The following is a 115343-nucleotide window of genomic DNA, read 5'->3' on the forward strand; positions in this document are numbered from 1 at the left end:
ACTGGAGCTTGACTGTGTCACAATTATCAATTATTTTTGGTGAGCGGCTGAAATTACGATTGTAAATTAAATCTTGACACAGTTTATTTTACACTCCCGTTTTAGGGGAAGCTTACATAGCCTTTTTAGCTGCTTGCTTATTTATCTGAGCCTTTTTATGATTTGATTTCTTTCCTTTTTTAACCCCGGTATCCTTTTCAAATTTCTTTGCAGCCTTGGCTTTTGCTCTTGCGACTTTGGGCATATATCTCTTTAGCAAATCCATCTCCATGGCTTCCCTAAAATCAGTCCCTTTAGCGGCATTATCATCGCCTCCGGCAAGCTCATAGATAGGTTTAATACGTGACAAGGAAGCGGCAATATCGCTTTCTGTCAATTTATTAGCCGCTTTAAGTATAGCTTCATCATTCAGAATTGCTACTTCCTGTGAGAGGCATACAGAATATAGCGCGAGGTAGTAACGCAGGTTCGTCTTTTCATTCGCACTTAAAGTAGATGCCGCAAAGAATACTTCAATTTTTTCCATAATTTGAAGCACCGCATAATATAACGACAAAGGAATAGCTACTGAGAAAACGCGCTCATAGTCAGTTTGATCTGTCAGAATACTGGAGGGACGTGCTCTGGCGTCATCGGGACGAGCCAGTCTGATAGCCAGCATTGCCTGGGCCAGTTCCGTTATACTAACAATTTTTGATTGAGGCTTACCCTGGTTCTTATAAAAATTTTTCCTACGGTCGTAATATAGATCTCTTTCTTTGAGATAGGCTTCTATATTCCAATGTACTTGATCAGTAGCCTTCAACGTTAACGCTGGAATCTTCGTCTGACTGTTGGTCGCCTTAATTATCTTATCTCTCCTAGGATCATCTTCTGCGCAAACAATAATCCGAAGTAGTACAGATCGACTCTCACGGTTTAGCTCCTTTTCTGAAACTGAGGAATAATAATTATAAATTTCGTTGGAGGTTTGTAAACCGTTGACGATTTTAGGAGTATCCAAAATAAGCGCAATATTTCCTTTGGGCACCATGCTTGGGGTCAAAATGGTGATGCCATTGTTCAACCACCAAAAGTCTTCCTCACCCGGATTCTCCAAAGTATCTCGAATTTCTTTATTAACGCCAACATCGCCCTGATAATCCCTCACATTCGCCTCAAAAATATGTCTATTTATCTCATTGGTTGAATCATCCCTTAAAAAGCGATAGAAATTGGTGTTCTTAACCAGGCAGACACAACTGGAACCGGTTGAATATAAAACCTGACCTATGTACTCAATTTCCTTTTTATTATTTGGCGTCTTACTTGCAATATGAGCGAGTTCCTTTGCTCCTAAAAAAGTAAACTCGAACGCGGCATTTGAAAACAGTGCTTTCAACTTCTGCTCTACTTTGTGCGTAAGACCGAAAGTGTTATCTTCTACCCTATTTCCCTGAGAAGCATATACATAATGGAACTTTAGATTTACTTTTTTTGTCACCAAATGTTTATAGCCATCAATGATCCGCTTTGCAATTTCTAACAACTTTGGATGATATCTCCTTTTAAATTTTTTATCATCCAGATTATTAGATAAAGTAAACAGATCATCAGTCACGTTTATCAATTTATAGATAGCATCTTCCCCAAAACCAGATGAGGTCTTAGCTTGGATAATATATATTTCAAGACTAACATCCTTTACCCAACTATCATAACTTGCAATATCATCAAGTATAAGCTTTCCATTTATGAAGAAATACAAACCATCAACACCTCCATCATTTCCTTTTCCAATATTACCGGCCAATATTTCGCTATCGCTCAGATCTCTGTCTTTTAGAACTTGCTGCGCGGCAAATATTTCAAAGAATTCGCTGTCACTTAATAGGGAGGAGAAGCGCGCTTTTTCTTCCTTTATAAGTAGGGCTAAAATCTCCTCATCATTGGTTCTTTGTCTAGTCATAGCATTTGGAATTTTGTTATAATTATGGCCAAGAAAAATCCGTGGCGATCCAAATGGGACCACAGCTTCATATTTGTGACCACAAAGTTCATAACGTTTAAATCGTTTTTTAGTAATCCATTTTTTGGGTTTAACACCTTTTGCTTTTGCAATACTGACTCATGTAAAGAGTAAAAAAAGCCACTTAAATCCAATGATCTAAGTGGCTTCAGTATTCCATTAATTCATCCTGTGATCCCGCTGGGACTCGAACCCAGGGCCCATACATTAAAAGTGTATTGCTCTACCAACTGAGCTACGGAATCATCATTCCCATCAATGCGGGTCGCGAAGATATAAAATCCCGCACTAATTCCAAATATTTTTTTTCAAAAATCAGCCCGGAACTTCAGGCCCCGGGCCAATCTCTCCTATTACGTCTTCGCTTTTTCAAAGCCTCCCTGTCCTCTCTCCCGCTGCTCCAACTTCAAGCCAATCACCAACGGCGAGGTATAAACGCGTGAAGGCACGGGTATAAAATACTCATCTCTGCCTATCACTTCCGGCTGCACTGCCACACCCGGCTGCTCCATCATCCACGCCTTCCCAATCGACCTTCCCGCCGGCAGCTTCACCCGCAAATTCCCGTTCACCGGCACATTGCACACCACCATATACACCGTATCCGTCCCTGTTTTCCGGGTGTAGTACCCCCAGTCCTGTTTATCCAGGCCAGCGTATCCGGTACCATACACTGCTTCGCCATTTACTTTCATCCAGCGGCCGATGCCACGCATCAGCTCCTGCTCTTCCGTGCGGAACGTTCCATCCGGCTTAGGACCGAAGTTGAGGACGAAGTTACCATTGAGGGATGCGGACTTCACCAGCATCTCAATAATCTCATTAGCAGATTTCACGTGCCCGTTCCACTGTTGGTGGTAGCCCCATTGGTTCTCCGGCACTGTCATCACCCCTTCCCAGTCGTTGCCATGTACGTCGGCGATCGTATTGGGCAGCTTACGCTCCCAGCCTTGTTCATAGTCGCCCATGAGGCGGTTGTTGGAGTCAAAGTGGCGGGCGCCTTTTTCATCGGCGCGGAGCCGGCTTCCAATGATCAACCCTGGGTGTAGTTTTTGCAGGTACTGCTCCAATTCATCGGTGAACGCGCCGTCATTTTTCCAGGACTCGTCCCAGGTACCGTCAAACCAGAAGCCTTTCACCGTTGGGTAACGTTCCAACAGCTCTCTCAGCTGGTTTTTTACGAATATTTTGAAGCGCCCCATAGCGGCGGAATCAGCGGCGGTTTTCAGGCTCGTGCGCCAGTCCGGATGGTTCCAGTCGATGATGGAAAAATACAGGTAGGCATCAATACCGGCTTTGTTATAAGCCTCGACCATCGGACCAATTATATCCTTTTTGTAAGGCGTGCTGGCGATGGTATATTTGGAGTATTTACTAGGCCAGAGGCAGAAACCATCATGGTGCTTGGTAGTAATGATCATATACTTCGCGCCCATGTCCCTGGCTTGCTGCGCCCACTCCACCGGGTTGTATTTGGTAGGATTGAACTGCTTGTACAACTGGTCGTATGCTTCATGTGGCATTTCCTTCCAGCTGCGGATCCACTCCGCGGCGCCGTTGTACACTTTGCCATTCCACATGCCTCCCGGGATCGCATACACGCCCCAGTGGATAAACTGCCCGAAGCGCAGCGCGCGCCAGCGCTGCATATCAGCGTCCGTTCTGTTGCCGATGCGGTGCGCCCCGTGCTGCAACGGGATAGTGTCTTTTACCTGTGCGGCGGCCAGCTGCTGCATCAGCAGCAATACGCCTAATAATTTACAAATCTTCATTATTCACGTTTAAAGTTTATACACCCGGATAAATAGTATCACCAATCTTTCCCCCTCATATCACTCCCTACCTCCTACACTCCCAAACAACACTATCCCTTAAAACCTCTCCATCCCTCACCCCCGTCGCCGTTATCACATTCCTCCCCGGCTTCAACGCCACCTTATCAAACCGGAAATCCCGGCCGTTAACTCCTGCGCGCCCTTTCAACACCGCCCCCTTATTCACCCGCAGCGTCACCTCGCTCATGTTGCTAAACACCTCCACATTCACCACCCCGCTCCTGCGGATGTTATTCCTCCGTTCAGCAATATACACCATAGGCGCAGGATTCCAGTTGGCCTTGTACCAATACCACGCGTCCTTGCGCTGCGTACGGTCGTACGTTACCAGCCCTTTCAGGTTACGGGCATTCACGCCGCCGCGGTTCCACATCGGCACGGCAAATTCAAACATATTCCACAGGTAGGACGCCGCAATGTAAGGATGCTTTTCAATGATAGCCCACTGCTGTACATGCGTGGCCGTCTGGTAAGTTTCAGGGAAAAACTGCCCGTTCACCGGGTTGAATTTGGTGGACAAGGTATCCGTATGCTGGTTGATGTTCCCATCCGCCCCGTATTCCGTCAGCATCAATTTATAATCCGGGAAGTCCTTCTCCAACCCGCTCACCCATTTTTCCAGGTCCCCTATCCGGCCTTCATACCAGCCATAGTAGCGGTTCATACCCTGTATATCCGTAGCCAGGTTCGCCGGCCGCGTCATCTCCCCATAGCCGCTAACGGCAGTGGTTAAACGATCCGGATCTTCGGTTTTCGCCAGGTCGTTGAGCTGCCGGGTCAGTACCGCCACATGCTCATCCGGCGTTTTGCTGTACACTTCATTATGCATACCCCACACATAAATGGCCGGATGGTTAAAGTTTTGACGGATCAGCTCCGTCAGCTGCTGCTTCGCGTTATCGCCCTCCTTGCCGGAAGCCGCATTCACAAACGGGATCTCCGCCCAGATCACAAAGCCCATCGTATCGCACTGCGCATACAGGTACTCCGACTGCTGGTAATGAGCAAAGCGGATGGTCGTAGCGCCCACCTCGCGGATCACGTCCAGGTCCGCTTTGTGCTGCTCGTTGCTGAGCGCGTTGCCATAGTCCTGCCACTCCTGGTGCCGGGTAACCCCATGCATCGGGTACGCCTTCCCATTCAGGAAAAACCCTTTGCCTGGCGCCACTTCAAACGTTCGCACCCCCAGGGGCTGCGTCACCGCATCCATCACCTTCCCCTCTTTCAACACGGTAGTCGTAACGGCATACAGGTAAGGGTCCGCTAACCCGTTCCAGAGATGCGGCTGCGGTAGCTGTAATGTTTGCTCTACTATGTTTATCCCTTGCGGACTCGCCTGTAGCGGCTGCTCCTGGCTTGCCACCAGCTGCCGCTCGCGGTCGCGGATCTCCGTTCTTACCACCACCGGCACATGATGCAGCTGCTTGTTTTCTATCTTGGATTTCACCCGTATCAGCGCGTTACCGTTTTGCAGCGACTGCCGGATGTAGATCCCCGGGCTGGCATAGTCCGTCGTCGTTATATTAATATCATTCGTCACAATCAGGCTCACCGGGCGGTACATACCGCCAAATATCCCGAAGAGGAAATTGTTGATAGGCAACACATCTTCCCGCTGCTGGTTGTTCGCCTTCAGGAGGATAGTGTTGTCCTCGCCGGCCTTCAGCTCATGGGTAATCTCAAAGCAAAACGCGCTGTAGGATCCCCGGTGCTGGCCTATATAGCGGCCGTTCACATACAGGTCCGCCACGGAGCCCACCCCTTCAAAACGCAGGAAAACCCGTTTCCCCGCGAGGTTATCCATTGCCCTGAAAACTTTTTTATAACATCCGTCCCCTGCATAAAAATCTTTGCCTTCCTGCATATCCCTGTTGTTCCAGGTATGCGGAATGCGTACGGCGGCAAAACCGCTATCGCTGTTAGTAGTTGTATATCCCCCTTTCCGGAACTGCCACCCGTCGTTGAAAGGGCGGGTCAGCCTGCCTTCCTGGCCCTTTGCCATAGCGGCAACCAGGAGGCAGACTGCACTCGTCAATAATAATCGCTTCATTGTTATGTTCACTGGTTATTTCGTCGCGTACCCTTCGTTCTGCTTCAGCTCCGCGTCTTTGTTCACGTCAATTTCCGACTGCGGAATCGGCAGGTGGATGTTGTAATCGCTGATCGTAGGCCCTGCCTTTGGATTGTACTTCTTCGTACGCTCAATGAGTTTTTTAGTCCTGATAAGCGTAAGTCTTCTCAGCTCTTCCGCCGTCAGCTCCCTGGCCCGCTCGTCCAGGATGTAGTCCATGTTCACCGCGGCAGCGTCTACCGGCGTAGCGCCGGCCCTGTTGCGCACCACGTTGATGCTGGCAGCAGCCCCTGCGAGGTCGCCCTGCATAAACTGCGCTTCCGCCAGGAGCAGGTAAGTCTCTCCCAAACGCATCATTATTCTATCCTTAAAAGAGCTGGAACCTTGCGGATCATTCGGCTGAAACTCATACCACTTGGTAGTATGCGCGTAAATATTCTGAATGGTATCAAAGCCGGTAGCTACCACCAGCTGGCCATACTTCGGACTCGCCGGATCGTTGTACCAATAGTTCCTGCGGATGTTGTACTGGGAGTTACGCATGTCCTTCTTCTCATACAACTCATACGTCCACCAGTTGGTAGGGCGGATCCTGCCGATGCCGCGGCCTCCCAGCGAATCCGCCAGTTTCATCCCGGCCATGTTGATGTAGAACGGCCCCCACTCCCTGCGGCGCTGGTCAAACGATGCGCCGCCGCCAGTGATGTTGTACTGCTGCTCCACCACCCAGATGGCTTCCGTGTTACCCTGACTGCGGCGCATGCTGCCATAGGTAAACATATCCGCGAACGGATCGCCGGGCTGATTCACCTTCGCGCCATACCTGTTTTTCACCAGGGAAAAGAACTGGCTGTTGATAATGCTCTGCGCCGCCTGCTGCGCTTCCGCCGGCTTGTTGGCACGCAGATACGCTTCCGCCAGCAGTTGCGCCGCCGCGTATTTATTAATGCGGCCCTGCTTTTTCACACCGGCCGGATCAGGCAGATTCGCCACCGCGAAATTCAAATCGCTGATGATGAGGGCAATCACATCCGCTTCTGTAGCACGGGTGTAATCCGTGCGGGGCGTGGTTACCGGCTCTGTCAGCAGCGGCACGCCTCCGTACAAAATGGACAAGTGATTGTAGGCATACGCCCGGAAGAAACTCGCTTCCGCCTTATACAACAACCGCTGCGCATCCGTCAGCGTGGCGGCTTTATTATCCGCCGCTTTAATAATATTGTTCGCCGCGTTGATCACTTTATAACACCAGTTCCAGATGGAGCTGGCGGCCGTCACGGAGGAGTTCAGGTTGCGGTAATCGTCGAACGGCGCCTGGACGGCGTTGGGCTGGCCGGTGATGGCCATGTCCGTACCTACAAAATAAGTAGCCATCAGCCCCTGCGTGTTGCCGTAATCGTTACGGAAGATGCTCATTAAACCCGTGCTGGCGGCTTCAAAGCCCAGCTCGTCCACCAGCGTGTTATCCGGCGCATAGGAGGATTTCAGCTTTTCATCCAGGAAGGATTTGCTGCAGGAAGCAAACGAGGTAGTCATCACCCCTGCCAGCAATATGGAATATATTTTACGACTGTTCTTCATGTCTGAATCTTTTAAAATTTACAAACTGATATTTACGCCAAAAATCACCGTAGCCGTGTTCGGATAAAAGTCGGAACTCTGCTGCCCCGTTCCCTGGCCGTTGTTCAGGCGGGTGCTGGAGGAGGTGATGGACGACGGGGACGTTTCAGGGTCCCAGTTTTTCCATTTCGTAATGGTAGCCAGGTTGCGGCCACTCACGTACATCATCAGGTTGGAGATCTTGTAGCGGGACAGTAGATCCTTGTTAAACTGGTAGCTCAGCGTCACATCCTTCAAACGCAGGTAGGATGCGTCCTGCGCGTACTTATACCCCCTCGGGTTGTTGTAGAACAGGGACGGATTGGTATTGATCTTGTTCTCGGACGTCCAGTACGGGATATCTGCCGGCAGGTTCACAATACCGCCCTGGTCGCGGTTATCGAGGATATTGTTCGGGCGCAGGGAGCCATGCACATCCTGTATGAAAATATTCAAAGAAAAGTTTTTGTAGGCAAACGTATTCGTCAGACCCGCGATGTATTTCGGCAACTGCGTACCCAAATAAGAGCGGTCGTTGGCGTCAATCTTACCATCGTTGTTGATATCCGCAAACTTGATATAACCTGGCTTCGTGCCGGGGTCCACCTTATTATCCTCTCCTTCCTGCCAGATGCCCAGCATGGTATAATCGTATATCCCTAACAGTGGTCTGCCGATGAAGAGGTTATTCCCGATATCGTCCTTATTATCGCCATACAGCGCTACCACTTTATTCTTGTTGAAGGAAATATTAAAGGAAGTGGACCAGGTAAACCCATCGCCCACAATATTTTTGCTGTTCAGCAAAATTTCCAGCCCTTTGTTTGCCGTCTTGCCGATATTGTCAAATATGGTATTATAACCGGAGAGGGACGGGATTTTCCTGCTCAGCAAAAGGTCGTAGGTCTTGGTGCTATATCCTTCGATGCTGCCGCTCAAACGGTTGTTGAGGATGGCAAAATCGATCCCTACGTTCAGCCCCGTGGTGCTTTCCCATTTCAGGTTGGCATTGCCCAGCTTGTCCGGGATCAGGCCCATGCTCGTTACCCCGTCAAAGATGTAAGGCTCCGTCGTCAGGCGGGTGAGCGTCTGATACGCGCCTACGGCCTGGTTACCCGAACGGCCATACGAAGCGCGGAGCTTCAGCTGGTTGAATACCGGCAGGTCAGCCATGAAATGCTCGTTCTGGATATTCCAGCCTACCGCCACTGACGGAAACACGCCGTATTTATGGGATGCGCCGAAGCCGGAGAAGCCATCCCGGCGGACGGTGGCCGTGATCAGGTAGCGACTGTCATACACATAGTTCGCGCGGAACATCTGGGACACCAGGGTGCTGGTAGAATCGGCGCTATAGGTCTTCTGTACCTGCGCGGCGCCGAGGTTATTGTAGTCCAGGTTATCGTTCACGAAAGTATTCGCCGTTAAGGTAGTGGTAAACAGCAAATCCTGCTGGGCGCTGTACAACGCCGTGAAGTCCAGCGCATGCTTACCGAACGTTTTCGCATAGCTCAGCACATTCTCCACAATCCACTGCTTGCTCTCTTCGTTGTACACGTTGGCGGTACCGAGGTTGTCGCCCATCTTCCGGCCAATATAACTGCCCGTTCTCCGGGGCCTGTAGCCGTAGGAGGCATTCACGCGGTATTTCAGCCCTTTTACAAAATCAGGGGCCACTTCCGCGTAACCGCTGGCGTTGATATTTTTATTGCGGTTGATCGCCGGGTTGTAGAGTTCTATGAGCGGGCTTTGGTAGAGCGTTTGCGGCGCAATCGGGTAAATTTCATAATCCCCTTTTGCGTTGTAGAGCGTACCGTACGGACTCAAGGCATTCGCATTGAAGAGGGACACGCGGCCACCGTCTTCATTATTATTCACGAAAAACATGTTCACCCCTGTTTTCAGCCAGGAGGTTACGTTTGCGTCGATGTTGGCGCGGATGCTGGAGCGGTTGAACTGGTAGCCTTTCAATGTTCCCTCCTGTTTGAGGAAGGTACCGGACACGTAGTATTTCACGCTTTCCGTACCGCCGGAGATGCTCAGCTCATGGCTCTGGATGTAGCCCTGCTGGCTGATTTCCTTCTGCCAATCCACCGGCGCTACGCCGTTGGCGTAGTTTTGTTGCTCGGAGAGGTACGGCAGGTCCGGCGCTGTAGGGCGGCCCGCCTGGATATTGTACCAGTGGTTTTTTTCGCGGTATTGGTCCCCGTTCATATTTTTCACCACGTTCGTCTGGTATTCAGGGCCGCCATAGCCGTTGTAGGTGATCACCGGCTTGCCGGATTTCCCTCTTTTGGTGGTGATCATGATCACGCCGTTTGCGCCGCGGGCGCCGTAGATGGCGGAGGCGGACACGTCTTTGAGCATGTCAATGGACTCAATATCATTCGGGTTAATATCGTTGTAAGTGCCGCTGAACGGGATACCGTCCAGTACTATCAGCGGCGCGTTGCTCGCGGAAATGGATTTCAGCCCGCGGAGGTAAAAGGCGGGGCTGCTGCCCGGGCGGGTGGAGTTGTTGATGATGTTCACCCCGGCGGCCGCTCCCTGCACGGCTTGCAGCACGTTCGTCACCGGCAGGTTCTTCAGCCTGTCCTTCGGTACGGAGGAAATAGAGCCCGTCACATCGCTTCTCTTTTTGGTGCCGTAACCTACTACAACCACTTCCGTCTGCTGTTCTATGGCTGGTTTTAATATGATGTTGAGAGAAGATCTATTGCTGCTGTTAACGGTGACCTCCTCCGGGCGCATTCCCATGTAGGAGAATGCCAACACCACGGTGGCGCCTGAGGAAACGCGTATCGTGAACGTCCCGTCATTAGCAGTGGTCGCGCCCTGGGTCGTACCCTTTACGCGCACGGTTACTCCCGGCAACGGGTTCCCCGCTTCGTCCGTCACCTTACCTTTGAGATCGATGGCCTGCTGATCGGCGCTGGCAGCGGCTGGCAGCGCCACAGGCTTTGGGGAGATAAAAATGGACCGCTGCTCAATGGTGTATTTTAATGGTTGGTCTTTGATCACCATATCCAGGAAGTCCCTGATGTCTGCATTCTTTACGTTGAGCGTTACCGGATGCGCGTTCCGCAGCACGTCCCTGCTGGCTACAATGGTGTAGCCCGACTGCTGCCGGATAGCCGAAAACACCTTTTCCACCGGCACATTGTTGCCGGCCCAGGTGATGCGTTGTGCGTAGCCTTCCGCACTGGCATGGAGTATAGCGGCCGTGATTAAAAAGAAGGTCAGTTTCATAACTAACAACATTTTGGTTGGAAACAGACGGCCCGGCGCTCGCATAGGCGCATAGGGCTGCCGGTTACAAAGAGCATTTTTTTGCATAGCTTTGTACTGGTTTGGCTTGATGATAAATAAACAGTTGTTCTACATTCAATTGTACGTTTAGCCGTAACCGTTATAGAGGCGAAGGTGGTTCGAAGCGCCTTCGCTTTTTAATTACAGGTAAACTTATTTTCCCCGGGAATTTTTTTTCATGTTCCTGTTGGCTGACGCTTACTTCATTTCTTTTTTTGCTCCTACTATCAATTTATTGTTTTCCATACTGAAATATATTCCTGACTCCTGCAGGAAGTTCAACACGCTGGAGAGGTTTACATCGCAGCCGATTTCCCCATAAAAGGTAACATCGGGCGGCGTACCCTGGTACACGACTTCTATGTCATACCATCGTTCCAGCAATCGCATAACGGCCGTCAGTTTTTTGTCCTGGAAATTCAGGATGCCGTTTTTCCAGGCCATGACGGAAGCTGTATCTACATTGTTCACTATAGTAAAGTTGTTCCCCCTGGGGTCCAGCTGCATTTGCTGCCCCGGCTTCAACAACTGTCCGATATTATTCCGTTGTACCCTCACCGCGCCCTGGAGCAGTGTGGTGCTGATGTTGGCTTCATCCGCGTAGGCATTCACATTGAAGCTGGTGCCCAGTACAGCGATGTAAGTATCGTCCGCGAGCCGGATGCGGAAAGGCCGGTTGGGCTGCTGCGCCACTTCGAAGTAGGCTTCCCCGCTGAGTTCCACCGTCCGGTCCGTACCGGTGAAGGCGGTGGGGAAACGCAGCTTGCTGGCGGCATTCATCCAAACGAGCGTACCATCCGGCAGTTGCAGGCGGAACTTGCGGCCTTTGGGGGTGGCCATGGTATTGTAACTCACCCCGTTGCCCGTGCCCTGGTAGGCCAGCTGCCCGTTTTGCAGGATGACTGTGGCCCCCTGCTGGTTCGTTACCACGCCGTTTTGCAGGCTGTCCAGCACTACTTCCGTACCATCGTCCAGGGTGAGGATAGCGCCTTGCTTGCCCGGCTTCACATCGTAGTCCGCTTTGGCGATGGTTGCAACCCGCTTTTCCGCCGGCCGTTGCGCGAGGTACCAGGCGCCTGCGCCCAGCAACAGCAATACGGCGGCGGCAGCGGCAACCCGTGGCCAGATGGACCTTAGCCGGCTGCTCCCGGACGCCGGTGCATCGTGGCGCAACTCCCGGCCCGCGTCGAGGATGGATTGAATGGCAGGTTCGTACAGCGCCGGATCATAGGCCGGATCAGGAGCTTCCGCGGCAAACATCTCCCCGATCAGCGCTTGCCATTGCGCATCGTCGGCATTTTTACGCAGCTCCGCCATCAGCTCTTCGGTTTCCGCCGGGGTGGCGGTACCGTTGTAGTAGCGGTTAATTAAGTATTTGTAATAGGCGGTTGACTCCACTGCGTAATGCTTTTACCGGCTAGACGCAAAAACGGCTTTGCCGTACTATCCGTTTTGAAAAAATTTTTAAAAAACTTTCAGCAGTAGGGCTATAAGTAGTAACGGGAGCGGGTTTCCGGTCTTTTGTTCGAGGTATTCCCGGACGAAACGCCGGGCGGAGAGTAACTGGTTTTTGACGGTGTTCTCGGAAATTTCGAGGGCGTCGGCTATTTCGCGGCGCGATTTCCCCTCCTGCATGCTCATCATGAAGATCTGCCGCCTCGATACCGGCAACGCAGCGATGGCATCCCGCAGGATGGTTTGCAATTCTTTCGCGTAAAATTTTTCGGAGAGGTCCAGGTTGTCCTGGATATCATCGGCCGGGATGTCCTCCGTGCGGACTTTTTCCCGCGCCTGCAGCCGCAGCTGGCTTAAGGAGAGGTTGGAAGCGATGGTATAGAGCCATCCGCCGGGATTTTCAATGCCTGGCAGGGCATCCCGCTGCAGCCATACTTTCAGGAATACTTCCTGCAAGACTTCCGCGGCGGCAGCGTCGGAACGGAGCAATTTTTTCACGCCCTTTGCCAGCACTGCGTTGTAGCGGTGATACAGCAAACGGAAAGCATCCTCGTCCCCACTGGCAATCCGTGAAAAAAGTTCCCTATCCTCAGTTAAGTTCATTCAGTGACCCTTATAAAGTGTGACCCCGAGGTCTAAAAATAACAACTATTATCCGCATTTTACCGGGTGAGGATAATAAAGCATCAATTATTAAGAAAATGGTATAATGGGAGTAGGACGTGTAAAATATACGTTTGTAGCTGTATCCGGAGGGGTTACCGCTTACCTGTTTGCTATGGCCGTTACCGTTACCGGCGCCTTTTTACAGCTTGCTGGCCACCTGCGCTTTCCCCTGCACCGCCTGCACGAGCGCCTCGTGCATTTTCCCGACCTGGTCATTCGGCACTTCGTAGAATCGTTTGGTATCCGGCTCATACAGCATTTCCCCCTGTGTGCTGATCAGCAGCAGGCGCTGTTCCCCGGAGCGCAGCATCACCTTGCCCAGGTGGTACCCTTTCCAGAGGTAGCCGGTAGTCTTCTTCTCGCAGGAAGTGCCGGGCAATACTTCCTTGAGCATTTCCACCGGCAGCGGATAGCCGGTTAAGCTGTCGAGTTTCGTGCGCAGTAGGCTGAAGCTCCCCCCTGCCGGCCAGTTGTAAATAACGAAGGAGTCAACCTGGTCCCAGCGAATACAATCGCTTTTGGTTTGGGCGGAACCAGTGAGCATGTAAGCACATGCCAACAGCATTACAGCTAAGATCTTCATACTGGCTACTTTTGTGTATAAAAAACCATTATTACCGGGGGATTAACCGTGTGGGTCTATCTATACTAAATGTAACAAATACACGCCATTTTAACAAAACCATTTTCGACCCTACGCAAGGGCTGCATCGCAGGCGCAGCGCGGATATACGTGATTAAAAAGTATAATTTGAAAAGCGGTTTCCGGGAGGCATTCACCGCTCCATCCATCCATAAAACCTGGCGAAGCGTGCGCACATTCACCGCTTTCCCTTATTTTAGCGGTTTGGCGGTTGCGCCGCCATAGCATTACCTGTGGCCAAAACATCATTTAACCTGTATGAAAAAGTCTAGTAGTCATCCCGCGGCATTGCCGTTCCTCTTCCTTTCCGAAATGTGGGAGAGATTTGGTTTTTATCTGATCCTCGGTATTTTCCAGCTCTATCTGACCGATACCGCCAAAGGCGGCTGGGGAATGGACCGCGCCACCGCGGCGGATATCTTCGGGACGTTTATCGCTTTCGTGTATCTCACGCCTTTCCTGGGCGGCATCATTGCCGACCGTAAGCTCGGTTACAGCAAATCCATCATCATCGGCGGCATTCTCATGGGCATCGGTTACATCGGGTTATCGGTACATAACCTCACCGTGTTTTACCTTTCCCTCGGCCTGATCTGCATCGGGAACGGGTTCTTTAAACCCAACATCTCCACCCTGCTCGGCAATGTATATAACGACGATCAGTACCGCAGCCGCAAGGATACGGGCTACAACATCTTCTACATGGGCATCAACATCGGCGCCTTTATCTGTAACTTCTTCGCGGCATTCCTCCGCAATACCATCGGCTGGGGCGCGGCCTTCATCGCCGCGGGCATCGGCATGTTCCTCGGGGTCATCATTTTTGTGATAGGCATGAAGCACTACCGCCATGCGGATGTACGAAAACCCATGCAGGAAGGCGATATGCCGATGAGCCGGATTTTTTCCGTGGTGTTCCTCCCGGCTATCGTGGTGGGGCTTGGGGCCTGGTTCATCCCCGGTAACATCTTCGGTTCGGATTCTACGGATGCATTCATCTTTGCCTGCATACCGATCTTATTCTTCTTTGTATCCCTGTTGATGAAAGCGGATGCGAAGGATCGCAAACCCATTGCCGCGCTGCTTTCCATCTTTGCCGTCTCCATCGTCTTCTGGGCGGTATTCAAGCAAAACGGTACCGCGCTGACTACCTGGGCACAGTATTATACGGACCGTGAAATACCGGCCGCCATTGAAGCGCCGGCGCAGCGGCTCTTCCTCGTGGAAACCATTCAGAACAAGCCGGATTCCGTTACCGCGTACGACAAGGAGTTCCGCGTCATCCGGGACGAGGCGGGCAAGCCCCTGAAAGTTTGGGACAAGGTCCCTTACTTCAAAAACGTAGCTCCTGCGCAAATGCCGGCGGAAGGCAACTCCGTCAGCCTGTTCAACACAGAGCTGTTCCAGTCCATCAACCCGTTTTTCGTCATCACGCTGACGCCCCTGATCGTATGGTTCTTCGGCATGTTGCGCAAGCGCAAACGCGAGCCGAGTACGCCTTCCAAAATTGCCTGGGGGCTGCTGATCTCCGCGGCCTCCACCCTCATGATGGTGGGCGCGGTATATGCCTGCAGCAACGGGGAAATCAAAGCCTCGCCCTGGTGGCTGATCGGCTGCTACGGCGTCATCACCGTCGGGGAATTATTCCTGAGCCCGATGGGGCTCTCCCTGGTATCGAAGCTGAGCCCTGCCCGCATCACCTCCCTGATGATGGGCGGCTGGTTCCTCGCTACTTCCATTGGCAACAAGCTCTCCGGCATCCTTGCTACGCTGTGGGATAACTATGACAACAAAGCCAATTACTTCCTCGTGAACTGCTTGCTGCTGGGCGGCGCGGCCGCGGTCATCTTCCTGATGCTGCGCTGGCTGAACGGCATCTTCCGGGAATATGTGAAGTAAAAAAGTAAGTACAATAAGGATTAGCGGGAGATGCCAGGGCATCTCCCGCTGTATTTTTACCGGAATGCAACGAATATACATTGGATGCTGACGGATATAAACCCACGCGTTTTTCACCCCGCGTGCCTGACTAACTTAGGGAACGGTTTAACATCCTGAAATGAAACGAAAGCACTTACCCATATTGGCAGCACTGGTGGCGCTGGCATGCTGCAACCGCGGCATCCGCCCGCTGGACGCGGCGCCGCTGCAACTGGAAGCCATAGATCTTTCCACCAACATCCACTCCCTGCTGCCAACTGATGTGCAGGATAATCAACACCCGGAACTATACACCGTTAAATCCCTTTCCATCCAGGTGGATACTGCCTATACCGGCTACCCGGAGGAACGCCGCCCCAAATGGCTGGAATACCGCGCGGTGTCCTATACGCGCCGGGATACGATGTTGTATTTCGGCGACTTCGGCTTTAACGTACCGAATTTTGTGACTGCGCTGGACGGCCGGCTCATGGTGGTCAACGGTACGCTGATGCAGGTCAGCGATGCGCAGAGCGAGGCATTCGTCCGGTTTATGAATCAGAAATACGGGCAGGCCGTGAAGTCCACCGGGGAATTCCTCTCCTTCTTCGACGTACATACGTGGACGTTAGGCGACCGCCTCATCAAGTACTGCCAGATTTACGAGAACGATAACGGCGCCCTGCGCATCACGATAGACGCGGATAAAAAGCCGGTGGCCGGCGGGGAAAAGCAGCGCCCGCACTACAAGGGATTTCTGTTTGTGATCAGCCGGGCGTATGCGGACCAGGTAGTGGGTAAAATGAATACGGGCGATTTACTGTTCTGCCAGTAAGCGGGGAAAATTCCAGAATTTTACGACCGGCAACAGCCATTCCTTCGGCGGCCAATGCTACCTCGGCTGGCAGGAGTCCCTGGAGAAGTTGATTAAACTGGTTGAGCCCAATATTCCGGATGCATTATAATGCGCTTATCAACCGGCCAGCTCCGTTGGTGCGTGACCGTATTTTTTCTTAAATGAATGGGAAAAATGCGAAAGGCTTTCAAACCCGATGTCCAGGTAGAAGTCGCTGGGCCGTTTTCCCTTTTTTTCCATCAGGAACCTTGCTTCCGAGAGGCGTTTTTCCAATAGCCATTGCCGTGGTGCCATATCGAAGATCTTCTGGAAATCCCGCTTGAAGCCGGCGAGGCTTCTGCCGGTGAGCCGGGCGAACTTTTCAATCGGGATGTTGTAGTGGTAATTCGTTACCATGAATTTTTCCAGGTCGATCTTATGCGGGGCGGAGAAGTCGAACAACAGCTCCTTCAGGGCCGGCACGGCATCCAGCAGGAGGTACACCGCTTCCTTTATTTTCAGCAGGGTCACCGCCCCGGTGATCTTATGTTCCGGGGCCTGCGCATAAGGCAGCAGCGACTGGAAGAAGGAGGACAGGAATTTATTTTCCGGGATGAGCACGTTGGCGGGCCCTTTATATGGCTGCCTCACCTCGATTTTTTCTTCCAGCGCGATCCGCCGGAGCATTTCTTCCCGCAGGCTGACGATGATGGAGTGATACGCTCCTTCGTGGGGCATCTTTGTTAGTTCCGCCAGCTGGTTTTTGTGTACCAGCATCATTTGCCCTTGTTGTACGGTGAGCTGTTCGGTGGCGGTTTCAAATTTCAAGGCGCCTGACACGACTAACACCAGCAGGTAATCCTGCAGGAAGACGCACTTCTCCTTCAATGTGGCTGCATGGAAGGAAGAGAAGATTAGACCCGATGTGGCGGTGGGATGTAACATGCTATAAAGATACTACATACTACCGTTGCAGGTAGGTGCTGCCAAGGATAGCGCCGGGCGCAAAGGTGGTGTTGAGCGTTTGCATTTCTTCCGCGGTGAAGGTGATGTCCATAGCCGCCATGTTCTCCTGCAGGCGCTGGCGTTGGTTAATGCTTACCAGCGGCATGATATGATCGCCCTGGGCATTCACCCAGGCGATGGCCAGCTGGCTGGGCGTGTAACCTTTATCAGCCGCCATTTTTTTCAGGACTTCCACTTTCTCCAGGTTCTTTACCAGGTTCTCGCCCTGGAAGCGGGAGAAGTGATGCAGGTAGCTGTTGACGCCTGGCGGCAGTGGCGCCGTCAGGTTGCCGGTGAGCAGGCCTTCCGCTGTGTTGGCAAAAGCTACCACGCCGATGCCGAGTTCTTTGGCGGCGGGCAGCAGATCGCTTTCGATCTGGCGGTCCGCCAGGGAGTAGCCGATTTCCAGCGCGGTAACAGGATGTACGGCGTGGGCCTGGCGCAGTTGCTGCGCGGTGATTTCGGATACGCCGAGGTAGCGCACTTTTCCTTCCCGGATGAGGTCCGCCACGGTACCGATGATATCCTCCACTGGCACGCTGTTATCCATGCGGCAGGGTTGGTACAGGTCGATATAATCGACCCCGAGGCGCACCAGCGAGTAATTGATGAAATTCTTGATGGATAAGGGCCGCAGGTCCATCCCCAGCACCTGCCCGCCATGGATCACCGCGCCGAATTTAACACTGATAAAAGCGTCTTCCCTCCTGCCTTTGATGGCTTCGCGCACCAGCAGCTCATTGTGGCCGGCGCCATAGAAATCGCCCGTGTTGATGAAGTTGATACCATTGTCCAACGCCGCCTGTATAGTGGCGACGCTTTCCCGTTCATCCCTCACAGGGCCGCCCCATACGGACGACAGGCGCATAGCGCCGAATCCGAGTTTGGAAACCTCCGGGCCGTTGTGGCCCAGCGTCATTTTTTTGAAGATTTGCATAATCCCGTTGTTTTAAGTTATCCGGTACAAAGGTCAGGAGTTTGGCGGGGAGGGAATTTTCGTCCATAGCTCAAATTACTTGTCTGGATGGCTCATTGCATAAGGAAGGGAGGCAGGATAACGGCATGGCCCGCGGGCGGGTACTGCGCGGCCGTGGCGGGTACCGGGGCGGCAATATATCTCTCCCCTAAAAAAATAAAAAAAGGCTGACCCTGAAAGGGCCAGCCGTACAGTTGATTGTTAAAGGTTATTTCCCGGGTTCCGCGTGTGTGGTTGGTGTATGAATGATATCGAAGTAGATGGATTTATCGTTGGCATTCGGGTAGATGCGGTAGGTGAACTCCTGGCGGGTCAGCACGGTGATGTCGACCACGCGGGTGAAAAGGACCGCGCCGGCATCGTTTTTCGCAACGATGGTACGGGTCTTACCGTCCGCGGATACGGACCAGTCGCCATGCATTTTCGGAGAGTTGTCCAGGTTGTACATGGTAAAAGTGCCATCCGCTTTAAAGTACGCGAAGCCTACGAAGTTGGACACATTAGCGTCCGTCAGGGCTACATTTTCCCCCTTATTATTTTTAGCGTTGGTAGTTTCCCAGGACGTACTGGCCAGGGTTTGGGAAGGCGTGAGCGGCGCAGGCGCATCATCATCTTTGCTACAGCTGACAACAAAAAGGCTGCTTACCGCCAGCAGCAGGGCTGCGGTGAGTTTTTTCAGATTCTTCATGTAATGAAATTTTATGCCTCACAAAGGTAGCCGGCAGGCACTAGGAAACTTTGCGGATTTCATCCCAAAGCTTGTAAGATTTATAACTGGCGGATGTATATAAAAAAATCGTGCATGGTAAAAAAGGATGCTATATATTTGAAAAGCAATTTGTGAAGATTTTAGCCCTAACCTATTGAGAACCAGTTAACTGCAAGGAAACAAAATGCTAACTTTCCGCTATTCCGACCGCCCAATTTAATATATACTTATGAAGGAGATTTTTACCCGTTGTATCACCAGGATTTTATGGATGGTTGTTGTATTAGCCGCCGGCATGCTGCCTGCCCGGGCCGCTGCGCCATCGGTTGTGCTGTCTTTTGCCAATGGCGCGACCTCGCCGGTAAACCAGGCCTTTGCGGTCAACATCACATTCAGCGAAGCGGTGACCGGGCTGACGCTGAGCGATTTTAACGCGCCGAACAGCATTATCAGCAACCTTGCTACCCTCGACAATGTCGTCTATACGCTGCTGCTGACGCCGACTACCGAAGGTAACTTCAGCATCTCGCTGCCGGCAGGAGCGGTCATTAACATTGGCAGTACACCGAATACCGCATCTAACGTGCTCGCCTATACGTACGATATTACGCCGCCCCGGGTAACCAGGGTGGAGGCGCCATCGCCGGGGTATTACCGGGCAGGGGATGTCATGAAGTTTTCCGTCGTCTTCGGGGAGAATGTGGTAGTGAACACCGCCGCCGGCTCGCCGGCGCTGCAACTGGCGATAGGCACGAAGACCGTCAACGCAGCCTATGCCGGCCAGACGCCTAACGCGCTCAATTTTGAATACACCGTGGTAAAAGGAGATATGGACCAGGATGGGATTGCAGTAAACCCCATGCTGCTCAACGGCGCTATAATAAAAGACGCTGCCGGTAACAATGCCATGACTGCTTTAATGAATATTTCCCCGACGTCCAATGTGCTGGTCGATACCCGGAACCCCGCCACAGTGATTACCAGCACGGCGACGGCCGTGGTGAACGGGCCTTTCCTGGCTACGATCCAATTTGATGAACCGGTTAATAATTTCGATGCGGGGGATGTGACGGTGGTGAATGGAACGGTGAGCGACTTCAGGATGATCTATGGCGACGTGTACCAGGTACAGATTACGCCCACTGCGGACGGGATGGTGAGCGTCTCCGTCAGCGCGGATGTAGCCACAAATGCCATCGGCAATGGCAACGACGCCTCCAATACGCTCACCCGGTTATGCGACCAGACGGGCCCCATCGTTACAGGTGTGGATGCGCCGGTGAGCGGTATTTACAAAGCGGGAGAGGTGTTGTATTTCACCGTTCGCTTCGGGGAGGGCTTTATCCTCAATACCACCGGCGGCACGCCCTACCTGGCGCTCACGATAGGCAGCGCCAAAGTGAACGCCTATTACTACGGCGTGGCTACCAGTCAGCATATCAACTTCAGGTACACCGTGGCAGACGGGGACGAGGACATGGACGGTATTACAATTGATGCGCTGGTATTGAACGGCGCTACCCTTACAGACCAGGCTAACAATAACGCACAAACGACGCTGCATAACATCGCCGGCACGGCCGGCGTGAAAGTGAGTACCGCCCCTGCAACGGTGGTGTTGGCCACCACAGCGCCGGCGGTGGTGAATGCGCCGTTTACCGTAACCGCTACTTTCAATGAAGCCGTTACCGGGTTGACAATCAGCGACTTCAGCATCAGCAACGGCGCCCTCGCCAACCTGCAGACAGCCAATAATATCAGCTACCAGTTTACCGTAACGCCAACGGCTGATGGAACAGTGAGCCTGCAATTGCCTGCCGGCAGAGTGACGAACATCGCGGGTAATGCGAACGCAGCGTCCAACACGCTGCAGCTGACGTATGATGTAACGCCGCCGGTGATCAGCACGGTGGCCGTGCCTGCCAGCGGGTACTATAAAGCAGGCGATGTGCTGAGCTTTACCGTGAACTTCAGTGAAAATATTCACGTAGCGGCAACAGGCGGTACGCCCACCCTGGATGTGACCCTGAACAGTGGCGTGGTGAAAGCCGCGTACGCTTCCGCTACGGCCACCAGCCTGACCTTCCGCTATACCATACAGCCGAACGATATGGACCTGGATGGCATTGCGCTGGGGAGTGCGCTGAGCCTGAACGGCAGCACGATCCGCGACGATGCCGGCAACAATGCCAGCCTGACGCTGCAAAACGCGGGGAATACCTCGCAGGTATTTGTACATACGGGCTCGCCGACGGTATTGTTATCGACCAACGCGGCCAGCCGGGTGAATGGGCCGTTCAGCGTCAGCGCCGTTTTCAGCGAAGCGGTGACCGGGCTTACAGCGGCCGGCTTCACCGTGATCAACGGTACGGTGAGCAACCTGCAAACGACTAACAACATCGCCTATGTGTTTTCGGTAACGCCCGTGGCGGATGGCCCCGTGAGCGTGACCCTGCCCGCCGGCAGCGCTGAGAATATAGTGCATAACGGCAACAGCGCATCCAACACGATCACGATTAATTACGACGGCACCAGGCCGGTGATCACCGCTGGCCAGGCCTTTGACATACTGGAAAGAAGCGCGGCGGGTACGCTGGTAGGGAAAGTGACCGCGGTGGAAACCGCCGGGGTGTTACAAAACTGGACCATTGTTTCCGACGATTCCAACGGCGCTTTTGCGATAGATGCCGCGGGCAATATCAGCGTTGCCGACCAGGCGAAACTGAACAGCAGGGCCAATACCACGGTTACCCTGGGGGTGACCGTCAGCGACGGTCTCAATACCAGTATAGCCGTGCCCGTTATAGTGCGGGTGGCAGGCATCAACCAGGCGCCAACGCTGGATGTAATTAATAATGTAACCATTTGCCCGGACGGACGGGAACATACCCTGCAGCTGACAGGCGCCGGGGCCGTAGAGCCGGGGCAGACGTACAGCTTTACGCTCAGTACGGATAAACCTTCCAGCTTCGACAAGCTGACAGTAAACACAGCCGGCCTCCTGACCTACCAGCTGAAAACCAGCGCTGCCGGCACCCAAACGGTAACGGTGACGATTAAGGATAACGGCGGTACGGCGAATGGCGGGGTGGACTCCCTGCAACGGGCGTTTAGTATTGAAGTATCCGTACCCGTTAGCGCCGGCATTACGAGCGACAAAGGCAACCGTATTTCCCGCGGGGAGGTGGTACGCCTGACGGCCACCGGCGGCACGCAATACCAGTGGGATAATGCGGACGGCATTATCAGCGGCCGGCAGAGGGACGTGCTGGAAGTGCGGCCGATGCAAAACGCCAGCTACCAGGTAACGGTGAGTAACGGGCTCGGCTGTACGAATACCGCGCAGTTCAGCCTCGTGGTTGTGGCTGATTTCAAGGTAGACGCCAGCAACATTCTGACGCCGAACGGGGACGGCAGGAACGATAAATGGGTGGTGCGCAACCTGGACAGTTATCCCAATAATGAAGTGAAGATTTTTGACCGCGCGGGGCGCATGGTGTACAGCCGCAGGAACTATAGCAATGACTGGGATGGCAGTTTGAACGGCGCGCCGTTGGCGGAAGGCACCTATTATTATGTATTGACGATAGAAGGCGGCGCGAAGGTGGCCCAAGGATATATTACGGTTGTGCGGGAGCGGTAGCAGTATTTGTGCATGACTTTTGTAATAACGGGATGTCAGCAGCCGACGGGTTGCTGACATTTTTTTTAATCCAAAAACCCTACATCCATGCAAAAGCTGAAAAAAATCGACGCGCAGACGAACGTCATCACCTGGTTTGAAATCCCCGTAGCCGACCTGGACCGGGCGAAAAAATTCTATGAAACTATCCTGGATATTGAAATGGTTAAACGGAAGGACGGCGATCATGAGTCCGTATTCTTCCCGTATGATCCGAATGTGGTGCAGGCTACTTCCGGCCGCGTGACGGGCGTGCTGGCAAAATCTGAGCGGCATACGCCGTCCGCCAACGGAACGATTATTTATATAAACGCCACGCCCAGTATCCAGGCGGTGCTGGACCGCGTGGAGGCGGCAGGCGGCAAGGTATTGTCCCCGAAGATCCAGATCCCGCCGGGGTTTATTGCGTTGATAATGGATTCCGAAGGGAATAAGATTGGATTGCATGCGGAGCAGTAACGGGGAGGGATATACGAAGGCTGATAAGCCATCCAACATCGGAGCGGGAATGGCTGTACAAAGGCGAAGAAGCGCGCCATCCGCCAGGGGAGCAGTAACGGGGAGGGATATACGAAGACCAGGCCCCCCCATACAAAGGCCACCCCAAAGCCGCACCGGCCACCCGGGCGGCTTCTCTATCCCCCACCAGATAAATATAAATTAATCATTTGCTAATACTATTTTACCCTCCTTCAATTTTTGCCTCCGCCAATCTCAGGAATTCTATAACTTCCCGTTAAGACAGCGATACAGCACCACGCCGTATCCATCATCAACCACAACTGTACATAAACAACCAAAACGCCCGATGCTGAAGATCATGCAGTTAGCATCGCAGATTGAGAAGAGAACTTAATTAACGGAAGACAGGCGAATAAACCATCAAGAAAGAAAAAACCAGAGTGATTCATATTAACGAAAATGCAATCGTTTGCATGTCAGCTCGACCAGTATCAATTCACGTTTAAAAACCACATTATGAAAAGAACCACAGACCGCTATGGCGCGCCGGGAATAACCGCTGGCCGCCGCTGCCATCCAACTTTCTTTTATCCCCTCCACCTCACCCAAAAAACAGTTTTATGAGAATTACCATTGCGATCCTGCTGATCCTTTGTGCCTTGTCCAACCGCTCCTTTGCGCAAACAGGCACGGTAGTCGGCACCGTTACCGACCAGGGCGGCTCGCCGCTGCCAGGCGCCACCATCGAGGCCACCAGCGGCGACAAACGTGTGAATGTCGCCATTTCCGACAGCATCGGAAAATTCGTATTCAGAAACTTACCCGCAGCCAGCTATGCTTTTAACGTGAGTATGATTGGTTATGATACTAAATCTTTTACCGGCTTTAAAATCAGCGCCGGCAGCAACCCGCCGCTATCCTTCAGCATCACGTCCAGCGTGAGCGAACTCAATAGCGTAGTCGTAGTGGGTTACGGTACCCGCAGAAGGCAGGATGTGACCGGCGCGGTAGCCAAGGCCGACTTACAGGTGCAAAAGCAATCGCCCAACGCCAACGTGATGTCGTCCCTGAGAGGTACCGTGCCCGGGCTGACAGTAGGCCAGGTGAACAGGGCCGGTACGGACCCCACCCTGATGGTCCGCGGCCGTAACTCCATCTCCGGGACCACCTCTCCCCTCATCGTCGTGGACGGACTGATCTACCGCGGCTCGCTGACCTCCATCAACCCGTCGGACATCGCCAGCATCGACCTCCTCAAAGACGCCAGCGCCGCCGCCGTGTACGGCTCCCAGGCCTCCAACGGCGTAGTGCTGATCACAACCAAGAGCGGCGCCAATGCCATGGATAAACTCACGGTGGATTACAGCGGCTCCTACTCCATCCAGGATATGACCAAGAAGGATATGAAGCCCGCCACCGGCGCACAGTACGTCCAAAAACTCGGGGACTGGTACCTGTCCGAAAGCCGTGACCCGAACGACCCTACGAAACCTAATCCTAACTGGGACCCCACTACGAAAATGCCCGCCATCGAAGGCGATAACTATAAAAACGGCTACGAAGCCAACTGGTGGGACCTGATGACCAACAGCCGCCCGCGTATCCAAAACCATAACATCGGCCTGAGCGGGCGTTCCAAAAAACTCCGCTTCTACATGGGCTACGGCTACTTCGATCAGATCAACCTCATCAAAGGGGACAACTACCGCAGGAACAGCATCCGCATCAACGTGGAAGCCAAACCGGCCGACTGGCTGACCGTTGGCGCGCAAACCGGCTTGTCCATCAACGACTACAGCGGCGTGTCACCCACCTTCTCGGACATCATGTTCCTGAAGCCCTACAACCTCCCGTTTGATCCCAAAACCGGGCAAATGCTGGAGTTCTTCGCGCAAACCACCACGCCAACGCCGATTGAAATACTGAAGCGCTCCCGCGACCTGGACCGTAACCTGAACCTCACGGGCAACTTCTTCGTCAGTGTAGACATTCCGTATGTGAAAGGGCTGAACTACCGCGTGAACTTCGGGAACAACTACATCAGCACCAACCGCTTTAACTACAACGCGCCTTCCGTGGAAGCGACCGCGTATAAAACTTATATGACGGACTACTTCCTCACGCTGGATAACATCCTCACGTATAAAAGGGAATTCGGCAAACACGGGGTGGACCTGACTTTGCTCTATGGCGCGGAGGTGAACAACCATGACGGTACCAGCACCACCGCCGGCGGTATTACAAACGGCGCATTGTCCTACAACCGCCTGGATGTAGGCGATCCTGCGCGGCTCACCACCTCCAACGACCTCGCCATACTGCCCTGGAAGGAACAGGCGCTTTACCAGATGGCGCGCCTCTCCTACTCCTTCGATCAAAAATATATCCTCACCGGTACGGTCAGAAGGGATGGGTTTTCCGGCTTCTCCGCCACCAACAAATGGGCGACCTTCCCCTCCCTCGCGTTTGCATGGCGCATGAAGGAAGAAGCCTTCCTGAAATCCGTGAGCTTCCTGGACGACCTGAAGCTGCGGCTCTCCTACGGCTCCACCGGTAACAGAACGGTAGGCCGCTATCAAACGCTGGCACAAATGAGCGTGGGCCTGGCCAACGGCTACCTGTACGGCAGCTCCGGCGGCGCGCAACTGGGCACCTTCCTGAACCAGCTGCCCAACTCCGCGCTGCGCTGGGAAACCACCAATTCGTTTAACACCGGGGTCGACTTCTCCTTCTTCAACAATCGCCTCTTCGGTTCACTGGACCTCTATTTCTCCAATTCCAAAAACCTCCTGAACTCCCGCGCTACGCCTACCATCACCGGGTTCAACAGCTTCCTGATCAACATCGGGAAAATCCAGAACCGCGGCCAGGAGCTGAACATCACGGGCGTGCCGGTAACCAGTAAGGATTTCAAATGGGAAATAACGGCGAACTTCTTCCGCAACCGCAACAAAGTGCTGGATATTGACGGCACTAAAAAAGACCTGATCAATGGCGGCGATCCTATCCTCAGTTATTTCATCGGCCAGCCGTATGGCGTGGTGTACGATTATAAAATCACGGGCATGTACCAGCTGGGCGACAAAATCCCCGACGGCCTTGCGCAACAGGGCTTCAAAGCGGGGCAGTATATCATTGAGGACCGGAACGGCGATGGTAAGATTACGCCGGATGATAAACAGATCCTCGGCAAGCTGGACCCATCCTATAGCCTGGGCGTCAGCAACAGCTTCCAGTACAAAGCCTTCCAGCTGAAGTTCTTCATCAACACCATCCAGGGCGGTAAAAACGGCTACCTCGGCGCGCCGGGCATCATGCTGCAAAACCCGGATAACATCCGCAACAACAACGGCTTCGTGTACGATTACTGGACGCCTAATAACCCGAACGCCCGCTACCGCAGCATTGCGGCCTATGTGGCCACGCTGGGCGAAAACTTCGGCCCTTACCTGTCCAGGAGCTTCATTCGCCTGCAGGATGTAACGTTAACGTACACACTCCCGCAAGGAGTGCTGAGCAGGCTCAAAGTAGTGAAGTCCGCCAGCATATACCTGAATGCGCAAAACCTCCTCACCATCACCAAATGGGACGGCTGGGATCCGGAGTCCAATCCGCCCGCCAGCCAGCGCTCTTCCCTGGGCCTGCGCATCCCCGGTGGACTTGGCCTGGACCAGAACGGCTACCCGGTAATGAAAAACTATTCACTGGGCGTGAACGTGACATTTTAAGGCATTTACCCGTAAACTTTAAGACATGAAAAAGAACCTCTTTATATACCTGTTTGGCCTCAGCGCAGTCCTGGCTTCCTGCAGCAAAAGCTTCCTGGACGAGGAGCCGCTGTCCATCTACACGCCGGACAATTCCCTGCAAAACGCCACCCAGTACCAGCAGGCCACTAACAACCTGTACAACGGCGTGCGGAATATCTACATGGGCAACATCAACCTGGATACCTACTTCGGGCTGTATTACGCTACAGACTTCGCTTTCAACGGTACCGATTATGATCCCGCGGCCAAGCTGAACGCCTACAAGGCCACCATGGTGCCCAGCTACTTCATTCCGCAAGGCATCTGGACGGCGTATTACAAGATTATCACCAACGCGAACCTCATCATCAGTCAGCTCAACAAACCCAATCAGCTGAGCGATGCGGATAAGAACAACTTCCTGGGCCAGGCCTTGTTCTTCCGCGCTTACTCCTACAACATCCTCGCGAACCTCTTTGGGGGCGTGCCTTTGGAGCTGAACGAACTTGCCGCGCCCCGGTACGATTACGTGCGCGCCAGCAGGGAGGACGTGTACCGCCAATGCAAAAATGACCTGGAACAGGCGGCGGGATTATTGCAGGACATCAATAAAGTGCCCGATGGCACGGTGAATAAGCAGATCGCGCAACACGTACTCACGGAAGTGCTGATCTCCCTGAAGGACTACGATGGGGCCATTGCCAGCGCCTCTTCCGTGATCAATTTTTCCGGCGTATCGCTGATGACGGGCCGCTTTGGCAGAAGGGCCAATTTGCCCGGCGATGCCTACCGCGACCTGTTTGAATACAACAACCAGAACTACAGCACCGGCAACCACGAAGGGCTGCTGGTGATACAGACTACGCTGAACAACTCCGCGTCCGTCGGCGATCAGACGGCCTGGGCGGTGGTGCCGAGTTTGACGGGCGTGCGGATTGTGGAAGCTACCACCAAAACCAAGATGCCCATCCTCTTCAACGCCAAGTTTGTAGACAGCGTTTCTTCCAACGGCATTGGCTGGATCCGCCCTACTTCGCACTTCTTTTACGAAATCTGGACGCCGGGCGACATCCGCAATTCGCCCTACAATATCGTGCGGGATATCCGCATTTCCGGCGTGCCGGCGAACTCCCCGGATTACGGCAAGTGGTACGTGAAAGACGGCTACAAGGATAAGGTGCAGCCGGCGGACTACCGCGATACCATTCGCAACTTTTACCCTGTAATCCGCAAGGCGTCGCCTTCTGCCGGCGATTTTGTGGCGGTGGCGGGGCCTTCCATTCTCACCAATACCACGAATCCTTTTGGCGGACTGCTGTTAAACGGCGCTTCCCGCCTGTTCATGCAGAAGTACATGGCGCGCCTGGCGGAAACTTACCTGCTGCGCGCGGAAGCCTACCTGGGCAAGGGCGACCGGCAGAAGGCCGCCGATGATATCAACGTACTGCGCAACAGGGCCAAGGCTACCCCTGCCACCGCCGGCGATATCAATATCGATTACATCCTCGATGAGCGCCTGCGCGAGCTATACATGGAAGAGTTCCGCACGGTAACGCTTACACGCTTAGGGCTGTTGTACGACCGCGCGAAGCGGTACAATCCGAAGTCGGGCCTGACGATTGAGTCTTACCACAACCTCTGGCCCATTCCTACCACGGAGATCACGCAGAATACCGGTGCGGTATTGGAGCAGAACCCGGGATACGGCAATTAGGATATACGGAGTCCGGCTTAACAGCCGGACTTTTTTTATTTTTTGGGGGAAAGATTTAATGCCGCCTTTGCTACATCCGGTACGTGACTTGCGGGATATTTTCTGTTGCATTATGCCGAATCACTAAAACCCTACTTATATGCATGAACCCTACCAGATACGCATTGACAAAGAGATCCTTTCTGATCTCCGCCGGCGGCTGGCCGCCACCCGCTGGATTGATGAGGTGGATAACGGCAACTGGCAGGCAGGAACGAATAAGGCCTACCTGCAGGCGCTCTGTCATTATTGGGGCAACGGGTTCAACTGGGAGCAGCAGGAGGCATACCTGAATACGTTCCATCACTATACAACTGTAGTGCAGGGCCAGCGGTTACACTTTATTTATGAAAAAGGGGAAGGCCCGCATCGCATACCGTTATTACTCACCCATGGCTATCCGGACAGCTTTGTACGTTTCCTCAGACTGATTCCATTACTCACCAAAGCGGATATCGACGGGGTTTCGTTTGATGTGGTAGTACCTTCCATACCTGGATATGGCTTTTCGGACAAGCCGGTGGCGCCGGGCATGAATCCCGCGAAAATAGCCACGCTGTTTGCCGCGCTGATGAAGGAGGAACTGGGGTACGACACGTACGTGGCGCACGGGGGCGACTGGGGCAGCACCATCACGGAAATGCTCGCCAGGCAGCATCCGGAACAGGTGACGGCGATCCACCTCACGGATATTCCCTTCATTCACCTCTTTGAAATTCCGGAAGGCGAATTGTCCGCCGAAGAAAAGGACTACCTGGAACGTGGCCGGCGCTGGCAGCAGCAGGAAGGCGGATACGCCATGATCCAAAGCACCAAACCGCAAACGCTGGGCTATGGCCTCAACGACTCTCCCGCAGGGCTGGCCGCCTGGATCATGGAAAAGTTCCACGGGTGGAGCGATCACAACGGCAACCTGGAAAGTGTGTTCAGCAGGGACGAATTGCTGACCAATCTCACCATCTACTAGGCTACGGAAACCATTCACTCCGCCAACCGCCTCTATTATGAAACAGGCCGCGCGATGGCGGCCGGCGCGCATGCGAAAACGCCGCCGTTAGCCACGCCTACAGGCGTGGCCCTGTTCCCGAAGGACCTGGTGGCGCCGCCGCAGCAATACGGGCAGCGGGTGTTTAACATTCAGCGTTGGACGAAATTTGAACATGGCGGGCATTTCGGCGCGATGGAGCAGCCGGAGTGGCTGGCAGGTGAAATAAGGGCTTTCTTTTCTTCATTGCATAGGTTTAAAACACAATAGTCCACTCAGGAAATACCGAGGTGGTTCATGACGTAATTAACCACCCTGTCGCACCGGGACAAATGGAAACTGTAAACGGAATCTTTCATGTACCCCTGCAGGCTTTGGCGCAGCATGGCCTTGGCCCGGTTGAGCCGCACTTTCACATTCACCTCCTGGATGCTGAGCGTATCCGATGTTTCGCGGATGGTCATGGCTTCAATTTCGCGCAGTACAAACACCAGCCGGTATTTTTCCGGCAGCTGCGCGATGGCGTTTTCCAGTATCTGGCTCAGTTCCTTATTGATCAATTCGTTTGCAGGCGTTTTCATGTTGATATCGTTATGGGATATTTCGGTATTGGAATGATAGCTGGATTTTCTCTTTTGTTCGAGGCATTGATTGAGCATGATACGCGTCAGCCAGGTCCCGAAATAGGCGGGATGCTCCAGCTTGCCCAGGCGCTCGTAAGCGTGGATGTAGGCCGTCTGCATGGCATCCTGGGTTTCGTCCGGATCTGCCAGGATGGACATGCCTATCCTGTATAATCGCTGGTTGTACTTACGTATCAGCAGCTCAAAACGTTGCTTCTCCCCTGCCTGTATCTGTTCAATAACGGAGGCGTCGGCAATTACCGTAGGTTCTTTCATAGCGTTATAGTTCGAAAACTTTACCTATTAGATGACAAGCGCTGCAAAAGGTTACAAAATTTCTTCATTTAAATTTTTACGGGAAATCTTGTAACCTTTTGCTTCCCCATTGCTCTAATGAATAAAAACTATTACTATGGCCACCATCACAAAATTGCAGGAGACGCTCCGCTTCACGTACGGCATCGTACCAATCGTGGCGGGTCTTGACAAATTTACCAACCTGCTCACGCGCTGGTCCGACTACCTGGGCAACAATGCGCGGCTGATCCCTTTTGATCCCGAAGTTTTCATGAAGGCGGTGGGTATCATTGAGATCATTGCAGGCATCCTGGTACTGGTACGCCCCCGCATCGGCGCGTATATCGTAATGGCATGGCTGCTCTGCATTGCAGCCTCGCTGATTGTGGGCGGGCATTACTTCGACGTAGCCGTTCGTGATATTGTAATGGCGATCGGCGCGTACACACTCGCGCAGCTTACTCAACTGGTACCATCAAACAACAAATAAACATGCACACAGCACCGGCATTAGCGCATAGCAGGGAACTGACCAACGAGGAAAAAATCAAGGCAATACGCTATCACTTTCATGAGATCATGGTTACCCTGGGCCTGGACCTGACGGACGACAGCCTGAAAGACACCCCGGCCAGGGTAGCCAGCATGTTTGTAAATGAAGCATTTGCAGGCCTGGACCCGGCCAATGAGCCCGATATCACGCTTTTCGAGAACAAGTTTAAGTACAACGAAATTGTATTGGAGCGCGATATCCCGCTCTACTCCTATTGCGAACATCACTTTGTGCCAATCATCGGCAAGGCGCATATCGCCTATGTATCCAAGGGGCAGGTCATTGGCCTCTCCAAATTGAACCGTATTACGGAGTACTTCGCCAAAAGGCCGCAGGTACAGGAAAGGCTCACCATCCAGATTGCCGATTACCTGAAGCAGGTGATGGATATTGAGGATGTGGCGGTGATTGTGAAAGCGGAGCATTTATGCGTGGCGTCCAGGGGCGTACGGCATACGGGTTGCACCACGGTGACGAGCAGTATGCATGGCGCGTTCCTGGCAGAACGTGGGCAGGAGTTGGACAGGATGCTGGGAATCTAGTACACACCCGGCATTAGCGGCCTATGATCTTCCGGGTTACAAATTCATTGAAAAAGAAATCCCTGTAAATATTACCGATAGGGATTTCATTGGCGCCTATGTACACGGTATTATTATCTACTGCGTCCATGTGCTTTACATTGATGATATAGGATTTACTGACTCTCACAAACAGATCCTTAGGCAGGTGATCATGAATGGTTTTGATATTCATGGCCGTAATCACTTTCTGGTTTTCGGTATGCATCACCACATAATCTTTCAGGCCCTGGATGAAGAGGATGTTTTTGAAGTAGATTTTTAAGATCCGGCGATCCGCTTTCACGAAGAAAAAATCGTCCGCCACCTGTTCGATGTTATTGCCGGACCAGTCGGCCTTGAAGAGCCGGGAATAGGTCTGGGCTTTGTCCACCGCCTTTTGGAAACGCGCTGGCTTAACGGGTTTTATCAGGTAGTCGACAGCATCTACTTCGTAACTATCAGTAGCAAATTCCGCATAGGCGGTGGTAAAGATGACAAACGTTTCCCTGGGAATGGTACGGGCAAATTCAATCCCGTTGATGCCCGGCATCTGTATATCCAGGAAGATCAGCTCCACCGGATGGGTAGCGATAAAACTTTGGGCTGACTCAGGGCTGTTGAAAGAGCCGGTCAAATCCAGATCATCCCGCTGGTGGATCAGCATTTCAATGGCCTCCCTGGCCAGCGGCTCATCATCGATGATTATACAGTTCATAGTTGTAAAGTTAGCGTTACACAATACCTGTCCGGGTCTTCTTCGATTTGCAAACGGTGCTTTGCCGGGAAGAGCAGTTCCAGCCTGCGTTTGATATTTGCCAGGCCTAAGCAGCATTTGAATACCTATGCCAATGACCAGGCAGTGGCGTTTAATCCTGACCTGCAAATTTACGAGGAAGCAACGCCTACAGGCGTAACCTATTACAAACCGCGCGAGAAGATCATCAGCTTCGGGAACCTGGAACCCCGGCTGGCAGTGTCTTATGCGATTAATGAGGAGCAGTCCGTAAAAGCGAGCTACAACCGGATGAGCCAATACATCCACCTGGTTTCCAATACCGCCTCCGTTTCCCCGCTGGACATCTGGGCCCCCAGCGATCAATACCTCAAACCTGAAATCCTTGACCAGGTTGCCCTGGGCTACTTCCGCAATTTCCGCAGCGGCAAGTATTCCCTGGAAACGGAAGCCTTTTACAAGAAAACGAAGAACAGGGCGGATTATATTGACGGCGCGGAGCTGATTGCCCGGAAAGCCATAGAACAGGTACTGCTCAATGGAGCAGCCAGGGCATACGGACTGGAAGTAATGCTGAAGCGAAACACCGGGAAGCTGACCGGCTGGCTGTCTTACACCCTTTCCCGGGCGGAGCAGCGCACGCCGGGGCGCAATGCAACGGAGCCGGGTATCAATAACGGGGAGTGGTACCGTGCGAACTATGACAAAACGCATAACCTTTCCCTGACGGCGGCGTACCAGCTGACGAGGAAATGGAGCTTTGGCGGCATATTCACTTACCAGACGGGGAAAGCCGCTACCTATCCCATTGGTAAATACCAGTACCAGGGTATTACGATTGCCAATTATGGCGTAAGGAATGCCAGCTCCCTCCCTGCCTATCACCACCTGGACTTATCCGCTACCTATGTGCCCAGGCCGGACAGTAAGAAGCGGTGGAAAGGGGAATGGGTGTTCAGCATTTACAATGTGTATGGCAGGAACAATGCTGCGGCGCTGATGTTTGAGCAAAACAGGGAAACGGGATGGAGTGAAGCAAAGCGGATTTCGATTTTCGGCATCGTACCCGGGGTGTCTTACAATTTCAAATTTTAATGAGAATTGCAATGAAGAATATACTTACCTGCCTGGCTGTTTCATTGGTACTTGGTGGCTTTGGCTGCACGAAAGTGGTGGAAGTGGACCTGGAAACAGCCGCGCCACGGCTGGTGATTGACGCCTCCATCGATTGGGTGAAAGGCACGACCGGCAAAGCGCAGCAAATCGTACTGTCCACCACCACGGGGTACTACAGCACCTCCTTCCCGACCGTTTCCGGCGCTGAAATCACCATCACCAATTCCGCGAATACAATCTTCCGGTTTACAGAAAGCCCCGGCACGGGGATATATACCTGCACTGACTTCCTGCCCGTTGCCGGGGAAAGCTATACCCTGAAAGTGGCGCTGAACGGGCAGGTATATACGGCCACTGAAACGTGTATAGGCGTACCCGTTATCGCTGATAATATTGAACAGGATAATGCCGGCGGATTTGGAGGGGATGAAATAGAAATTGCCTACTACTACCAGGATAATGGCAACGAGGATAATTATTACCTGCACCGCATTGCATCACCTGCTGCCAAATACCCGGATTATAAGGCTAAGGATGACCAGCGTAGCCAGGGTAAGCTGATAAAGGAATATTACTCCGATAAGGAGCTGAAACCGGGCGACCTGGTCCACATTCAATTATATGGCATTTCCCGGAGGTATTATGATTACTTCAGGAAACTGTTAGCTGCATCCGGCGCCGGCAGCGGGCCTTTCCAGGCAACGCCGGGATCAGTAAGGGGGAATATTATTAACCAGACGGAGTTTGACAATTATGCCTATGGGTACTTTAGGGTGTCCGAGGTAGCGATGAAGGAGTATGTGGTGAAGTAGCGCGGAGGCAAGGTGGAATATTGCAGCGGTAGGGATGGAGGCGCCGGGAAAAGAACCAGCAGTTGAAGAGTGCCGCAACGATGTCTAATAGCATTCCAACTGCTGGTAACATAAACCTTTTACAAATTGATCACTACTCCCAGGTTTGCCACGGCGCCGGTACCTTTCACATAATAACGGCCTTCCGTGGTAGCGCCCCGCACAGCGGAGTGTGTAGGGTAATAGTCGGCGTTAAAGAGGTTGTTAACCGCAAACGTCAACAGTACATGCTTCAGCTTATAGGAAGTGTACAGATCAAACAGCGTATAGCCGTTTACGGGGTATTTACCATAGTTCCAGGCATCTTTCGGGAAAACATCGCGGGAGCCGATGCTGGTCATCTGCATGGAGATATCCCAGCGGCGGGTAATTTTGACGTTCACATTCCCTCCCACTTTGACCGGTGAAATGGTGGAGTTATCGATCTTTCCTGCATAGGAGCCGTCGTTGCGGGTATCTTCTTTGCCGTCCATGTAGCCGAGGATACCGCCCAGCCTTAACCAGCTGGTGGCTTTATAGCCCAGTACTGCCTCTACGCCGTAAATCTTTTGCGGTAGCTGGATCAGCTCGAAGCTGCCGGGCGTTACCTCTTTAAAGGTCGCCCCCTTCTTACTGGTGCTGTAATAGCCGGTTACTTCGTAATGGAAACGTTGGATATCCCCGTTGACGCCCAGCTCAAAATTATTCACTTTTACGGGCGTAACGTCGATGGCATTGAGGGAAACGCCATTCCGCAGGACGAGCCCAATATCGCCGATAGAGTAGCCCTGGGAGAAGCTGGCAAACGGCTGCATACAGGCGCGCCTGTTATACCGCAGGCCGGCATTGAATACCAGCGCATCGTAGGTATTGGTGGCGCCAGGCACAAAGTTGGTTCCTTTGGTGATATCGCTGACTTTAAACAGCAGGTTCTCGTAACGTACGCCAGCTTTGAATACCCAGTCCTTAGCCAGGATGAATTTGGACTGCAGGTATGGCGCAATGCTGTTCATATTCATATCCGGCGTAACGAGTTTATCCGCCATGTCCTTTTGTACGGTATGGTCCTTCAGGAAGTCTATTCCATAAATTAAGAGTACCTGGTTATTTCCCGGCAGCTCAAAAGGCGTTGAAAAATTGAAGCGGCCACCCCAGTGGTCGGAATAGATTTGATTATAGGCTTCAAATACGGAGTTGATATCGTTGTAATAAGCGGTTACATTGGCTTCCGTTTTACCGAAGGTACCGGTGTATTTGATGTTCAGCGTTTTATTGTAGGGCGTGCCGCCGAGGATGTTGGTATCACCGCGGACTCCTATTGCCGGAGAAACGCCAAAGTTCCCTTTGGTACCAATGTATTTACTGTCCTGTATGCTGTTGAAATAGTTGCCCATTACCTCGATCCGGTGCCTGGTTGAAAAGTCGTACCCTAATTTCACCAGGGCATTGTAGGTCCGGGTTTCTCCCAGGCCGTAAAAAGGGCTGACCACCACACCGTCCGCGGACCTTACCACACCGGAATGGGCCATTTTCCCCTGCACGACGTAGTCAAATTTGCCTATGCCGCCTTTGAAAACCTGGGAAATGTTATAACCATAGGTTTCATCGGCTTTAGCCAGGTTCAGGCTGTTGTTGAAGTAGGTGGAGGAGCTGAACGGGACGGTCTTTTCCGGCTTTATGGTGATGTAGTTGATGATACCGCCTGCGCCCCCGTTTCCATACATGGAAGAGGCGCCGTTAATGACCTCTACGTGGTCAATAGCGCTGACGTCAATGGTTTTGAGGTCCCTCCCGCCATTGCGCAAGGGGGTGGACTGCGGTACGCCGTCAATCAACACGAGAAAGTTCCTGCCGCGCAGTTTCCCGATAAAGTTGTTCTGCCCTTCTTCGCTGGGTGAAATACCGGGTATTTTTTGCATCAGGATATAGGGCAGGTTATTGCTGATCTGCGACTGCCTGGCCAGTTCATTCCGGGATATCAGTACGACAGACGACGGTACTTCATTAACACGCTCGGCTATACGACTGGCGGTGACGATCACATCTTTCAACTGGCTGGTAGTATCAGTGAGGCTTCGCATACGGCTGCTATCCTGCCCTGCGGCCTGCGTGGCGATAGCGGCGGTTAAAAGCGCTGAAATATAGGCTGATCTCATAAATTATAAAGCGTTTTGACTGGCATTCCCGGCTTAAAGGCCGCAAAATTAACGGTCACAGGCGGGAAATAATGATCAAAAGCGGAAAATTTTAGCGGTGGGAGATGCGGATCGGGAAAATTGACATTTCCTGATCCAGTCGGTTAACATTTAAAGGATAATACATGTCTACTTTTTGACAATGTAAATTTTGGTTATCCATTGACCACCCCGGGCCTGAACATTTGTATAACAATTTTGGAGATTATTAGCATCGTTCTATTTTCAAATAAGGTTCTTTTGTTTTTTCCTAACAAAAAACCCACGATATGAAAAAACAAAACCCTCTGACAAGGGTAACCAGGCAGGTTACCTTTGGCGCTGCTGTAGTCATTCTTGCAGGCGCTGCAATTTTAACTGGATGTAAAAAAGACGCAAAGACCCTCCCCGACGTAGCAGGTATTGAACGCCCCGGCAATACCGCCACCACTGAAACCTACCAGTCAGGCACCCATAACGGCTTCTTCTGGTCCCTCTGGAAAAGCGATGGCGCTACCGGCACTGTAAATTACGCCAATGGCCCCGGCGGTAATTACAGCGTTAACTGGACGGGTTTCAATGGTAATTTCACCTGCGGTAAAGGTTACTCAGTAGGCTCCCCTACCTACAAAATCGGGTATAACCTCGGCGTTTATGCCAATTCCGGCGGCGGTACCTTCGGCTGGTACGGATGGAGCCGGAACCCTTATTATGAGTACTATGTTAATGAAACCTGGGGTGCAGTATCGCCGCATACCGGCACCTATTTAGGTACATTCGAAAGCGATGGCGCAGGCTATAACGTCTGGACACGCTGGATGACGGGCAAAAACATCGATGGCGGCGATGGCTTCCGGCAAATCTACAGCTCGAGAGTTACCAAAGTTTCCACCGGTCAAAACCGGGTCATTACCTTTGCCAACCACTATAACAAGTGGAGCAGTTACGGATATACGCTTGGTCAGCTGAATATCCCGGCGATCATGGTTTCAGAAACCTGGGGCACCAATACCAACGGTAACATTAACTGTACCATCTGGATGCAATAATTTGATTACAGACCAATACTGCCTGGCGTGCTGCCAGGCAGTACTTTCCGCCCGGGTATCCGCTGGGATTTACCCGGAATAGGCTTCCCTGTTTTATACTTTTCCATAATCATTTATGATGAAATTTTATTTTCCGTTACTTTTCATTTTTGCGATAGCAGCCTGCCAATCCCCTGCCGTTAAACACGCGGAGGTAAAGAAAAACTTCCTGATCGGCAAATGGCACAGGTTCTCCATGGCCAATGGTTACAGCGAATTTGATATTGATTCGCAGTATGTTGTTTTTTATAACCAGAAAGTAGGCCGGTACGCGCTTGCGTACACGATAGAAAATGACTCCCTGAAATACCTTACAAACCCTTACGCCGCCAAGATTACCGACTATGGCGACTCCGTACTGCTGGAAGGCAATGATAGCACGCAGGCTACGTTATACCGGTTTAATGACTCGCAGGCTCCTTTTAAGTCGATCCCGGAAGTGAAAGATTCCTTGTCATTTGCAGGATACCTGGCGGGTTTTGATAAGAGGTTGATACAGGAATTTGAGAAAGTGGGAATAAAGTTTTCCGATGGCAATGAGATGCCCGGTGAGGCGGTGTATGAGGAGTTAATGAAAAGGAGGCGGCAGGAGTAATGGATAATTTAAATATATATGCCGTTGATGCATTGACCGGGGAAGAGATCCTGCTGTTCGATAATAGTATTCATGGTTATGACAACCTGTTCAACAACGAATGGGACTTCAGCAAAATGCCGCCGCGCAAAGCTGACAAGGTTAATGTGGATGCCGCAGGTAACGAGGTATTTGAGGTGGTGGTGCGTACCTACCATAACATTGACTATGAAGATGCAGACGAGGGGTTTGTGCAGGAGAATGGTCTTATCCGGTTAATCGATCGCAGGGAGGCGGATGTGGAATATGTGAAGCGTAATGGGTTTGATGGCGTTGCGATTGTATTGTATGCGGAGAATGGGGATATGGTGATGGTGCATCAGCGGGAGTTGGCGTAGATTCTTAGGGGGCGGTTGTGAGTGTTGGTCAGGGAGTTTGGGGGATTGGTTATGCTACCAGACATGCGAATTACGGTTAAGTTGGAAGGCATTGATCCCCCTGAAAATGCATATACAGCACCGCCAGCAGCCTTAATTTTTTTTACTAACTTTAAGAATGGAATACAACGAATTAAAACATTCTTTCAACACCCTAACAACTTTAATAATTGATAAAGCTGGAGTTGAGGGAAAAATTATTTCACCCCAGGAGATTGCCATGGCTATTGGCATTACAATGGAGCAATACATGACTTATAGTCATTCAGATATGGTGGCAGAAGAGTTGATTGAGAAGCTCAAACAAAGTTTCGCGTATTTCCTCCGGGATATTGTCTTTGAAAAATTTGAGATGGATATGGAGGTTCCATGTGAGCCGAGAATTCCCATTCAGCCATGGGATGAAGGAGAATAAAGGTTTGTTTTAGGATTTTTTTTAGATTAACTGTTGCTACTTGTAGGTTTTTGGGTACAATACCCGCACCTTTTTGTTTTGGTTCTTCGAAAATTGGTGGATATTATCTAAAAGAAATCAGGTTGTACGAAAGGAACTCGACTAAATGTTCAGCTAAAAACAAAACCCCGCGCTGTGCGCGAGGTCTTTAAGTCTTTCAGTTAGCCCACTGGTACTCAAACGTCCCATCCATTAAAAGTGTATTACTCTACCACTAAACTACCGAATCATCCAAAGCCCGCACAAACCATACAAAAACCTACTGATTCCCCACCCCCTAGTGAAAAATCGCAATCCCCCCCGCTCCTACTGCCAGCGCCAACAATCCATAATACGCCGCCTTCGTATAAGGCCTGTCCCCAAACCGTATATTGATCCCCGTTACCCCCGCAAATGCAGCCGTCTTCGGTACCACCTTGTAATAATTCACATGCGGGTACATCAACAGCACCAATATCACACCCGTCACCAGCAACGTAATTCCTAAATACAAACTGAACTTGCTGCGCGGCCCCGCCCCGCGCGTCGGCCATAGAATACCCAGGTAAGCTAAATAGGCAGCAAATGCGAGAAAGTGAATTAATAATACAATACTAAAGAGCATATACAACAGATTTTCTGGTCGCATAGAGATAATACACGCCAAGCGCCAGGCAAACGATCAGCGCCGCCAGGTGAGGGTAAATAGCCGCTGCCGGGTGATGCGGGTTCTCCAGCACCAGCCGCAAATCATTTGCCGGCACAGGCGCCATGCAAAGCATCAGCCAACCCAAACTCCGGTACTCCTTCGTGAATAGCAATACCAGCGATAACACGCCAATGCAAAAATCCCGCATCGCCTTGATATTATGGAGCTCAAAATGGTCCGTAGGGCCAAGGTCAATACCGAAGTCCGTAGCAGCTACAGCCGGTACGGTAAAAAAGCGGTAACCGATGAAAAGAAGGAAAAGCCCGGTACCCAGGGCAGTGAAGTAAGCTGTTTTTGATAATGTTTTCATGTTATAGCGTTTTAATGATAACACAAAACTATCACCCGCTATCTCCCCGTTCGTTCACCCAGGTTAATAAATTCACCGGCTGCAAAATTTTCCATAAAACGCCGGCTACCCAACAAAATCTTGCCGCATGACGGCCAATCCGGACATTTTTATTAAATTAACGGTCATATATCAACCAAAACTTTTATCCTGGAATAGTATGGGGTTAATTAGTATAGATAATGAGCGAAACATACTGAATCAAATTGCCAACAATGACGAGCAGGCCTTTGTGGCCCTTTTTAACGGTTATGTACAACAGACAGGAAAAATCGTTTTCGCCATCACCGGCTCCAAAGTACAAACGGAAGAAATCGTGCAGGACGTGTTCCTCAAAGTCTGGAACGAAAGGGCCAAACTGCCGGAAATTAAAAAATTCAACAGCTACCTTTTCATTCTCCTGAGAAATCATACCATCAATTATATCAACAAACAGATCACGGAAAGAAAACACCAGGCGCAATACGCCAATTACGTAGAGCAGACGGAACTTGCGCCGGATACAGCGCCGATGGCCGAACACCTGGAAAAAGCCATAGACCGGCTGCCTACCCAGCAAAAAACCGTCTTCCTCCTCCGCGCCCAGGGCTACAGAGTCCAGCAAGCCGCTCACTTTTTCCATCGACGCCATCCGCTCCGAAGACGGGAAAATCATGCAGACGCTCATGGATTACAAAGTAAAAACCTGGTGGTGGAACAAAGCTTATACGAGCAAGGAAAAGACGGCAAAGGAGATCGACGATAAGCGGGAAATGGTACTCCGGCCGGGTATCGACATCAACCCCGTGAACGGCGCCATCGTCATCTATCCTGAATTCGATACGCTGCAAATGCCTAAGGGAAAATATACGCTGGATATCCGCGTGAAAAACTCCGGCGGAGAAATGTTGCTGAAAAATGCGCTCACCATCAACATCTCCTACGCGCTGGATTACGCCTACCGCTTCCAGGGTATTGACGGTAACCTCACCGGCATAGATGTGAAGTTTGAAAGAACGCAGCTCACCGGCAATAAAATACTCGTGTACGTGACGGATAAAAATGATCAGCCGGTAGACCCGAAAAAGCTGCTGGGCTACGATTATTCCACCACCGCAGGCGTGCCGGATCTCAAGGACTGGCATAACCTCGGGCTGGAAAACCCCACCAAATACACAGAATTCCCGGACCGCCTGGAACTGGAAGTCTCCAAATTTCCTATCCCCTACGTGCAGGGCCAGGTCGTGCGCATAGATATGTATAACAACGGCGATGTCAACGGCGCTTACTTCAACTACTGGTTCGATTTTGCCCTCCGCAAGGAAGGCGTATGGACCATCCGGATAAAGCTGTTGTCCAGGTAACCTGCTGCTGCTTCAGTACGACAAAGGGTGTATCACATGCGGATACACCCTTTTTTATTAAACACACTACACAACATTTGCCTATTTATCAAAATGCTCCTCTATCTCCCGCTCCTTGCCTGCCTGGTCTTTCACGGTAATATGCACATGATAATGCCCCGCCGGCGCAGCGCTCACATTTACGTGCTTATGCAGATGGTAGGTCGTCTGGCCAACCATGGCCGCATCCGTGTAGGTTACCTCATAGGCCCATGCCCCGTGAATTTCAATCGTCACGCTGGCAATTTTATTCGGCGCACTGATATCTCCCCCCCACATGTAAATCCGTTTTATCTGTATTCAGTTTCAGCTCCAAACCAGCGAGGGATGGTAAAGTAGCATCCACCTTAATTTCCAGCGCGGATTCCGCCGCCGTCTGCCGGCCCTGCTGGTCAATAACGGTGACGATTACACGATAATTACCCACCGCTGCTTCCGCAGGTATATCAATATGTTTGTGGAAGTCCGCATTCTTCGCGCCGGCTAACCCTGCCGTATATACGGAGTCAAACGCCCATCCGCCGGCCGTTTGCGGGCGTATTTCCAGTTTCACCTCGCGGATGCCGCCCGGGGCAACAATTTCCGCATCCAGGTGTAAATCGCTGCCGGCATACGCCACTTTGCTGTTGCCGCTGCCTACTTCTTTCAGGCTGATAGTGGCTTGTGGCGCTACGTCGTCTTTTTTGGAGCAGGCGAATAAGAAAGCCGACATCGCCAGCGCCATCCCGAATTTTCCAAGGGATAATCTCATGATAGTTTAAATTTTAAATGAATAAAAGGTGTGAATGGATTAAATAATTTTGATGCTGATGCCCCGGATCGTTTGCCAGCCCTCCTTGTCCGTCAGCCGGATCATGAAATGGTAGTCGCCCGGGTCCACATCCGCCGGCACGGCAATTTCCGCAGTGGCCGTATAATCGCGGCTGCCGGCGGGGATCGGGTAATCCTTGATGTGCAGCATAGGCTTCACCGGCGCTTTGACCGCATCCTCCTCGCAAACTTTCACCTCCGTGCTATGTGTGTGATGGTCGAAGTTGTGATGGATGTCCAGGCTGTACGCGCCCAACGCCATATTATCGGTGAACCGCGCGCGGAACGTGAACGTCTTGCCCCGCTCCACCATACTGCACTGTTGCGGAAACCCGCCGCTGACGCCCAGGTCAATCTCCGGGTACGTGGTATCCGCCTGCGCATCGTCTTTACTGCAGGCGTAAAAAGTCATGGCGGCCAGTACCAGTAACAGGTAATACATTCGTGTTTGTTTCATGCTGTTTTTATTTTTTTAGGGAGAAGTTAATGCTGCGCCGCTGCACCTTCCCGGCCTCGGGTAACGGTTACGGGCACACTAAGCCGTATTACTATATTTCTTCCTGGCTCGGGTAAAGCGATCAGACGGTAGAAACTCGTATGGTCCAGGTACGCCTTATTCAATAAGTTCTGCACCTGCAGGTGGAGCTGTACAGCCTGCCCTTTGATATGCAACCTATGTCCGGCGGAAAATCCCAGCAGCTGATAACCGGGCGTCATCCGTTCCGGCGGCACTATGCGGCGCTGCGCAGCGGTAATCCGGTAGTCGAACTCCGCATAGGTATGCGCATCCACCGCGTACGTAAGGGATAGCAGCGCGGAAGGCGGCGGCGTAAACGGTAACGTATATCCCTTCTTACTGCCGGAGAGTTGGCGGTTATACAGGTATTCCCCCGCAACGCCCAACTGTAGCCGTTTCACTGGTTCGTATTGCGCCTGCAGCTCCGCCCCGTATCTCCACACCCTGCTCTGCGCATAATAAAACACCTGGTTACCCGCGCCGTACTGGTAGTCATGCTCCGCCGTGGGATTGAGATAGATGTAATTGGAGAAGTAATTGAGATACGGCGTGAGCTGCGCGGACCACCGGTCCGCCTTCCAGCCGAGGCCGAGGTCCAGCTGGTAGCTCTTCTCCGGGGAAAGGTTCACATCGCCCCGCTCGTACCTGAAATAATGATAGTTCACGCCGTTCGCCCCGAGTTCCTTCGCAATAGGCATACGAAAACTGCTGCCGACATTGGCTTTCAACGAAAATCGGTCCGGCTGGTAGCTGACTCCGAACGACCAGTTCAGGCTCGAGAACCTCCGCGTAGCCTGCGTTGCGCGGGATAAATACACATACGCAGTATCTTTTCCATGTATCAGCGGCGAGGTAAACCAATCCGCATAAGGATCGATGTGGATCCTGCCGGCATCGAACCGCAGTGCGCCATGCAGCAGCAAGGCATCCGAGAGGGCCAGTTTATCGTACACATACAATCCGCCCTGTAGCTGGGAAAAAGCCGGTATCAGGAAACTCCATCCGTCAATACGGTTACGCTGGTACGAAATCTCCCCGCCATACCGCAGCTCGTGCCGCCCCAGCTGCCAGCGGTCGCTCAGGGCCGTGTTCCAGACGGTTTTATCGTACTGCCGTTCCAGTGTTTTAGGCGTCGTCCTGCCTTCCGGGTACAGGGGCGGCATATATCCATGGTTCACGTAGTTGTTCCACTCCTGCCGGAAGTTGCGCTGGAAGCTGGTTTGCCATTGCGCCGTATGGCCGCCTATATGAAAAGTAGTGCTGTTAACGAGTTTGTAGTGCGTTACCTCCTGCGATGGCAGCTGTATATCGCGGGAAGAGCGGTCGTGCAGCGCGGCATCCACCCGCCGCGGTTCCAGCCCGTGCGCATTGGCGAAGAAGCCGGACTTATTATACACCATGCTTCCGTAAAATGTGGTAGTCCATCGCTTCCCGATCCAGCCGGTGCTGAGGTGCAGGTTGCGCTCCCGCCCGGCCGTATTGCGCACCTGGCGGCGGTGCAGCGGCGCGGCATAACTGTACACGTACACGGTATCCGCCGGCACGCGGTAGTCGCCATAGTCGGTAGCCGTCACCCGGGTGGTTATAAACCAGTGGTCCGTACGCGTAAATACCTGGGCGGACAAGGCTACCTGGTCATTATTGGTTTTTCCGGCAATATCCACGGAGCCGCCATGGGTGTGCGCTGCCGGCGGTGCGGGCGATTTGATGTCAATCGCCCCGCCGATCGCGTCCGCGCCAAAGAGGAAGGCCGCAGGCCCTTTCACTATCTCTATTTGCCCGGCGTTGAACTGATCGATTTCCAGCCCATGGTCCGCGCCCCATTGCTGCCCTTCGTGCTTGATGCCATGCTCCGCCACCACTACCTGGTTGAAGCCGAGGCCGCGTATCAGCGGTTTGGAATTGCCGGAGCCAATGCCGATGGATTTAATACCAGGCAGCTTCTCCAGGGATTTCATTAAACTGCCGCCCATGTTGCGGCTGATGTAATCGCGGTTAACGATTTCCATAGGCAGCGCGCTTTCCCGGATGCGCCGCTCCGTGTGACTGCCCGTCACCGTCACGCCCTTCAAAGTATCCTTTGCTACCTGGCGCTGGGCATACGCTCCCCTGCTCCATGCCGCCAGCAGCAGCATACAGCCAATAATAATTCGCATACTAATTGTGTACTTTTGAATAAAAGCCAACCCGAGCAGGCATAGGCATCCCGCTACAGTACATACCAATAAAAGAGGAAGATTACGCTACAGGAGGGCCCTGGATAGAGAAGAAGTACCTGGGCGCCGCATACGTATAGGCGTGCAGGTTAGCGTAATGAACGGATAAAGGACAGGTGACGGCATTATTACCATGCGCTGCACCCCATACCAGGTAAGGCGTATCATGATGCGCCACATGCATGCAATGACATTTGAGCTGGGCTTTAACTAGCTTGGCCTGCGTTGCATGCGGCGTTTCCAGACAGGTATGCGTATGGTCCGCAAAGCAGTCGTGCAGCCAATCGGCCGGCGCCTGGCTGATGGTAAACATCGCCAGGAGCATCCAGGCCATTACGGCACGCCATGCATTATTCCTGTTTGAAAATAAATGAAACATGGTTGCAAAAATAAGAAATAGCTGTTATGATCCAAGAAAAATTAAAAAAATAACAAGGCAGGCTTCGTAATCATGCTGCGGGATTTGCTTCGCGATTAATAGGAATGAAAAAACTGCTCATTGCAACAATGTAACAGTGCCGCTGCTACGCACCAGCCCCGCCTGCTCCCCTCCTTCATATTCCAGCACCCACACATACGTCCCTGTTTCCGCCAGCCGGCTGCCGCTGTTATGCCAGCTGCCATTCCACCCATCGCCCGGCTTATTGGTGCTGTAAATCAGCTGGCCCCAGCGATTGTAGATACTGAACCTGAACACGCGCAAAGTACAATGCACTACGGGCCTGAACACGTCATTGCGGCCATCGCCGTTGGGCGTAAAGGCATTGGGCAGGTACACCTCGCAACCGCAGGCGCCGTACTGCACGGTTACGGCATCGCTGGCGCGGCAGCCATAGCGGTTTTGCACGACTACCGTGTAGGTACCCGCTGCATGGACTACCTTGCCCGGCGTGCTGCTGAAAGCGCCGCCCTCCCAGCTGAAGCCTGTTACATCATGGCTGTAACGGGGTTGCAGCAGTAGCTGCGTGCCGCTGCAAACCACCGTATCCGCCGGCAGCGCAACCCCGGGCAGCGGGCCTATTTCAATATCCGCAGCCACGCCGTTTGCAGGGCCGCAGGAGCTGCTAATGCTGTATTGGATGGTATAACGCCCCGGCGTAGCCCAGGTGGCCGTTAAGGGCGTGCCGGTACCCTGCGTAACGGGGTTGCCCGTAAGCGACCAATTAATCGCTCCATCGGATTGCCCGCTAAGCTGCAACACCACCGCTTCGTTGATGCATGCCAGTGAGGGCGCGCTTAACCGCCCCGGCTCAGCGGTGGCGGTCACCGTCACCATAGTGCTGGCAGTAGCGGTGCAGTGGTCCGCGCTGATCGCTTCCACCGTGTACACGCCCGCATACTGGGCAGTTGCCGCGCTGGCCACTACCGGGGATGCGCCGTTGTAAGTATTGCCTTTAGCATCCCGCCAAATTAGCGTATATCCGTCCACGTTAGTAGCGCTTAACTGCAGCGGCTGGCCATTGCAAACGCGGATGGAAGGGGTTACCTGTATGTTTGGGATAGCCTTCACCGTTAGTAACACGGGAGAGGAAACAGATTGCCGGTAACAGGAGGCGCCGGTGTTTTCGCGCACCTGTACCCGGTATTGCCCGGCGGCTGCCGGCGCAATGTTGGCGAGCGTCCAGGAAGGGGTGGCCGTGGTATTCACTTCCACCCAGCGGGCATTGGCGGCATCATACTGTTGCCAGGAAAACAGCGGGTTATTAATCACAACGCCCGTCATATCCACCGCGAAGGTGGCGGACCCGCCGGCGCATACCGTTACATCGTTGCCGTTGTTGATTTTTATGGGTTGCGCTGCCTGGCAGGCGCTGAGCGCAATATTATCAATGGCCATATCATTGCCGCAGCCGCCCGGCGCATCGTTGAGGAGTACCAGTTGTATCGCGGTAATGCCGGCAGGGAGCGTAAAAATGAGCCCATAATCCTTCCAGCTGCCGTTGGGATGATCGTCCACCGGGATGTAGCGTTCGGACAACTGCCCCAGTACATTTCCGGCGGCATCTTCAATCCGGAAGCGAATCCTGGATGGGATAGGCGTAGTATTCTCCCCACAGCTCAGTTCAGGCGCAATCACTGAACAGGCTTTTACCGAAAGCGCATATTGTTGTTGGTCGCAAAGGCCGTCGATGCGTTTGCGGTAAATCTCTCCCGGGAAAAAAGAACCGTTAATAACCATCATGCGCCCGCCGGGCGCACCGCTGTAATCCGTCATCTGCTTCCAGGTATCATTGCCGGCGGCCGTCCGGGGATTGTCCACAATCGTGTACTGCCCTTCCTGCAAGGGGGCCGTGCTGGAAAAAGTATAGGCCCCGCTGCCCAGCCCCGGCACAGGCGCGCCGTAACCGCCGCCGGCTCCAAAATCCTCCCGGAAGATCTCCTTGCTATCCCCCGTGCAAATGCCCCGCTTCATCCGGCAGGCCATATCGTTATCGTCAATAAAGCCGTTCCTGTCGTCATCGATACCGTTGCCGCAGATTTCAATATCCTTGTCGTTGCGGCCCTCCCCAATGATGGCTATGCCGTTCACTTCTTTCATCCCTCCTTTGATATCATTGCTGATCACGTAAGTGGCGGCATCTTCCAGGTCGATGATGGCCAGCTCCCCGATCGTGCTGATCAGGTAGCAGATGCCGTATTGATTGGCGCCAATGCTGTACACCTGCCCTTTTACGCCCAGCTTCCCGATCAGCCGCGTGGAGAGGATGCTGCTGCGGGTAGCGTCCAGGATGATTTCCAGCAACTCGCTGTCGTGCGTGACCATGTACAGCCTCCCGTCGCTGAAACAGAGGTCGCCCCCGGGCGCATAGCCCATCAGCCCTACCTGGGTGATTTCCCCGGTTTTCAGATTAATCTTATGCAGGTAATCGGCGCTGCCGGCCACAAAGAGATTCCCGTCCCTGTCGCTCACCATGGAGTTCCCATAGCTAAACGTAGGATGCGTGCCGGCAGGCACAAGTGTGCAAGTGCCATCGGTTACATTAATTTCATAAACAGATGCATCGTCTAATCCGTAAAACTTACCATCCGGGGTATTTGCGAGGTCGGTAAAACTGAAAGGCAATGTGGCAATCTTATGATAGGTATAATCTGCCATATCCACATAACCCAGATCATACCCGTTGACCACATACAATTTATCCTGCGCCGCGCTGCATATGCATGAAAATAAGAGGCAAACAATCATAAAAAGCTTACGAGATTTTGTACATCTCATAACGTCTGAGGTTGATGATTAATGGGGCCGTCTCTTCCGTAAAAGTAAAGAATTAAATGCAAGGGGAAAAATCTGCAGTCCTTACCAACTGCAACAGCAAAAGCGCCGCATTGCCGGCAAGGCAACACAGCGCTTTCTGCGATCATAAGCAAGTGAACGCAATAATAAACCGGCAATCACCGCACTGCGCGGGATGCTATTTCTTCAGCCAGGCCAGGAGATCCTTGTTGATAGTAGCCGCTTCCGTGGTAGGCATGCCGTGCGGGAAACCGGGATAAGAGATCAGGGTCGCGTTTTTAGCCAGCTTCGCGGATTTGGGGCCCGCGTTATCATAAGGTACGATCTGGTCATCCGTGCCATGCATCACCAGTACAGGGATGTCCACGTTTTTCAGGTCTTCCGTAAAATCAGTTTCTGAAAATGCTTTGATACAGTCGTAGTGCGCTTTAATAGAGCCCATCATGCCCTGGCGCCACCAGTTCCTCCTCACGCCTTCTTTTACATCGGCGCCTTCGCGGTTATAGCCATAGAAAGGCAGGGTAAGATCGATATAGAATTGAGAGCGGTTCTCCGCAGTACTTTTCCTGATGTCATCGAATACGGAGATGTCTACGCCACCGGGATTGCTGGCGCTCTTCACCATCACCGGCGGTACGGCGCTGATCAGAACGGCCCGTGAAACGCGGCCTTTCCCGAATTTATTGGCGTAGCGGATCACTTCCCCGCCGCCGGTGGAGTGGCCTACGTGGATCGCGTCCTTAAGGTCCAGCGCTTTCACCAGCTCAAATACATCTGCAGCGTAAGTATCCATGTCATGCCCCACAGGCGTCTGCGTGGATCTGCCATGGCCTCTCCTGTCGTGCGCAATCACCCGGTAACCCTGTTCCAGGAAAAAGAACATCTGCGCATCCCAGTCATCGCCGGATAAAGGCCAGCCGTGGTGAAATACAATCGGCTGCCCGGTACCCCAGTCCTTGTAATAAATTTCGGTTCCATCTTGAACGGTAATCTTGCTCATTGTTTGACTTTTTAATTGGTTTAGAAATAATCCCCACGATGGGTTTTCATGGTTCCCAATTTGCCCAACAAGCAGCTGTTTAATTCTGTTCGTTACGGATTAAAAATTTTTTTGGAACTCCTTTTCGCTTTTCGCGATGACGATGGTCGCCACGCCGTTGCCGATGATATTGGTGATAGCCCTGGCTTCGCTCATGAATTTATCGATACCCAGCAAAAATGCCAGGCCTTCCACGGGTATTTTATGCAGGGCGGTCAGCGTGGAAGCCAGCACAATAAACCCGCTGCCCGTAACGCCGGCCGCTCCTTTGGAAGTGATCATCAATATCCCGATGATACTTAACAATTCCATCATACCCAGGTGCACATCGTATAACTGCGCAATAAAGATCACGGCCATGGACAAATAAATGGAAGTGCCGTCGAGGTTGAAGGAATAGCCGGTAGGTATCACCAGCCCAACCACGGATTTGCTGCAACCCAGCTTTTCCAGCTTCTGCATAATGGAAGGCAGGGCGGATTCAGAGGAGGATGTACCCAGTACCAGCAACAGCTCCTCCCGGATATAACGGAGGAAGGCGAAGATGTTCATTTTGTAATAACGGAGGATGCTCCCCAGTACCAGCACCACGAAAATAATCATCGTCAGGTACACGGTACCCATCAGCTTGGCCAGTGGGATCAGGGTATGTAACCCGAACTTACCCACTGTATAGGCCATACCGCCAAAGGCGCCCAGCGGCGCGAGATACATCACATATTTCAGCGCCGTAAAAACGAGCCTTGACATCTTCCCCAACCAACCTATCACCTGGCCGCGATAGCGGCTGTAATTTAAAGCAATGCCGATGATAATGGCCGCCAGCAAAACCTGCAGGGTGAGGTTGCTCATAAAGAACTCCAGCCAGCTGAAACCTTTTTCCGCCGCGCGGGTGTATTTATCCGCATTCTGGGTTTGTAACCCCTCCCGGTTGATATGCCCCGGGCGCAGCAGCAGCGCCATTCCCACGCCGATGGCCAGGGACAGGGTGCTCACCACCTCAAAGTACAGCAGGGATTTGACGCCGATGCGTCCTACCTTCTTCAGGTTGTCCATCCCGCTGATACCCAGCACAATGGTCAGGAAAATAATGGGCGCGATGAACAGTTTGATGATATCGATGAAAGTAGTCCCGATGATTTCCATTTTCACCGCCGTAGCCGGCGCATAGACGCCCAGCAGTACCGCCGCAATAATGGCAATCAGTACCCAAAAGGTAAGATTGGTGATCAGGCGCAGGTACCAGGCCCTGGGAACGGTCCCGGAGGCGGTGTGGGTAGTAACTTCCGGCGGCATAGTCATACAATTTTTGATAAAGCGCCAATAAACAAAATTTCTCCGGAACTACCCGGAATATTTGTGGTAAATATTTTCAAAACCCTTGGCGCTACAAAAAGCAGCTTGTATCTTTACCGGGTATTCCTTTACCTTATGAACACACGTCGTAGTTTTCTCCGAAACACTTCCCTGGCAGCAGGGCTGCTGCTGTTAAAGTCCCCCATCCGGGCATTTGCCCAACCTGCCACTGCAACCATCCGCCTTTCCGGTAACAGCGAGGGATTGCTGGTGCATTACACCAACGATATGCATGGCGCCGTTTTTAATCACAATGGCGTCAGCGGGGATTTACTCGTGGATGCGGGCGACTTCACCGATGGCAGCAACGACCCCGCTAAACACCTGCAGCTCATCCGGCAGATGAACGAAGCCGGCTATCATGCCGCTACCATCGGCAACCGCGAGCTGGCCAACGGGCCTGCGGCGCTGGCAACGCTCATCCCTGCGATGAACTTTGCCCTGGTAAACTGCAACTACCGCTTTGCCGACAGCCGCCTGGCCGCCCTCGTAAAGCAGGAAGTGATCGTTCATAAAGGGGAGCTGAAGATCGGGATTACCGGTGTAGGCCCTGCCCTCTCCGGCGTCAGCGGCGTGACGTTTACGGACCCCGTTACAGCGGCCAGCGCGGCAGCCAGGCGGCTCCAACAGCAAGGCTGCCAGTTCGTGATCTGCCTCTCCCACCTGGGATACGATCTCACTCCCGGCAATGTTTCCAACTACGCGCTGGCCAATCAAACCAGCGGTATTCATTTCATCGTGGGCGGTCACCAACATGGCTATAACGGCTGTTTGCGAACCCTGCTCAATACGGATATGAGGGAAGTCATGCTGGGGCATGCCGGCAGCAACGGGCAGCAAAAAGGCACGCTGGCGGTTACATTTGATGAACAGCAACAATTGCGGGGTATAGCGCCGGGCTTATTGCTGGCTTAATACCCTGACGCATAAAATATAAAAGGCGAAACCAATGGTTTCGCCTTTTTTGTTGCCCCTTCCTCACTATCGTTCAGGACGACGATGAGGAAGGAGGTATTAAAGATGCTAATCGTGAATGATCGTGATAAACCCTTTAAACTGTGGCTTGCCAGGTCCCAGGTCAATGATGTAGTAATAGGTACCTTCCGCCAGCGCATGCCCGTTCACCGTACCATTCCACTTATTGGCGTAGCTCCGTTGCTGGAACACCATTCTGCCGGCGCGGTCAAATATCTTCACCTCGTTATCCGGGTACATATCGATGTTTTTCACTATCCAGTAATCATTGCGGCCATCGCCGTTAGGCGTCAGCAGGTTCGTGCCTTCCAGCTTATAGTCTTCCTTCACGTTGATGGTGATGGCGCCGGTAGCGACGCAACCCTTGTCGCTCGTTACCTGTACTTTATACTCCGTGGTAGCGGACGGGCGGGCGTTGGTAACCGCGCCGGTTACGTTGCTCAGTCCTGCCGCTGGCTGCCATGCATAGGTACCGCCGCCGCTTGCCATCAGGGTAATAGTTTCACCCTTGCTGATGGTAGTGGGCGAGCCTGCCGTCACCGTTACTACCGGTAACGGATATACGGTAACGGTAACCGGTACGGAAGCTTTTTCCTGGTTGCCCGGGTAAATTGCATATACCTGGTAAGTACCGCTGCTGGTGGCTTTATAGCTGGCCGTGGTAGCGCCCGGGATGCGCGCGCCGTCTTTAGCCCATGCATAGGCTGGCGCTGCGGAAGCGGCGAGGGTAACGCTGCCCTGCTCGCAGAAGTCCAGCGGCCCGTTAGGCGTAACGTCCGGCACAGGGTAGGCCGTCACAGTAACCGTTTGTGCTACGGCATCCGCCGCTTCGTAGTTATTATTGCCTGCCTGGCTGGCGGTAATCACCGCCACGCCGGCCGCTACAACGGTGGCCGTATTGCCGCTGATGCTGATCACGCCCGGCTTATCGCTTGCAAAGCTCACCGGCAGCCCGGAGCTGGCAGTAGCCTGCAGCGTAAACTGCGGATCGCCTTCGTTCTTATTGCCGATGGCTTGGAAAATAATTGTTTGTTTCGCTTTTTTAATCGTCAGGGAGCCTGCAACAGGAGTAATGGTATAATTGCTGTTAGGCCCTACCTGCGGCAGCAGGTCGTAAGTACCGCTGTTCACCGCGCCCTGGCTGCTTCCTGTGTACGTCACCGTGCCTATTACGGCCGGCTGGTCATTATTCACCAATCCGCTTACATCCACGCCATTGCCGCCGTTGTAAGGCTGGCCATCATAAGTTTTTTCGGCATTGCGTGCGGTCACGGTGATCGCTGCTTTATTTACGGCAAAGCTGCGCACCACTTCCGCCGCGGCGGTGAAGTTGCCATCGCCCGGCTGGTTGGCCGCGATGGTCACCGTACCTGCGCCGGTAACGGTAATGCTATTATTGCTGATGGTAGCCGGGCCGCTCTGCACGCTGTACGCAACAGGCAAACCGCTGCTGCTGGTAGCGTTCAGGGAAAACGGCGCATCGCCATAGGTCTTGTCTGCCGGCTGCGGGAAGCTGATCGACTGGCCCGCCTGGCTGATCGTCAGCACGCCGTCCGCCAGCGTGAAGCTGTAGTTAGCCGCAGTCAGCGTATTAACGGCCACCGTGATCGGATAGGCGCCCACGGCGCTGTTCAGACCGGCCGTTGTACTCAGTGCAGGCGTACCTGTTACCACCGCGGCATTTTCGTTATTTACAAAACCGGTGATGGTGTAAGTGAGCGCCGGGTTGGCCACGCCGTACACCCGCTGCTTATTATCAGCGGTGACCGTCAGCGCTGCTTTAGCCACAGTAAACTGCTGTACCACTGGCGTAGCCGCTAACCAGTTGGTGTTGCCCGCCTGTGTAGCCGTTACCGTTATATTACCCGCTCCCGTGATCGTCAGTTGATTGCCGCTGATCGCCGCAGGGCCGGACACGGTAAAGCTCACCGGCAAACCGCTGTTGGCAGTGGCATTGAGCGTAATGGCCGGGTCGCCGTAGGTTTTATTGGCTAATGGTGCAAAAGTGATTTGTTGGTTATTCGGCGAGATGGTCAGCGACCCCTTCACTAAGTTGAAATCGTAATTAACCGCCTGCAAGGTGCCAATAGTGATATTGACATCATATACCCCTACCCCGGAACTGGCATCAGATACCGGCGTTATCACCGGCGCGCCGGTAATCACCGTGGCCGGGTCATTATTCACCAGACCTGTTACAGTATAGGTAAACGCCGGATCTGCTTCGGCGTATTTGCGGCTGTAATTACCCACGCTGATAGTAGCGGTAGCTTTAGCCACGGCAAACGTCCGGCTCACCGGGGCTGCAGGGTCCCAGGATGCATCGCCCTCCTGGGAGGCTTCTACCGTCACGCTGCCTGCGCCGGTAACCGTGAGTTGGTTACCGCTTATGGTGGCAGGCCCGCTCACCACCCTGAAAGATACCGGCAAGCCGCTGTTGCTGCTGGCATTCAGCGCAACCGGCAGCGCGCCGTAGGTAAGGGCCGGCGGGTTGTTGAACGTAATCGTCTGCGTACCCTTGCCAACGGTATAGGTACCAGGCACCATGATAAAGGTGTAGTTCGGCGAAGAGAGGGTATTAGCTGTAATATTGATTGGGTAGGTACCCAACGGCGAAGCCGCGGTTACGCTCGTGGAAAGGGCAGGTTGACCGCTGATCACCGCCGCAGTTTCATTGTACACGAAACCGTTGAAATGATAGGTCAGCGCTGCTGTTGGTTCGTTATAATACTTCCATTTATCATCTGCTATTACTTTCAGCCCGGCTGGCTGTATCACTAAGCCCTGCGACTTGGTTACCGGCTGGTAGTTGCCGTTGCCGGCCTGCGTAGCCGTTATCGATACAATTCCGGCGCCGGTAACAGTCAGAGTACTATTGGAAATAGTTGCTGGTCCGCTCACCGAGAGCGTCACCGGCAATCCGGAGCTGGCGGTAATATCCAGGTCAAACGGCGCATCGCCGTAAGTCCGGGCAACGAGGTTATTGAAGCTGATCGTCTGCGCCTGCCTGGTGATCGTCAGCGTACCTTTTACAAAATTGAAGTTATAGTTCGCTGCCTGCAAAGTGCCCACCGTGGGGATGATGTCGTAGGTGCCCGCATCGGAAGTCATGGTAGCAGTGGTAGCCAGCACGGGCTGGCCGGTGATAACGGATGGATTGTCCCCATTCACCAATGCGCCCATGGTGTACGTAAACGCAGGATTGGCTTCGTTGTACGGGCGACTCGCATTGTTGGCCGTGATATTCACCACCGCCTTATTCACCGTGAAATTAAACGTAGCATTGGCCGGCTGATAATTCGTATTACCCGCCTGGCTAACGCCCACCTCCACCGTGCCTGCGCCGGTGATCGTGATCAGCTGGCCGCTGACGGTGGCAGGGCCGCTAATAATCGTATAGGTAACACCGAGGCCGCTGGATGCAGTTGCACCCGGGTCAAAAGGCGCATCGCCGTATGTTTTGGTAATGGCGCCCGGCGTGGTGATCGTTTGTGTTGCCTGCGTGATGGTCAGCTTACCGTTGGTGGTTACTACCTGGTAATTAGGATTTGTGGCGCCATTCATTTTGGGGGAGATAGGATATTCTCCCGGCGCAGAGGTAGTGGTGGTGCCGGCATAATCCACGGTTGTTGCCGGGGAGAAGATGGACGGCCCATCCGCAAACGCGAATCCGGACCAGGTGAGGGCAGGCACTGCAGGATTCGGCTGGCCGTACGCGCGGGTCACATCATCCGCAGTAACGGAGAGCGGCCGCGGTGTGACGGTAACGCTTACCGTCACCGGGGCGGATTCCAGGTAACCGCGTGTAGCCGCGGCCTTTACCGTCAGTGTGGCTGTGCCGGCGCCTTTGGCGGTTAAGGTATTATTGTTGATCAGCGCAATTGCAGGAGCGCTGCTGGTAATGCTGATAGCTCCTCCCCCGTTGGTAGTAGCCGCAGGCGTAAAGGCCGCATCGACAGTGCCATACACGAAGGAAGTGACAGTAGGCGCAAACGTAACCGTTTGTACCAGCGCCTGGTATTCGTAAGCGCCAGGGTCTACAGTTACGTTGCTGATCCGTGGATTGCCATCCAGGTCAGTAGTGAGCGTAGTCAGCGCATTGCTGCCCTGGTTAATGATCTTATTGGAGGTATCCAGCCGGAAGTCGCCCGCAGCCGGGTTTTTAAACAACGCCGTTCCGCCCAGCGCCGGATCAATTGCCTGCGCGTTATTATAGAAATCCGTTTTGACCAGCGTGTTGCGGTATTGCGGCGTGCTGCCGCTGATCATCACATCAAAGTTAATATTGGTGGAAATGATGGAATTGTCTGCGTTGAAGGTTGCGGCATTAATATTCGTGGCCTTATCATTACGGGCTACCGTGGTGTTTTTCAGCACGATGGTGCTGACGCCCGTGGCTGACAGGGCATAACCGTAGTTGCCGGTGATCAGGCTACCGGTGATGGTAGCGGTATAACCGGAGGCGTCTGGCAAATACACCGCGCTACCCTGCGCGGCCTGGTTGCCTTGCAGGCGGCAGTTGGAGATGAGGTAACCCATGCCAACGCTGCCGGCCGCGGAAGTCACCGCTGCGCCGTTACCACCCGGATTGTACGCGCCTGTAATGACCAGGTTGTCCAATACCACATTGTTGGCCAACGCCGGGATTACCACGAGTTGTTTGGTATTATTGCCGCGTAAGTCGGCCGCAGTGAGGGTGACGCCGCCGGTTTTATTCACATCATCATTATCCAGGTCCCCGCTCAGCACTACCGGGTACTGTGCCGGTGTACGCTGGTTCAGGGCTGTCTCCCCGGATGCGCCGCCTTTAAAGCCGCCGTAAACTTTCACGCCGGTAGGGATCACAAAGGATGCGTTGACATCCTGGGAACCGCTGGCGTAATAAATTCCTTTTGCCACCCATATCTCCTTAATTCCGCTCGCAGGGTCCGCAGCCGCTACCAGTGCGTCCCGCAGTTCTTTTACAGGATTCACCCAGGTAGTACCGTCGCCGGGGGTGGCGGTACTGTTATCTACCCGCACCACGCCCTGCGCGTCCGGGTTCACGATGGTCAGGTCGCAGGGAGGGGTCGTCAGCAGGTTAAAGCTGGCAGGAAAGGTCGTACTATAAGTATTATCTGTTAACCATTGAACGGGGTTAGTGATCAGGCCTCGCAGCACAGCGCTGGTACCGATGAGGCGCAGGCAATTGTACCGGCCGTTCACCGCCGGGATGCTGGGCATTTTCAGTGTAGCCGTCACCGTTGGGGAAACCGAGAGCGAGGAGGTGAGGTCGCAGGCGCCCAGGGATGCGTCCAAGAAGGTTCTGTTGACATTTATTCCCGCAATAACGGTATGCGCGGCGGCAGGGTTGCCGTTGGCATCGCTGGTAGTATAGGCAAACAGCTGATCGCCGGCCAGGCCCAGGCTGATGTATTCTTTCTGAGTGGCGGAGGCGCTGTTTTTAGTTGGCGTAATTGGGGTGACGGTACCCATGGCGGCAGCCACTGCTGCCGGGTTATATTTACACTTGATCACCACCTGTTTGCCTGCCAGCAGGCCGCCTGCGGGCGCCGTCCACCGGATGACGCCATCGGTGTTGGAACCATCGCCGGCGCCGCAGTTAAGCGACTGAAAGCCGGAGGACGTCCGGCCCAGGTCCGTGAAATAGATCACGGTATTGGCGGGGCAGTTTTTCAACAGCACGAAAGAGAATACGTCGTTCCGGGTACTCCCGTCAATATCGTCATCATAGGAATTATAACCCGTAAAAACCAAGTCGCCTGGGGTGATCTGGCCTTGTGTAAACAAGGCGCAGCAAATGAGGAGGAAGGTTATAAAAACCTTAGGTATAGCTCGCTTCATACTATCGATGGAAGTATATCGGGATAAAAAAATCTTCTTTTGGAGTTTGTTGCTTACAATGGTCAGGCGCAGGGATAGGTATTTATCCAGTGCGCTGTCACAATTCCCTTCACTGCTGCTCTCAACTCCCGCCATGGCGTTGCAATGTCCGGGATGTTGCCATTTACGGTAATGTTAAACGCGGCGTCCGTGGCAGCATGCCATATGGGCGCCAGCGTATGGTGGCTTTCTGCGTCAAAGCGGAGCGTTCCTCGCGGACTCTCCAGGGCAAGGGCAGGCAGGCTTTCCAAAATGCCGTTTGCCGCAAACCCGTGCTGCGCCGCTCCTTCCAGCATATACGCTGCCAGTTGGGCGGTGGTCCATCCGTGCAACGCGGCGCTGTTCACCGGCCGCTTGAGGGCCGCCGTGCAGGTAGCCACAAAGTCCCTGTTGGCCGGCGTGTCGATACCAGCTGCCCAGGGCAAATAACCCTGAAGGCTATACGATAACTGCGGCAATGGCCCAAACTCCGTAGCGGGCGAGGGCTCAAATACCATCGGGCCGGCAAATAGCTGCAGGTCCGGAAGGCCGGCTTCCTGGAGCTGGCGCAGGAAATAGTACGCCAGGTCGCCATTGTACAGGGATAAAACGGATTTCACCGCCGGCTGCTGCCGGAGGAAGTCCGCCAAAGGCGCGATGGTGAATTCATCACGTTTATATTTACTGATAAAATTAAATTGTACCTGCCCGCCCTTGTCAGCATAAAACTGCGTGAGGGCATGGCCTGCGGGGAAGCCACAATCAAAAAAGGAAGTGGCGTATGCCGCCTCTCCCGCCTGATCAGCCGCCATTTCAGCGGTAAACCGGCAACAAAGGCTGTGATGCAGCGTATGAGAGATCAGGTGGCTATGGGGTTCCCAATCGTGGAAATACCTGGCCCCCGGGTGAATCAGTATGACCAGCTTATTCACCGCCCTGGCAAAATTTGCTACCTGTTGCAATGTTTCCTGGTCGGCGTAGATACCCAGCACGTCCACACCGTCTTCCATCAGCATTTTTTCCGCAGCAGCCAGTACTGCCGCCGGATCGGTACCGAAGCCAATGTTGGCCGTTACCAGGGTCACCGGGAGCTGGCGACTATCGATAAATGCTTTACATCCACCCAGCAAATCATGCTGCAGCAAGGGCTGGAACGATGAGCGGGGCAGTAATAATCCTAATTTCATTTAACTGACATGCTAGGTTTTGGTCATTATAAAATCAGCCCTTCTATGGTTGATTAGTTCTGGCTGGGATATACGCCGTACAGCGAAATAATAAAATTCAGTACCTGGAAAGGCTGCATGATATCAAAAGGCTGTGAACCTCCGGCGGGAGTCACTTCCATCATGGTGCCTGCGCCCTGCAGATCTCCTTTTACGTCCAACGGGGCCGACTTTGCCGACGCATCCTTGTTGGGCGTATATTGCTGGATAGCCGGCGTAATGGCGGCGTACTTTGAGGCCGGCTGATTATTATTCGCAGGGTTCTCTCCATAAGCCGGCATAAAAACATTGCCTGCAAGTATATGCTGATGCGATGGTATCTGCCGGGTGGACAGGGTGTAGTTTTCCAGCCCTCCCTTTTCGCCCAGCAAATAAGTGTCGCCCCCGTTCGTTCCCATATGCAGGGGCACACGGCCCTGGAGGTCTGGCAAAGCGAAGGTATCCTGGCCATTGCCGCCATAGGTGGTGCCAATGAGGGCAAATAATTCTGAGTTCTCCGCTACGGATAATTCCTGCCCATTGCAGAAAGCCCAGCCTACCGGAGGAAAGTTACCGGCAAAGATTCTTATTTCTCCAATATATGGTTGACCCATGATCTTTATGCTTTACTTAGCTACTAATAGTTTTTGCGTTTACGGTCTCGCCGGGAAAACGCCCTGAAGCGCAATACAAAATGTGATACCCAGGGTAGGCTGGAAATTATCCAATGGCAGATTACTGCCTGTCGGATCCAGGTACAACTCCGTATCCACCTCCATGAAAGTGTTATTGCCCGGCGTACCATACAGGTTTGCCGATGACGCCACGCCGTGATAATTTCCGACCGGTGTGCCGGTAGTAGCGCCTGTACCTGCCGGCAATCTCATTTCCGTTGCAGGAAGCGTATGTATGTGCGCCGGTATTTCCGATGGAATGAGGGTATAGTATTGACTACCGCCTGTTTGCCCCAGCTCCCGTTGAGTTAGACCCTGCCCGTAACCCATGCCGATAGGCACAGCGCCTTGTAAATTAGGCAAGGCAAAGGTTGACTTTCCGTCTCCGCCATAATAGGTGCCAAGTAAGGAAAACAAGGCTGTATTTTGGGAAATCGGTAAAAGCTGTCCGTTGCAAAGGGCATACCCTTTGGGGGCAAAGTTTCCGGCAAACAGGATTACCTCTGCTACAAATGGATCAAGTGCCATAACTTTTACAATTAAGTTTCAGATGGGAATACACCCTGAAGTGCAATAATGAAATTTAAGACGAGGTAGGGCATCATGTTTGGATAAGGATCCGTCGTACCCGATTGTGTATTACCGCCTGTAGCGCTGCTCATTACCGGTCCTGCCGTCAGCGCCGATACCGGCAGTACTGCCATGCGTTCATCTTTCTCCGCGCGGAAACGGTTGTTGTTATCCGGCGCGGGATAGGCATTCGCCAGGGTGGTAGTCGTGCCCTGTGCAGCCACGGGCATCCGCACCTGGCTGTTCACCACGTGCGTATGTGCGGGCAAATTCCCCAGCGTAACCGTCTGGGTAGTACTACCCGTTTGCAACCCACGTATAATGCCGTTGCCGCCCCAGTGTGCTGGAATACGGCCTTGGAAATTCGGTAACGCAAAGTCGGTTTGGCCATTACCGCCATAAGTGGTGCCTAAAATTGAAAACAACGCCTGGTTCTGGTTGATCGGGAGTAACTGGCCATTACACATAGCCCAGCCTTTTGGAGCAAAGTTGAATGATACAATTAGAATCTCCCCTAAATAAGGATCAAGAGGCATAATACGATTTAGATTGGTATGGGATCAGATTTACTATCGTTTATGAAAAACCTGGACAAAACTATATAAAAAAAACTTACTGGATAAAAATATTATTTATTCGTATAGCCAAGGCCGGTGGCGAAAAAAAAAGCCGGCCCTCCAGGCCGGCAGCTATCTGCTTATGAGTATATAGGGATCATGGATTATTGCAGCAATTCGGACAGCTTCTCTTTCAAACGCTCCCCACGGGCCCCCAGCATGATCACATTGCCGGAAGGATCCAGGAGGAAGCACGCCGGGATCGCCAATACGCCATACCGGGCCGGCACCTCGCCGGTGGCCCCTTTCAGGTCTGACACCTGCGGCCAGGGCATCTGCTCCTCTTCCAGCGCCTTCAGCCACTTTTCTTTTTTATCGTCCAGGGAAACCGACAGTATTTCCAGCCCCTTGTGCTTGTACTGCTTGTACATGGCCGTCAGTTCGGGGATCTGATCCCTGCAGGGCTGACACCAGCTGGCCCAGAAGTCCAGCAATACGTACTTTCCTTTGAAATCCGCCAGGGTTACCGGCTTGCCGGCAGCGTTATTCAGCCGGAAGCCTGGCGCAGGTTGGTTGAGCAAACCTGCCATTTTACCAGCGCCCCCGATTTCCCCCGTCAGCATTTTGGATACCGTATAGGTGTTACGCACGTTCGGACCCAGGGTCTGGATAAAATCAATCAAATCTTTTTTGGGCATAGCCGGCGCCAGGTAGGCATTGATCAAATAGGACCCTGCGCCCGCATTGGGATGTTTACGCAGCCAGGCCAGGCTGGCTTCCAGCTCCTGCTGCTGTAAACGGCGGTATTCCGCATAAGCCTCATCCTTTGCTTCCTGGTCGCCTATCTGGGAAGCGGCTGCCATGCGCTGTTCCGCGGCATCTTTGAGCAGGTATAACGAGTCGTCTTTTAAAACCGTGTTATTGATGTCCATCCAATCCGCCACAAACGGACTACCGGTATAGGTGGCATTCTTGAAATACGGGCCGTTACCGGTGATGTTCATCGTGCCGGCTTCCAGGTAGAGGAAGGTGCCCTCGGTTTCCAGGCCGCGGCTACCCACCTGCAAAATATAAGTGGAACCGCCCTTGCTCATATCCACCGAAAAATGAAAATGATCATCTTTCACATAGGCCGTATCAATGGTGTTGGTCAACGGCCCCCATAACTTCACCGTATCCCCGTTTATCAGGCCCTTAATCTTTACATCCAGTTCCAGCTTCTGCTGCGCGCTGGCCGAGGTGGCCGCCATCAACGCAATACCCAGGAAAATTCTATTCATAGCTTTTGGTTTTAAAAGAGTCATAAATATTTTTTTTGTAGAGAGATCTGCCTCAACTGCAGCTGTACCTGCCCGTCCCCGGGAATACCAAACTGTAGCACTGTTGGCAATTTGATACCTTCGCAAAACTGGTACCCGGCGAATTCGAGATGACTGTAAAAGAGTTGCTGAGGCGATCTGCCATGGCCAGGTTTTTCCATGACCTTCAAACCGCCTGCTACGTCATAGTAATACTGCCAGCGCTCCCCCTGCGGTGTTTCCACCTGTATCACGTAGGTTTCCATCCCGTTTATATGCAACGTTTCCGGCAGGAGGACCGTTTTGAACCCGGCATCAAAAAAGTGCAATTCAGGAATCAACGCGGCGCTTAGCCACAAAGCCTTTGCATCTCCCGCAGGGAAAACTCTATTGGCCCCATAAACAGATAACTGTATCCTTTCCGGCGACGCCCGTAGCGAGGATAATTCCGTATGCAAGGCCTCCATCTGCAAACTCAGGTGCGAACTATCCGGGGTCCATTGCCGTCCAAAGGTGAGCGCTGCGGTATCGGCAGTGGTATAGCGCATCGCTGCATGCCGGAGTTGCTTTACCTGCTCCTTCCCTCCTATGGCGGCCAGGTAAGCGTCTATCACCTGCGCTGCCGTAAGACCTGCCGGCGCCAGGCCTTTGGCCCCGCTGCCTGTCCAGGTATTGTTTGCCCGCTGGCTGTCCGGCACTACTCCCTCCGGATCCAGGATCACGGCCGTCACCGGGGAGGTGGACGGGTAATGGAATACGTGCGTCTTTTGCTGTTGCCAGAGTTGCACCGGCAACGTCTGCCGGGACACTTTCCCGTTAAACTCCCGCACTTCCACGATCACCGGCGCCGGCATCTGCCCCCTGTTTTCCAGCGTGATGTACACGCCGTTGGCGGGATTATTCTTCACGTAGGCCACGTCAGTAACGGCAACGTCTGCACGCCAGTCATGCAAAAACCAGCTGTTCCACCACCAGCTGAGATCCTCGCCGGTGGCGCTTTGCAGGGCGCGTAAAAAATCATTGGGAGAAGGATGCCTGAACTTCCAGTGATGTACGAATTCGTTGAAGGCCTTGTCAAACCGCTCCTTCCCTATGACCACATTGCGGAGCAGTGTCAGCGCCATGGCCGGCTTCATGTACATATGCATGGCCATTTCATTCACGCTGACGGCAGCCGCAGGCGTTTGCAGGGGAGGCAACGGAGGATATTCGGACATATATTTCAGCCCTGCGCCGTATTCAAAATTCGGCTGGCCGTTCAGCCTTTCGCTGTTCACGAGGTTGATGTAGGTGTTCAGCCCTTCGCACATCCAGCCGTGGCGACTATCAGCAGCCACCATCATGTTGAACCAGTTGTGCCCCAGTTCATGGTTGGTTTTCGTCCATACGCTGTTGCTGCCAAAGCTTTGCTGGTAGTTGATTACGGACACGCCGGGGCCGCCCACGCCCGTAATGCCGCCGCCAATATTTACACAAGTAGGGTAAGGATAAGGCTCCAGGAAGCCGGAGTAGGATTCCAGTATGCGCTTCATCTCCGCGGCGATGCTCCGCCAGTCCTTATGACTTTCCACCGGGTACAATGCCATGGCCAGCGCGCTACGTGTACCCGGCAGCGTTACCTTCACCGCATCCCAGAGGAAGGCGGAGGATACGGCCCAGAGGCCGTCCCCGGCATTGTCAGCCCCGAAATGCCAGGTACGTGTACCCGTAGGCGTTAGCTGGTCCGCGCCGGTTAACACATGGACGACCGTATCGCTTTTCCACGCGGCCTCATAGCGCTGCAACACAGCCGGGGATAAGACTTCCCGGGGGTTCATCAGCTGCCCTGTACCCTGCATGATCATATTGGCTGGCAAGGTGCAGTACATATCCAGGCGGCCCGGCTCTACATAGTAGCCGGCGTTGAACACGTTCCACCCCTGCAGGTCATCGTACACGCATACCCGCGGGAACATGCCCCCAAACTGGTACACCTTCCCGCTTGCGGCAGACAACACGCCCATATAGTCGGACCCATCGAGGGGCAACACAAAATCATAGGCCACACTCAGTTGTACCTGCCGGCCAGGCGCCAGGGGCTCCGGCAGCAGCACTTTCACGTAGGTATCCGTCGTTTCAAAAGCGGCAGGCTTCCCTCCTGCCAGGGTGATGGCGTGGATGTTACAGCCTTCCGTAAATTCCTGCACGCCAAAGCGGACGCCCTTTACCGGCGTGGTAACCGACGCGCGGGAATCCCGTTTGAAACGGTTTTGCATAACAGTAAGCCAGATGTAATCCAGCGATAGCGGACTGTTGTTCCGGTAGGTAATATTCACCTTTCCGCTAACGCGGCGGGAGGCCGTATCAAAGCTCACGCGTATCTCATAATCGGCGCGGTTTTGCCAGTAGCCCGGCCCGGGCCTGCCGTCAGCCGTACGCTGTGCATTGGCCGGCGGCAGGTTGACGGCATAGAACGCTTCCCGCGCGCTTACGCTGCTGTCTTTCCTTACCTGCGCACCGCTCTCCGCGCCGGCAAGCAAACACGCCACCAACAGCAGCTTTGGAAAAAAATGGTTCAAAATAATTCGTTTAGAATGACGGAGGAGGATTAATCTCTCATTTTATAGCAGTTCGCAATGAGGCGTTCAAAATTTTCATCTTTTGAATATTTCAGGTGCGCATCGATGAAATTGCCTTTCGGATCAATGGCCACCCAGCGGGTAATGGAAGTGAGGCAGTAACGGAGCATGAATTCCTGCGCCTTCGGGTCCGACCTGTCGGCAGACAGGAAGAGGTTATTCACCCCGTTGATATTTTTCCTTACGCTGAAGCGCTTCCACTCTTCCTGGGTTTCTGAATCGGGCGCTTCCCAGCAGATGGTCAGGAATACAATATCATTTTTGTCCTTATAGGAATCCGCGATCTTGCGGAATAACGGCAGGCCTTCCACGCAACCATGGCACCACATGGCCCAGATATCGATAATCACCACCTTACCCCTGAAGTCAGAGAGGCGCACGATATCGCCGTTTTCATTTTTCAACGCGAAGTTATAAGCAGGCAAACCAGCTTCCAGCTGGGCATACGCCTGGTAGAGCGAGTCGCATGTTTTTGCGCCGATGCTGCCCGGCCGGAGCGTGGCTTTCGCAAGGGCGCTGATTGTTTTCATTTCCGGGAAGAAGCCCCTGTTACGGCCTTCTACCAGGAACCAGTTGGATGTAACTTTTCCGCTTAATACATTGGATTTACACTGGCTCAATAACTCTGTTACCTGGTTAACGGTCGTAAGGGTGGAGTCCTGCAACTTACGGCCCGCCCACCAGTACAATACGATTTCCCGGGTGAGGCTTTCGCTGCCCACCGCAGGGATGGCGGCATCGCCAATGTTAAAGCCCTGCAGGTACCAATCGCCGAAGCCGGGAGTAGTTTTTAATTCAGGATGCGCTTCTGCAAATCGATATTTTAACTGGATGCGGGCTTTATCTTCATAGAAGTCCACGAGTTTTCGTGCAGTCGAACCCGTTATGTTGGCTTCCGCCAGCAGCGTGGCCACGGCTTTTTCGCAGCCGGCAATAACGCCGTCCAGCTGCTGCGTAGTGGCGGCGGTTTTTATATCTCCCCCCTGGTAAATACTATCAATCCTATATAACAGCGCATGCCTTGCAGCATGTTTACCGGTCCAGCGGGCGCTGAACGGGCCTGCAGGCAGGGCCGCAAAATTATCCTTCAACGTCAGCGCCATATCCACCGTTTCCCCGGCTTCCACCAGCACCGCCGTTTCACTCACTGAAATGATTTGGGTAGCGCCGGGAATGGTTTTATTAAACGCAGCAGTGGGTGTATTGGCAGACAACAGGAATCCATCTTCTTTAAATTCATCCATTGCTTTACCTCCCATGTAGCCCACCCGCACGAGGCCTCCGAAAGTCCGCTTAGCGGTCACCTGCAATTGTAATTTTGCCGGCGCCGCAGGCCCTGTGGCATACATACTGTTCCAGCCAAGCATCATCATCAGAGATAGACTAATTGCTCTCATTATTTTAACGGTATTAGTTATTATAAAGGCAATCATCTTCCTGAAAAGGGTGAATCCCCCCGGTTATTTTTTTAATAATTTCCGGGGGGATGCCAACGCGGGTTATGGCTGGTCGCCAATGGCCTGTAAGTCTATCCCGTATTCATTCCGGAAGAAGTTACAAACCACTTCATACTTTTGGCGGATCAGGCCTTTGGTATCGTAGCCCGGCCGCAGGATGGTGTTTTCCAATTCCGTGCGCGGCCTGCTTGCAATGTAACACGCATACATGCTAAAGTCCCAGTAAATACTGAGGTCAAATACCAGGGAGGTCGTTCCTATAAGGCCATTAGCGCCAGGCGTACTGGTAGCTTCTTTATAGTATGGCGGCGCCAGCTTTACAAATTCATCCGGTATCTTCATGGCGCCGCTCAATACCGCATGCTTGATGTAAGCGTAGGTAAGCCACTCCCGGAGCGTCCTGCGGGGGTATTGCTTCTTCAGGAAATTACTGTCCGCCCAGCCGATGGCCAGCGTGGTGGAACTGGCAAACGTACCAGTGATGGAGGGATACAAGAGTTTTTCCGTACCGGGCAAACCCGCATTATTGGTATCAATGGAGGCAGCCAGCAATATTTTATAGGGCATTGTCTTTTGCAGGAATGTTTCCGGGTAATACTTTATGAATACGGAGTTGAAGAGTTGCAGCGTCGTATCAATATAAGCCGGGTTGGCCGGCTTTGCATCCACCCGCAGGGTAGATATCACCTCGTAGGCAATATCATACCTGCTGAATTTATACAGGATGTAGGATTGGTATTTATCCCGGAAGGCGAGTATGGTATCATCATACGGCTGATTGCCCTGCGGCAGGGTGAAAAAAGGCGGATTAGGCGCAGGCTGCAGCGCCGCTTCCTTTTTGCAGGCATAGAGGCCGCACAACAACAGCAACAGCCCGAGTATGGTTTTTATGGATGTATATTTCTGCATGGTAATGTTTGTTGTTTGCAACTGATTAAATGGGCATTCGCCGGGTACCGATCGTTTCATTCTGACCGAGCCCCCTGTTCTTTTCCAACACCTCCAACGGGATCGGGATGACATATTGCGGATCACGTTTCTTCAACTCGTAAATCTCCGTGGTGTTTTTGGTGGGCATATAAGTATGCTTTATAGCCGGCATTCCGTACCTGCGGAGGTCGAACCAACGGTGCCCACATTCCATGAACAGCTCTCTCCTTCTTTCCAGGCGGCAGCGTTTCAGCAATTCATCTGCCGGGCCCATGGTCCACCGCTGGAATTTGGTTTTATCCCAGCGGCTGGCGCGCAGTCTGTTCAGGTCATCCAGGGCTTTTTGCCCGGCCTCGGTATTGCCGGTGGTACGGTACAACTGGATGTACGCTTCCGCGCGGTTCAGGTAAGCCTCCGCGCTCCTCCAGGCGCAACCCATGACCGTTTGCGAGGAGGTGCCTACGTTTTTTAATTGCGAAAAAGGAGTAAGCACATAAGGCCGGAAAATTTCCGGCACTTCCATGATATACTTTTCTTTACGCAGGTCCCCGTCTTCCAGGATGGACATATAATCGTAGGACACGTCGTAGGCCACCGTCATACCGGATGGCTGATGCTCAAACACACTGCCGAAGTACCAAATCACCTCCGGGTTGCCCGGCGAGATGAATGGCAAGGGCGTGGGATCATTGGGGTCAGGCATGGGGTCCCACTGGGAAAAGTCCATCAGCTGCGGGTGGCGATTAATCACCACCGTGGCATGCTCAATCACCTTCTCCCATTTTTCCATGTAGAGGTTTACCCGGGATGCCAGCAATTCCGCGCCTATGTACGACATACGAAACGAGGGCAGTTGTAATTTTTGTTGCTCCAGCAGTTGAATGGAAGAATCCAGGTCAGCGATCACCTGGTCATATACGGCTTTTACGGAACTGCGCTGCGGACTGTCGTCCGAGAGGTTGGCATCCAGGCGGAGCGGCACGCCGGGGATTTTATCCGGCGTGGTGGAAGAGTCGTTATAAGGCATGGCAAACAGGTTCACCAGCATGAAATGATAATAGGCCCGTGCCGCGAAGGCTTCCCCCTTGAACTGGATCTTCTCCTGCCGGTTGCCGGTCGATCCGTCCATAGACTGGATCACCACGTTGGCGCCGAGTAACAACTTGTAGTACGTACTCCAGGAGTCCATACCAGTAGACGCGTTGGTACCGCCGTTATTTTTACTGAGCTCAATGAAATCCGGCTGCCATTGGTACACCGGCGCGCTACGGGTAAGGAAATCATCGCCCGGCAACGCGTCCCCGTTGAATGCCTGTACATCGTCATCCATTAAACTCAGGTAAGGTTGCAACAGGGTGGACGCTCCCGGAATCCCTTCGGTATATAATATTTCGCTAAACTGCTTGGTAGTTTTTGGTATGACCTCGAATTGCGACCGCTCTTCCAGGAACTTTTTACATCCGCTGAACGGTACTGCCAACAAAGCCAACAGGTATAACTTCTTCATAAAAATAGATTTAATGGATCTGCATTATAAACTCAGCGTCAGGTTGAAATTGTATTGCCGCGCTATAGGTAACGCAGTGGTGCCGACTCCGTCCGTTTCGGGGTCCTGCCCGTTGAGCGCTTTGCTGGCAATGGTGAATACCTGGCTGACCGATAAACCACCCGACAATCCCTTCACGCCCAAACGCTTTATGACAGCAGGCGGGCAGGTATAAGAGAGGTTCATGCTCGGACAACGCAGGAAGTCGTTACGCACCGCACGTATATCCGACCTCGTATATGCGGAATAAGGATTATCCAGGAGTTTGCCATAAGCCTGTGCAGCCGTCTGGTCTACCAGCGCGGGAATATTCGTATGCGCCTCATCGCCGGGCTTACGCCAGCGATCCAGCAGGGCCCTGTTGGCATTGCCAAATGGCGGCGGCACCCCATCATTGGTCTTATTCAGGAAGAGGGGGTCTAAACGTTTGTGGCTGCCGAAGGCATAGGCGAAAGTGCTGTAGAAGCTCAGCTGTTTGTAACGCGCATTGATGGAGAAGCTACCGTTCATTACCGGTTGTAACTGTCCCGAATATACGAGCCAGGTAGTTGGATCTTCTACAACAGGGTCCTTGCTCTTGTCGACATTATCGAATAAAGGCAATCCGTTTTCAGGTGACAGGCCGGCGAATTTATACGAGTAAAAGCCGCTGATGGCCTTGCCCGGCACATTGGCGTTGCCGGTGAAATAGCTCTGGTAGTCGTTGCTGAATTGATTGTCGCCGATCTTATTTATGTTCCTGCTGTTGATGAAGGTCATACCAATGTTGAAGTTTTTCTGACGCACGATGTCTACATTCAGCGTCAGCTCTATCCCTTTGTTGACCAGCCTTCCCTCGTTCTTATACATCGTGGTGATCCCATATTCTGCCGCAATGGTGCGGGCCATAATCAGGTCGCGGCTTCTTTTGTAATAAAAGTCCGTGTTGATACTCACCCTCCGGTCGAACAAGGCCAGGTCCATCCCCAGGTTTACCTGGTGCGTTTTTTCCCAACGCAGCGATGGATAAGGCAGGGATTTGATGTTCAGGAAGGGGAAGCCGGTGATAGGGTTGATAGCGCCGGTTGACGGGTAGGATGCAATCAGCTCCGGCCCTACGGCATCCACCACGTTGCCCTGGGAACCATAGGAGCCCCGCAGCACCAGGCCGCTGATCAGGCGGCTGGTTTCCAGCCATTTTTCGCTGGATACATCCCAGCGGCCGGAGAGGCCGTAGTTAGGCAGGAATTTGGCATTGGAATACTGCCCAAAACGATTGGAGCCATCGGACCTGGCCGTGGCGCTGAAAACATATTTGCCTTTCAGGCTGTAGGTGGCTGTTCCCATTACGGAAAACACGTTGTTCAGGGAGTTGGTGATACGTAGGTCATCAGCTGATTCATGCTGGGAAAAGAAGGAGAAAAAGTTTGGCCCCTGTCAGGGAAATAGCCCGGCTGCGTGGTCCTGTACAGCTTCTGCTGGGCAGAGCGTGCCTCGGTACCCAGGAGGAATGCCAGCTGATCCCGCTCTTTGAACAAGCCTACCGAATAATCCAGCATATTGGTATTCGTAAAGGTGGAAGTAAAGCTGGTAGCGATGTTAGCCAACCCGCCGTAAGGTATCTTGGATTGGGTTACCTGTGTGGCAGTGGGCGTATATCCCATGTCCCATCCCCGCATGGCGGAAATATAATAGCTGTTTTCATAAGCTGCCATAAAGCTCTCGCTGTTATCCAGCACGGCGTTGATGGTACTCCTGATGAACAGGCGTGGCAGGATCTTATACCTCGCATTGACGCTTCCGATCATAGACCGCACGCTGCTCTTATTTTCCGTGTTGGCTATTTCGTTCATGATATTAAACGTGTTGGGCCCCGGGATGGGCAGGCGTACGATGGAACTGGAAGATAAAGCATAGGTGAGGTCCGGCGTCAGCGCCCTGCTGGTGCTGAGCGCATAGGTCTGCGGCTGCACGCTGGGGAAATAGCCTTCATTTTTGTTGAGGTTACCCTGGAGGCGCACATCCAGATCCAGCCGTTTCCCACCCTGCGTTTGCAGCCCTATGTCTGCCGTGTACCTGGACAGGCGGTCGTTTTTAGGCAGTCCCTTGTTATCCGTATAGGAAAAGGAAGTATAGTAGGTTGTTTTTCCCGCACCACCGCTCATACTCACGGAGTGCGTCATAGACAACTGGTTTTGGTATAAAACTTTGAACCAGTCGGTATTATTCGTTTGCAGCTTATCAACAGCCGTGTTGAATTCCGCTTCCGTAATTTTCTTTGCGTTGAGTAGCATGAACAAGCCTTCGTAAGAGTAAGGCTCGTCGAAGAAATCGCTCAGGGTTTTATGCGGCAAACCGTCCTCCATGAGTTGGCGGGACAGCTCTACCCTTTCCGCGGAGTTCATCAGTTTCAGGTTAGCATAGCTGGGGCGTTGTTTGAAGCCATAGCTGGTATTATACACCACTTGCATAGGCCCGGCCTTTCCCTTTTTGGTAGTCACCACAATTACCCCGTTGGCGGCGCGCACCCCGTAAATGGCAGTGGCGGCGGCATCTTTGAGGAAAGTGATGCTTTCAATATCGTATGGATTAAGGCCGCTCACGGCGGAGCCGATCATGGAGAAGTCGCCGGACTGCGCATCCGTCACCACGTTGTTCAGCTGCGTGGCGGAGATGTTTACCGGGTCAGGGCGCACTACGTTATCAATCACCCATAACGGGCTGGCGTTACCCACGAAGGTGGAAGTACCGCGTATGCGCACTGTAGGGCGCGCGTTCACGCTCCCGGAGTTGTTCATGACTAGCAGGCCGGGTACTTTCCCCTGCAACATTTTATCCACGCTGGGCACGCCGGGTATCAGCACTTCGGCGGCATCCAGTTTGAATACCGAAGCGGTGGACATGCGGGCATCGATTTTCTGATACCCGTTGACCACCACTTCCTGTATCTCCTGTACCGCAGTATCCATCACAATTTTGATCAGGCTACTGGTGTTGCCGGCGGAGAAGGAACGTACAATTGTTTTCATACCCACCAGGGAAAAACGTACCGGTTGCTTTTCGTTTACCACCAATCCAAACAAGCCGTCGGACTGGGTCGTGGTGCCCATCGACTTCCCGGAGACGGCGATGGACACGCCTTCCAGGGGAGCGCCCTGGCTATTCAGGACCTGCCCCTGGATGTAGAATCCCACCCGCTCATCGATGACGGAAGAATTTTTTTGCGGGTAGATTACGATCCCGCCGAAGTCCTCTATGAACTCGAGCCCGGAATTAGCCAGCACCTTTTTGAGGAGGTCCCCCAGGGTACCGTCCTTATGGTCTACCGTAACGGCGGGGCCTTTGCGGATGAGGTCATTGTTGTAGGTAAACCGTACTTTGGTGAGGTCGCGTATTTGCTTCAACACGGTGGACAGCGGCAGCCCTTTCGAATGATACGTCACTTTCGTTCCCAGTAAATCTGATTGCCATGCGCTGGCGCTGACTGTTGTAAGCAGCATGGTAAATAGCAGCAGCAATGGCAATGCATAGCCCTGCACGGCCCTCCTGAACGAGGGTGTGCCCTTCATTGTTTTCATCTTGATTGATATTAGTTGGTTAAACAGTCTGGCTCACCTGCTGATAGCGGATACCGATGCCACATTTAACTGATTCTCTTTATTCACTTATTTTCTTAATACTTCAATGTTCCTTCCCTGAATACGGAATTGAATGTTCCCGGTAATCAGGCTGATATGATCCAATACCTGCTGGAGGTTGGCCGGCTGGCGCATGTCCAGCGTGAGCTGCAATTGTGTGAGCGCCGGCTCCTGGCAGCTGAAGGTATAGTCGAAGCTGCGGCCCAGGCTTTGCAGGATATCTCCCAGCGCGGCTTCTTCGAAATAAATATCTCCTTCTTTCCAGGCGGTATAAATCCTGGTATCTACGTTGGTACGTTGCTGTTGGCCCGTACGGCTATCGTACTGGCTTTGCTGGCCCGGCGCCAGCACTATGGTTTGGCCGTTGGCGGCGGCGCTAACCTTCCCGCTGACCAGGGTGGTTTGCACAGCGGCGTGGTAGTTGTTGACGTTAAAGGCAGTACCGAGCACGGTTATACGTACATCGCGGACTTCCACCTCGAAGGGTTGTTGCGCATTGGGCGCCACGTCAAAGTAGGCCTCCCCTTCCACGGCCACGCTGCGAACGGGACCGGCGAATATGGTAGGATATACCAGTTTCGAAGCGGCGTTGAGCCATACGTGGCTGCCATCTGCGAGCACGATATGCGCCTTATTGCCACGGGGCACGAGGAGGGTATCCATGAGTACTGTTTGCGTGTTGCCGGCGTTATATTGAATTACGTTGGCGCTGCTCAGTTGTACGGTAACCCCATTGGCCAGGCGGGCGGTTTTCCCCGCGCTGTCCAGCGCAACGGACAGGCCGTTGCCCGTTTTTATCTGCACGCCGGCAGTGGGCGGCAAGATAGCCTGGGCCAGCGCTGCGGGCTTTTTGGCGGTATTGGTATGCTGCAGCTTCCACCAGGCGCCGGCCGCGCCCAGCAGCACTGTGAGGGAGGCGGCTACCGCCAGGCGTTTGCGCCAGCGGACTTTCAAGGTACGCTGGTCCCTGGCTGCCACAAAGCGCTGCCACCCTTCCTCTGTAGGGAAGCGTTCCTCCGCTTTGGCGAGTTGCTTCATTTCCATAGCTGCGAGATACATGGACTTCTCCGCTTCGGTGAGCTGGCTGGTGTCAGCGTCTTCCAAAGCAGCTAAAATCTTATCCCAATTGATATCTTGATCTGGCGTATCCATAATGATCTGTATTAAAGGCAATGCAATTCCGAAAAAGGGTGAATCAAAAATCTCCTTTATTTAAAAAAACCAGGAAGGCGATGTAAATAAACATCCATTCACATTCTTTTCTGAGGAACTGGTAAGCCAGTTTAATCTGCGTTTTAACGGTGTTGACGGAAATATTCAGTTGCCCGGCGATGTCGCGGTACGACAATTCATCGCGGTTGCTCAGCAAAAAAATGCGGCGGCGCTGCACGGGCAAACGGCCGATAGCCGCCCACAAGGCAGCATGGCGGCTCTCCTCCAGCTCCTTGTCATCGGCCGTATCCGGCGCCTGATCCATGAAACCGGCAGGATCGTTAAATACTACTTTACCGTTCTTTTTCAGGTAGTTTAAACAGGCATTGCGTACTGCTCTTGTTGCATAATTCCTAAAGTTTTGTGTGATCCGGATTATATTGCGCTTATCCCAGCAGTACAGAAAAAAGTCCTGCACAATGTCCTTTGCAGCATCTTCATCTTCCAGTACATAATATGCTGTGGCGCACAATATAGAATAGTGGCTACGAAAAAGTTCTTCAAAAGAAGCCGGCTCTATAGAGTTTGGTTGATACATATCGCGTTTGGCACCCGTAAAATTATCAACACAAAATAGCGTAAAAACCGGAGAATCAATATTTTCAGGACTTTTTATTTGACATGACGGCGAGCATGCGCACGGTTTCGGCAAGTTGCTTATCCCTGGCGCGACTCATCAGCCAGTCCTGATACCGGGCGCGTTTTTCCGCCGGCAGTTGGTCATCCACGGTTCCTATCATACTAAGTTGCTGATCGGGTGGTAAGGTAAGCGCACTGTCAACAGCCAGTTCGTGCCGGCGGCTTTCCTGCAGCTGTTTGCGGTACAGCTGTTTGTTGAGGCTCACCGGTTCATTTTCGTGGCGATGGAGCCACTCTACATGATCCCTGAGTTGTTGACAGGCGGGGTCGCTGGCAATTCTTTCATTTGCCTGCCGGATAGCTTGCTGCATAAGGGTTGTATTGGCGTATGGTTGAAAACGGGCGGCTGGTATGGAATCCGCCGGCATGGCGGAATCGAAATCCTTTTCCCGGATCCTCGCGTATATTTTTTTGCTTGGGAAAATAACATCCGGTACTACTCCACCCAGCTGGGTGGTGCCGCCGTTGATACGGTAAAATTTCTTAATGGTGAGCGCCATGCTGCCATAGCTGATATGGGGAATGCCGCGGGCACTGTCCCCCAGCTTGCCCATTGGATAAGTGATTTGCATGGTGCCTTTCCCGAAAGAGGTAGGGCTCCCCACTACTATGCCGCGTTTGTAATCCTGTATGGCGGCGGAAAATATTTCGGACGCGGAGGCGCTGCCTTCGTCGACCATGACGGCCAGGGGGCCGTCGTACAGGGTTTCGCCCCCGTTCCTGATATGGTAGGATTCAATGCCGTCCTTACCTTTGCCTAATACCACCGGTCCTGATTTCACAAACAGGCCTGTCATATTCACTACTTCGTCCAGGGAGCCGCCGGGGTTGCCTCTCAGGTCGATCACCATCCCTTCTACTGCTGCCTGCTTCAGCTTTACTACTTCCATGGCTACATCCCGCGCGCAACGGACGCCGTTGATATTTTTGGCATCGAGGTAAAATTCCGGCAACCAGATGTACCCGATCTTTTTGCCTCCTTCTTCCACTACCGCGCTCCTGGCGGCATTAGCGTCTTCCTTGATTTCTCCTCTCTTTACTTCTACTTGCTTCACTTCGCCGGAAGGCTTGCGCACGCGCATTTTCACGATGGAGTTGAGCGGCCCCCTGATGAGGCGGGATGCCTCTGTGATGCTCATGCCTGCCACGTGGATCATTTTCCCGGAGTCGTCGCTGAGTTCGAGGATGCGGTCATCCGCCTGCAGCAGTCCGCTGAGGTCCGCCGTACCGCCGGGCAACAGGCGTTTGATCACGATGTCCCCATCCCGGGAGGTCAGCTCCATACCCAGGCCAAAGTAGCGGTGCGTCATCATGCTTTCCCACAAAGACGCATCGATGGGCGCCATGAAGGTGGTATGCGGGTCCATTTCCATGGCTACCGTATTCATAAAAGCGGCAAAGCGGTCGTCCGAAGCGGTGTTGCTAAGGAGGGTTTTAAAGAGACCATCCATATTGGCCAGCACGGCTTTGCGCGCGTCGGCTTCCGCTGCGGCGTCCGACTTACTGCTGTCCGCCTGCTGGATATCCAGCATTTTCTTCAGCACTTCATATTTCATGGATTTGCGCCATATCTCTGCCCTTTCTTTTTCATTTTTAGGGAAAGCTGCCGTTGCCCGCGAAGGCAGTGCGGTTTCGTGCTTACGGAAGTCCAGCGGCCGGGCAAGCAGGCGGCGGTAGAGCGCCTGCAATTCGGTGAGGCGTTGCCGCTGGATCGTATATGCGGCATTGATGTATTCGAGCGACTGTGCGTTCAGCTGATCATCGATCAGCGTTTCGTATTGGCGCAGGGCGTCTACATCCGATTGGAGGAGGGTATTTTTATTTGCGTCCAGCACGTTCAGGTATTTCTGCCAGATCCGTTGGGAGAACTGATCGTTCAGCGCTTTGGGCGCGTAATGTTCGTTCTTTATACGGTTCAGCACCAGGCGCATGGTGGCCTTGCGGTTGATTTCCTTTTGCGGGTCGGTATCTTCACCGGCGATGGCCTTATAGCCCATCAGCAGCAGTGGCAGATAGCAGTAGTATTTGGCGATGGTCATATTTGTCCTGTTTAGTATAGCTCCGGCTATGGGAGCAACTATTTATGACAAAGGCAACCGGGAACCGAAAAAGGGTGAAGCGGCGGGGAAAGTTTTTTTTGGGGCGGGGGTAAATACACCGTGGACGCCTGCAGGCGTCCACGGTGAGGAAGTAGTTATTTCACATTATTGGCTAACCAGGTCCCTATCTGCTCCAGTAATTCCGGCGCAAGGCTTTCTTCCAGGTCCGCATATTCATTGACCAGGCAGGTTTTACAATGCTGGAACAGGTGGTTCAGGCCAGGCAGCGAAACGGTGGTTACCCGTTTATTGCCGTTGCTTTCCACGGCTTGCCGTATCGCCTTCAGGTTAGGACCGTCGGCCACCTGCAGGTCTTTACTCCCGTTGAGGGCGAGTACCGGCACCCGTACCTTTTTCCAGTAGTCCCGGAAGTCAGCGGATACCAGGAAGTGGAGCCAGGGCTCGTAGTGCCGCTTTACCACGCTTTCCAGCTGCTGATCCCGCTGCAGGGAATCGGCAATGGCGTAGTAGCGCTTACGCACGCTATCCGGGAATTCTTCTTCATAGGCGCTCATGGCAGCGCGTACTTTAGCGAGGCCCTCTTCTGCGTTGGGTACTGTGGTAATAATATCCTGTATGATCTGGAGTCCTTTCCTGGTCATCTCCACATCCTGGGGTTGCAGGTAGCCGCCGGCCAGGCCGGCATCAATGCCTTGCTGCACCATCAGCTCCTTGCCATTCACGCCCACGCCGGCGAGGGAAATGACAAAGGCTACGTCCCTGGACTGCGATGCGACCATAGCGGCGATGCAGCCCCCTTCGCTGTGCCCCATCAGGCCGATCTGCTTAGGGTCTACCATGGGCAGGGTCTTGAGGAAGGCGACACCTGCCAGCACGTCTTTGGCAAAATCCGCGGAGGTAGCGTCTTTAAATTGCCCGGTGGACTTACCGGCGCCCCGGTCGTCTACCCGCAGTACGGCGTATCCTTTTTTAGCGAGGTAGTCCGCGATGATGGCGAACGGCTTATGGTCAAAGAGGTTCTCGTCCCTGTCCTGCTGGCCGCTGCCGGTAATCAGGAGTATTACGGGATAGCGGCGGTGGGCTTTGGGATAAGTGAGCGTGGCGCCGAAGCGGATAGATTTGTCCGCATTGAAATACGTAGTATCGAGCACGTTATAATCAAACGGGGGCTTCGGCGTCTGCGGGCGTTTGGGCGGCGCAACGGCGATGGGTTTGTGCGTCATATTCAGCGGTATGCGCATGCCTTGCCGGAAGTAGCCATGGAGGGCCGTATCGTTTACCAGCGCGGCGGCGTAGGTAATGTTTGCCGCCGCAAATTTTATGTAGAGCGAATCATTGGCTACAAAGGCCGTGTCCATCTTAAGGCCAAAGGCTTTTTGATTCGGGCTATCCATTGTTGCCGTAAATACGCCGGGGGCGGTTTCCTGTACGTGAAAGGCCAGCACTAGCTGCTGGAAACGGGCATCCAGCGTACCGTACCAGCTGCCCTTGTATTGCTGGGCAAACAAAGCGGTAACGGGCAGCTGGCATAACAGCAGCCATAGCAGCTGCCTGAAAAATACTGTTAATCGTGTAGTCATATGTTGGAGTAGCGGGTTAGGGTTTTATCCGTCGCTTGTTCATCCATTAAGGTATCAAAAAATGGGCAATCGAAAAAAATCAGCGCCCATGACAATATCCGGCACACGGCAGCCGGGATAACGTTTTGTAAACGGGACCATGGTCAGCAAGACGGTAAATCTCTCCCCCCTAAAAAAATTAAAAACCCCGTCTGAGAACAGACGGGGAGCCGTTTCATCGAATGTATAATGCTAAGATTCCAAGTGTTGCTATCTCAGGAAAACCTTGCGCACCGCGGCATTGCTGATATCGAGGATATAGATGCTGCCATCCTTACCCATCGCAAACCCGCCCGTGTTGGCGGAAAGCTTCGCTTCGGCAAAACTGCCGTCCGCAAATCCGCTGCTCAACTTCATCACGGTACTCACCTCTCCGCTCTGCGAATTAAATTTCCGGATGGCAAAATTATTCTTATCCAGTATCAGGAGGTTGTTATCCTTATCCACCATTACGCCGCCCAGCGCGAACTGGAACTGTGCGTCCAAACGGCCGCCATCCCGGTAGCCCATATCCGAAGCGCCAATGTACTGGTTCGTATAGGCGCCGGCGGTAGTAACCATGGAGAGATAGGGATTGTAATCATCGTTCATGAAATAGATGTAGCCGCGGCGATCTATCGCGGGGACGCAGGCATCGGAGGCCGTCATGGCGAACATCCGCTCCGTTGCCCCACTCGCATAGACTTTCAGGATACCCTGGTACATCTGGGTGATGTACACCTCGCCGGCGCCGTCGATGAACAGCTTGCCGGCGTACGTGAGCCCGCTGCCTTTGAAAGTGCTGACCATGCCTGCCGGCGTGATTTTGCGGATAACCGGACCGCTATAGTTATCGGATACGTACAGGTTATCGTCCGCATCAACAGCAAGGCTATTGATAGCGCCAAACGTAGCCTCTGCCAGCGTGCCGTTCCTGCCGCCAAGCACGTTGGGCGTACCGGCGTAGACGCTCATTTGTCCATCCGGCGTGATCTTGCGGATGGTACCGTCCCCCCGGTTGGAAACGTACACATTCCCCCTGGAATCCACTGCGATGCTGGTGGAAGTGAAGGAAATGAAACTACCCGTTCCCGGGCCGCCGTAGATGGTTTGCACGCCGGCGCGGAGGAACTCCGCAGGGGCCTGCGCTTCCAGCGCGGCGCGGCGTACGATGAGCGCCCCGGAAGTAAGCGCAGGCGGGGTGATTACAACGAGCGAAGTTTCCGTTGCGCTTTCCACGGTGGCGGCCACGCCGTTGAAGGTCACGATATTTTCTCCCGGTACTGTGCTGAAGCCCGCGCCGGTGATGGTTACTTTCGTACCTGCGAGGCCGGTAGCCGGGCTCACCTGCACGATGCCCAGGTTCTGGTCCCTGAAATGCGGACCGTCTACTTTTTGGTCGTTGACGGACAGCACTACCTTACCGTCCCCCGTGCCGCCGGGTATGGTTAAGGTGAGCCTGGTGGGGGTAGCGGTTTTTACCGGCACTGCGGTACCGTTGATGGTCACTATGTTTTCATCCACTTCCGTACTGAAGTGGAGGCCGGAAATCGTCATCTCCAGTCCTTTAGGGCCGCTCAGCGGGGTCACCTGTTCGATCACCGGGAAAGGCACGATGGTAAAGGCGGGGCCGGGCGTTTTTTGCCCGCTAACGGTAACGGATACAGGGCCGTTCGTTACTTCTGCCGGCGCAATCACCACCAGGCGGGATTCGCTGGCTTCCACCACCTGCGCGGGTTTGCCGTTGAAGTCCACCAGATTGCCTGCCGGCGTGGTTTCAAAGCCGGAGCCGCTGATGGTCACCCTGGTACCGGGGCCGCCGGTAAGCGGTTTGATGCCGGTGATGGATTGGAAGCGAAACACGGCGCCGGACGACGACTTTCCGTTGACCAGCACCGTCACGGGGCCGCTCCCGGCTTTTTCCGGCACTTCTGCCACGATCAGCGTATCGCTCACACTCACTACCATTGCGCTCACGCCGTTGATCTTCACTGCTGCGGGGGTGGCGGTATTGCCAAAGCCTGCCCCGCTGATTCGTATATGCATGCCTGCGGGTCCGTTGGTGGGGAAGAAGCTGCGCACGCTCAGCTCCTGGTAAGTATAGTTGCCTACTTCAATGGTTTTGCCGGCAGTAACGAGGGTCAGCGTACCGGTTTGCCCGTTTTCAGGCGCGCGCACTACCATGGCTGTATCGTTGTGGTTCAATATTTCTGCCGCCCTATCGCCAAACATCACTTTGCTATCTGCGGGGAAGCCCGTGCCCAGTATGGTTACCAGCGTGCCTGCGTTGCCGCTGTTCGGGTAATAGCTGCTTACCGCCAGCGGCCTGGCCACAGGCGAATCATTCTTCCGGCAGGCGGCCATCATACCGATGGCTGCCAGCAGGATCAGGCTACATAAATAGGTGATTATCTTTTTCATCTGTACCGATGCTTTTAGGTATTAAAAAGTATAGCGTACGCCCAGCTGCATCTGGTAGCGGCTGCCGAGGTAGTCCACGCTGTAAGGCTTGCCCGGGTTGGCAAAATTGTACATGGGATAGCCTTCCCCGCTCTGCGCCGGCGGGTATAACGCTGGCGTCAAACCCACGCTGGCCGTACTATTGAAGGTATTGGGCGAAAAATACTGGCGGCCCCAGTTGCCGTTCAGCATGTTGGTGAAGTTGATGATGTCCGCCGTGAGCGTGAGGTAATGCGTTTTCAGGGCCGGCAAATGGAACTCCTGCGCAAAGTGCAGGTCGCCCTGGATATTCCATGGGGTGCGGCCGGCATTCCTTTCGGTGAACATCCCTCTGCGTGTACGCAGGTAGGCGTTGCCTTCCACGTAGGCGTTAAATGCGGCGGCCTGCTCTTCGGCGGTTTGCCCGTCCGCATCGCGAAAGAATTTCACCGCTTCCGCCGCGGCAGGAATATAGGCCAGGCTCACCTGCTGGGGCAGCCCCTGCACGCTGTTGTTGACAATGCCGTAGGTGAACGGACTGCCGGACTGCGCGCTGCCGAAGAGGCCCAGCGTGGTTACGAGGACCTTGTTCCACTGTTTGCGGTAATTAACGGTAACGACTATACGATGACGGATATCGAAGTTGGAATACGCCAGGGCCGGGTCATTGGGACGCAAGGCCTGGTTCAGCTGCCAGTTGCTTTCCATGGAGTTGCGGATACCGTTGAATACATCCTTGCTTTCGCCAAACGTATAGGCGGCATTGGCATATATGCCGCTCTGCCAGGTTTTACTAACGGTACCGGTTACACTGTAACGGTAGCCTTTGGCGGTATTGCCCAGCAGGTAAGCATTGGAGAAAGCGGGATTCACGCTGCCGGAATAGACAGGCTGTTCGCGGTTTTTATCGTAGCCGTAATATTGCGGGTTATCCGTGGTGTTTACCTGCTGGAAGAATACATCTTTCAGCACTTTGGTGAAGATGCCTTCCGCGGTGAATTTCCACTGGTTGGCGGTAGTATAATCCAGGGCAATGCTGGCGCGGAGTACCTGGGGCATGGAGAAGTCGTTGTCCACCAGGTCCACCTGGGTTTTGCCGGCATTGGGATTATTGACGATGGTACCATTGTCGCGTATAAAACCGGCAATGCCTTCCTCCCCCGGTTTGATAGCATCGGAACCGGGCGCAAACGGCTTTTGGTCCGCACGCTGATCAAAGGAACCGTAGCCGATACCGTTGTTGTAATACGCGTAAGCCAGCCATGCGAAAGGAATACGGCCGGTAAACAGGCCGGCGCCGCCGCGGAGGATGAGGCTTTGATTGCCCAGCCAGTCGTACCTGAAACCGAGGCGTGGCGAGAGCTTTACCTTATCAAAAAATTTATTACGGATACGGCTCAACGGCGTATAGGTGTAGGTAGTGCCGAAGTAGGGATCTGCCGGCGAGTTGCTCACTTTTTCGCTCAGCGCCGGCTTTTCCGGCAGCCAGGTATAGTCCGCACGCAGGCCCGGCATTACTTTTAGCTTATCCGTCACCTGTATTTCATCCTGTATGTACGCGCTGTGCAGATTGATGTTAAACACGGCGCCGGGATTGGCGAGGATGTAATCGCGGGTATTATTCACGTAATTATAGCTGCCGCGCACGCGGTAGGGCGTGTTGTGCAGGTAGTCTTCAATGCTGAGGTAGTCCACCCTGCCGTTCCAGCTGTTTACAAAGCCGTAGTCGATATGATACAGTTCGTTGTGCGTACCAAACAACCAGGTATGTTTTCCTTTGGTATAGGTGAGATTATCGCTGATTTCGATGGTACGTTGTTTCATATTGAAGATCGCTGCTTCGCGGTCCGTGCCGAGGTAGATAGTTGTTCCGGGAGTGCGGCCCATGATCTGTACCTGCGGCAGCGAAGGGTCGCTAAGGGGGTCACGGTAATCCTTCACTATGCTGAAACCGGCCACCAGGCTGTTACTTACCGCGTTGTTAAACCGGCTTTTCAATTCCGCCACGGTGCTGCTCTGGTTGTTCGTTTGTTTGAAAGCCATGCTGCTGAAGCGGAAATCCTGCTGATCGCGGTCCATATGGATGGCGCTGGATTGGATAGTGTTATTGCGTACAGAGAGCTGATGGCGATCGTTGATATTCCAGTCCAGGCGGTTAAAGAATTTATTGGACCTGGAGCTGGTATTATAACTGCCGGCAGTACCGGGGTCGAAGATATTGCCGTAGCGGCTGAGGGTTTCCCTGCGGATAGCCTCCGCATCGTCAGCGCTGAGTATCTGCGCGGTTTCTGCCTTGCCGGCCATCAGCTGTGCAGGTTCTGTACGGCGGGTAATTTCTTCGTTGGTGAAGAAGAAGAGTTTGTTTTTAATGATAGGAAAACCGAGGCGGATACCGGCCTGGTAATCTTCAAAATCGCTGTCCATTTTACCGAGGGTACCTACTTTATCTTTCCCGGTGATGGCGGCGTTGCGGCCGTAGGCATACACTGAACCTGTGAGGGAATTGGTACCGCTGCGGGTCACTGCGTTGACGCTGCCGCCGGTGAAGTTGCCGATCTTAACATCATAGGGCGCGAGGTACACCTGCATATCCTCGATGGCGTCCAGGGATACGGGGTTGGTGCGGGTGCTGCTGCCGGGCTGGCCGCTGGCGCCGCTTTGGCCGCCGTTGGAAGGACTGAACCCGATGGCGTCGTTATTGATAGCGCCGTCGATGGTTACGTTATTATACCGGAAGCTGGAGCCGCCAAAGCTGTTGTCCTTAGAGCCCTGCGGCACCATGCGGGTGATGTCCTGCAGGCTGCGGTTCACGGTGGGCATGTTGCTGAGCTGTTGCCTGCTGATGTTCTGGCCGGCGCCGTAGCTGTTGGCACGCGGCCCTGCTTTTGTTCCCTTTACAACTACCTCACCCAGCTTTGTGCTTTGATCGGCAAGCGTGATGTTCAGCAGCTGCGGTTCGCCCAGCTTCACGGTAATATTTTCGATTGTTTGCGGTTGCATGCCCATCATGGTGGCGGTTACCGCATAGGGGCCGCCGATGCGCATGCCGTTGATGCGGTAACGGCCGGCGTTGTCAGTAATGATGGGATACCTGGTGCCGGAAGGGCCATGTACGGCGATCACCGTCACCCCGGGCAGGGCCTCCCCTTTGGCGGAATGCACCTTACCGGTAAGGCCGCCGCCTGTTTCCTGCGCCAGCGCTGCGAAGGGCAGCATCAGCAGCAACAGGAAAAAGCGTATATGCGTAAACGTTAATACTTGCATGTCTGATAGCTTAATGAATGTGGATGTTTATTGGGTGATGCGCAGGACCTGGTCCGTGATATGCAGCACCCCGTTGCCGGTATTGATATCCTGCTTTACCAGTTTAGCTTCCGTAGTGTTGCCGATGCCTTTGAGCGTGATGCCGGCAAATGCGCCGGGCTGCTGCGGGTGAGGCGTCAGGTACACTGTAATGGAATTGTTATCGCTCATACCCTGTGTAGTGGTATTCTTTCCAATGGCGGTGGAGAGGATATAATCGTTCACAAAGCGGCGGTCCGCCACGAGGTGATATTTTACCATTGCGCTGATCGCTTCAGCGGGCGCGGCGTTGATGGCTTCCAGGGTGGCGTACCCGTAGGCTTTCATGGCATCGTTGTCCGGCGCATAAATGGTGAAAGGTCCCTTGCCTTTGAGCTGCTCCGTCATCCCGGCGCGCTGTATGGCTTGCCAGAAGAGGGTCAGCTGTGTTTCCGCCGCGATGGCATCCCCGATATTTTCGTGGAGATAGGGTTGCAGCATGCGGTCTATCACCTGCACGCGGCCGTTGGACGCGGGGATGGAAGCTGAAAGCAAGCGGCTGCCGTTGATGGTTAGCACGGTATCCTGCCCTTTCACCCAACGGGTTACAAAAAGTTTTCCGCCCCGGGAAGTAATTTCCTGGTTAAAGAGGAAGGGCAGTTTGTTCAGGTCGTAAGTACCTTCCACCGTGTGGTAGGCGCCCAGTGAAGCGATCAGTTTGGAACTTGCGCTTAACACCGCCACTACATTGGGGTAGCCGGATTTCACAAACGCTTCATCGGAAGGCGCAAAGAAGGTGAACGGGCCGGGGCCGTTCAGGTCAGTACGGAGGTTGGAACGGGATACCACGGTGTTCATCATGGTGAGGTTGAAGTTATCCGCCAGCACCTGCACAATGCGGTTGCCATCCTTTGGCTGCGAAGCCTCGTCTTTGGAGCAGCCGGCGACGGCCAGCAGCAGCAGTATTTTTATGTTGATCTTGAGTTGTCGCATCAGTACTTAACTTTATCAGAAAGAATCAGGTTATCCACCACATGCACCGGCCCCTGGAAGGTATTGATGTCCGCTTCCTCGATGGCGGCTGCCGGGCGGTTACTCCCTTTTACTTTTACGGTGATCCTGCCGCCGCTGTTGCCAAAATCCAGCGTCATGGGATACGGCGGCACTCTGCCGCCGCCGCTGCTCGTCAGCTCAAAATTGCCGATGATGCGGTTATCCAGGTCGTTGGAGTAAAACATGGCAGCAGCCGGCGTACCGCCGCCATAGCTGGGTTCCGTGGGAGTGTACATACGGCCCCAGTTGTGGTAAGCCAGCAGGGAGTCTGTTACAAAGCCGTTGACCATTTGAAAATAATCCCAGTCCAGGTAAGGCATAGAGCGCGCGTTCAGGGTCATCAGGTCCGCTGCGGAGTTGAAGCCTGCCTTTTGGAATGCGGCATCCGTTGGCGCAAAAAACGCGCTGCTTCTTACCGTCAGTCCATCTACCAACCCGAGGTCGTTGTAGGAAGTCCGCGGAAAATAACCCATGCTTTCCATTTCCCAAACTTCATTGGTAAGTTGGATCAGCGCTGTAAAAATGGTAAAGCGCGGGTCCCGGCGCAGGAAGTCTATCACGCTTTCCACCGGCCGTTGCAGGAGTTGGTTTACCGGCCAGATGATACCGTTGGTGGCATACATCGGGGTATGCTTGCCGGTATTTTTTCCGTTGATGAGCAGCCCCCCGTCCGCCGCCAGTGCGATGAATTGCTTATAGGTATAGGGTTGCATCGCCGGCACGCTGGAACCCGGGCTCACTGCTTCTTCCAGCAGCATGTTATGATGGAGGATTGTTTTGCGGCGCACGCTGCCTTTTTGCCCCCGTAGTACGGCCGTATCCAGGTATTCTGGCAGCACGTGGAAGGCCAGCATGGAATCCAGCGCTGATGCCGGCGCGGCGGCGATGGCCTCGCTGGTATAGCCGGCGGCTGTCATGGCGGCATCGTCCGGCGCGAGGATGGTGAAGCGCATGCCATTGCCTTCTTGGGCAAGGAGAGCGTTCAGGTTGCTCTTTTGCCAGGCGGCGTTGAATAGTTTGTGGCTGCTCATGCCCAGGAGCGACTTTAAGTCATACCTGGCCGTATCGTTGTAGGGTACGGGCTCGCCGTGGAGCGGCTGCTGGAATTCAGCTTTGCGGCAGGCGGCGGCGAGGGTTAGGACGAAGAGCAGCGTATATAGCAGGTGTTGCGGGTGAGTGCTTTTGCGCGCGTACAATATCTTTCTCATACTATTATCGTTTTTGCGCCTCTTCCGGCAGGATTACTAACTGCGGCATGTAATGCACAATGCCATTATCTGTCAGGTTATCGGTCAGGCGGGAAATATTGCCGCTCACCCGGCGCAATACGCCGAGGTAGGCCCGCGCAGGGTCCATGTAGCCGAAAGTGAACTCCGTAGGCGTTTGCAGGTAATTGTTTTTGGTAGCTGTGAGCGTGTATTCATAGACGTCTCCCTGGATGGGGAGCTGTACACTGCCGGCATTGTAAATGGTGGTAAACGCCGGGAAATCCGTCAGGAAAAAGCGTTTCTTACGCAGCAGGTACACGCCGAATAACCTCGCGCCGATGTACCGCTCCGGCGATAAAGCCTTCAGGGATTCCAGGGTGATCCCGGCTTTTTCCATGGCGGTATTGTCCGGCGCAAAAACCGTTACCGGCCCTTCGGCTTTCAAATCTTCCCACAAACCAAACTGTTTGAGCGCAGCTACAAACACGCTGTACTCCGGCCTGGCGGCGAGCCAGTCCTGCACGGTGCCGGGCGTGTACTTCATCACTTTGTCCACCACATACAACACGCCATTGGCCAGCGTTACATCTTTCTTTAACGCATAGGCCCCGTTGATGTAAATACTGTTCTGCGGATATTGTGGATAGTCCACCGGGAAGCTGGCATAGGTCAGGAAAACCTCTTTGCCGGCCAGGTTGGCGTAGCGTATATCCACCCCGTTAGCGGGAATATCCGTGGATGGCAGCCGGCGGGTGAGTATATGATATTGCAGCGCTGCTTTCAGGCTGTCTTTGTTCAATCGCTGGAAATCCGCCGCGCGGGTGATGCCCAGTTCGTTGAATGCTGTATTGCCCGGGGCAAACAGCGTATAAGGCCCCGGGCCGTTCAACTCTTGCGCCAGGCCGGTATAATCTACGGCGGCGCTGAAGAGGGACAGGTCGTAATTATTTTTGATAAAGTCGCCAGCCAGCCGGAAGGATTCCTGCTGATCCGGCAGCACCAGCTCATCGTGCTTACAGCCGGCCAATGCCAGTGGCAGCGCGGCGAGCAGCAAACAGGATTTAATGTATGTAAACATGGTTGTGTTTTTAGGATGATTAATAAACAGGCGGCGCATACTTAATATTCACATAGTCGTTACCGTTAATAAACCGGTGGCGCATACTTACGCTGCACCGTCGTCAAATAGGCATTACCGTTAACCACCTCAATCGTATTCACCGTTGCAAACGAACGCGGGTTGTAAGTCCCGGAATGAATATTAACAATCATCCCCGGCAGAAACAGCGCCCCTTTCACAAAGCTCTGCTGCCCGCCATTGCCATAGCAGGCAATCAGCCCATACCCGCCATCCGTCACCGCATCAAAGTCGCGATAGGGATTTTGCTCCGGGTCAATCCCCGGCGCCAACAGCGTAATGTTTTGCCAGATGTCCGTAATGATGTGGTTGGAAGCGCTGTCCGCAAACAGCGGGAAGCTGTAGTAAGGGGCTACCTGATTGCCGGTGTTGCGTTGCAGCTGCCCCAGGTAAGCGAACTTATACCCTGGAATCGTCTTGGTGCCGCCGGGTTTGCAGAGGGACAACCAGATATTCATCTCGTCGCGGATGCCGTAGCGCATCACGCCGGAGGCATACTGGTCCTTCTTCAGGTTCCTGTCCGCCTGCCAGAAGCCGGCAGCGCTGTAGTTGTAGAAATTGATGTACACCATCGAGTCGGACAAGGGCAGCTTGTGAAAATTCTCCGTACGCAGCACGATCCCCTTTTCCTTAGTGGCAAAATTGCTTTGCAGCACATGCATCGTGTACACTTCCTCCACGCCCAGCTCAATCACCGTATCCACTACCTTGTTCCGGCGCATGGCAGGCTCCAGGTCAAAGAAGGGAATGTCGTTCATGGGGCGGTAGTAGAACACCACGCGGTGCCTGCCGGAGGGCACCTGCGCCCAGCTGGACAAATCGAAACCGTTCAGCACCGGGCCTACCAGCACGTTTTCCTTGCCGGGGTATTCCGGGTTGTTTTTGGAAGTGCTGCTGCCGATATGGGAAGGATACGGCGGCGCATAGGGATTGCGCTGATCCAGGTAATCGCCTTTGAGCGCGGCGGATACCGGCACCCCGTCCTTATCCGTCTGCGGGTCAATCAACATGCAGAGGAAAGGTCTTTCCTCGTCTTTATTCTCCAGTCCTATTTTCAGGTTTAAATCATTGAACACCCGCAGATAGGCTGGTCTTTCTATCTCCGTATAGTCCACCTTACTGCAGGAACTAAAGCTCCATAGTAGCAGCAGGGCGGCCAGGAGGTGCATTATCTTCGTCATAACTATTACTTCGTGTGTTTGATGATGATCATTTTGGCTTGCTTCGTGGCTGCGCCTGCGTTCAGCTGGCCGATGAGCGCCACGGTATAGACGCCGGGCTCGTGTACCGGCTTTACCGGGCGGGTGTAATGCTCCGGCTTTGCCACCAGGTCCGTACTTTTCAGCGCCGGGACGGTTGATAACCACGTGCCCGGATACACGCCCGGCGATGACCGGTAAGCGAGTACCTGGTAGGCTTCCTGCACCTGGCTAAACCTGGCGTATGGCAGCCCGGTGGCTGCAACGCCCGGCTGCAGATTGCGGGAGCCGGTTTCCGAACCTACGGACTGGCCGTTATCCAGCGTAAAGCTGACATAAGGGAGGTCCGCACAGAGATTCAGGAAACGGATGTGAAAAGGATAATCATGCTGCAGCCGGGTGTAGGTACCGTCCGGGGCTACATTGCCGGGGTCCTCATACCAGGCGCCGCTGAGGTTATTGCTTACGAGGGTGATAGCCGGCTTGCCTTCCGGCGTTTTATACAACCAGGCCGTGTAGTTCATCCCCGGCAGCAGCGTTTGCGATGCGGCGGCAATTACATTACCCGCCGCATTAACGGCCTCCACTTTCGTACTACCGGTTACGTACACACTGTAATCCGTGCCGGCGGCATAGGCGGCATCGCCCAGTTTCATACCGTTTACCAGGAAGCTCACCTGCCCTTCATCCGGGTCGGCCTGCACGGCCTGCAGGCGGTAATACTCCACGTTGGCCGGCTCCGTGATATCCGGGAGGATGCGGAAAGCGTTTTGATAAAACGGGAAGCTCTCTCCCGGTGTGCCATAAACGTAAGGCGCCGTCATCCGGGTAACGCCAACGGCTATACTATATACGCCGCTGGGTTGATAGGTTTTCACCGGCTCATAGGTAAGGCCGGTGCTTACCGCGTTGGGAAATCCCGTGGCAGGCTTCACCAGCGTGGAGGTAGCCGGGTCCGTCAGGTGAGTTTGTTCCAGGGCGTTGCCGGGAATGGCGCTGACTTCCGTACCGGAAGGGGTAAGTACTTTGAACTGGTAGACGCCATAAGGCAGCTCCACGTAGGCGGACCAGCTGCGCGCCGGCACGTTCGTCGTGGCAGGGCTCACCGGCGTGCCGTCCGCATAGGCCAGCGTCAGCGGCAGGGCCACGTTTTCCGCATTATTTCCCGCCGCCACCTGGTCCGCCATATTCACCAGCCGTATTTTGAAATAGCCTGCACGCGCCGGGGCCGTCACGTCCCGCGGCACTTCCACCACCCTTGGCGCATCGCCGGCGGTATAAGGCAAGCCTTTGAGCAAATAATAATCTTTGGGTTTGCTGTAGGTTTCCGTCACCTCAAACCCGATGGAATCCCGCACGCCCTGGTAAGCCAGGTAATCCGTACTCACGAGCGCTCTCCCGTTGGTCAGGAACCGGCGGGGGATGTTGAAAGTTGCGCCCAGCTTGCCGTTTGCAGGAAACCAGTACGTGCCCGGATACAGGGGCTCCCCTCCGCCTACAGGCGGATTGAGCACCAGGTAGCCGGTGAGCGGGCTCCCGTTGATGGACAGCTGGTTGTTGGCCGTCAGGTTGACCAGCCGGATGTTGGAGCTGCCCCCTACGGTGGTATCCGGGCGGTTATCGTAGGCATAATCCACCTTTTCCTTTTTGCACGACAGTATGCAACCAGCTAACAAGAGCAAGCCTGCGGCAAAACGTTTATAATACATATCTTCTACTTTTATTAGTGGTTAGAACAGCTTGTAAGTGAATCCCAGCATGATCTCCGCACCGCGTTTATAACTGCGGTTCACATAGCGCTTGCCATACCAGAAGCCGCCGGTGCCGGGGTTCGCATACACGGTTTCAATGGCGGGGTTCAGGATATTTTTGGCGTAGCCTTTAAACAGTAAGCGCTTGCACAGCTGCTGGGAGAAAATAAAATCCAGGGTGGGTGCAGGCCGCGTGTAGAGGTCCGGCTCACCGGTCAGGTTGATCTGCACGAGCCGCTCCCCTACCATGTTGAAGGCGGCTGTAAAGTCCGTACCCAGCTGCGCGTTTTTATAGTTCAGCCAGCCGTTGATGGAATACGGCGCCTGCTCAAACAGCGGACTGTTATCCGGCGTATGCCTGTCCAGCGATTTATTCGCTTCATAACGGGCGGCTGTTTTCCTGATATTACTTTGCGCCAGCAGCAGGTTGGAACCTATGAAGAAATTCTTCAGCGCCGGGGTCAACCGCCCCAAATCCTTCACCAGCTCCAACTCCAGCCCCCATACGGTACCCGTGTTAGGATCGTTCTGGAACTGGATGGTAGGATACTCCGGGAACTTTGCTGCAAGGCCCTGCGTCTGCAAACTGAAAACTTTTACCAGCTGGTTGTTGATGCGTTTGCCAAAGGCAGACAAGGAAATAACTTCACCCGGGTGCGGGAACCATTCCCAGCGGAAATCCAGGTTCTCCGTATGTTGATTCACCAGGTTAGGATTCCCCACTACGAGGCCCATCTGGAAGGCGTCGAATTCAAAAACGTTCGTCAGCTCCCGCAGCTCCGGCCTTGCCAGCGTGGTGTTGTACGCCACGCGGAAGTTCATATCCTCCCGGTAGGTATAGGTCATATTCACCGCGTAGTACGGTTTATACGCAGTTTTATACACCGTATTCGGATTAATCAGCACCACCGGTACGCTGGCGCCATCTGCATTTTTGGTAGTCAGCGAAGGGTCGAGGAATACATTGGCGGTATCTACTGCCGACTGGATGTTGGTTCTCTCAAAACGCACCCCGCCCGCAAAGCGAAGGTTTTTCAGGGGATGGAGGTCCAGCATGCCATAGAAGGCGTTGGTTTCAAAGAAGCCGGTGTAGTTGTTGGGCGACTTCTGCGTATTATACAAAAACCCTCCTGCAGCATTCGCGCCTTCGCCGGTGCTGCCGGTGGGCAGTTGAATGCCTATCACCTTCGGGCCTACCAGCGCATCCAGGTTGCCGCGTACCTCGTAGAGGGTGTTCGCTTTTTCCAGGGAGAAGTTGGACCCCGGCAGGAACATCATGTTCTCGCGGAACTTACGGTCGCGGTTCAGGTAGTTGAAGCCCGTTTTGAACTCCTGCTTCTGGCCGAACAGCGGGAATGGAAATGCCAGGTCCGCCTTGTAGTTCCAGTTGGTTTCATCCAGTTTGCGCCAGCGGCGGCCGTTGGGCTCCGCCTGGATGATGCCGTAGGTGCCATAGCCATTTACATAACCGGAGTTCAGCGCATAAAGGTGTTCTGTATATTGCAAAGTGCCGCTGCGCCAGGCGCCGCCCCGCGGTTTGTAATCCGTCAGCGTAACGAAGCGGAAATCCGGGTCATTCTGCGCCGCGGTGGAGGTGGCGAGGTTATAGCTTAACCGCGGGGAATACTGCCCTTCCAGGAATTTATGTTCCCCCTGCAGGTTGAAGGTATTCAGGTTGCGGCGGGTTTGCTTGAGCGAGTAAATGGTACTGTTTACATCGCCGGGTAAAGCGGCGTATTCATATTTACCATACATATTGACGGCCTGCGCTTCGCTGCCCCAGCTGCCCATGTACTGCATACTGATTTCATGGCGGGGGTCGAAGCGGAAGGTCAAGCCTGCCAGCACGCCATAGTTCAGCGTTTCCGTACCGGTGTTTTCCTTATAGGTCTGGTACTTACCCATAAACAGGCTGTTGGGCGTAATATAGTTCGGGATGTTGCGCGGACTATAGACCTCGGGGTTACCCGTGATCACGCCCTGGTAAATACTGTACTGGGTAATATCCCCGCCGTACACGTCGGTAGTGCGGCGGTAGTAGTTGGCGCCGGCCACCAATCCCAGTGTTTTATTCTTGAACACTTTAAAGCTGTTGCCGTAGGTAGCGGAATACAGCTGGTTGAGCGGCGCGGTTTTGTAACGGGTGGTCAGCACCGGGTCAAAGCCATGCATGATCCTGTTGATGCGCGCGGCTTCCTGCTGCATGGCAGGGCTGCCGTTGCTTTCCGCAATCAGCTTTTGTAGCTGGCTCAAGCCGCCGGGGTATTGCTGGGCGAGGTCCAGGAAATCGCCAGGGAGGTTCTTGTCCTGCACTTTATTACCCAGGAATCCGAGGTCGCTGTTATAAAAGCTGTTCATGCGGCCGCCGGGACCGATGTTGGAATTGAAGCCCGTTTGCGCGATGATTTCCAGCGTCGCTTTATCGGGCACTGATTTCGTTTTCAGCTCCACGATACCGGCCGCCGCATCGGCAGGTTTATCCGGCGTAACGGTTTTATAGATGGTGATGTTGTCCAGCAAGGAGGCCGGCACGAGGTCGAGCGGGATCGCGCTCCTGTCCGGGTCAGAGGAGGCCAGGCGCACGCCGTTCAGCTGCCCGATCACGCTCCTGTCGCCCAGCCCGCGGATAGCCACATACTTATCATCCGTGATGGTCACCCCGCTCACGCGCTGCAACGCCTGGGTGGTGGTGATAGACGCCGTCCTTTCGATCTGCTGGGCGGAGATGGCATCCTGCACGATGGCTGCGTTCCTTCTCTCCTGCAATACGGTGATTTCGGTGTTTGTTTTGCGGCGCGCCTGCACCTGTACTTCGCCGAGGGTGCGCGTGCTGACGCTCAGCAGCACGGTGATGGGGGCCGCGCCGCCTACTACCTTCACCTCGCGGGATTCGTAGCCCATGAGCGAGAAGATCAGCACCGCGCCTTCCGCCGGTATTTCCACCGTGAAGTAACCGTTCATATCCGTAGCGGCGCCGCCGGCTGCGTTTTTGATCCGTACGGATACGCCGGGCAGCGGGTCTTTGGTTTTAGCTTCCAGCACGCGGCCTGAAATTTTTACCGGTATTTTTTTACGGGTGAGCACCACGTAGCCGTTGAGCAGGTGGTAATCCAGGGAGGTGCCGCTGAGGATGCCTGTGATGGCGTCTTTCACGGTGATATCCTCTTTGTGGAGACGGATCTTTTTATGGACGGTGGCGAGTAATGCTTCCGGCAGCAGAAAATGCACGCCGCTTTCGCTTTCCACTTTGAGCAAACTTTCCCGCACGCTGGCATCATGGAGATGCAGGTTCAGGCGGCGGGAAAGGTCCTGGCTCTTCAGGTTATCTGCAAACAACAGGCTTGCGAAAGTCAACTGCGCCGCTAAAACGATAAATGAGCATTTCATCAGGAAGTAAATTTTGTGTCGTCGCCTGGCGGCAGGTGATAAACCTGCACCAGTGGGCTTTAACACAAATTCAAAGCTTTCGGGTACAGGTTCCGCGAAAAATCCTAAAGGATCGTTTTTTAATCCTTTTTCCATACTTTTGAATATTGATAGTTAGTCCCGGTATGACCGGGAAATCTGTTAATAATTCGGCTGCTGCTGTCCTGAGAAAACTGTTGGCAGTCCGGATAAAATCTTAGAACGTTCCCGCTGCGGTCCAATGCTGGCGGGAGCGTTTTTTGTTAGTGGTAGTGTTACTGCATGCGGATGTTAAGTTTTAGTGAATAGTTACCTCGCGGCCTTTCCTCGTATAGTTAAAATTATTGCCTGCTGCCAGCGTTTGCAGGGTCGTATTCAGGTCCCCGGCGGCAAACAGGGTGATGGTCACTTTCTCTTTTGCTTTTTGTGGTTTATTGAAATGTATGTTCACATCATACCAGCGTTCCAGGGTGGCGGCAATTTCCTGCAGCGGTTGATTGCTGAATACCAGCCGGCCTTTATGCCAGGCGGCTACATCCGCCGCGTTTACGCTTTGCAGGGCTGCCTGCCCTGCATGCCAGGATACGCTGTTGCCGGCTGTCAGCGTAGCCAGCGTTTGTGCGTTCCCGTTAGTATGCGCCTCTACCCTTACCTTCCCGGTGGCTACGGCCACGGTAACGGGTTTGCCGGCAAAGGCATCTATTTTAAAGGAAGTCCCCAGGACCGTGGTGGTCACTGCCCCGGTATGGATGACGAAGGGATGCGCAGGATCAGATGCAATGTCGAAATAAGCCTCCCCGTCGAGGGTGATGCTGCGGGTACCGCCGGCAAACCGTTCCGGGTATTGCAGGCTGCTGGCTGCGCCCAGGTATATAACGGAGCCGTCGCTGAGCTGTATCATCTTCAGCTGCCCGGCTTTATTTTGCTGCAGGGCCATGGCGGCTGGTTGCGGCGCTGCGCTGCGGGTACGCAGGAGCCCGAATACGCCGGCCATTAATAAGAGGGATGCCGCCGCTGCCAGGTAATACCATTTACGTGCAGGCTTTCCCGTTACATCCCGGCCCATACGCGTTTTCATAGCGGCGGCCCATTGCTGCTGCCGCGCTTCACTGACCGGCATATCCGTGCTTGCGGCCATATCCTGTTCCAGTCTTTCTTCCAGCAGTTGGTTTAAAACCGCGCTGCTGCCGGGTTGCTGCAGGTAGGCTTCCACGAGCGCTTTCTCCGCTTCCGTGCAGTGATTATCCAGGTATTTGATTAAGAGTGCTGTTGCTATTGTTGCCATGTGTTGCAGGTGAAAACTGGTCACCTACTATATAAAGGCCGGAAAAAATTACCAGGGGCTAATGTTTACAAAAATTTTTTTTCAGGAGAAAAAAATCAGCAGCAGGATGCCGGTGATATCGATATAATCTTTTAATTCCGTACGGAAATAAGCCAGGGAGGCTTTGATGTGGTTTTTAACCGTAAAGAGGGAGAGGTTCATTTCCTTGGCGATTTCCGCGTGCGACAAATCATCGTGCCGGCTAAGCCGGAATACCTTCTGGCGTTGCTGACTCAGGCTGTTTAACTTTTCATGATAGCGTTCCGTGAGTTCATTTTCGCGGAGGCGGTGGGCAGCGTCTTCCACGGCGGTATCCCCCGCGAAGTCCAGCGGTACGATGGCGGTTTGCTGGCGGGTGAGTACCTTGATCACGGCGTGTTTCATGGCCCTGAATAAATAGGGCGCCAGTTGAATACCGGGGTCCAGCTGGTGGCGTTTATCCCAGAGCCAGAACATGAGGTCCATCATGGCTTCTTCCGCCTGGGCTTCGTTACGGATATACTTCAGGGCATAGTAGTACAGCTTCCCGGAATACCGGTTAAACAGTACGTCATAAGCCCTGGTGTTATCTTTCCTGCATTCTTCCAGCAAAAATACATCCGATTGTTCAGCTAAGGTTAATCGCATAGTTTGCCACTATTTTCCCGAAGGCAAACTTAAGCGAGATTTTCAGGTGTCTGTATTAAGGGATTATTAACTTTTACGAATGTAACGGGGACGCACACACGCAACAACGCATAATAAGCCCTACCAGCAGATGCATTACACACCGCCAGCAGGGCCGTTTTTACAGCAGCTATTTCTAATATTCTGCTGGTACGAGCGATCGACCAATCACACGTTCAAACAAGTTGTCATTCAGCAGGTCTTTGATGGACTCGATGATAAAATCAGGCGCGTAGCCGAAGTGTTCGAGGTCTTCCCGGCGGGTGACGCCCGTGAGCGTCAGCACGGTAGTGAAGCCCATGGAGCCGGCGCCGAGGATATCGGTGCCCATGGTATCGCCGATCATCACCGTTTCGTCCGTCGTGAGTTGCAGGGCTTTGCGGGCCATGCGCATCATAACAGGACTGGGCTTGCCTACGCTGAAAGCTTTTACGCCGCTGGCGCATTCCAGCATGGCTACGAGGGCGCCGCAGCCGGCGCGGTACTTACCGTCCGCCACGGGGCAGTTCGGGTCCAGGTTGGTGGCGATTAACTTCGCGCCTTTCATAATCATATTCAGCGCTTTGTCTACCGATTCCAGCATAATCGTACGCCCTTCCCCGATGATCACGTAATCAGGCTGATCGTCTACTATAGAATAGCCGGCGTTGTAAAGTTCAGTGAGCAGGCCGCCCTCTCCTATTACATAAGCGGTTCCGTTTTCTTTTTTGGATGCGAGGTAACGGGCTGTCGCCATCGCGCAGGTGAAGATATCTTCCTCATTCACTTTAAAGCCCATCTTGTTTAGCTTATAGCATACATCTCTGCTGGTACGCTGGCTGTTATTGGTCAGAAACAGGAAAGGCAGCTCCCGCTCCCTGAGTCCGTTAATAAAGTCTACAGCGCCGGGAATTGGCTCGGAGCCTTTGTAGATCACGCCATCCATGTCGATTAAAAATCCCTTTTTTTTCATAGCAATCAGATGTTGGTTAAACTATATGATAGTTGATACAAATTCAATCATAATTAACTATGGAATGGATAAAGGCGGGAAATGCCGCTGAAGGCATTTGAGTAGAGTGGTAGCAAATGGCAGTTTCATAGAACGCCGGTGTAAATATACGTATTATTTTTTCAGAGATGCGATTTTTTTATCCCCCAAATCAAAAAATTAACAAACAAAACAACAAATACGATAAATAGAATAAATTTTAATATTTTTAGGAAGAAAGAGCTAATCCTTCACTGCATTACATTCCCGGCCATACGCACCAAATTCAACGCTCACTGCCATGGCCCCGTACTTTCAATTTTCCGCCACCCCACCGGACACTGCCCGGGAAATCTTAACCTAGATTAAGACCAGTTCTTAAACCAGTTCATTTGCCGCCGGACCAGTTCTTCGCAATTTTACATCACAAACAACGACGCAAATGAGCAAGTACATCCTACATAAAGAAGACAGCAGGCATCATGAATACAACGACTGGCTGGATAGTAAAAAGACTTTCAGCTTCGGGGATTACTACAATCCGAAACGTATTCACTTTGGCGCGCTGCGTGTATTCAACGACGATATCGTGAAAGCGCAGAAAGGCTTCGGCAAGCATCCGCATGACAACATGGAAATTATTTCCATCCCGCTGGAAGGAAGCCTCATCCACCAGGATAACCTCGGCAACGAAGAAGTGATCCGCGCCGGGGAAATACAGGTGATGAGCACCGGCAGCGGCGTATTCCACAGCGAGTACAATCATGAAACGGACACGGCTACACGCTTTTTGCAAATCTGGATCTATCCGTCCGCACTGAATGTAACGCCGCACTACGGCCGCCTCACGCTGAAAGACGAATGGTTCGATCACCGGTTCGGGACCTTTGTAGCGCCGGTAGCGTCCGAAAAGGCCGCCATGATCCACCAGGACGCCTACCTCAGCATGGGCCGCTTCAGCGCAGATGAAACTTTTCAATACACGATCCAACAAAATGGCAACGGCGCTTATTTATATGTAATCGACGGCACGGTAGAGATAGACGGACACGTGCTTTCCGCCGGCGATGCGCTCGGCATCAGCGAAACCGCCGCCTTTGACGGACGGGTGAAAAGCGGCAACGCCACCCTCCTGGTAGTAGACGTACCTATGAACATTCAATTGTAAAATGATGACAGACAAAACTTCCATACAACTGCTCGCCATAGGCTACCATCCGGAAATCATGCAGGTGGTACACCGGCTGATCAACAGCCACGACGGCTGGCAGGGAACCATCGCCGCTTCCATGGACGAGGCCGCGCAACTGCTGCAACGCAACGCCTATGACGGCATCCTGCTTTGCGCCGGCGTAACCGAAGCCGATGAAGCGCAGGTAAGAAACATTGCCGCCGGCACCCGCGTTATCCGCCACTATGGCGGCGGCAGCGGACTGCTGGAAAACGAAATACGCATGGCATTCGACATCTAACTTTTAAAATCATTACTATGAACAACAATATTTTAGGCTTACACCACATCACTGCAATTGCAGGCAACGCACAGCAAAATCTCGATTTCTATACAAAAGTACTCGGACAACGACTGGTGAAAAAAACCGTCAACTTCGATGATCCCGGCACTTACCACTTTTACTTCGGCAACGAAACCGGCACGCCCGGCACGATCCTGACCTTCTTCCCATGGCAGAACATCGGCAAGGGCAAGAACGGTACCGGCATGGCTACTGAAATCAGCTATACCGTGCCCGCCGGCAGCCTGGAATTCTGGAAAGCGCGCTTCAAACAGTTCAACGTACCTTACGAAGAAACTATCGAGCGCTTTGGCGATAAAGTGCTGCGCTTCAGCGATCCGGACGGCCTGCAGCTGAGCTTCGTGGAAACGCCCGCGGCGGATAACCGCCTCCCCTGGGAAACGGCCGACATCAAAAAAGACGCCGCCACCAAAGGCTTCCACAGCACTACCCTCACGCTGAAAAACATCGACGCTACCGCGAAGGTTCTCACTGACCTGCTCGGCTATACGCTGCAGGCACAGGAAGGCAACCGCTACCGCTTTGCGGTGGACACGGTGGAAAACGCCAACATCATTGACCTGCTGGCCACGCCGGACGGGGACCGCGGCCACAACGCCGCCGGCACCAACCACCACGTTGCTTTTCGTGTAGCCAACGACGATATACAGATGGCATTGCGGGAAAAGATCGTCGCAGCGGGCCATCACATCACGCCTAAAATCGACCGCGACTACTTCTACTCCCTCTACTTCCGCGAACCGGGCGGCGTACTGTTTGAAATTGCGACAGACAACCCGGGATTCACGGTAGACGAGCCTTTGAACGAACTGGGCACTGGCCTGCGGCTCCCGAAACAATACGAGCCGCACCGCAAAGAAATTGAAGAAGTATTGCCCGTATTGAAATAGGCTTTAACACCATACACATATCCATGAAACGGCCTGTATGCGCACTGCATGCAGGCCTTACAAAAAAAGGAACATTCAATGGCACATCAGAAAAATATTATCACCGCAGGCGCGCCCATTGCAGCCGCAAAGAAAGCGCTGATCATGATCCACGGCCGGGGCGCATCCGCCAGGGACATCATCACGTTGGCGCCGCACCTTAACGTGAAAGACTATACGATCATTGCACCGCAGGCTACCGGTAACACCTGGTACCCGCAGTCCTTTTTGGCGCCGCCGGCCCAAAACGAGCCATGGCTCAGCAGCGCGCTGGATTTACTCAGCGAAGTAGTAGCGGATACGGTAGCTGCCGGCATCGCAAAAGAAAATATTTACTTCCTGGGATTCTCGCAGGGGGCCTGCCTGACGCTGGAATTTACCACCCGGCATGCCGCCCGGTACGGTGGTATAGTAGCTTTTACCGGTGGCCTCATCGGCGATCGCATCTACCCGGAAAACTATAAAGGAAACTTTGAGCAAACGCCGGTCTATATCGGCAGCAGCGACCCTGACTTCCACGTACCGGTAGCAAGGGTACATGCGTCCGCTGATCTGTTGCAACAAATGGGGGCTGACGTAACCGCAACGATATATCCTCAGATGGGCCATACGATTACGATAGACGAAATCAAAGAAGCAAACCGGCTGGTATTCAGGTAAGCCTTAACCGGCTTACCTTTTTTTATGCATGGCGCCCCGCACTTTACTTAAAAACTCCGGGGACACGCCCAGGTAGCGGGCAATCTGGTTTTGAGGGACCCGCTGTACGATCTCGGGGTATTTTTCCGTAAACGCAATATAGCGCTGCTCCGCCGTTTGCGATACGAGGCTATGGAAGCGGCGCTGCAACGCGAACAGGGAGCGCTGCACCAGCAAGCGGAACATGGTTTCAAATTTTGGCACCCGCTCAAACAGTTGCTGCTTGCTTTTGTAATCGATCAGCAGCAACTCGCTGTCTTCCAGGGTTTCGATAAACATATTGGAAGGTTTCTGCTCGGTGAAGCTGTACAAGTCGCTCACCCACCAGTTTTCCACCGCAAAGGACAGGATGGTTTCGGTGCCATCGTCGCTAAGGAAATACGTTTTCACACAACCTTTTACGATAAAGGCTTCAAAGTCGCAAACCTCTCCTTCCTGCAACAGGTAAGTACGTTTACGCACCCGCCGGAATTTGAGCAGGGAATGGAAGTACTCCCGCTCTTCCGCCGTGAGCGTAATACATTTATCTACAAACTGATCAATTGCCTGGTACATGTGCCAAAGATAAGGTGCTTATTCCTTGCTCGCAAAGATGCATAAGGAGCAGAGAACGCAAAGACCTGTTTTTTATTTGTTAAGAATATTCTTTTTTCATTTATAGAAAATTAACCAACATCCCCCTCTGCGCTCTCTGCCCCTTATGCATCTTTGCGAGAAAAAAATCCGCCCAGGGCCGCAGGCCCCTCTGCGCTCTCTGCCCCTTATGCCCCTTTGCGAGAAAAAAATCCGCCCCTCTGCGCTCTCTGCTCCTTATGCATCTTTGCGAGAAAAAATCCTACAAAGTCGCCATATCGATCACGAAGCGGTAGCGCACATCGCCCTTCAGCATGCGCTCATACGCGGTCGCGATATCCTTGATATCAATCACTTCCACATCGGAAACAATATTATTTGCCGCGCAGAAGTCCAGCATTTCCTGTGTTTCAGGCAAACCGCCGATCATAGAACCCGCTACGCTCTTACGGCCCGCGATCAGGGCAAACGGAGGTATCTGCGAAGGCTCAGGAGGTACCCCCACGCAAATATGCGTGCCGTTCGTCTTCAACAGGGACATATACGCTGCGATATCATGCTGCGCACTCACGGTATCCAGGATGAAGTCAAACGAATTTTGCGCGGCTTCAAACTGCGCCTTGTCGGACGTGAGCAGGAAGTTATGCGCGCCCAGTTTTTTAGCATCCGCTTCTTTGGAAGGGGAAGTACTCAACACGGTCACTTCCGCGCCAAATGCTACGCCGAATTTCACAGCCATATGGCCTAAGCCGCCCAGGCCCAATACCGCCAGCTTATGGCCTTTGCCCACTTTCCAGTGGCGCAGCGGGGAATAAGTGGTGATGCCGGCGCACAGCAGCGGCGCTACATTGGCCAGCGGCTGGCCTTCCTGGATGCGCAGCACGAAATCTTCCTTCACCACGATGGTTTTGGAATAACCGCCGTAGGTAGGCATCCCGTCCGTGTAGTGATTGATGGCGTTATAGGTCTGGATGTTGCCATGGTCGCAATACTGCTCCAAACCATCCTTACAGTTGTGGCATTTCCCGCAGGAATCCACCATACAGCCGGTGCCGGCCAGTTCGCCCACTTTGAATTTAGTTACCTGCTCGCCCACTTTTACGATCCTTCCTACAATCTCGTGCCCTGGCACCATCGGGTAAATGCCGGGGAACCAGTCGTCGCGGATCTGGTGCAGATCGGAGTGGCACACGCCGCAGTAGAGGATATCGAACTGCACATCGTGCGGTCCTACTTCCCTGCGTTCAAATGCCCATTCAGCCAGGTCTGCTCCTGCACTTTGTGCAGCATAACCTTTTGTCTTAATCATAAACAGTAATTGATTTGTCGTTGGAAATAAGCGGCGGACGGTACTTGGACCGTCTTCCTAAACATGCTCCCGGTTTTCCGCCGCCCTGGCCGGGCGTTGCGGATGATTACAAGGCTGTAATTTAATAAAAAAGACATTATTACAACATGCGGACAATTCTTATTCCTCCGGTTCCGCTGCAGGCTTACTACCCGGCTTATATCCATTGCTTTCCAACCAATAGTAAAGGGATGGGATGACCACCGGCACAAACAGCAGCGTGGAGGTCAGCCCGCCGATGATCACCGTTGCCAGCGGGCGCTGTACGTCCGAACCAATGCCGGTACTCAGCGCGGCCGGCATCAGGCCGATGATAGCGACGATGAGCATCATCATGATGGCTTTCAGCTGGTCGACCGATACTTTTTGTACGGAGGCCCGTACCGTCAGGGCGGATTTATAAATTTCCCGGTTCAGGGCGGACACGAGCAACACGCCTGCCATCACGGAAATCCCGAATATCGACACAAAGCCCACGCCGGCGGATACGTTGAAGTGATAGCCGCGTATGAACAGGGCTACGATGCCGCCCGCCATCGCCACGAGGATGCAGCTCATGGTCACGAAAGTATGTTTCATGTTTTTAAACAGCATGAAGAGGAATACGAATACAATCACGATGGTCAGCGGAATGGTGATCAGCAGCTGTTTGCCGGCGCGTTCCAGGTTTTCGTATTGGCCGCCGTAGATGATGCTGTACCCTTTGGGCACGTGAATCTGCCTGCCGATCTTTTCCTGCAGCTCCTTCACAAAAGAACCCTGGTCGCGGTTATGGACGTTGGTGCGCACGGTGATCATGCGCTTGCCGTCGATGCGGTAGATGTTCGTTTGCCCGTCCACGAAGCGGATATCCGCCAGTTGCTCCAGGGGTATGAGTCCACCCGTGGCGCTGGGCACCTGCAAGGTTTTAATCACATCGATGGAGTTCCTGTTTTCGGGGAGATAGCGGACCACCATGTCATACCGTTTCGTCCCGTTGTAAATGGTTCCCACGGCCCGCCCGCCGATGGCCGCTTCTATCATATTCTGGATATCGCTGACGTTAATGCCAAAGCGCGCGGCGTTTTCCCGGTTGATGTGGATGGCCAGCTGCGCCTGGGTGCCTTCCTGCTCAATATTCACGGAAGCGGCGCCCTCGGTGCCCCTAACGATAAGGGCTATACTATCCGCCTTGCGGCGCATCATTTCCAGGTCGTCCCCCACGATGGAGATGGCCAGATCCGCCGCGCTGCCGGTTACAATTTCCATCACCTGGTCGATGATGGGCTGGCCGGAGTTAAAGCTTGCCCCGGGGATATTGCGCTCCAAATCCGCCTGTATGCGCCGTACCAGCTCCTTTTTGGAAATGGTATCGCTCCAAAGCTTATAGTCCTTTAGCCCCACGAGGATTTCCGTCCTGTTCGGCGGGAAGGGGTCCGTACCATCGTCGTTACGCCCGGTTTGCGTGATCACGTATTTCACCGGCGGGTATTTCCCGATCACCTCCCTGATCTTCGGCGCTATCTTCGCGTTCTCCTGGATCGTCACCCCTGCGGGCAGGAAGGAGCGCATGAAGATCGATCCTTCATCCAGCTCGGGTAAGAATTCCGTACCTAACGCGCTGCCAAGGCCCATCAGCAGCAATACCAGTAAGCCGGCTGCCAGCACCGTTTGTTTGTGGAAGCGAAGAAAGAAATTCAGGGAGCGGGCGTACCATTTCTCCACCTTATCCAACACAATGTTGCGGTGGGCCTTAATAGGCTTATCGGTAGACAAAGCGTTTTTATAGGCAAATGAAATCAGTACCGGGATTAAGGTGAGCGCGCAGATCATGGCGCCTATGACGGCAAAGGCCAGGGTGAGGGCCATGGGCGAAAACAGTTTTCCTTCCACGCGGGTCATCAGCAAAATCGGCGTATAGCCAAGGATGATAATGGTCACGGAGAAAAATATTTCCCGGCCTACTTCCTGCGCTGCCTGCAGGGTGACGCGCATGACGCCGCCCCGCTTCTCCTCCTCGGTGGCCGTACGGTAGCGGCGGATCAGGTGTTCCGCCATCACGCAGGCCCCGTCTACAATGATCCCGAAGTCGATCGCCCCGAGGGATAACAGGTTGGCCGGGATGCCGGTGAGCCGCATTAGTATAAACGCAAAAAGCAATGCAAACGGAATGGTGGCCGTTACCACCAGCGCGGAGCGTATGCTGCCGAGGAAAAACATCAGCACAATCACCACGATGCTCACGCCCATAAACAGTGTATGCGATACCGTTTCCAGGGAATGGTCGATGAGGAAGCTCCGGTCGTACAACACCCGCAGCTTTACGCCTTCCGGCAGCTCGGTGGCGGTGAGGTCTGCAATTTTTTGTTTCAGCACTTTCAGCACTTCGCTGGGATTTTCGCCCCGGCGCAGGAGGATGATGCCTTCCGGGGAGCCGATCTTATCCAGCTTTTCGTCCGGCACGGCGTAACCCAGCACGCCGGATGGCGGCGGCGGCGCTATTTCCACGGTGGCCACATCGCGTATATACACGGGCGTGCCGTTAACGGCGGTGAGTACGATGTTCTGGATATCCTTCTCCGAGCGGATGGCGCCCAGGCCGCGCACGGCAAAGCCCTGCCCGCCCCGCTCCATCACGTTGCCGCCGGTATTGAGGTTATTTTTTTGCACGGCGTCTATGACGGATTGCAGGGTAAGGTTGTACTTGCGCAGCTTTTCCGGCGAGGTGAGGATATGAAATTGTTTCAGCGGCCCGCCGAAGTTGGTAACATCGGCAATGCCCGGCACCTGCAGGATGGCAGGGCGTATCACCCAGTCCTGCAGGTCCCGCAGCTCCATGGGCGAAAAATTAGGCGGCGCTTCCACCACGTAACGGTAAATCTCTCCTACGGCGGTGGTCAGCGGCGCCAGCTCCGGCGTTACGCCGTCCGGCAGCTCCATGGTGGAGATGCGTTCTATCACCTGCTGGCGGGCAAAATAATCGTCCGTACCATCCTTAAAGGTAAGCTGCACCACGGAGAGCCCGAAGATGGTGCGGCTGCGCCGGTCCAGCACGCCCGGCACGTTGTTGAGCGCGCGTTCGATGGGGATGGTAACCTGTTGCTCTACCTCTTCAGCGGCGCGGCCTTCGTAGGGCGCCACCACGATCACGTTGGTATCTGCAATGTCGGGATAGGCTTCGATCTTGAGCTGCGTGAAGCACCAGTAGCCGATGGCGGACAATACCAGCGCCGCGATGATCACGGCCCAGCGGTTGCGTAATGAAAATATAAGTATGTTCCGGATCATGGTTCAAATAGGTGTACCTGGTGAGTCACAATAAAACCGCCTGTAAATTCCTGCCGCAGCGCGCGCAGCACGTCCTGCACTTTCTGCTCATCGTCGATGAACGTGATCATGATGGGCGGTTCATCAAAGGAAAATATCTGGTCGGGCCTTTTCATTTGCTGGTTCGCGCCAAAGCCCATCACGCCGCGGTAGGCCGTAGCGCCTTTGATGTTGCTGTGGAGCAGTAAGTGCATGATGAACTCGTACAGGGGTTGAGAACCATGCATGTCATCTCTGTCTATAAAAAGCTGTGCCTGTAGCATGACGGGTGTTTTAGTAGCCAAATGAAATACCTTTTAACTGCATGGCGCCATCGGTAACTACCTGGTCGCCGGCCTGCACGCCGCGGTACAGGATGATGCGGTTGCCTACCTGCGGGCCGGACAATACTTCCTGCCGCCCGAAGGTCCTTGCGTCTTTTTTCACGAACACATAATCCTTGCCCTGGACGGTGAGCAGCGCCTCCTTAGGTACGGAAAGGCTGTTGCCTTCGTCGATACCGAAGCTAACGTTCGCGTACATTCCCGCGCGGAGTAAGCCTTTGGGATCCTGCACGCCTATACGCAGTTTAACCATGCGCGTTATATTGTCCACCACCTCTCCTACGCTTTCGATCGTACCGCTGAAGGTCATATCCGGGTAGGAAGTGAACTGTAACTGGCAGCTGCCGCCTTTCTTTACTTTCGTGACCTGTATTTCCGGCATATCGCATATCACCCATACTTTTCCTACCCGCGCCTTCATGAGTTCCTGCGGCTCGAAGCCGGCCATTTTCAGGCGGGACTCATGTTCGAGGATGGCCGTCTTTTCGTTGTTGAGGTCCGTCTGCGCCAGGGCCAGGTCCGTCTGCGCGGCGATGAGGTCCGTCTTCGCGTCTGATACATCCTTGCCTGTGCCGGCGCCGTGTGCGGCGAGGTCCTGGAAGCGGTCCAGCTCTATCTGCTTTTGCGCGATGATCGCTTTGCGTTGCTGGATGATACTGCCTTTCTGCCGGATGCTGATGATGTGTTGCAGCATTTCCGTGTAGTTGACCGTGAGGTCCGGCGCGTCGAAGAGCACGAGGTTCTGGTCCGCATTTTCAGAGGAAGGGGCTACGGTAGCCACTACCCTGGCCGGCGCCGTGAGTTCCGTATTAATATCCCCCTGGGTGATGGTGACCGTTTTAAAAAAGCCGAGGGTAACGCTATCCGAAGGAAAGCGAATCACCGCGCCGCTGTCCGTCACCTCCGGCTTGGTATCCGGATGCGCCGGGGCTTTCGGGGACTCATAGGAGCCGCAGGAGGCGAGCATGCCCAGCCCCTGTGCTGCTATTAAGATGAAGCAAAGCCTTTTCATGTTGCTCGTTATAGTTGATTAATCAATCCGGTTACGCAAAGCAGTTGCAGGTAACTTTTACGGTAGTTATACAGCGCGTCGCAGTAGAGTTTTTCCGTATCGAACCAGTTGCGCTGGGCTTCCAGGAAATCGATGATGGTAGTACCGCCACGGGTATAGGCATATTTCACGGATTCCAGCACCTGCTGGGATTTACTGAGGATGCCGCTGTACTTCTCCACGGTTTCCTTGCTGACCTGGTAGGCCCGCAGGGAAGTCTGCACTTCCGTTTGCACCTGCATCTGCACGGCGGAGAGGCGTTGCTGCGATTGTTCCAGCAGTAGTTTCGACTTTTTAATTTCCCCCTGGTTGCGGCTGAAGAACGGCAGGTCGATCGTGCCGAAGAAGCCTACATAGGGCACGGTGTTCTGCGGGTTATAAATCACCCCCAGCTCCGGCACGGGCACGGCGAGGGAGCGTTGCAGCCTGACATTGCTTTTGGACAATTCGATGTTGGCTTTGGCCGCTTCCACATCCGCGCGGCTGGCGTAGGATAGCGCGAGGAGGCTGTCCAGCGCCGGGGCCAGCTGCATGGTGAAAATGGAGTCTGTATCATTGACGGTGACGCTGTCCGCACTGCCGAGCATCAGCCGGAGGTTTTGCAGCTCGTTGCGGTAGGTTTGGTCCACGTTTTTGGATTGCAATTCATACTGCTCCTGCAGGAGCTGGGTGCGGGCAAGGTCGCTGGTGCTGATGACCTGGTTTTTAAGGCGGATCTGCTGAATACCCACCAGCGTATCAATATTGGTGCGCGCCTCGTCGATCAGTTCCAACGTGCGCTTGTTGTACCATACATCCAGCCACTTAACGCCGGCGTCCAGCAGGAGGTTGCGCTCCAGTTCCCGGTAGTTGCTGGCGGTAACCATAACGTTCTGGCCTGCTACTTCCTGTTTGTATTTCCGCTGGTTCGCCAGCTGGAACTGTTTGGTCAGCTGCCACCATACCTGGCGGTTATGCGGGTTGGAAAACTGCGTGCCTGTCGCAAAGTCGCGGTCGCGGATCAGCTGGAGGGTCTGGTTGTTCAAACTGAGGTTGGGCCGTAGCCCTGCGGTGACCACATCCGCCTGTGCGATGCCGGTATTCAGGCGTTCGGGCTTCAGGAAGGGGTTATTTGCTTTTACCATGTGCAGGGCCTCTCTGAGTGTCATTTGCGTTTGTGCGCTCATAGTCATGAAAGGCGCCATTCCCAGGAGGGTGATCAGGGCAACCTTTCTTTGCATAGTCATCATGCTATTGGATTTTTGCATTTAAGCCAACAGGCCATACGTTGCAGGTTATCAGGCGCCGGTGCTATATCTCTCCCTGACACTCAAAAAAATAACAGTGTAGCCGGCGCCGTATCCGAACAAGAACAATTCTGGCAGAGGTTCTGTTTACGGGGGAACAAATATTTCCCGTTGGCGGTTGCAAAGGTAAAAGCGGGGTTAGTGGCGGGGGGTTAGAGCGGGTGTAGAATGGGATTAGAAATTTATTAGAAATGGGCGGGGCTGCGGGCGCAGCCTCGCCATCGAAGCTACCGGGATACTCAATCGCTTCGCAAACTCTTCACCGGGTTCATCATCGCCGTCTTCACGGATTGCAAACCGATAGTCCCTACGGCCACCACCATCATCAATCCGCCGGTGACGGCAAACACCCACCAGGGAATACTGATCCGGTACACGAAATCCTGCAGCCAGGCGTTCATCGCCCACCAGGCAACAGGGGTAGCGATGACGATGGCCACCAAAACCAGGCGGATGAAATCCTTCGTCAGCAACCCGATGATGCCGGCCACGCTGGACCCCAGTATTTTACGGATACCGATTTCGCGGGTACGGCGGGATACGTTGAATGCCGCCAGCCCCATCAGCCCCAGGCAGGTCACAAACAGGGTAAATACGGAGAAGATGTTGATCAGCTGCGCCAGCCGTTCGTCCGCCTGGTATTGCTGGTTAAAGGCATCGTCCATGAAAAAATACCGGAGGGGATGATCGGGAAACATCCGCTTCCAGACCGCTTCGACGGACGAGAGGGTACCACGGATATCCTGGCTGCTCATCTTCACCGCAAAGTAGCTGGCTTCGTTATTAATGAACGGAAAGATCATGGGCAGCAGCGCTTCTTTCAAAGAGCGCTGGTGGAAATTTTTAATGACGCCTACAACGGTAGATTGACCTCCCCAGAAGTTAAGCTGCTGCCCTACTGCCGCTTCCGGGCGCTCAAAGCCCAGTAGCCTGCAAGCTTCCTCGTTGATGATCACCCGCAGGTGATTATCGCTGCCGGGAATGAAGTTGCGCCCTGCCAGCAGCTGCAGGTCCAGCACGGGTATAAAGTCAGCGTCAATGCCGTACAGGTAGTAGTTATAGCTGGATGCCCGAGTATCTCCCAGGCGGGTAACGTTGGAGGTAGTGGACAGCGTTTCCAGCCCCAGGCCAGGCATACAGCCCGCAAGGCTCACCTTTTCCACCCGGGCCAGTTGCCGGAGTTCCTGTTTGAATGCGCGGTAGCTGGTCGAATCGTTCAGCAGGTTCGGCGCGCCGACGACCAGCACCTGGTCCGTATTCATACCCAGGCTTTGCTGCTTCATAAACGACAGCTGCTTATACATCACCAGGGAGGCTACCAGCACTACGGACGCGATGGTAAACTGCCCCACCACGAGTATTTTCCGCAGGCCGCCCCCTTGCAGGTTGCCGGTAAAGCTGCGGCTAAGCGCGCTCACCATATTGGCGGACGACATGGCGTAAGCCGGATACAACCCTGACAGCAGCCCGTTTACAATGAACAATGCCACGCAGGTCAGCCAGAACTGCGGGTTGGTAAAGATGCCCGTAGTAGCGGCATTGCCGACGATATTGTTATAAAACGGAATAGCCGCCCATATCAGCAGCAGCGCCACAGCAAACGCCAGGAGGTTGATCAGCAGGGATTCCGCGAGGAATTGCCGGATGACCGCCCAGCGGGAGGCGCCCAGTATTTTTTTGATGCCCGCTTCTTTTAGTCGCGATGCCGAACGGGCGGTGGTGAGATTTACGTAATTGATAATGCCGATGAGCAGCAGCAGGTAAGCCACGATCAGCAGGAAGCGCACCGTTTGTGCGTCCCCGTTAACGTCCGGCTCAAAGGATTTTTTAGAGTACAGGTGAATGGACTTGATGGTTTCCGCTACATAGCGCTTGTCTTTCAGCTGCGGATGCGCTGCGCTAAAGGCCCACAGCTTGCGGTTAAACGCCTGCAGGTCCGTACCCGGCCGCATTTGCAGGTAGAGGTAGTTGTTGTTGCCTCCCCAGCTGTCTAATAAAATACCGAATTTCTCTACGATCCGGAGAGGCATCAGCACGTTCATCCGCAGGTGTGTATTGGGAGGCATATCCGCTATGACGCCGGTGACGGTGAGGGTGTTGCCACGCAGCACCAGCGACTTCCCCACCGGGTCAGCATTGCCGAAGTAGCGTCGTGCAGTCGAGGCCGTTAGTACGGCTTCCATCGGGCCCCGCAGGGCCTTCTGCGGATCGCCGGCAATAAATCGCTGGGGGAAGATGGAAAATACGGACGGATCCACGGCGTACAAACCGTCTTCCAGGAAGGCCTGGTGCGTGGAGGTAGTCACTTCGCTTTCGCCTATACGCTGTATGCGCACCACATCCTTTACTTCCGGCATTTGTTGCTTCAGCTGCGCGGCCAGGGGAGGATGCGTTTCGCAATCGGTGGTCACAAAGGCGCCGTCCTTGTAGAGGTTGAGCGTAACGCGCCAGATGTTATCCGCATCCGGATAGCAGTTTTCATAACTCCTTTCAAACTTCACATATTGCATGATCAGCAGGAAGGCGGCCATGGCCACGGCCAACCCTGTCACGTTGAGCAGTGAGTAGAAGCGGTCCTTCCACAGGTTGCGCCAGGCAAATTTCAGGTTACGGAAATTCATTTGCATAAATATACGTCATCGCAGGGTTTATGCCAGGCAGCTATGTGGTTGAGTATCAATATGGGCAGGAATGGTAGTTTGTCCGCATCCGGACAAATGGTGTCCGTTTGCGGTTGTTACATCAATCCCAACGCCAACCGGATCGTTTCATTCACGGCCGCCAACTCCTCGTCCTCCTTCTTCCGGCTCCTTTCAGAATGGCTGCGGTTAATCACGGGACCTACATTTTTCAGTTCCTCAAATACATTCTGCTCATGATCTTCAAAGATCAGGTGGCGACTGAGAAATTTCGTGATCAGGCCCAGCTGCTCCGCATTCAGCTGCAAACTGGTTTGTTGCAGGTGCTGCGCAATCTCCGCTTCAATTTCCGCCTGTTCAGCGGCATTGCCCACGGCGAGCGGCAGCAGGAGTAAAAATAAAAGGGAGCGGTTTTGCGTGGCCTTCTCCGTAATAGCTTTCAGCTCTTCCCAGCTAAAGAGGGACAGGTGAAAATGGCCGCCGGTATTGCCAAGGTAGGTATCATTGAAAAAGTACACGGTTTCATGCGGATGAAACTCCGCGTAGAAGGTCACCTGGCCGTTCAACGGATGCGCATAGGTATAGCCGTTCCAGGGCTCTTCCTCCTCTGAGCCCGTCAGTTCAGTAAACCAATCCTCGGAAGGCATGTCAAAATGTTCAAACAGGTAATCGGATAGCATTATTTCCAGGTCATCGCTAGAGGCAAAAGGGAACTGGGTCAGCAGAAAGAGGCAAAAGTTACGGTTAGCTAAAGATAATTCCATTGTTTCCAGGTCGTGGTAATAGTTATTTTGTGTGCAATGAAGAGAAATCTGTGGCAGACTCCTTTCTCATTACAAATATATACATTTGTTCTGTCATCAATCAACTATATACCGCTCGTACCGGCATATAACCATCCCGCATATACGAAAATCAAGCTGCCTCCCGGATCTTACCGGAACCGGATGTCATACTTCTTCCCGGCCACGGTGGCCATTTCCCGCTGCTGACCGCCATACTTCACCAGCAGCTTTCCGCCGTTGCGGGAGAGCACCTCTGCGCTTTTTAACCGCCCCTGCTCCCACTGCATGCTCACCTCAAATCCTCCCCTGGCGCATAAGCCTTTTACCGTTCCATCAGCCCATTCCGCCGGCAATGCCGGCAGCAGCTCCACAAAGCCCTGGTGACTTTGCAGCAGCATTTCCGCAATACCGGCCCCGCCGCCAAAATTACCATCTATCTGAAACGGCGGATGCGCGCAGAACAGGTTGGCATACGTGCCGCCGCCGGTCATCTTAATACCGCCTTCGTTACCAATGAAACGCAGCAGCTTCTTCAGCGCATCGTAAGCCCGCTCCCCGTTGCGGAGCCGCGCCCATAAATTAATGCGCCAGGTGATGGCCCAGCCCGTGCCGTCGTTGGTGCGTATCTCCAGGGATTTACGCACGGCGTCCGCCAGTGTAGGCGTGGCCGTAGTCGTAATACTGTTGCCGGGATAGGCGGCAAATAAATGCGACAAATGCCGGTGATGCGGGTCCTGATCCTCCCAATCGTAATACCATTCCTGCAGGTTGCCTTTTTTACCCACCTGGTAGGGATAGAGTTGCTGCAAGGCGGCCTGCACCTGCTTTACCAGCGGCCGTTGCATGTTCAGGGCTGCCGCTGCCTGCAGGTAATCCGTAAATAACTGCCGGATCATCGCCAGGTCTGCCGTAGCGCCATAGGCCACCGCGCCATGATAGCCGGTGGCAGGTATGATGTAAATATTTTCAGGCGAAGTAGCCGGCGCCGTTACCAGGTAACCTTTTTTATCCTTCACCAAAAAGTCCAGGCAAAACTGCACCGCGCCTTCCATCACCGGCAACGCCTTCTCAGCGAGGAACTGCTTGTCGCCAGTAAACGCGTAATGCTCCGCCAGGTGCGTACTTAACCATACGCCTCCCATGGGCCAGCTGGCCCACTGCGCATCGCCTTCCCCAAAAGCGCCAACGGGATTGGTCATCGCCCAGAGGTCCGTGTTATGGTTACACGCCCAGCCGCCGCAGTTGTAATAATCTCTTGCAGTGACGGCGCCGCTGCGCTGCAGCCGCTCCGTCAAACTCAGCAGGGGCTCATGGAATTCGGACAGGTTGCCGGTTTCCACGCCCCAATAGTTCATCTCCGCGTTGATGTTCGTCGTGAAATTACTGCTCCAGGGCGCCCGCAGGGCCTCATTCCAGATTCCCTGCAGATTGGCGGCAATGCCGCCCGGCCGGGAGGAGCTGATGAGCAGGTACCTGCTGTATTGATAGTAAAGCGCAATCAGCCCATTGTCCGTCTGCCCCTGGGAAAAACGTTGCAGTCGCTCAGCCGTGGTGAGCTGCTGCAGGTTACTATCTCCCAAATGAAAATATACCCGGTCAAAATACTTCCTGAAATCCTTTTCGTGCCGGCTGTACAACGCCGGGTATTTCACCGCAGCAGCCTTTTCCAGGTAATCGCCCGCCAGCCGCATTTCATCTCTGCCCTGCGTACCGGGATTTTTATCGATGCCGTTATAACTCGTAGCCATAGACAGGAGCAGCACTACTTCCCCGGCGCCGGATATCCGCAAGGTACTATCCTTCCACTCCTGCTTTCCATCGGATTGCAGCACTTTCAGCATCGCCGTAAAGCGCATGGCATGGGCCGTGTCCTGGATCACCGGGTTGGCGGAATTCCGGTAGTTCGGCTCCACATGCACCGGGCTAAACCCTTTCAGCGTGAGCTGCCCCTTCCCCGCAGTGGCCTGGTGCAGGAGCAGGCTGTTAAACCTGGCTGCCAGGTTCAGTGTACCCTTGCCCGTGGCCGTCAGCCGGATCACCATCACCTGGTCCGGGTAGGAAACAAAATATTCTCTTTTATACCTGGCGCCATCCACCTCATAGCTCACCGTGCTGACGGCCCGCTGTATATCCAGGCTGCGCTGGTAATTCGTTACCGGTTTGCCGCCGTGATTTACCTCCAGCAAGAGGTTGCCCAGCGGCATATACGATTCCGAATACTTCCCCTGCATGAACTTCATCAGGGAATCCGCTGCCCGGTAATCCTCGCGGAACAAGGCTTCCCTTACGGCCGGCAGGTAGTTTTTGGCGGCGGGGTTCATATGCGGGTCCACCGGGCCGCCGGACCATAACGTTTCTTCGTTCAGGGATAACCGTTCGGTTTCAACGCCGCCGTACACCATGGCGCCCATGCGGCCATTGCCGATGGGCAGCGCTTCTTCAAAATGACGGGCAGGGGTTTTGTACCAAAGCCGCAAATCCTGGCCCTGCCGGGCAAAAACGGATAACGGCAATACCAACAACAACAGGTAATGGCATTTCAATCGCATGAAATTTATTTTAACACAGCCGCTAAAGTAATCAGAAGGGGACAATTATGCAAACCAGGGGTCGGAAATATATAAGGGTTAGTCTGATACCTGCCACATTTCAACCGATTCCAGGAGCAGAAAGGGGCCGTCGCATTTACCCCACTTTAAGTCGCACTCGCCCCGCTTGCGCAACAGGGGCAGTCGGTAATTTTGACCAGTTGAAAAACATACCATGAAAACAATTCATAATGCGGCGGACCGCGCTGCACTGATCACCCGCATTCAGGCATTACAGGAAACAAACCCCGCACAGTGGGGCAAAATGACCATCCACCAGATGATGTACCATTGCATCCTCTGGGAGGACCTGGCGCTCAACAAATCCCAATTTCGCCAGAACCTCATAGGCAAGATCTTCGGCAGGATGGCGCTCCGCTCCCTCACCAAAAACGATGAGCCGCTGAAACGCAGCACTCCTACCGATCCGTCCTTAAAAGTCTCCGGCAACGTGGTACAAACCTTCCCCGAATTAAAGGCCAAATGGATCACCCTCCTGCAGGAACATGAGCAGCATGCGGATACCCCCATCATGCACCCCTTCTTCGGGAAAATGACCGGCGCCCAGGTAGGCATCCTGGCCTATAAGCATACGGACCATCACCTGCGGCAGTTCGGCGGATAGGAGGCGCAATCGCCTCTTTGTTATTTTCTTATTTTTTTGGGGAGAGATTTAATTGCACGGGGAGCGGTGGTCCCGGCCGGGCAATGGGATTTGCAAGGCGGTATGCCGGCTCCCCGTGGTTTTTAAAGGGTACTGGTTATTTACCCTGCTGCGCAACGGCGCCGCCACTGATCAGCCAGGGCCGCACAGGTAACGTTGCGTTGCTGCTTAAGATTAACTGGATGCTACCGCAAAGCAAAAGTTTACTTACCTGTTGTTTGCTTCACCAGCTGAATAGTACCATCTGGATTGTAGTAAAGCTTGTCCACGCAAATGCTGCGGAGCCAGTCGTGGTGCGATAAGGAGCTGTTGTGGTAAAACGCATACCACTGCCCTTTGTACTCCACGATGGAACCGTGGTTGGTATAACTGTCCGTAGAGGCCATATACACGCCCTTGTACTCCCAGGGGCCCAGCGGGCTCTTACTCATCGCGTAACACAAACGGTTATGCTTCCCGTCTTTATCATAGTTATCCGAATAAGAAAGGTAATAGATCCCGTTGCGTTTATGCACCCAGGTAGCCTCGTGGAAATCCACCAGCCCTTCCATGGGCTGCATCTCCCCGTCGATGGCTACCATATTCTCTTTCAGCTTGCCTCCCATGCATTTGCCCCCGCCACCGTAATAAAAGTAAGCCTGCCCGTCGTCATCCACAAACACGCACGGATCAATCAGGGATTCCAATCCTTCGATGTAGCCCTGCACTTTAAAATCACTCGCCGGTTTGGTACTCGTGGCCACGCCTATTTTCCAGGTCTTGTTCCAGTCCGTCCCGCTGGGATGGGGAAAGTAATAATAATACACGCCGTTTTTATACGCGCAGTCCGGCGCCCACATAAATCCGCCTTCCTTACGGCCCCAGGGCACCTGGCCGGAATGCAATATCTCCCCGTGATCCTTCCAGTGGATCATATCATCCGTGGAGTACACATGATAGCGGTCCATCAGGTCGCAACCCTTCGGCGGCGCCACATCGTGGGAAGGATACACGTAGAGCCGGCCATCCGCCCATACATGCGCGGAAGGGTCTGCCGTGTAGATGTCCCTGACAAAAGGATTCTGCTGCGCCTGGCAATCTGCGGCGGCCAGGGCTGCCGCGACTGTAAACAAAGATCCGGCAAGCATGGAGCGGAGTACGCTCCTGTAATTTTTTTTCAAATGCATTTCCATGTATTGGTTATATTATCTGATTGGGCTAAATGATATCTTAAAGGGGAGAAGGGCAGACGCCCCTCTCCTGCTGTATGAAGAACCATCAGGGTACATCCACCCTGACTATTTCTGAGTAATTAAACTTTTTATTGCTGTCGTCCACGCGCACGCCTACACGTGCGTAGAAGGTGCGGCCGCTCAGCAGGTTGGGCACCGTTACCGTATAGGAGGTCTTGGCCATATCATCGCTGTAGCTGGCGTTGATCCCTAAAATATTCGGCCCCGTATAGACGTCATAGATAGTAGCGCCGCTGCCTACAAACGGCGTGTTGTTGACGAAAGGCTGCACATCCAGCACCTTTGGCAATCCCGCTGCCTTAGGCGCAAAGAGGTTAAACGTCATCTGCAGGGTGGTACCGTTAAGCTTCCAGCTGAAGTTTTTAATTTCCAGGTAAGGCGTTACGGTAAAGTCTTTCGTCGTATTGCCGGCAATGTCCAGCTCCACGGTATCCAC

General features: G+C 53.6%; 86 protein-coding genes and 1 tRNA gene (1 of these 87 running past the window's edge). 24 read left to right on the forward strand and 63 right to left on the reverse strand.

Translation table 11 applies throughout. The features are described from left to right. Positions 1–112: 112 nt before the first annotated feature. The 9 genes from BOC67_RS07335 to BOC67_RS07375 all read right to left on the reverse strand — a co-directional run bounded on the left by BOC67_RS07335 (position 113) and on the right by BOC67_RS07375 (position 13526). On the reverse strand, positions 113–1948 hold the full coding sequence (locus BOC67_RS07335) for an AIPR family protein (protein ID WP_291908799.1): 1836 nt from the start codon (positions 1946–1948) through the stop codon (positions 113–115). Positions 1949–2180: 232 nt separating this feature from the next. Then, positions 2181–2253, reverse strand: a tRNA-Lys gene (locus BOC67_RS07340). Positions 2254–2361: 108 nt separating this feature from the next. Continuing rightward, on the reverse strand, positions 2362–3780 hold the full coding sequence (locus BOC67_RS07345) for an alpha-L-fucosidase (protein ID WP_291908803.1): 1419 nt from the start codon (positions 3778–3780) through the stop codon (positions 2362–2364). A gap of 67 nt (positions 3781–3847) precedes the next feature. Further along, positions 3848–5893, reverse strand: coding sequence for a glycoside hydrolase family 2 TIM barrel-domain containing protein (locus BOC67_RS07350; RefSeq protein WP_291908806.1), 2046 nt, complete (start codon positions 5891–5893; stop codon positions 3848–3850). A 15-nt stretch (positions 5894–5908) separates the two neighbouring features. Then, entirely contained in the window at positions 5909–7495 is a 1587-nt protein-coding gene (locus tag BOC67_RS07355) for a RagB/SusD family nutrient uptake outer membrane protein (protein ID WP_291908809.1), read from the reverse strand. A gap of 18 nt (positions 7496–7513) precedes the next feature. Then, positions 7514–10762, reverse strand: a complete 3249-nt coding sequence (locus BOC67_RS07360; protein ID WP_291908812.1) for a TonB-dependent receptor — start codon at positions 10760–10762, stop codon at positions 7514–7516. A 258-nt stretch (positions 10763–11020) separates the two neighbouring features. Next, positions 11021–12220, reverse strand: a complete 1200-nt coding sequence (locus BOC67_RS07365) for a FecR family protein (RefSeq protein WP_291908814.1) — start codon at positions 12218–12220, stop codon at positions 11021–11023. A gap of 66 nt (positions 12221–12286) precedes the next feature. Beyond that, positions 12287–12880, reverse strand: coding sequence for an RNA polymerase sigma factor (locus tag BOC67_RS07370; RefSeq protein WP_291908817.1), 594 nt, complete (start codon positions 12878–12880; stop codon positions 12287–12289). Positions 12881–13082: 202 nt separating this feature from the next. After that, the gene (locus tag BOC67_RS07375; RefSeq protein ID WP_291908821.1) at positions 13083–13526 is read right to left on the reverse strand and encodes a hypothetical protein; all 444 of its coding nucleotides are present in this window, start codon (positions 13524–13526) and stop codon (positions 13083–13085) included. 318 nt (positions 13527–13844) lie between these two features. Between BOC67_RS07375 and BOC67_RS07380 the strand changes: the two genes are divergently transcribed. Both BOC67_RS07380 and BOC67_RS07385 read left to right on the forward strand, forming a co-directional pair. After that, positions 13845–15485 (forward strand): peptide MFS transporter, encoded by a 1641-nt coding sequence (locus BOC67_RS07380; RefSeq protein ID WP_291908823.1) that lies wholly within the window; start codon positions 13845–13847, stop codon positions 15483–15485. 160 nt (positions 15486–15645) lie between these two features. Then, entirely contained in the window at positions 15646–16341 is a 696-nt protein-coding gene (locus tag BOC67_RS07385) for a hypothetical protein (RefSeq protein ID WP_291908825.1), read from the forward strand. A 138-nt stretch (positions 16342–16479) separates the two neighbouring features. Here BOC67_RS07385 and BOC67_RS07390 read toward each other — a convergent pair whose 3' ends face one another. The 3 genes from BOC67_RS07390 to BOC67_RS07400 all read right to left on the reverse strand — a co-directional run bounded on the left by BOC67_RS07390 (position 16480) and on the right by BOC67_RS07400 (position 19010). Further along, positions 16480–17286, reverse strand: coding sequence for an AraC family transcriptional regulator (locus tag BOC67_RS07390; protein WP_291908828.1), 807 nt, complete (start codon positions 17284–17286; stop codon positions 16480–16482). Positions 17287–17305: 19 nt separating this feature from the next. Beyond that, positions 17306–18283, reverse strand: coding sequence for an aldo/keto reductase (locus tag BOC67_RS07395; protein WP_291908830.1), 978 nt, complete (start codon positions 18281–18283; stop codon positions 17306–17308). Positions 18284–18530: 247 nt separating this feature from the next. Next, the gene (locus BOC67_RS07400; protein WP_291908832.1) at positions 18531–19010 is read right to left on the reverse strand and encodes a DUF4822 domain-containing protein; all 480 of its coding nucleotides are present in this window, start codon (positions 19008–19010) and stop codon (positions 18531–18533) included. A 250-nt stretch (positions 19011–19260) separates the two neighbouring features. On the opposite strand from BOC67_RS07400, the gene BOC67_RS07405 reads away from it, so the two are divergent. The 6 genes from BOC67_RS07405 to BOC67_RS07430 all read left to right on the forward strand — a co-directional run bounded on the left by BOC67_RS07405 (position 19261) and on the right by BOC67_RS07430 (position 29932). Then, on the forward strand, positions 19261–22674 hold the full coding sequence (locus BOC67_RS07405) for an Ig-like domain-containing protein (RefSeq protein WP_291908835.1): 3414 nt from the start codon (positions 19261–19263) through the stop codon (positions 22672–22674). An 87-nt stretch (positions 22675–22761) separates the two neighbouring features. Then, positions 22762–23172 (forward strand): VOC family protein, encoded by a 411-nt coding sequence (locus tag BOC67_RS07410; protein WP_291908837.1) that lies wholly within the window; start codon positions 22762–22764, stop codon positions 23170–23172. Positions 23173–23795: 623 nt separating this feature from the next. After that, on the forward strand, positions 23796–26903 hold the full coding sequence (locus BOC67_RS07415; RefSeq protein ID WP_291908841.1) for a SusC/RagA family TonB-linked outer membrane protein: 3108 nt from the start codon (positions 23796–23798) through the stop codon (positions 26901–26903). A 25-nt stretch (positions 26904–26928) separates the two neighbouring features. Then, entirely contained in the window at positions 26929–28638 is a 1710-nt protein-coding gene (locus tag BOC67_RS07420; RefSeq protein WP_291908844.1) for a RagB/SusD family nutrient uptake outer membrane protein, read from the forward strand. A 139-nt stretch (positions 28639–28777) separates the two neighbouring features. Next, on the forward strand, positions 28778–29644 hold the full coding sequence (locus BOC67_RS07425; protein ID WP_291908848.1) for an epoxide hydrolase family protein: 867 nt from the start codon (positions 28778–28780) through the stop codon (positions 29642–29644). A gap of 54 nt (positions 29645–29698) precedes the next feature. Next, the gene (locus BOC67_RS07430) at positions 29699–29932 is read left to right on the forward strand and encodes a hypothetical protein (protein WP_291908851.1); all 234 of its coding nucleotides are present in this window, start codon (positions 29699–29701) and stop codon (positions 29930–29932) included. A gap of 5 nt (positions 29933–29937) precedes the next feature. Here the strand turns inward: BOC67_RS07430 and BOC67_RS07435 are convergent, their stop codons facing one another. Further along, positions 29938–30561, reverse strand: a complete 624-nt coding sequence (locus BOC67_RS07435) for a sigma-70 family RNA polymerase sigma factor (protein WP_291908853.1) — start codon at positions 30559–30561, stop codon at positions 29938–29940. 136 nt (positions 30562–30697) lie between these two features. Between BOC67_RS07435 and BOC67_RS07440 the strand changes: the two genes are divergently transcribed. Next, positions 30698–31072, forward strand: coding sequence for a DoxX family membrane protein (locus BOC67_RS07440; protein ID WP_291908856.1), 375 nt, complete (start codon positions 30698–30700; stop codon positions 31070–31072). A gap of 2 nt (positions 31073–31074) precedes the next feature. Beyond that, the gene (gene folE / locus BOC67_RS07445) at positions 31075–31677 is read left to right on the forward strand and encodes a GTP cyclohydrolase I FolE (RefSeq protein ID WP_291908859.1); all 603 of its coding nucleotides are present in this window, start codon (positions 31075–31077) and stop codon (positions 31675–31677) included. Between the two features lie 13 nt (positions 31678–31690). On the opposite strand, the gene BOC67_RS07450 is transcribed toward folE, so the two are convergent. Then, complete coding sequence (locus BOC67_RS07450) at positions 31691–32413, reverse strand: LytTR family DNA-binding domain-containing protein (RefSeq protein ID WP_291908862.1); 723 nt, start codon at positions 32411–32413, stop codon at positions 31691–31693. Between the two features lie 90 nt (positions 32414–32503). On the opposite strand from BOC67_RS07450, the gene BOC67_RS07455 reads away from it, so the two are divergent. Continuing rightward, on the forward strand, positions 32504–33526 hold the full coding sequence (locus BOC67_RS07455; protein ID WP_291908865.1) for a TonB-dependent siderophore receptor: 1023 nt from the start codon (positions 32504–32506) through the stop codon (positions 33524–33526). Positions 33527–33537: 11 nt separating this feature from the next. Continuing rightward, positions 33538–34359: a DUF4249 domain-containing protein gene (locus tag BOC67_RS07460; RefSeq protein WP_291908869.1), complete on the forward strand. Its 822-nt coding sequence runs from the start codon at positions 33538–33540 to the stop codon at positions 34357–34359. Positions 34360–34478: 119 nt separating this feature from the next. Here the strand turns inward: BOC67_RS07460 and BOC67_RS07465 are convergent, their stop codons facing one another. After that, positions 34479–36533 (reverse strand): TonB-dependent receptor, encoded by a 2055-nt coding sequence (locus BOC67_RS07465; RefSeq protein WP_291908871.1) that lies wholly within the window; start codon positions 36531–36533, stop codon positions 34479–34481. 308 nt (positions 36534–36841) lie between these two features. Between BOC67_RS07465 and BOC67_RS07470 the strand changes: the two genes are divergently transcribed. The 4 genes from BOC67_RS07470 (at position 36842) to BOC67_RS07485 (ending at position 39065) form a co-directional block, all read left to right on the forward strand. Beyond that, positions 36842–37600, forward strand: coding sequence for a glycoside hydrolase family 11 protein (locus BOC67_RS07470; RefSeq protein ID WP_291908874.1), 759 nt, complete (start codon positions 36842–36844; stop codon positions 37598–37600). Positions 37601–37715: 115 nt separating this feature from the next. After that, positions 37716–38234 (forward strand): hypothetical protein, encoded by a 519-nt coding sequence (locus BOC67_RS07475; RefSeq protein WP_291908877.1) that lies wholly within the window; start codon positions 37716–37718, stop codon positions 38232–38234. Continuing rightward, on the forward strand, positions 38234–38611 hold the full coding sequence (locus BOC67_RS07480; RefSeq protein WP_291908879.1) for a hypothetical protein: 378 nt from the start codon (positions 38234–38236) through the stop codon (positions 38609–38611). Before BOC67_RS07475 ends, BOC67_RS07480 begins: the two co-directional genes overlap by 1 nt. A gap of 157 nt (positions 38612–38768) precedes the next feature. Continuing rightward, on the forward strand, positions 38769–39065 hold the full coding sequence (locus tag BOC67_RS07485) for a hypothetical protein (RefSeq protein ID WP_291908882.1): 297 nt from the start codon (positions 38769–38771) through the stop codon (positions 39063–39065). Between the two features lie 316 nt (positions 39066–39381). On the opposite strand, the gene BOC67_RS07490 is transcribed toward BOC67_RS07485, so the two are convergent. Together BOC67_RS07490 and BOC67_RS07495 are read right to left on the reverse strand one after the other, a co-directional pair. Then, positions 39382–39708 (reverse strand): hypothetical protein, encoded by a 327-nt coding sequence (locus BOC67_RS07490; RefSeq protein WP_291908885.1) that lies wholly within the window; start codon positions 39706–39708, stop codon positions 39382–39384. Then, positions 39698–40102: a DUF4267 domain-containing protein gene (locus tag BOC67_RS07495; protein ID WP_291908888.1), complete on the reverse strand. Its 405-nt coding sequence runs from the start codon at positions 40100–40102 to the stop codon at positions 39698–39700. The genes BOC67_RS07490 and BOC67_RS07495 overlap by 11 nt, the downstream gene beginning before the upstream one ends. A gap of 199 nt (positions 40103–40301) precedes the next feature. Between BOC67_RS07495 and BOC67_RS07500 the strand changes: the two genes are divergently transcribed. Together BOC67_RS07500 and BOC67_RS07505 are read left to right on the forward strand one after the other, a co-directional pair. Beyond that, on the forward strand, positions 40302–40886 hold the full coding sequence (locus BOC67_RS07500) for a sigma-70 family RNA polymerase sigma factor (protein WP_291908890.1): 585 nt from the start codon (positions 40302–40304) through the stop codon (positions 40884–40886). Beyond that, positions 40795–41484: a DUF5007 domain-containing protein gene (locus BOC67_RS07505; RefSeq protein ID WP_291908893.1), complete on the forward strand. Its 690-nt coding sequence runs from the start codon at positions 40795–40797 to the stop codon at positions 41482–41484. Before BOC67_RS07500 ends, BOC67_RS07505 begins: the two co-directional genes overlap by 92 nt. Before the next feature lie 81 nt (positions 41485–41565). Here BOC67_RS07505 and BOC67_RS07510 read toward each other — a convergent pair whose 3' ends face one another. The 8 genes from BOC67_RS07510 to BOC67_RS07545 form a co-directional block, all read right to left on the reverse strand. After that, entirely contained in the window at positions 41566–41802 is a 237-nt protein-coding gene (locus tag BOC67_RS07510; protein ID WP_291908896.1) for a DUF4625 domain-containing protein, read from the reverse strand. Further along, positions 41771–42274: a DUF4625 domain-containing protein gene (locus tag BOC67_RS07515; protein ID WP_291908899.1), complete on the reverse strand. Its 504-nt coding sequence runs from the start codon at positions 42272–42274 to the stop codon at positions 41771–41773. Before BOC67_RS07515 ends, BOC67_RS07510 begins: the two co-directional genes overlap by 32 nt. A gap of 39 nt (positions 42275–42313) precedes the next feature. Further along, entirely contained in the window at positions 42314–42790 is a 477-nt protein-coding gene (locus BOC67_RS07520; protein WP_291908902.1) for a DUF4625 domain-containing protein, read from the reverse strand. 26 nt (positions 42791–42816) lie between these two features. Beyond that, a complete protein-coding gene (locus BOC67_RS07525; RefSeq protein WP_291908904.1) occupies positions 42817–45006 on the reverse strand; it encodes a TonB-dependent receptor in 2190 nt (729 codons plus the stop codon). 82 nt (positions 45007–45088) lie between these two features. Continuing rightward, positions 45089–45445, reverse strand: a complete 357-nt coding sequence (locus BOC67_RS07530; protein ID WP_291908906.1) for a hypothetical protein — start codon at positions 45443–45445, stop codon at positions 45089–45091. A gap of 117 nt (positions 45446–45562) precedes the next feature. Continuing rightward, the gene (locus BOC67_RS07535; protein ID WP_291908909.1) at positions 45563–48253 is read right to left on the reverse strand and encodes a gliding motility-associated C-terminal domain-containing protein; all 2691 of its coding nucleotides are present in this window, start codon (positions 48251–48253) and stop codon (positions 45563–45565) included. A gap of 226 nt (positions 48254–48479) precedes the next feature. Next, complete coding sequence (locus BOC67_RS07540) at positions 48480–49301, reverse strand: alpha/beta hydrolase (protein ID WP_291908911.1); 822 nt, start codon at positions 49299–49301, stop codon at positions 48480–48482. A gap of 99 nt (positions 49302–49400) precedes the next feature. Beyond that, on the reverse strand, positions 49401–50636 hold the full coding sequence (locus BOC67_RS07545) for a cation:dicarboxylase symporter family transporter (RefSeq protein ID WP_291908913.1): 1236 nt from the start codon (positions 50634–50636) through the stop codon (positions 49401–49403). Positions 50637–50771: 135 nt separating this feature from the next. Between BOC67_RS07545 and BOC67_RS07550 the strand changes: the two genes are divergently transcribed. Next, positions 50772–51611: a metallophosphoesterase gene (locus BOC67_RS07550; protein ID WP_291908915.1), complete on the forward strand. Its 840-nt coding sequence runs from the start codon at positions 50772–50774 to the stop codon at positions 51609–51611. A 108-nt stretch (positions 51612–51719) separates the two neighbouring features. On the opposite strand, the gene BOC67_RS07555 is transcribed toward BOC67_RS07550, so the two are convergent. The 27 genes from BOC67_RS07555 to BOC67_RS07685 form a co-directional block, all read right to left on the reverse strand. Next, complete coding sequence (locus BOC67_RS07555) at positions 51720–57515, reverse strand: MBG domain-containing protein (RefSeq protein ID WP_291908916.1); 5796 nt, start codon at positions 57513–57515, stop codon at positions 51720–51722. Between the two features lie 62 nt (positions 57516–57577). Beyond that, positions 57578–58720, reverse strand: coding sequence for an ABC transporter substrate-binding protein (locus BOC67_RS07560; RefSeq protein ID WP_291908920.1), 1143 nt, complete (start codon positions 58718–58720; stop codon positions 57578–57580). A 53-nt stretch (positions 58721–58773) separates the two neighbouring features. Next, positions 58774–59352 (reverse strand): phage tail protein, encoded by a 579-nt coding sequence (locus BOC67_RS07565; RefSeq protein WP_291908922.1) that lies wholly within the window; start codon positions 59350–59352, stop codon positions 58774–58776. 39 nt (positions 59353–59391) lie between these two features. Further along, entirely contained in the window at positions 59392–59940 is a 549-nt protein-coding gene (locus BOC67_RS07570; RefSeq protein WP_291908925.1) for a phage tail protein, read from the reverse strand. Positions 59941–59951: 11 nt separating this feature from the next. Continuing rightward, the gene (locus tag BOC67_RS07575; RefSeq protein ID WP_291908927.1) at positions 59952–60518 is read right to left on the reverse strand and encodes a phage tail protein; all 567 of its coding nucleotides are present in this window, start codon (positions 60516–60518) and stop codon (positions 59952–59954) included. A gap of 185 nt (positions 60519–60703) precedes the next feature. Continuing rightward, on the reverse strand, positions 60704–61819 hold the full coding sequence (locus BOC67_RS07580) for a TlpA disulfide reductase family protein (RefSeq protein ID WP_291908930.1): 1116 nt from the start codon (positions 61817–61819) through the stop codon (positions 60704–60706). A 20-nt stretch (positions 61820–61839) separates the two neighbouring features. Further along, a complete protein-coding gene (locus BOC67_RS07585) occupies positions 61840–64395 on the reverse strand; it encodes a M1 family aminopeptidase (RefSeq protein WP_291908932.1) in 2556 nt (851 codons plus the stop codon). A 29-nt stretch (positions 64396–64424) separates the two neighbouring features. Next, the gene (locus tag BOC67_RS07590; RefSeq protein ID WP_291908936.1) at positions 64425–65852 is read right to left on the reverse strand and encodes a peroxiredoxin; all 1428 of its coding nucleotides are present in this window, start codon (positions 65850–65852) and stop codon (positions 64425–64427) included. A gap of 102 nt (positions 65853–65954) precedes the next feature. Further along, positions 65955–66821 (reverse strand): hypothetical protein, encoded by an 867-nt coding sequence (locus BOC67_RS07595; protein WP_291908938.1) that lies wholly within the window; start codon positions 66819–66821, stop codon positions 65955–65957. Between the two features lie 25 nt (positions 66822–66846). Beyond that, entirely contained in the window at positions 66847–68349 is a 1503-nt protein-coding gene (locus tag BOC67_RS07600; RefSeq protein ID WP_291908939.1) for a RagB/SusD family nutrient uptake outer membrane protein, read from the reverse strand. Positions 68350–68373: 24 nt separating this feature from the next. Further along, positions 68374–69714 carry a hypothetical protein gene (locus tag BOC67_RS07605; RefSeq protein WP_291908942.1) on the reverse strand — a complete coding sequence of 447 codons (1341 nt, stop codon included), beginning with the start codon at positions 69712–69714 and terminating at the stop codon, positions 68374–68376. A 17-nt stretch (positions 69715–69731) separates the two neighbouring features. After that, on the reverse strand, positions 69732–71945 hold the full coding sequence (locus BOC67_RS07610; RefSeq protein WP_291908944.1) for a SusC/RagA family TonB-linked outer membrane protein: 2214 nt from the start codon (positions 71943–71945) through the stop codon (positions 69732–69734). A gap of 87 nt (positions 71946–72032) precedes the next feature. Further along, entirely contained in the window at positions 72033–73157 is a 1125-nt protein-coding gene (locus BOC67_RS07615; protein WP_291908946.1) for a FecR family protein, read from the reverse strand. Positions 73158–73200: 43 nt separating this feature from the next. Further along, positions 73201–73755, reverse strand: coding sequence for an RNA polymerase sigma-70 factor (locus tag BOC67_RS07620; protein WP_291908948.1), 555 nt, complete (start codon positions 73753–73755; stop codon positions 73201–73203). Positions 73756–73819: 64 nt separating this feature from the next. Continuing rightward, positions 73820–75895, reverse strand: a complete 2076-nt coding sequence (locus BOC67_RS07625; RefSeq protein ID WP_291908951.1) for a carboxy terminal-processing peptidase — start codon at positions 75893–75895, stop codon at positions 73820–73822. A 155-nt stretch (positions 75896–76050) separates the two neighbouring features. Beyond that, positions 76051–77496 (reverse strand): alpha/beta hydrolase, encoded by a 1446-nt coding sequence (locus tag BOC67_RS07630; RefSeq protein WP_291908953.1) that lies wholly within the window; start codon positions 77494–77496, stop codon positions 76051–76053. A 249-nt stretch (positions 77497–77745) separates the two neighbouring features. Further along, positions 77746–79935 carry an IPT/TIG domain-containing protein gene (locus tag BOC67_RS07635; RefSeq protein WP_291908954.1) on the reverse strand — a complete coding sequence of 730 codons (2190 nt, stop codon included), beginning with the start codon at positions 79933–79935 and terminating at the stop codon, positions 77746–77748. A gap of 21 nt (positions 79936–79956) precedes the next feature. Further along, positions 79957–83217, reverse strand: coding sequence for a carboxypeptidase regulatory-like domain-containing protein (locus BOC67_RS07640; protein WP_291908956.1), 3261 nt, complete (start codon positions 83215–83217; stop codon positions 79957–79959). A gap of 27 nt (positions 83218–83244) precedes the next feature. Further along, on the reverse strand, positions 83245–84228 hold the full coding sequence (locus BOC67_RS07645; protein ID WP_291908958.1) for a fasciclin domain-containing protein: 984 nt from the start codon (positions 84226–84228) through the stop codon (positions 83245–83247). Next, positions 84228–85496 (reverse strand): fasciclin domain-containing protein, encoded by a 1269-nt coding sequence (locus BOC67_RS07650; protein WP_291908960.1) that lies wholly within the window; start codon positions 85494–85496, stop codon positions 84228–84230. The genes BOC67_RS07645 and BOC67_RS07650 overlap by 1 nt, the downstream gene beginning before the upstream one ends. A gap of 4 nt (positions 85497–85500) precedes the next feature. Further along, positions 85501–86574, reverse strand: a complete 1074-nt coding sequence (locus tag BOC67_RS07655; RefSeq protein WP_291908961.1) for a fasciclin domain-containing protein — start codon at positions 86572–86574, stop codon at positions 85501–85503. Between the two features lie 65 nt (positions 86575–86639). Next, positions 86640–87815, reverse strand: a complete 1176-nt coding sequence (locus tag BOC67_RS07660) for a hypothetical protein (RefSeq protein ID WP_291908963.1) — start codon at positions 87813–87815, stop codon at positions 86640–86642. 5 nt (positions 87816–87820) lie between these two features. Beyond that, positions 87821–89542: a hypothetical protein gene (locus tag BOC67_RS07665; RefSeq protein ID WP_291908965.1), complete on the reverse strand. Its 1722-nt coding sequence runs from the start codon at positions 89540–89542 to the stop codon at positions 87821–87823. A 21-nt stretch (positions 89543–89563) separates the two neighbouring features. Next, positions 89564–92971 (reverse strand): TonB-dependent receptor, encoded by a 3408-nt coding sequence (locus BOC67_RS07670; protein ID WP_291908966.1) that lies wholly within the window; start codon positions 92969–92971, stop codon positions 89564–89566. Between the two features lie 316 nt (positions 92972–93287). Then, entirely contained in the window at positions 93288–94274 is a 987-nt protein-coding gene (locus BOC67_RS07675) for a FecR family protein (RefSeq protein WP_291908968.1), read from the reverse strand. 81 nt (positions 94275–94355) lie between these two features. After that, positions 94356–94940, reverse strand: a complete 585-nt coding sequence (locus tag BOC67_RS07680) for a sigma-70 family RNA polymerase sigma factor (protein ID WP_291908970.1) — start codon at positions 94938–94940, stop codon at positions 94356–94358. 175 nt (positions 94941–95115) lie between these two features. Then, positions 95116–95931: an HAD-IIA family hydrolase gene (locus BOC67_RS07685; RefSeq protein WP_291908972.1), complete on the reverse strand. Its 816-nt coding sequence runs from the start codon at positions 95929–95931 to the stop codon at positions 95116–95118. A 460-nt stretch (positions 95932–96391) separates the two neighbouring features. Here BOC67_RS07685 and BOC67_RS07690 point away from each other — a divergent pair, with 460 nt between their 5' ends. From BOC67_RS07690 to BOC67_RS07705, 4 genes are all read left to right on the forward strand, one after another. Further along, the gene (locus BOC67_RS07690) at positions 96392–97117 is read left to right on the forward strand and encodes a pirin family protein (RefSeq protein ID WP_291908975.1); all 726 of its coding nucleotides are present in this window, start codon (positions 96392–96394) and stop codon (positions 97115–97117) included. A 1-nt stretch (position 97118) separates the two neighbouring features. Beyond that, on the forward strand, positions 97119–97421 hold the full coding sequence (locus BOC67_RS07695) for a hypothetical protein (RefSeq protein WP_291908976.1): 303 nt from the start codon (positions 97119–97121) through the stop codon (positions 97419–97421). Between the two features lie 17 nt (positions 97422–97438). Then, positions 97439–98374, forward strand: coding sequence for a ring-cleaving dioxygenase (locus BOC67_RS07700; protein ID WP_291908978.1), 936 nt, complete (start codon positions 97439–97441; stop codon positions 98372–98374). A 78-nt stretch (positions 98375–98452) separates the two neighbouring features. Beyond that, complete coding sequence (locus BOC67_RS07705) at positions 98453–99073, forward strand: dienelactone hydrolase family protein (RefSeq protein WP_291908980.1); 621 nt, start codon at positions 98453–98455, stop codon at positions 99071–99073. Between the two features lie 12 nt (positions 99074–99085). Here BOC67_RS07705 and BOC67_RS07710 read toward each other — a convergent pair whose 3' ends face one another. The 9 genes from BOC67_RS07710 to BOC67_RS07750 form a co-directional block, all read right to left on the reverse strand. After that, positions 99086–99667, reverse strand: coding sequence for a Crp/Fnr family transcriptional regulator (locus BOC67_RS07710; RefSeq protein WP_291908983.1), 582 nt, complete (start codon positions 99665–99667; stop codon positions 99086–99088). A 280-nt stretch (positions 99668–99947) separates the two neighbouring features. After that, entirely contained in the window at positions 99948–100994 is a 1047-nt protein-coding gene (locus tag BOC67_RS07715; RefSeq protein WP_291908984.1) for an NAD(P)-dependent alcohol dehydrogenase, read from the reverse strand. 159 nt (positions 100995–101153) lie between these two features. Then, positions 101154–104300, reverse strand: coding sequence for a CusA/CzcA family heavy metal efflux RND transporter (locus BOC67_RS07720; protein WP_291908987.1), 3147 nt, complete (start codon positions 104298–104300; stop codon positions 101154–101156). Then, complete coding sequence (locus BOC67_RS07725) at positions 104297–104602, reverse strand: DUF190 domain-containing protein (protein ID WP_291908989.1); 306 nt, start codon at positions 104600–104602, stop codon at positions 104297–104299. Before BOC67_RS07725 ends, BOC67_RS07720 begins: the two co-directional genes overlap by 4 nt. A gap of 10 nt (positions 104603–104612) precedes the next feature. Beyond that, on the reverse strand, positions 104613–105674 hold the full coding sequence (locus BOC67_RS07730) for an efflux RND transporter periplasmic adaptor subunit (RefSeq protein WP_291908991.1): 1062 nt from the start codon (positions 105672–105674) through the stop codon (positions 104613–104615). A gap of 8 nt (positions 105675–105682) precedes the next feature. Further along, complete coding sequence (locus BOC67_RS07735) at positions 105683–106942, reverse strand: TolC family protein (protein WP_291908994.1); 1260 nt, start codon at positions 106940–106942, stop codon at positions 105683–105685. Positions 106943–107238: 296 nt separating this feature from the next. After that, entirely contained in the window at positions 107239–109620 is a 2382-nt protein-coding gene (locus BOC67_RS07740) for an ABC transporter permease (protein ID WP_291908997.1), read from the reverse strand. Positions 109621–109736: 116 nt separating this feature from the next. Beyond that, positions 109737–110402: an Imm19 family immunity protein gene (locus BOC67_RS07745; protein ID WP_291909000.1), complete on the reverse strand. Its 666-nt coding sequence runs from the start codon at positions 110400–110402 to the stop codon at positions 109737–109739. A gap of 170 nt (positions 110403–110572) precedes the next feature. Continuing rightward, entirely contained in the window at positions 110573–112972 is a 2400-nt protein-coding gene (locus BOC67_RS07750; protein ID WP_291909002.1) for a glycoside hydrolase family 95 protein, read from the reverse strand. A 214-nt stretch (positions 112973–113186) separates the two neighbouring features. On the opposite strand from BOC67_RS07750, the gene BOC67_RS07755 reads away from it, so the two are divergent. After that, positions 113187–113636 carry a DinB family protein gene (locus BOC67_RS07755; protein ID WP_291909004.1) on the forward strand — a complete coding sequence of 150 codons (450 nt, stop codon included), beginning with the start codon at positions 113187–113189 and terminating at the stop codon, positions 113634–113636. Between the two features lie 242 nt (positions 113637–113878). Here the strand turns inward: BOC67_RS07755 and BOC67_RS07760 are convergent, their stop codons facing one another. Further along, positions 113879–114841, reverse strand: a complete 963-nt coding sequence (locus tag BOC67_RS07760; RefSeq protein ID WP_291909006.1) for a family 43 glycosylhydrolase — start codon at positions 114839–114841, stop codon at positions 113879–113881. 91 nt (positions 114842–114932) lie between these two features. After that, positions 114933–115343, reverse strand: partial view of a DUF3823 domain-containing protein gene (locus BOC67_RS07765; RefSeq protein WP_291909009.1) — the 3' portion only. 300 nt of this gene lie beyond the right edge of the window; only the last 411 of its 711 coding nucleotides appear in the window; the start codon falls outside the window, past its right edge; its stop codon occupies positions 114933–114935.

The sequence above is a fragment of the Chitinophaga sp. CB10 genome (genome assembly GCA_001870995.2).
Classification (GTDB): Bacteria; Bacteroidota; Bacteroidia; order Chitinophagales; family Chitinophagaceae; genus Chitinophaga.

Excerpts from the sequence above, each read along its gene's own strand:
- BOC67_RS07395 (WP_291908830.1), bottom strand. The coding sequence starts at position 18,283 with ATGCAAATCTTCAAAAAAATGACGCTGGGCCACAACGGCCCGGAGGTT.
- BOC67_RS07760 (WP_291909006.1), bottom strand. The coding sequence starts at position 114,841 with ATGCATTTGAAAAAAAATTACAGGAGCGTACTCCGCTCCATGCTTGCC.
- BOC67_RS07485 (WP_291908882.1), top strand. The coding sequence starts at position 38,769 with ATGGAATACAACGAATTAAAACATTCTTTCAACACCCTAACAACTTTA.
- BOC67_RS07615 (WP_291908946.1), bottom strand. The coding sequence starts at position 73,157 with ATGGATACGCCAGATCAAGATATCAATTGGGATAAGATTTTAGCTGCT.
- BOC67_RS07700 (WP_291908978.1), top strand. The coding sequence starts at position 97,439 with ATGAACAACAATATTTTAGGCTTACACCACATCACTGCAATTGCAGGC.
- BOC67_RS07690 (WP_291908975.1), top strand. The coding sequence starts at position 96,392 with ATGAGCAAGTACATCCTACATAAAGAAGACAGCAGGCATCATGAATAC.
- BOC67_RS07505 (WP_291908893.1), top strand. The coding sequence starts at position 40,795 with ATGCAGACGCTCATGGATTACAAAGTAAAAACCTGGTGGTGGAACAAA.
- BOC67_RS07425 (WP_291908848.1), top strand. The coding sequence starts at position 28,778 with ATGCATGAACCCTACCAGATACGCATTGACAAAGAGATCCTTTCTGAT.
- BOC67_RS07545 (WP_291908913.1), bottom strand. The coding sequence starts at position 50,636 with ATGCCGCCGGAAGTTACTACCCACACCGCCTCCGGGACCGTTCCCAGG.
- BOC67_RS07740 (WP_291908997.1), bottom strand. The coding sequence starts at position 109,620 with ATGAATTTCCGTAACCTGAAATTTGCCTGGCGCAACCTGTGGAAGGAC.
- BOC67_RS07730 (WP_291908991.1), bottom strand. The coding sequence starts at position 105,674 with ATGAAAAGGCTTTGCTTCATCTTAATAGCAGCACAGGGGCTGGGCATG.
- BOC67_RS07530 (WP_291908906.1), bottom strand. The coding sequence starts at position 45,445 with ATGTTTCATTTATTTTCAAACAGGAATAATGCATGGCGTGCCGTAATG.
- BOC67_RS07360 (WP_291908812.1), bottom strand. The coding sequence starts at position 10,762 with ATGAAACTGACCTTCTTTTTAATCACGGCCGCTATACTCCATGCCAGT.
- BOC67_RS07595 (WP_291908938.1), bottom strand. The coding sequence starts at position 66,821 with ATGCAGAAATATACATCCATAAAAACCATACTCGGGCTGTTGCTGTTG.
- BOC67_RS07705 (WP_291908980.1), top strand. The coding sequence starts at position 98,453 with ATGGCACATCAGAAAAATATTATCACCGCAGGCGCGCCCATTGCAGCC.
- BOC67_RS07600 (WP_291908939.1), bottom strand. The coding sequence starts at position 68,349 with ATGAAGAAGTTATACCTGTTGGCTTTGTTGGCAGTACCGTTCAGCGGA.
- BOC67_RS07385 (WP_291908825.1), top strand. The coding sequence starts at position 15,646 with ATGAAACGAAAGCACTTACCCATATTGGCAGCACTGGTGGCGCTGGCA.
- BOC67_RS07370 (WP_291908817.1), bottom strand. The coding sequence starts at position 12,880 with ATGAACTTAACTGAGGATAGGGAACTTTTTTCACGGATTGCCAGTGGG.
- BOC67_RS07590 (WP_291908936.1), bottom strand. The coding sequence starts at position 65,852 with ATGAGAGCAATTAGTCTATCTCTGATGATGATGCTTGGCTGGAACAGT.
- BOC67_RS07520 (WP_291908902.1), bottom strand. The coding sequence starts at position 42,790 with ATGAAACAAACACGAATGTATTACCTGTTACTGGTACTGGCCGCCATG.
- BOC67_RS07450 (WP_291908862.1), bottom strand. The coding sequence starts at position 32,413 with ATGAACTGTATAATCATCGATGATGAGCCGCTGGCCAGGGAGGCCATT.
- BOC67_RS07745 (WP_291909000.1), bottom strand. The coding sequence starts at position 110,402 with ATGGAATTATCTTTAGCTAACCGTAACTTTTGCCTCTTTCTGCTGACC.
- BOC67_RS07645 (WP_291908958.1), bottom strand. The coding sequence starts at position 84,228 with ATGCGACAACTCAAGATCAACATAAAAATACTGCTGCTGCTGGCCGTC.
- BOC67_RS07465 (WP_291908871.1), bottom strand. The coding sequence starts at position 36,533 with ATGAGATCAGCCTATATTTCAGCGCTTTTAACCGCCGCTATCGCCACG.
- BOC67_RS07565 (WP_291908922.1), bottom strand. The coding sequence starts at position 59,352 with ATGGGTCAACCATATATTGGAGAAATAAGAATCTTTGCCGGTAACTTT.
- BOC67_RS07490 (WP_291908885.1), bottom strand. The coding sequence starts at position 39,708 with ATGCTCTTTAGTATTGTATTATTAATTCACTTTCTCGCATTTGCTGCC.
- BOC67_RS07350 (WP_291908806.1), bottom strand. The coding sequence starts at position 5,893 with ATGAAGCGATTATTATTGACGAGTGCAGTCTGCCTCCTGGTTGCCGCT.
- BOC67_RS07420 (WP_291908844.1), top strand. The coding sequence starts at position 26,929 with ATGAAAAAGAACCTCTTTATATACCTGTTTGGCCTCAGCGCAGTCCTG.
- BOC67_RS07335 (WP_291908799.1), bottom strand. The coding sequence starts at position 1,948 with ATGACTAGACAAAGAACCAATGATGAGGAGATTTTAGCCCTACTTATA.
- BOC67_RS07415 (WP_291908841.1), top strand. The coding sequence starts at position 23,796 with ATGAGAATTACCATTGCGATCCTGCTGATCCTTTGTGCCTTGTCCAAC.
- BOC67_RS07355 (WP_291908809.1), bottom strand. The coding sequence starts at position 7,495 with ATGAAGAACAGTCGTAAAATATATTCCATATTGCTGGCAGGGGTGATG.
- BOC67_RS07695 (WP_291908976.1), top strand. The coding sequence starts at position 97,119 with ATGATGACAGACAAAACTTCCATACAACTGCTCGCCATAGGCTACCAT.
- BOC67_RS07660 (WP_291908963.1), bottom strand. The coding sequence starts at position 87,815 with ATGACGAAGATAATGCACCTCCTGGCCGCCCTGCTGCTACTATGGAGC.
- BOC67_RS07580 (WP_291908930.1), bottom strand. The coding sequence starts at position 61,819 with ATGAATAGAATTTTCCTGGGTATTGCGTTGATGGCGGCCACCTCGGCC.
- BOC67_RS07715 (WP_291908984.1), bottom strand. The coding sequence starts at position 100,994 with ATGATTAAGACAAAAGGTTATGCTGCACAAAGTGCAGGAGCAGACCTG.
- BOC67_RS07665 (WP_291908965.1), bottom strand. The coding sequence starts at position 89,542 with ATGTATTATAAACGTTTTGCCGCAGGCTTGCTCTTGTTAGCTGGTTGC.
- BOC67_RS07750 (WP_291909002.1), bottom strand. The coding sequence starts at position 112,972 with ATGCGATTGAAATGCCATTACCTGTTGTTGTTGGTATTGCCGTTATCC.
- BOC67_RS07510 (WP_291908896.1), bottom strand. The coding sequence starts at position 41,802 with ATGTGGGGGGGAGATATCAGTGCGCCGAATAAAATTGCCAGCGTGACG.
- BOC67_RS07515 (WP_291908899.1), bottom strand. The coding sequence starts at position 42,274 with ATGAGATTATCCCTTGGAAAATTCGGGATGGCGCTGGCGATGTCGGCT.
- BOC67_RS07675 (WP_291908968.1), bottom strand. The coding sequence starts at position 94,274 with ATGGCAACAATAGCAACAGCACTCTTAATCAAATACCTGGATAATCAC.
- BOC67_RS07375 (WP_291908821.1), bottom strand. The coding sequence starts at position 13,526 with ATGAAGATCTTAGCTGTAATGCTGTTGGCATGTGCTTACATGCTCACT.
- BOC67_RS07640 (WP_291908956.1), bottom strand. The coding sequence starts at position 83,217 with ATGCAAGTATTAACGTTTACGCATATACGCTTTTTCCTGTTGCTGCTG.
- BOC67_RS07735 (WP_291908994.1), bottom strand. The coding sequence starts at position 106,942 with ATGATGACTATGCAAAGAAAGGTTGCCCTGATCACCCTCCTGGGAATG.
- BOC67_RS07610 (WP_291908944.1), bottom strand. The coding sequence starts at position 71,945 with ATGAAAACAATGAAGGGCACACCCTCGTTCAGGAGGGCCGTGCAGGGC.
- BOC67_RS07400 (WP_291908832.1), bottom strand. The coding sequence starts at position 19,010 with ATGAAGAATCTGAAAAAACTCACCGCAGCCCTGCTGCTGGCGGTAAGC.
- BOC67_RS07500 (WP_291908890.1), top strand. The coding sequence starts at position 40,302 with ATGGGGTTAATTAGTATAGATAATGAGCGAAACATACTGAATCAAATT.
- BOC67_RS07555 (WP_291908916.1), bottom strand. The coding sequence starts at position 57,515 with ATGAAGCGAGCTATACCTAAGGTTTTTATAACCTTCCTCCTCATTTGC.
- BOC67_RS07605 (WP_291908942.1), bottom strand. The coding sequence starts at position 69,714 with ATGGGAACAGCCACCTACAGCCTGAAAGGCAAATATGTTTTCAGCGCC.
- BOC67_RS07575 (WP_291908927.1), bottom strand. The coding sequence starts at position 60,518 with ATGCCTCTTGATCCTTATTTAGGGGAGATTCTAATTGTATCATTCAAC.
- BOC67_RS07390 (WP_291908828.1), bottom strand. The coding sequence starts at position 17,286 with ATGTTACATCCCACCGCCACATCGGGTCTAATCTTCTCTTCCTTCCAT.
- BOC67_RS07680 (WP_291908970.1), bottom strand. The coding sequence starts at position 94,940 with ATGCGATTAACCTTAGCTGAACAATCGGATGTATTTTTGCTGGAAGAA.
- BOC67_RS07655 (WP_291908961.1), bottom strand. The coding sequence starts at position 86,574 with ATGTTTACATACATTAAATCCTGTTTGCTGCTCGCCGCGCTGCCACTG.
- BOC67_RS07405 (WP_291908835.1), top strand. The coding sequence starts at position 19,261 with ATGAAGGAGATTTTTACCCGTTGTATCACCAGGATTTTATGGATGGTT.
- BOC67_RS07635 (WP_291908954.1), bottom strand. The coding sequence starts at position 79,935 with ATGAAAAAGATAATCACCTATTTATGTAGCCTGATCCTGCTGGCAGCC.
- BOC67_RS07410 (WP_291908837.1), top strand. The coding sequence starts at position 22,762 with ATGCAAAAGCTGAAAAAAATCGACGCGCAGACGAACGTCATCACCTGG.
- BOC67_RS07630 (WP_291908953.1), bottom strand. The coding sequence starts at position 77,496 with ATGACTACACGATTAACAGTATTTTTCAGGCAGCTGCTATGGCTGCTG.
- BOC67_RS07650 (WP_291908960.1), bottom strand. The coding sequence starts at position 85,496 with ATGAGAAAGATATTGTACGCGCGCAAAAGCACTCACCCGCAACACCTG.
- BOC67_RS07495 (WP_291908888.1), bottom strand. The coding sequence starts at position 40,102 with ATGAAAACATTATCAAAAACAGCTTACTTCACTGCCCTGGGTACCGGG.
- BOC67_RS07670 (WP_291908966.1), bottom strand. The coding sequence starts at position 92,971 with ATGAAATGCTCATTTATCGTTTTAGCGGCGCAGTTGACTTTCGCAAGC.
- BOC67_RS07475 (WP_291908877.1), top strand. The coding sequence starts at position 37,716 with ATGATGAAATTTTATTTTCCGTTACTTTTCATTTTTGCGATAGCAGCC.
- BOC67_RS07430 (WP_291908851.1), top strand. The coding sequence starts at position 29,699 with ATGGCGGCCGGCGCGCATGCGAAAACGCCGCCGTTAGCCACGCCTACA.
- BOC67_RS07550 (WP_291908915.1), top strand. The coding sequence starts at position 50,772 with ATGAACACACGTCGTAGTTTTCTCCGAAACACTTCCCTGGCAGCAGGG.
- BOC67_RS07755 (WP_291909004.1), top strand. The coding sequence starts at position 113,187 with ATGAAAACAATTCATAATGCGGCGGACCGCGCTGCACTGATCACCCGC.
- BOC67_RS07560 (WP_291908920.1), bottom strand. The coding sequence starts at position 58,720 with ATGAAATTAGGATTATTACTGCCCCGCTCATCGTTCCAGCCCTTGCTG.
- BOC67_RS07525 (WP_291908904.1), bottom strand. The coding sequence starts at position 45,006 with ATGCGAATTATTATTGGCTGTATGCTGCTGCTGGCGGCATGGAGCAGG.
- BOC67_RS07440 (WP_291908856.1), top strand. The coding sequence starts at position 30,698 with ATGGCCACCATCACAAAATTGCAGGAGACGCTCCGCTTCACGTACGGC.
- BOC67_RS07380 (WP_291908823.1), top strand. The coding sequence starts at position 13,845 with ATGAAAAAGTCTAGTAGTCATCCCGCGGCATTGCCGTTCCTCTTCCTT.
- BOC67_RS07345 (WP_291908803.1), bottom strand. The coding sequence starts at position 3,780 with ATGAAGATTTGTAAATTATTAGGCGTATTGCTGCTGATGCAGCAGCTG.
- BOC67_RS07625 (WP_291908951.1), bottom strand. The coding sequence starts at position 75,895 with ATGACCATCGCCAAATACTACTGCTATCTGCCACTGCTGCTGATGGGC.
- BOC67_RS07435 (WP_291908853.1), bottom strand. The coding sequence starts at position 30,561 with ATGAAAGAACCTACGGTAATTGCCGACGCCTCCGTTATTGAACAGATA.
- BOC67_RS07685 (WP_291908972.1), bottom strand. The coding sequence starts at position 95,931 with ATGAAAAAAAAGGGATTTTTAATCGACATGGATGGCGTGATCTACAAA.
- BOC67_RS07480 (WP_291908879.1), top strand. The coding sequence starts at position 38,234 with ATGGATAATTTAAATATATATGCCGTTGATGCATTGACCGGGGAAGAG.
- BOC67_RS07725 (WP_291908989.1), bottom strand. The coding sequence starts at position 104,602 with ATGCTACAGGCACAGCTTTTTATAGACAGAGATGACATGCATGGTTCT.
- folE (WP_291908859.1), top strand. The coding sequence starts at position 31,075 with ATGCACACAGCACCGGCATTAGCGCATAGCAGGGAACTGACCAACGAG.
- BOC67_RS07470 (WP_291908874.1), top strand. The coding sequence starts at position 36,842 with ATGAAAAAACAAAACCCTCTGACAAGGGTAACCAGGCAGGTTACCTTT.
- BOC67_RS07535 (WP_291908909.1), bottom strand. The coding sequence starts at position 48,253 with ATGATTGTTTGCCTCTTATTTTCATGCATATGCAGCGCGGCGCAGGAT.
- BOC67_RS07720 (WP_291908987.1), bottom strand. The coding sequence starts at position 104,300 with ATGATCCGGAACATACTTATATTTTCATTACGCAACCGCTGGGCCGTG.
- BOC67_RS07710 (WP_291908983.1), bottom strand. The coding sequence starts at position 99,667 with ATGTACCAGGCAATTGATCAGTTTGTAGATAAATGTATTACGCTCACG.
- BOC67_RS07620 (WP_291908948.1), bottom strand. The coding sequence starts at position 73,755 with ATGTATCAACCAAACTCTATAGAGCCGGCTTCTTTTGAAGAACTTTTT.
- BOC67_RS07540 (WP_291908911.1), bottom strand. The coding sequence starts at position 49,301 with ATGAGCAAGATTACCGTTCAAGATGGAACCGAAATTTATTACAAGGAC.
- BOC67_RS07460 (WP_291908869.1), top strand. The coding sequence starts at position 33,538 with ATGAAGAATATACTTACCTGCCTGGCTGTTTCATTGGTACTTGGTGGC.
- BOC67_RS07570 (WP_291908925.1), bottom strand. The coding sequence starts at position 59,940 with ATGGCACTTGATCCATTTGTAGCAGAGGTAATCCTGTTTGCCGGAAAC.